General features: G+C 66.4%; 100 protein-coding genes and 1 other RNA gene (1 of these 101 cut by a window edge). 35 read left to right on the forward strand and 66 right to left on the reverse strand.

Annotation, left to right across the window (positions count from 1 at the left end; genetic code table 11):
- Positions 1-53 precede the first annotated feature (53 nt).
- Entirely contained in the window at positions 54-1,787 is a 1,734-nt protein-coding gene (locus RZR99_RS05235) for a ClcB-like voltage-gated chloride channel protein (protein ID WP_323118942.1), read from the forward strand.
- Positions 1,788-1,821: 34 nt separating this feature from the next.
- Here the strand turns inward: RZR99_RS05235 and RZR99_RS05240 are convergent, their stop codons facing one another.
- On the reverse strand, positions 1,822-2,439 hold the full coding sequence (locus RZR99_RS05240; RefSeq protein ID WP_323118680.1) for a TetR/AcrR family transcriptional regulator: 618 nt from the start codon (positions 2,437-2,439) through the stop codon (positions 1,822-1,824).
- Between the two features lie 181 nt (positions 2,440-2,620).
- On the opposite strand from RZR99_RS05240, the gene RZR99_RS05245 reads away from it, so the two are divergent.
- The 4 genes from RZR99_RS05245 to RZR99_RS05260 all read left to right on the forward strand — a co-directional run bounded on the left by RZR99_RS05245 (position 2,621) and on the right by RZR99_RS05260 (position 9,592).
- A complete protein-coding gene (locus tag RZR99_RS05245; RefSeq protein WP_323118681.1) occupies positions 2,621-3,736 on the forward strand; it encodes an efflux RND transporter periplasmic adaptor subunit in 1,116 nt (371 codons plus the stop codon).
- The gene (locus tag RZR99_RS05250) at positions 3,733-6,891 is read left to right on the forward strand and encodes an efflux RND transporter permease subunit (protein WP_323118682.1); all 3,159 of its coding nucleotides are present in this window, start codon (positions 3,733-3,735) and stop codon (positions 6,889-6,891) included. The genes RZR99_RS05245 and RZR99_RS05250 overlap by 4 nt, the downstream gene beginning before the upstream one ends.
- Positions 6,892-6,893: 2 nt before the next feature.
- Complete coding sequence (locus tag RZR99_RS05255) at positions 6,894-8,426, forward strand: efflux transporter outer membrane subunit (RefSeq protein ID WP_323118683.1); 1,533 nt, start codon at positions 6,894-6,896, stop codon at positions 8,424-8,426.
- Positions 8,427-8,563: 137 nt separating this feature from the next.
- The gene (locus RZR99_RS05260; protein WP_323118684.1) at positions 8,564-9,592 is read left to right on the forward strand and encodes a MerR family transcriptional regulator; all 1,029 of its coding nucleotides are present in this window, start codon (positions 8,564-8,566) and stop codon (positions 9,590-9,592) included.
- 114 nt (positions 9,593-9,706) lie between these two features.
- On the opposite strand, the gene RZR99_RS05265 is transcribed toward RZR99_RS05260, so the two are convergent.
- From RZR99_RS05265 to RZR99_RS05280, 4 genes are all read right to left on the reverse strand, one after another.
- The gene (locus RZR99_RS05265; protein WP_323118685.1) at positions 9,707-10,525 is read right to left on the reverse strand and encodes an ABC transporter permease subunit; all 819 of its coding nucleotides are present in this window, start codon (positions 10,523-10,525) and stop codon (positions 9,707-9,709) included.
- The gene (locus RZR99_RS05270; protein WP_323118686.1) at positions 10,522-11,451 is read right to left on the reverse strand and encodes an ABC transporter permease subunit; all 930 of its coding nucleotides are present in this window, start codon (positions 11,449-11,451) and stop codon (positions 10,522-10,524) included. The genes RZR99_RS05265 and RZR99_RS05270 overlap by 4 nt, the downstream gene beginning before the upstream one ends.
- Positions 11,448-12,608, reverse strand: a complete 1,161-nt coding sequence (locus RZR99_RS05275) for an ABC transporter ATP-binding protein (protein WP_323118687.1) — start codon at positions 12,606-12,608, stop codon at positions 11,448-11,450. The genes RZR99_RS05270 and RZR99_RS05275 overlap by 4 nt, the downstream gene beginning before the upstream one ends.
- 91 nt (positions 12,609-12,699) lie before the next feature.
- Positions 12,700-13,794 (reverse strand): polyamine ABC transporter substrate-binding protein, encoded by a 1,095-nt coding sequence (locus tag RZR99_RS05280; RefSeq protein WP_323118688.1) that lies wholly within the window; start codon positions 13,792-13,794, stop codon positions 12,700-12,702.
- Positions 13,795-14,164: 370 nt separating this feature from the next.
- Here RZR99_RS05280 and RZR99_RS05285 point away from each other — a divergent pair, with 370 nt between their 5' ends.
- From RZR99_RS05285 to RZR99_RS05310, 6 genes are all read left to right on the forward strand, one after another.
- Positions 14,165-15,463: an Nramp family divalent metal transporter gene (locus RZR99_RS05285; RefSeq protein WP_323118689.1), complete on the forward strand. Its 1,299-nt coding sequence runs from the start codon at positions 14,165-14,167 to the stop codon at positions 15,461-15,463.
- An 89-nt stretch (positions 15,464-15,552) separates the two neighbouring features.
- Entirely contained in the window at positions 15,553-16,866 is a 1,314-nt protein-coding gene (locus RZR99_RS05290; protein ID WP_323118690.1) for a phospholipase A, read from the forward strand.
- A gap of 86 nt (positions 16,867-16,952) precedes the next feature.
- Positions 16,953-17,156 (forward strand): DUF1289 domain-containing protein, encoded by a 204-nt coding sequence (locus RZR99_RS05295; protein ID WP_323118691.1) that lies wholly within the window; start codon positions 16,953-16,955, stop codon positions 17,154-17,156.
- A gap of 760 nt (positions 17,157-17,916) precedes the next feature.
- On the forward strand, positions 17,917-18,648 hold the full coding sequence (locus RZR99_RS05300) for a DUF1120 domain-containing protein (protein WP_323118692.1): 732 nt from the start codon (positions 17,917-17,919) through the stop codon (positions 18,646-18,648).
- A 103-nt stretch (positions 18,649-18,751) separates the two neighbouring features.
- A complete protein-coding gene (locus RZR99_RS05305; protein ID WP_323118693.1) occupies positions 18,752-19,471 on the forward strand; it encodes a fimbria/pilus chaperone family protein in 720 nt (239 codons plus the stop codon).
- A gap of 4 nt (positions 19,472-19,475) precedes the next feature.
- Positions 19,476-21,929: a fimbria/pilus outer membrane usher protein gene (locus tag RZR99_RS05310; protein WP_323118694.1), complete on the forward strand. Its 2,454-nt coding sequence runs from the start codon at positions 19,476-19,478 to the stop codon at positions 21,927-21,929.
- 215 nt (positions 21,930-22,144) lie between these two features.
- Here RZR99_RS05310 and RZR99_RS05315 read toward each other — a convergent pair whose 3' ends face one another.
- The 3 genes from RZR99_RS05315 to RZR99_RS05325 form a co-directional block, all read right to left on the reverse strand.
- Entirely contained in the window at positions 22,145-22,786 is a 642-nt protein-coding gene (locus RZR99_RS05315; RefSeq protein WP_323118695.1) for an OmpW/AlkL family protein, read from the reverse strand.
- A 65-nt stretch (positions 22,787-22,851) separates the two neighbouring features.
- Positions 22,852-24,042 carry an NAD(P)H-dependent flavin oxidoreductase gene (locus RZR99_RS05320; protein ID WP_323118696.1) on the reverse strand — a complete coding sequence of 397 codons (1,191 nt, stop codon included), beginning with the start codon at positions 24,040-24,042 and terminating at the stop codon, positions 22,852-22,854.
- Positions 24,043-24,177: 135 nt separating this feature from the next.
- The gene (locus tag RZR99_RS05325; RefSeq protein ID WP_323118697.1) at positions 24,178-25,614 is read right to left on the reverse strand and encodes an aldehyde dehydrogenase family protein; all 1,437 of its coding nucleotides are present in this window, start codon (positions 25,612-25,614) and stop codon (positions 24,178-24,180) included.
- 331 nt (positions 25,615-25,945) lie between these two features.
- Between RZR99_RS05325 and RZR99_RS05330 the strand changes: the two genes are divergently transcribed.
- Positions 25,946-27,109: a porin gene (locus tag RZR99_RS05330; protein WP_323118698.1), complete on the forward strand. Its 1,164-nt coding sequence runs from the start codon at positions 25,946-25,948 to the stop codon at positions 27,107-27,109.
- A 73-nt stretch (positions 27,110-27,182) separates the two neighbouring features.
- Here the strand turns inward: RZR99_RS05330 and RZR99_RS05335 are convergent, their stop codons facing one another.
- The 3 genes from RZR99_RS05335 to RZR99_RS05345 all read right to left on the reverse strand — a co-directional run bounded on the left by RZR99_RS05335 (position 27,183) and on the right by RZR99_RS05345 (position 31,896).
- Positions 27,183-27,731 carry a GNAT family N-acetyltransferase gene (locus tag RZR99_RS05335; protein ID WP_323118699.1) on the reverse strand — a complete coding sequence of 183 codons (549 nt, stop codon included), beginning with the start codon at positions 27,729-27,731 and terminating at the stop codon, positions 27,183-27,185.
- 61 nt (positions 27,732-27,792) lie between these two features.
- Positions 27,793-29,385 carry an ABC-F family ATPase gene (locus RZR99_RS05340; protein ID WP_323118700.1) on the reverse strand — a complete coding sequence of 531 codons (1,593 nt, stop codon included), beginning with the start codon at positions 29,383-29,385 and terminating at the stop codon, positions 27,793-27,795.
- A gap of 258 nt (positions 29,386-29,643) precedes the next feature.
- Positions 29,644-31,896 (reverse strand): AsmA family protein, encoded by a 2,253-nt coding sequence (locus RZR99_RS05345; RefSeq protein WP_323118701.1) that lies wholly within the window; start codon positions 31,894-31,896, stop codon positions 29,644-29,646.
- A 147-nt stretch (positions 31,897-32,043) separates the two neighbouring features.
- Here RZR99_RS05345 and RZR99_RS05350 point away from each other — a divergent pair, with 147 nt between their 5' ends.
- Both RZR99_RS05350 and RZR99_RS05355 read left to right on the forward strand, forming a co-directional pair.
- Positions 32,044-32,736, forward strand: coding sequence for an ABC transporter ATP-binding protein (locus tag RZR99_RS05350; protein ID WP_323118702.1), 693 nt, complete (start codon positions 32,044-32,046; stop codon positions 32,734-32,736).
- The gene (locus RZR99_RS05355) at positions 32,733-33,551 is read left to right on the forward strand and encodes an ABC transporter permease (RefSeq protein WP_323118703.1); all 819 of its coding nucleotides are present in this window, start codon (positions 32,733-32,735) and stop codon (positions 33,549-33,551) included. Before RZR99_RS05350 ends, RZR99_RS05355 begins: the two co-directional genes overlap by 4 nt.
- A gap of 78 nt (positions 33,552-33,629) precedes the next feature.
- Here the strand turns inward: RZR99_RS05355 and RZR99_RS05360 are convergent, their stop codons facing one another.
- Entirely contained in the window at positions 33,630-34,181 is a 552-nt protein-coding gene (locus RZR99_RS05360; RefSeq protein ID WP_323118704.1) for a DUF6013 family protein, read from the reverse strand.
- 190 nt (positions 34,182-34,371) lie between these two features.
- On the reverse strand, positions 34,372-35,388 hold the full coding sequence (locus tag RZR99_RS05365) for a zinc-binding alcohol dehydrogenase family protein (protein WP_323118705.1): 1,017 nt from the start codon (positions 35,386-35,388) through the stop codon (positions 34,372-34,374).
- Positions 35,389-35,515: 127 nt separating this feature from the next.
- Between RZR99_RS05365 and RZR99_RS05370 the strand changes: the two genes are divergently transcribed.
- Entirely contained in the window at positions 35,516-36,469 is a 954-nt protein-coding gene (locus tag RZR99_RS05370; protein WP_323118706.1) for a LysR family transcriptional regulator, read from the forward strand.
- 81 nt (positions 36,470-36,550) lie between these two features.
- Positions 36,551-37,396 carry a phosphoserine phosphatase SerB gene (gene serB, locus RZR99_RS05375; protein WP_323118707.1) on the forward strand — a complete coding sequence of 282 codons (846 nt, stop codon included), beginning with the start codon at positions 36,551-36,553 and terminating at the stop codon, positions 37,394-37,396.
- A gap of 104 nt (positions 37,397-37,500) precedes the next feature.
- Here the strand turns inward: serB and RZR99_RS05380 are convergent, their stop codons facing one another.
- From RZR99_RS05380 to rimO, 5 genes are all read right to left on the reverse strand, one after another.
- Entirely contained in the window at positions 37,501-38,682 is a 1,182-nt protein-coding gene (locus RZR99_RS05380; protein WP_323118708.1) for a cystathionine beta-lyase, read from the reverse strand.
- A 117-nt stretch (positions 38,683-38,799) separates the two neighbouring features.
- A complete protein-coding gene (locus tag RZR99_RS05385) occupies positions 38,800-39,369 on the reverse strand; it encodes a hypothetical protein (RefSeq protein WP_323118709.1) in 570 nt (189 codons plus the stop codon).
- A 20-nt stretch (positions 39,370-39,389) separates the two neighbouring features.
- Positions 39,390-40,580, reverse strand: coding sequence for a beta-ketothiolase BktB (gene bktB, locus RZR99_RS05390; RefSeq protein WP_323118710.1), 1,191 nt, complete (start codon positions 40,578-40,580; stop codon positions 39,390-39,392).
- A gap of 63 nt (positions 40,581-40,643) precedes the next feature.
- A complete protein-coding gene (locus RZR99_RS05395; RefSeq protein ID WP_323118711.1) occupies positions 40,644-41,570 on the reverse strand; it encodes a sugar kinase in 927 nt (308 codons plus the stop codon).
- 3 nt (positions 41,571-41,573) lie between these two features.
- The gene (gene rimO / locus RZR99_RS05400; RefSeq protein WP_323118712.1) at positions 41,574-42,935 is read right to left on the reverse strand and encodes a 30S ribosomal protein S12 methylthiotransferase RimO; all 1,362 of its coding nucleotides are present in this window, start codon (positions 42,933-42,935) and stop codon (positions 41,574-41,576) included.
- A gap of 551 nt (positions 42,936-43,486) precedes the next feature.
- Here rimO and RZR99_RS05405 point away from each other — a divergent pair.
- The gene (locus RZR99_RS05405) at positions 43,487-43,990 is read left to right on the forward strand and encodes a hypothetical protein (RefSeq protein WP_323118713.1); all 504 of its coding nucleotides are present in this window, start codon (positions 43,487-43,489) and stop codon (positions 43,988-43,990) included.
- A 497-nt stretch (positions 43,991-44,487) separates the two neighbouring features.
- On the opposite strand, the gene RZR99_RS05410 is transcribed toward RZR99_RS05405, so the two are convergent.
- Together RZR99_RS05410 and RZR99_RS05415 are read right to left on the reverse strand one after the other, a co-directional pair.
- A complete protein-coding gene (locus tag RZR99_RS05410; RefSeq protein ID WP_323118714.1) occupies positions 44,488-45,321 on the reverse strand; it encodes an enoyl-CoA hydratase/isomerase family protein in 834 nt (277 codons plus the stop codon).
- A 77-nt stretch (positions 45,322-45,398) separates the two neighbouring features.
- Positions 45,399-46,310, reverse strand: coding sequence for a LysR family transcriptional regulator (locus tag RZR99_RS05415; RefSeq protein ID WP_323118715.1), 912 nt, complete (start codon positions 46,308-46,310; stop codon positions 45,399-45,401).
- Between the two features lie 147 nt (positions 46,311-46,457).
- Here RZR99_RS05415 and RZR99_RS05420 point away from each other — a divergent pair, with 147 nt between their 5' ends.
- Together RZR99_RS05420 and RZR99_RS05425 are read left to right on the forward strand one after the other, a co-directional pair.
- The gene (locus RZR99_RS05420) at positions 46,458-47,768 is read left to right on the forward strand and encodes an aspartate aminotransferase family protein (RefSeq protein WP_323118716.1); all 1,311 of its coding nucleotides are present in this window, start codon (positions 46,458-46,460) and stop codon (positions 47,766-47,768) included.
- Between the two features lie 120 nt (positions 47,769-47,888).
- Positions 47,889-48,317, forward strand: a complete 429-nt coding sequence (locus RZR99_RS05425; protein ID WP_323118717.1) for a DUF4430 domain-containing protein — start codon at positions 47,889-47,891, stop codon at positions 48,315-48,317.
- Between the two features lie 240 nt (positions 48,318-48,557).
- On the opposite strand, the gene RZR99_RS05430 is transcribed toward RZR99_RS05425, so the two are convergent.
- On the reverse strand, positions 48,558-49,058 hold the full coding sequence (locus RZR99_RS05430) for an Lrp/AsnC family transcriptional regulator (RefSeq protein ID WP_323118718.1): 501 nt from the start codon (positions 49,056-49,058) through the stop codon (positions 48,558-48,560).
- Positions 49,059-49,237: 179 nt separating this feature from the next.
- On the opposite strand from RZR99_RS05430, the gene RZR99_RS05435 reads away from it, so the two are divergent.
- Positions 49,238-50,254 (forward strand): 1-aminocyclopropane-1-carboxylate deaminase, encoded by a 1,017-nt coding sequence (locus RZR99_RS05435; protein ID WP_323118719.1) that lies wholly within the window; start codon positions 49,238-49,240, stop codon positions 50,252-50,254.
- A 273-nt stretch (positions 50,255-50,527) separates the two neighbouring features.
- On the opposite strand, the gene phaR is transcribed toward RZR99_RS05435, so the two are convergent.
- From phaR to phaC, 4 genes are all read right to left on the reverse strand, one after another.
- On the reverse strand, positions 50,528-51,094 hold the full coding sequence (phaR, locus tag RZR99_RS05440; protein WP_323118720.1) for a polyhydroxyalkanoate synthesis repressor PhaR: 567 nt from the start codon (positions 51,092-51,094) through the stop codon (positions 50,528-50,530).
- Positions 51,095-51,230: 136 nt separating this feature from the next.
- Complete coding sequence (locus RZR99_RS05445) at positions 51,231-51,971, reverse strand: 3-ketoacyl-ACP reductase (protein ID WP_323118721.1); 741 nt, start codon at positions 51,969-51,971, stop codon at positions 51,231-51,233.
- 108 nt (positions 51,972-52,079) lie between these two features.
- Positions 52,080-53,261 (reverse strand): acetyl-CoA C-acetyltransferase, encoded by a 1,182-nt coding sequence (locus RZR99_RS05450; RefSeq protein WP_323118722.1) that lies wholly within the window; start codon positions 53,259-53,261, stop codon positions 52,080-52,082.
- 101 nt (positions 53,262-53,362) lie between these two features.
- Positions 53,363-55,153: a class I poly(R)-hydroxyalkanoic acid synthase gene (gene phaC, locus RZR99_RS05455; protein ID WP_323118723.1), complete on the reverse strand. Its 1,791-nt coding sequence runs from the start codon at positions 55,151-55,153 to the stop codon at positions 53,363-53,365.
- A 111-nt stretch (positions 55,154-55,264) separates the two neighbouring features.
- Here phaC and RZR99_RS05460 point away from each other — a divergent pair, with 111 nt between their 5' ends.
- Entirely contained in the window at positions 55,265-55,579 is a 315-nt protein-coding gene (locus RZR99_RS05460) for a hypothetical protein (protein WP_323118724.1), read from the forward strand.
- A 34-nt stretch (positions 55,580-55,613) separates the two neighbouring features.
- On the opposite strand, the gene pgeF is transcribed toward RZR99_RS05460, so the two are convergent.
- On the reverse strand, positions 55,614-56,459 hold the full coding sequence (pgeF, locus tag RZR99_RS05465) for a peptidoglycan editing factor PgeF (protein WP_323118725.1): 846 nt from the start codon (positions 56,457-56,459) through the stop codon (positions 55,614-55,616).
- A gap of 6 nt (positions 56,460-56,465) precedes the next feature.
- Positions 56,466-57,674 (reverse strand): RluA family pseudouridine synthase, encoded by a 1,209-nt coding sequence (locus RZR99_RS05470; protein WP_323118726.1) that lies wholly within the window; start codon positions 57,672-57,674, stop codon positions 56,466-56,468.
- 50 nt (positions 57,675-57,724) lie between these two features.
- On the opposite strand from RZR99_RS05470, the gene RZR99_RS05475 reads away from it, so the two are divergent.
- Positions 57,725-58,549, forward strand: coding sequence for an outer membrane protein assembly factor BamD (locus RZR99_RS05475; protein ID WP_323118727.1), 825 nt, complete (start codon positions 57,725-57,727; stop codon positions 58,547-58,549).
- Positions 58,550-58,641: 92 nt separating this feature from the next.
- Here the strand turns inward: RZR99_RS05475 and RZR99_RS05480 are convergent, their stop codons facing one another.
- From RZR99_RS05480 to RZR99_RS05490, 3 genes are all read right to left on the reverse strand, one after another.
- The gene (locus tag RZR99_RS05480; RefSeq protein WP_323118728.1) at positions 58,642-60,900 is read right to left on the reverse strand and encodes an ATP-dependent DNA helicase; all 2,259 of its coding nucleotides are present in this window, start codon (positions 60,898-60,900) and stop codon (positions 58,642-58,644) included.
- A gap of 59 nt (positions 60,901-60,959) precedes the next feature.
- The gene (locus RZR99_RS05485) at positions 60,960-61,175 is read right to left on the reverse strand and encodes a YdcH family protein (RefSeq protein ID WP_323118729.1); all 216 of its coding nucleotides are present in this window, start codon (positions 61,173-61,175) and stop codon (positions 60,960-60,962) included.
- A gap of 85 nt (positions 61,176-61,260) precedes the next feature.
- Positions 61,261-62,004, reverse strand: a complete 744-nt coding sequence (locus RZR99_RS05490) for a hypothetical protein (protein WP_323118730.1) — start codon at positions 62,002-62,004, stop codon at positions 61,261-61,263.
- A 142-nt stretch (positions 62,005-62,146) separates the two neighbouring features.
- On the opposite strand from RZR99_RS05490, the gene RZR99_RS05495 reads away from it, so the two are divergent.
- Positions 62,147-64,480 (forward strand): Tex family protein, encoded by a 2,334-nt coding sequence (locus tag RZR99_RS05495; RefSeq protein WP_323118731.1) that lies wholly within the window; start codon positions 62,147-62,149, stop codon positions 64,478-64,480.
- 231 nt (positions 64,481-64,711) lie between these two features.
- On the opposite strand, the gene RZR99_RS05500 is transcribed toward RZR99_RS05495, so the two are convergent.
- The 17 genes from RZR99_RS05500 to ndk form a co-directional block, all read right to left on the reverse strand.
- Positions 64,712-66,604, reverse strand: coding sequence for a potassium transporter Kup (locus RZR99_RS05500; RefSeq protein WP_323118732.1), 1,893 nt, complete (start codon positions 66,602-66,604; stop codon positions 64,712-64,714).
- A 277-nt stretch (positions 66,605-66,881) separates the two neighbouring features.
- Positions 66,882-67,475 (reverse strand): phosphoribosyltransferase, encoded by a 594-nt coding sequence (locus tag RZR99_RS05505; protein ID WP_323118733.1) that lies wholly within the window; start codon positions 67,473-67,475, stop codon positions 66,882-66,884.
- Positions 67,476-67,482: 7 nt separating this feature from the next.
- The gene (locus tag RZR99_RS05510) at positions 67,483-68,829 is read right to left on the reverse strand and encodes an adenylosuccinate synthase (RefSeq protein ID WP_323118734.1); all 1,347 of its coding nucleotides are present in this window, start codon (positions 68,827-68,829) and stop codon (positions 67,483-67,485) included.
- 112 nt (positions 68,830-68,941) lie between these two features.
- Positions 68,942-70,090 (reverse strand): ATP phosphoribosyltransferase regulatory subunit, encoded by a 1,149-nt coding sequence (locus RZR99_RS05515; protein ID WP_323118735.1) that lies wholly within the window; start codon positions 70,088-70,090, stop codon positions 68,942-68,944.
- Positions 70,091-70,224: 134 nt separating this feature from the next.
- Positions 70,225-70,416 (reverse strand): DUF2065 domain-containing protein, encoded by a 192-nt coding sequence (locus RZR99_RS05520; RefSeq protein WP_323118736.1) that lies wholly within the window; start codon positions 70,414-70,416, stop codon positions 70,225-70,227.
- A gap of 39 nt (positions 70,417-70,455) precedes the next feature.
- Positions 70,456-71,355 carry a protease modulator HflC gene (gene hflC / locus RZR99_RS05525; RefSeq protein ID WP_323118737.1) on the reverse strand — a complete coding sequence of 300 codons (900 nt, stop codon included), beginning with the start codon at positions 71,353-71,355 and terminating at the stop codon, positions 70,456-70,458.
- 15 nt (positions 71,356-71,370) lie between these two features.
- Complete coding sequence (hflK, locus tag RZR99_RS05530; RefSeq protein WP_323118738.1) at positions 71,371-72,729, reverse strand: FtsH protease activity modulator HflK; 1,359 nt, start codon at positions 72,727-72,729, stop codon at positions 71,371-71,373.
- A gap of 47 nt (positions 72,730-72,776) precedes the next feature.
- On the reverse strand, positions 72,777-73,940 hold the full coding sequence (gene hflX / locus RZR99_RS05535; RefSeq protein WP_323118739.1) for a GTPase HflX: 1,164 nt from the start codon (positions 73,938-73,940) through the stop codon (positions 72,777-72,779).
- 72 nt (positions 73,941-74,012) lie between these two features.
- A complete protein-coding gene (gene hfq / locus RZR99_RS05540) occupies positions 74,013-74,252 on the reverse strand; it encodes an RNA chaperone Hfq (protein ID WP_047901242.1) in 240 nt (79 codons plus the stop codon).
- A 143-nt stretch (positions 74,253-74,395) separates the two neighbouring features.
- The gene (gene der, locus RZR99_RS05545; RefSeq protein ID WP_323118740.1) at positions 74,396-75,733 is read right to left on the reverse strand and encodes a ribosome biogenesis GTPase Der; all 1,338 of its coding nucleotides are present in this window, start codon (positions 75,731-75,733) and stop codon (positions 74,396-74,398) included.
- A gap of 267 nt (positions 75,734-76,000) precedes the next feature.
- On the reverse strand, positions 76,001-77,146 hold the full coding sequence (gene bamB / locus RZR99_RS05550) for an outer membrane protein assembly factor BamB (RefSeq protein WP_323118741.1): 1,146 nt from the start codon (positions 77,144-77,146) through the stop codon (positions 76,001-76,003).
- 45 nt (positions 77,147-77,191) lie between these two features.
- Entirely contained in the window at positions 77,192-77,821 is a 630-nt protein-coding gene (locus RZR99_RS05555; protein WP_323118742.1) for a tetratricopeptide repeat protein, read from the reverse strand.
- A gap of 52 nt (positions 77,822-77,873) precedes the next feature.
- A complete protein-coding gene (hisS, locus tag RZR99_RS05560; protein WP_323118743.1) occupies positions 77,874-79,214 on the reverse strand; it encodes a histidine--tRNA ligase in 1,341 nt (446 codons plus the stop codon).
- 16 nt (positions 79,215-79,230) lie between these two features.
- Entirely contained in the window at positions 79,231-80,535 is a 1,305-nt protein-coding gene (gene ispG, locus RZR99_RS05565) for a flavodoxin-dependent (E)-4-hydroxy-3-methylbut-2-enyl-diphosphate synthase (protein WP_323118744.1), read from the reverse strand.
- An 89-nt stretch (positions 80,536-80,624) separates the two neighbouring features.
- The gene (locus RZR99_RS05570) at positions 80,625-81,659 is read right to left on the reverse strand and encodes a helix-turn-helix domain-containing protein (RefSeq protein WP_323118745.1); all 1,035 of its coding nucleotides are present in this window, start codon (positions 81,657-81,659) and stop codon (positions 80,625-80,627) included.
- A gap of 151 nt (positions 81,660-81,810) precedes the next feature.
- Positions 81,811-82,947: a 23S rRNA (adenine(2503)-C(2))-methyltransferase RlmN gene (gene rlmN / locus RZR99_RS05575; protein ID WP_323118746.1), complete on the reverse strand. Its 1,137-nt coding sequence runs from the start codon at positions 82,945-82,947 to the stop codon at positions 81,811-81,813.
- 41 nt (positions 82,948-82,988) lie between these two features.
- Positions 82,989-83,414, reverse strand: coding sequence for a nucleoside-diphosphate kinase (gene ndk / locus RZR99_RS05580; protein WP_323118747.1), 426 nt, complete (start codon positions 83,412-83,414; stop codon positions 82,989-82,991).
- A 251-nt stretch (positions 83,415-83,665) separates the two neighbouring features.
- On the opposite strand from ndk, the gene RZR99_RS05585 reads away from it, so the two are divergent.
- Positions 83,666-84,364 (forward strand): Bax inhibitor-1/YccA family protein, encoded by a 699-nt coding sequence (locus tag RZR99_RS05585; RefSeq protein ID WP_323118748.1) that lies wholly within the window; start codon positions 83,666-83,668, stop codon positions 84,362-84,364.
- 73 nt (positions 84,365-84,437) lie between these two features.
- On the opposite strand, the gene rlmD is transcribed toward RZR99_RS05585, so the two are convergent.
- From rlmD to ffs, 11 genes are all read right to left on the reverse strand, one after another.
- A complete protein-coding gene (gene rlmD, locus RZR99_RS05590; RefSeq protein WP_407655404.1) occupies positions 84,438-85,835 on the reverse strand; it encodes a 23S rRNA (uracil(1939)-C(5))-methyltransferase RlmD in 1,398 nt (465 codons plus the stop codon).
- Between the two features lie 200 nt (positions 85,836-86,035).
- A complete protein-coding gene (locus tag RZR99_RS05595; protein WP_323118749.1) occupies positions 86,036-86,812 on the reverse strand; it encodes a 3'-5' exonuclease in 777 nt (258 codons plus the stop codon).
- A 3-nt stretch (positions 86,813-86,815) separates the two neighbouring features.
- Positions 86,816-87,904 carry an RNA polymerase sigma factor RpoS gene (gene rpoS / locus RZR99_RS05600; protein WP_323118750.1) on the reverse strand — a complete coding sequence of 363 codons (1,089 nt, stop codon included), beginning with the start codon at positions 87,902-87,904 and terminating at the stop codon, positions 86,816-86,818.
- A gap of 11 nt (positions 87,905-87,915) precedes the next feature.
- Positions 87,916-88,806, reverse strand: a complete 891-nt coding sequence (locus RZR99_RS05605; protein WP_323118751.1) for a peptidoglycan DD-metalloendopeptidase family protein — start codon at positions 88,804-88,806, stop codon at positions 87,916-87,918.
- Positions 88,807-88,811: 5 nt separating this feature from the next.
- Complete coding sequence (locus RZR99_RS05610) at positions 88,812-89,714, reverse strand: protein-L-isoaspartate(D-aspartate) O-methyltransferase (RefSeq protein WP_323118752.1); 903 nt, start codon at positions 89,712-89,714, stop codon at positions 88,812-88,814.
- The gene (gene surE / locus RZR99_RS05615) at positions 89,711-90,472 is read right to left on the reverse strand and encodes a 5'/3'-nucleotidase SurE (protein ID WP_323118753.1); all 762 of its coding nucleotides are present in this window, start codon (positions 90,470-90,472) and stop codon (positions 89,711-89,713) included. The genes RZR99_RS05610 and surE overlap by 4 nt, the downstream gene beginning before the upstream one ends.
- A 106-nt stretch (positions 90,473-90,578) precedes the next feature.
- Positions 90,579-91,784: a CaiB/BaiF CoA transferase family protein gene (locus tag RZR99_RS05620; protein ID WP_323118754.1), complete on the reverse strand. Its 1,206-nt coding sequence runs from the start codon at positions 91,782-91,784 to the stop codon at positions 90,579-90,581.
- A gap of 48 nt (positions 91,785-91,832) precedes the next feature.
- Positions 91,833-92,429: a recombination mediator RecR gene (gene recR / locus RZR99_RS05625; RefSeq protein ID WP_323118755.1), complete on the reverse strand. Its 597-nt coding sequence runs from the start codon at positions 92,427-92,429 to the stop codon at positions 91,833-91,835.
- A 27-nt stretch (positions 92,430-92,456) separates the two neighbouring features.
- Positions 92,457-92,783 carry a YbaB/EbfC family nucleoid-associated protein gene (locus tag RZR99_RS05630; RefSeq protein ID WP_323118756.1) on the reverse strand — a complete coding sequence of 109 codons (327 nt, stop codon included), beginning with the start codon at positions 92,781-92,783 and terminating at the stop codon, positions 92,457-92,459.
- Between the two features lie 94 nt (positions 92,784-92,877).
- Positions 92,878-95,154, reverse strand: coding sequence for a DNA polymerase III subunit gamma/tau (gene dnaX / locus RZR99_RS05635; RefSeq protein WP_323118757.1), 2,277 nt, complete (start codon positions 95,152-95,154; stop codon positions 92,878-92,880).
- A gap of 113 nt (positions 95,155-95,267) precedes the next feature.
- Positions 95,268-95,366, reverse strand: an RNA gene (ffs, locus tag RZR99_RS05640) — signal recognition particle sRNA small type.
- Positions 95,367-95,723: 357 nt separating this feature from the next.
- Between ffs and trxA the strand changes: the two genes are divergently transcribed.
- From trxA to RZR99_RS05680, 8 genes are all read left to right on the forward strand, one after another.
- Complete coding sequence (gene trxA / locus RZR99_RS05645; protein WP_323118758.1) at positions 95,724-96,050, forward strand: thioredoxin TrxA; 327 nt, start codon at positions 95,724-95,726, stop codon at positions 96,048-96,050.
- 195 nt (positions 96,051-96,245) lie between these two features.
- On the forward strand, positions 96,246-97,508 hold the full coding sequence (rho, locus tag RZR99_RS05650) for a transcription termination factor Rho (RefSeq protein WP_006478662.1): 1,263 nt from the start codon (positions 96,246-96,248) through the stop codon (positions 97,506-97,508).
- A gap of 127 nt (positions 97,509-97,635) precedes the next feature.
- Positions 97,636-98,133: a MerR family transcriptional regulator gene (locus tag RZR99_RS05655; protein ID WP_323118759.1), complete on the forward strand. Its 498-nt coding sequence runs from the start codon at positions 97,636-97,638 to the stop codon at positions 98,131-98,133.
- On the forward strand, positions 98,130-99,686 hold the full coding sequence (locus RZR99_RS05660; protein WP_323118760.1) for an MFS transporter: 1,557 nt from the start codon (positions 98,130-98,132) through the stop codon (positions 99,684-99,686). The genes RZR99_RS05655 and RZR99_RS05660 overlap by 4 nt, the downstream gene beginning before the upstream one ends.
- A 43-nt stretch (positions 99,687-99,729) precedes the next feature.
- Positions 99,730-100,566, forward strand: a complete 837-nt coding sequence (locus RZR99_RS05665; protein ID WP_323118761.1) for a M90 family metallopeptidase — start codon at positions 99,730-99,732, stop codon at positions 100,564-100,566.
- Positions 100,567-100,722: 156 nt separating this feature from the next.
- Entirely contained in the window at positions 100,723-100,986 is a 264-nt protein-coding gene (locus RZR99_RS05670; protein ID WP_323118762.1) for a type B 50S ribosomal protein L31, read from the forward strand.
- Between the two features lie 225 nt (positions 100,987-101,211).
- A complete protein-coding gene (locus RZR99_RS05675; protein WP_323118763.1) occupies positions 101,212-102,966 on the forward strand; it encodes an ArnT family glycosyltransferase in 1,755 nt (584 codons plus the stop codon).
- A 3-nt stretch (positions 102,967-102,969) separates the two neighbouring features.
- Positions 102,970-104,343: an MATE family efflux transporter gene (locus RZR99_RS05680; RefSeq protein WP_323118764.1), complete on the forward strand. Its 1,374-nt coding sequence runs from the start codon at positions 102,970-102,972 to the stop codon at positions 104,341-104,343.
- A gap of 22 nt (positions 104,344-104,365) precedes the next feature.
- Here RZR99_RS05680 and RZR99_RS05685 read toward each other — a convergent pair whose 3' ends face one another.
- Positions 104,366-104,791, reverse strand: a complete 426-nt coding sequence (locus RZR99_RS05685) for a carboxymuconolactone decarboxylase family protein (RefSeq protein WP_323118765.1) — start codon at positions 104,789-104,791, stop codon at positions 104,366-104,368.
- Entirely contained in the window at positions 104,728-105,237 is a 510-nt protein-coding gene (locus RZR99_RS05690; protein ID WP_323118766.1) for a MerR family transcriptional regulator, read from the reverse strand. The genes RZR99_RS05685 and RZR99_RS05690 overlap by 64 nt, the downstream gene beginning before the upstream one ends.
- A 272-nt stretch (positions 105,238-105,509) precedes the next feature.
- Here RZR99_RS05690 and RZR99_RS05695 point away from each other — a divergent pair, with 272 nt between their 5' ends.
- Positions 105,510-106,079: a ComEA family DNA-binding protein gene (locus tag RZR99_RS05695; RefSeq protein ID WP_323118767.1), complete on the forward strand. Its 570-nt coding sequence runs from the start codon at positions 105,510-105,512 to the stop codon at positions 106,077-106,079.
- A gap of 84 nt (positions 106,080-106,163) precedes the next feature.
- The gene (locus RZR99_RS05700; RefSeq protein ID WP_323118768.1) at positions 106,164-106,592 is read left to right on the forward strand and encodes a YidB family protein; all 429 of its coding nucleotides are present in this window, start codon (positions 106,164-106,166) and stop codon (positions 106,590-106,592) included.
- A gap of 102 nt (positions 106,593-106,694) precedes the next feature.
- Here the strand turns inward: RZR99_RS05700 and clpB are convergent, their stop codons facing one another.
- Together clpB and RZR99_RS05710 are read right to left on the reverse strand one after the other, a co-directional pair.
- Positions 106,695-109,292 carry an ATP-dependent chaperone ClpB gene (gene clpB / locus RZR99_RS05705; protein ID WP_323118769.1) on the reverse strand — a complete coding sequence of 866 codons (2,598 nt, stop codon included), beginning with the start codon at positions 109,290-109,292 and terminating at the stop codon, positions 106,695-106,697.
- A 150-nt stretch (positions 109,293-109,442) separates the two neighbouring features.
- Positions 109,443-109,955, reverse strand: a complete 513-nt coding sequence (locus RZR99_RS05710; protein WP_323118770.1) for an Rrf2 family transcriptional regulator — start codon at positions 109,953-109,955, stop codon at positions 109,443-109,445.
- A 201-nt stretch (positions 109,956-110,156) separates the two neighbouring features.
- On the opposite strand from RZR99_RS05710, the gene RZR99_RS05715 reads away from it, so the two are divergent.
- A complete protein-coding gene (locus RZR99_RS05715) occupies positions 110,157-110,708 on the forward strand; it encodes a group III truncated hemoglobin (RefSeq protein WP_323118771.1) in 552 nt (183 codons plus the stop codon).
- Positions 110,709-110,747: 39 nt separating this feature from the next.
- Here RZR99_RS05715 and moaE read toward each other — a convergent pair whose 3' ends face one another.
- From moaE to thrC, 4 genes are all read right to left on the reverse strand, one after another.
- Positions 110,748-111,230 carry a molybdopterin synthase catalytic subunit MoaE gene (moaE, locus tag RZR99_RS05720; protein WP_323118772.1) on the reverse strand — a complete coding sequence of 161 codons (483 nt, stop codon included), beginning with the start codon at positions 111,228-111,230 and terminating at the stop codon, positions 110,748-110,750.
- 10 nt (positions 111,231-111,240) lie between these two features.
- A complete protein-coding gene (gene moaD, locus RZR99_RS05725; RefSeq protein ID WP_323118773.1) occupies positions 111,241-111,498 on the reverse strand; it encodes a molybdopterin converting factor subunit 1 in 258 nt (85 codons plus the stop codon).
- A gap of 16 nt (positions 111,499-111,514) precedes the next feature.
- Positions 111,515-112,768: a molybdopterin molybdotransferase MoeA gene (locus tag RZR99_RS05730; RefSeq protein WP_323118774.1), complete on the reverse strand. Its 1,254-nt coding sequence runs from the start codon at positions 112,766-112,768 to the stop codon at positions 111,515-111,517.
- Between the two features lie 163 nt (positions 112,769-112,931).
- On the reverse strand, positions 112,932-114,350 hold the 3' portion of the coding sequence (gene thrC, locus RZR99_RS05735) for a threonine synthase (RefSeq protein WP_323118775.1). The gene runs 33 nt beyond the window's last position; 1,419 of the gene's 1,452 nt are visible here — the last part of the coding sequence; the start codon falls outside the window, past its right edge; its stop codon occupies positions 112,932-112,934.

Below are 114,350 nucleotides of genomic sequence, written 5' to 3' on the forward strand. Positions count from 1 at the left end.
CGCGGCGCGGTGCTATTCTTGCGCTCGATTTCATTCGGATGCCCTTCTCCGTCGTGCTTTCATTCCTCCTGAAACTTCGCACCCGCGCGCAGACGCTGTTTCGCCTGTCCGACGCGCACACGATGCTCGTGTGGTCCGTCATCGTCGGCATCGGCGGCGCGTTCGCCACGGTGGCGTTCCGGGAAGGCATCGAACTGATGCAGCGCCTGCTGTCCGGCTCGAGCGGCAGCTTCGTCGACATGGCCAAGCGCCTGCCGTGGCACGTCCGCTTCTGGATGCCCGCCGCGGGCGGCTTCCTGGCGGGCTGCGTGCTGCTGATCGCGAAACGCGGCGCGGGCAAGGAAGGCAACACCGACTACATGGAGGCGGTCGCGCTCGGCGACGGCGTGGTGCCGGTCCGGCAAAGCATCTGGCGCAGCGTGTCGTCGCTGCTGACGATCGGCAGCGGCGGCTCGATCGGACGCGAAGGCCCGATGGTGCAGCTCGCCGCGCTCGCCGCGTCGCTGGTCGGCCGCTTCGCGCACTTCGATCCGCCCCGTCTGCGCCTGCTGGTCGCGTGCGGCGCGGCGGCCGGGATCACGTCCGCGTACAACGCGCCGATCGCGGGCGCGTTCTTCGTGTGCGAGATCGTGCTCGGCTCGATCGCGATGCAGAGCTTCGGGCCGGTGGTGGTCGCGTCGGTGGTCGCCAACATCACGATGCGCGAATTCGCCGGCTACAAGCCCCCCTACGAAATGCCGGTGTTTCCGCCCGTGACGGGGCTCGAAGTGCTGCTGTTCGTCGCGCTCGGCCTGCTGTGCGGCGCCGCCGCGCCGCAGTTCCTGCGGCTCCTCGATGTGTCGAAGGCGCAGTTCCGGCGGCTGCCCCTGCCGCTGCCGGTCCGGCTGGCGCTCGGCGGCCTGATCGTCGGCGTGATCTCGGTGTGGGTGCCCGACGTGTGGGGCAACGGCTACAGCGTGGTCAACGATATCCTGCATTCGCCGTGGACCTGGCAGGCGCTGGTCGCGGTGTTGGTGTTCAAGCTGCTCGCGACCGCCGCGACCGCCGGCTCCGGCGCGGTGGGCGGGATCTTCACGCCGACGCTGTTCGTCGGCGCGGTGTTCGGCTCGCTGTTCGGCTTCGCGATGCAGGCGCTGCTGCCCGGGCACACGTCGGCCGCCTACGCGTACGCGATGGTCGGGATGGGCGCGTTCCTCGCGGGCGCGACGCAGGCGCCGCTGATGGCGATCCTGATGATCTTCGAGATGACGCTCAGCTATCAGGTGGTGCTGCCGCTGATGGTGTCGTGCGTGGTCGCCTATTTCGCCGCGCGCGCGATCGGCAAGACGTCGATGTACGAGATCACGCTGCGGCGCCACGAGGACGAACAGGAGCGGATGCGGCTCAGGACGACCCAGATGCGCGAACTGATCCAGCCCGCGGCGACGGTCGTGCCGATGACGGCGAGCGTCGCCGACATGACGCGGGTGTTCCTCGAGTATCCGGTGAAGTATCTGTACGTGACGGACGACGCGGGCCGTTTTCGCGGCGCGGTCGCGCTGAAGGACATCACGTCGGATCTGCTCGACCGGCGCGACACCGCCCACAAGAGCGCGGCGAACTACCTGCACACGCCGTTTCCGCTGCTGACGCCGGACCTGCCGCTCGGCCAGGCGCTCGAACACTTCATGGCGTTTCAGGGAGAACGGCTGCCGGTGGTCGAGAGCCTCGCGGAGCCGACGCTCGCGGGGGTGGTCTACAAGACCTCGCTGCTCGACGCGTACCGGCGCATGAACGGCGACCGCTGAGCACGGCGCCAAACGCCGTCGCACGAGCCGGCCGCTACTCCGTGCGGCCGAGCACCACGCGGGCGAAAAATCCCGCCAGCACCGCTTCCGCCGCGGTGCTCGTCACCTGCTTCGGATCGACCGTGTGGTACGACAGCACGCCGTCGCACAAGCTCATCAAGCCCAGCGCAAGCACGTCGGCCGGCAACGGCAGCGGCGCGCCGGTGCGTTCGGCGAACATCTGGATGTAGTTCGCCATCTGTTCGCGCTTTTCCTGCAGGAAAGCGGTGAAGCGCTGGCGGAATTTCGCGTCGCGCGTCGCCTGCAGCTTCGCTTCCACCCACAGCAGGAACATGTGGTTGTTGCGGAACAGCTGGCTGTAGTACTCGAGGACGTTCGCCTCCATGTGCTCGCGCGTGCCGCCGCCGTCGAAGATCTGCTGCAACTCCGCCTGCACGGTGTCGTGATCGCGCTTCAGCAGCAGGAGCAGCAGTTCGGCCTTGCTGCTGAAGTTCGAATAGAACGCGCCGCGCGTATAGCCGGCGGCGGCGGCAATGTCCTCGACGCTCGCCGCCACATAGCCTTTCTTCATGAAAATCGACTGCGCAGCCTTCAGCAGACGCTCGCGCGTCAGATCCTTGCTTTGCTCCCGGGTCAAGCGCTTTGGTTTCATGGCGCGCAGTCTAGCATTTTTTCCATCACGGATTCATCTTTGCACTCAGATACAACACTGTATTAGAATCCAGGCGGGTTTTCGAAAGCCGGCCTGGCGATGTGCCTTCGTCGGGCGCGCTCAGTACGCGGCAAGCGCCGTCTGCTTGCCGGGTTCCGTCCTCTCCTCTTGTGGAGTCACCGTGAATCGTTCCGGTTCTCGCGTTGCCGTCGCTTTGGGCGCCGCGCTCGTCCTTGCCGCCTGTCATCAGAAAGAAACCGTCGCACCCACGCTGCGCCCCGTCGTCGCGCTGCCGGTCCACGCCGACGGCGCAACCGCCGCCGTGTCGCTGCCCGGCGAGATCCAGGCGCGCTATGCGACGCCGCTGTCGTTCCGGATTGCCGGCAAGCTCGTCGAGCGCAAGGTGCGTCTCGGCGACACCGTGAAGAAGGGCCAGGTCGTCGCGCTGCTCGACAGCTCGGACGTCGCGAAGAACGCGGCGAGCGCGCAGGCGCAGCTCGACGCCGCGTCGCACGGCCTCACGTTCGCTCGGCAGCAGCTCGACCGCGACCGCGCGCAGGCCCGCGAGAACCTGATCGCCGCCGCGCAGCTCGAACAGACCGAGAACACCTATGCGTCGGCGCTCGCGCAACGCGACCAGGCGACCCAGCAGCTCGCGCTCGCCCGCAACCAGCTCCAGTACGCGACGCTCGTCGCGGATCACGCCGGCTACATCACCGCCGAGCAGGCCGACACCGGGCAGAACCTCTCCGCCGGGCAGCCGGTGTACCAGCTCGCGTGGGCGGGCGACGTCGACGTCGTCAGCGACGTGCCGGAAAGCGCGCTGGCGCTGCTGAGCCCGGGCCACGCCGCCACCATTACGCTGCCGTCGCTGCCGGGCCGCGCCTTCAATGCGAAGGTCCGCGAAATCTCGCCGGCGGCCGACCCCCAGAGCCGCACCTACCGCGTCAAGCTGACGCTCGAGCGGCCCGACGACGCGGTGCGCCTCGGCATGACCGCCGATGTCGCGTTCGCGGGTGCCGCGCCGGCCGGCCAGACCGGCGCGGCGGCCTATACGCTGCCCGTCACCGCGCTCTTTCACGACGGCCAGGCGCCCGCGGTGTGGGTCGTGCGCGCGAAGGACGACACGCTCGAATTGCGCCGCGTCGCGGTCGCCCGCTACGACGAACGCACGATCACCGTTTCGCAGGGCCTGAGCGACGGGGAGCGCGTCGTGCTGCAAGGCGCGCATACCGTCAGCGCGGGCGAGAAGGTCCGCCCGGTCGCGCCGCTTCATCCGGAGGATGTCGCGTCATGAGCGCGGCCCGCGAAGAAGGACGCTTCAACCTGTCCGCGTGGGCGCTGCGCCACCAGGCGCTGGTCGTCTACCTGATCGTGCTGGCGACGGTCGCCGGCATCCTCGCGTACACGCGCCTCGCGCAGTCGGAGGATCCGCCGTTCACGTTCCGCGTGATGGTGATCCGCACGTTCTGGCCGGGCGCGACCGCGCGCCAGATGCAGGAGCAGGTCACCGATCGCATCGGCCGCAAGCTGCAGGAAACGCCCGCGATCGACTTCCTGCGCAGCTACTCGCGCCCCGGCGAATCGCTGCTGTTCTTCACGATGAAGGATTCGGCGCCCGTGAAGAACGTGCCCGAGACCTGGTACCAGATCCGCAAGAAGGTCGGCGACATCGCCGCAACGCTGCCGCCGGGCGTGCAGGGTCCGTTCTTCAACGACGAATTCGGCGACGTCTATACCAACATCTATACGCTCGAGGGCGACGGCTTCTCGCCCGCGCAGCTGCACGACTACGCGGACCAGCTGCGCACCGTCCTGCTGCGGGTGCCGGGCGTCGGCAAGGTCGATTACTTCGGCGATCCCGACCAGCGCATCTTCATCGAGGTCGACAACACCCGGCTGACCCGGCTCGGCATCTCGCCGCAGCAGCTCGCGCAGGCGATCAACGCGCAAAACGACGTGTCGTCGCCCGGCGTGCTGACGACCGCCGACGATCGCGTGTTCATCCGCCCGAGCGGCCAATACCGCAGCGTCGACGCGATCGCCGACACCCTGATCCGCATCAACGGCCGCACCTTCCGCCTGGGCGAGCTGGCGACCGTGAAGCGCGGCTACGACGACCCGCCCGTCACGCAGATGCGCGCGAACGGCCACGCGGTGCTCGGCATCGGCATCACGATGCAGCCGGGCGGCGACGTGATCCGCCTCGGCAAGGCGCTCGACGCGACGTCGCAGACGCTGCGGGCCGAACTGCCCGCCGGCCTCAAGCTGACCGAAGTGTCGAGCATGCCGCACGCGGTGTCGCATTCGGTCGACGACTTCCTCGAAGCCGTCGCCGAGGCGGTCGCGATCGTGCTGGTCGTGAGCCTGATCTCGCTCGGGCTGCGCACCGGGATGGTCGTGGTGATCTCGATCCCGGTCGTGCTCGCCGTCACCGCGCTGTTCATGTACCTGTTCGACATCGGGCTGCACAAGGTATCGCTCGGCACGCTCGTGCTCGCGCTCGGCCTGCTCGTCGACGACGCGATCATCGCGGTCGAGATGATGGCGGTGAAACTCGAGCAGGGTTACAGCCGCGCGCGCGCCGCCGCGTTCGCGTACACCAGCACGGCGTTCCCGATGCTGACCGGCACGCTCGTCACCGTGTCGGGCTTCCTGCCGATCGCGCTCGCGAAATCGAGCACCGGCGAATATACCCGTTCGATTTTCGAGGTGTCGGCGATCGCGCTGATCGCGTCGTGGTTCGCGGCCGTCGTGCTGATTCCGCTGCTGGGCTATCACCTGTTGCCCGAACGCAAGCATGCGCCGAAGGAAGGGGCGCCGCCGTCCGCCGCCGCCCACGCCGCGCCGCCCGACCACGTCCACGAGCACGATATCTACGACACCCGTTTCTATGGCCGCCTGCGCATCTGGATCTCCTGGTGCATCGAACGGCGCTTCGTCGTGCTGCTGATCACCGGCGCGCTGTTCGTCGTCGCGCTGGCCGGCTTCGCGCTGGTGCCGCAGCAGTTCTTCCCGAGTTCCGACCGCCCCGAACTGCTGGTCGACCTGCGCCTGCCGGAGGGCGCGTCGTTCAACGCCACGCTGCGCGAGACCCAGCGCCTCGAGAAGACGCTCGACAAGCGTCCGGAAATCGATCATCTGGTGAATTTCGTCGGCACCGGCGCGCCGCGCTTCTATCTGCCGCTCGACCAGCAACTGCCGCAGCCGAATTTCGCGCAGTTCGTGATCACCGCGAAATCCGTCGAGGCGCGCGAAAAGCTCGCGCGCTGGCTCGAAACGACGCTGCGCAACCAGTACCCGGCGGTGCGCTGGCGCCTGTCGCGTCTCGAGAACGGTCCACCCGTCGGCTATCCGGTGCAGTTCCGCGTGAGCGGCGACAGCATCGCGACCGTGCGCGCGATCGCCGAGAAGGTCGCGGCGACGATGCGCGACGACGCCCGGGCGGTCAACGTGCAGTTCGACTGGGACGAGCCGTCCGAGCGCTCGGTGCGCTTCGACGTCGATCAGCAGAAGGCGCGCGAGCTCAACGTGACGTCGCAGGACGTATCGAATTTCCTCGCGATGACGCTGTCAGGCTACACCGTCACGCAATACCGCGAACGCGACAAGCTGATCGCCGTCGATCTGCGTGCGCCGAAGGCGGACCGCGTCGATCCCGCCAGCCTGGCCGGCCTCGCGATGCCGACGCCGAACGGCCCGGTGCCGCTCGGCTCGATCGGCCGCTTCCACACCGATCTCGAATACGGCGTGATCTGGGAACGCGACCGGCAGCCGACCATCACCGTGCAATCCGACGTGCGCACCGGCGCCCAGGGCATCGACGTGACCCATGCGATCGACAAGTCGCTCGATGCGCTGCGCGCGCAGCTGCCGGTCGGCTATCGGATCGAGATCGGCGGCTCGGTCGAGGAAAGCGCGAAGGCGCAGGCCTCGATCAACGCGCAGATGCCGCTGATGGTGATCGCCGTGCTGACGCTGCTGATGATCCAGCTGCAAAGCTTCTCGCGGGTGCTGATGGTGGTGCTGACCGCCCCGCTCGGCCTGATCGGCGTGGTCGGCACGCTGCTGCTGTTCGGCCAGCCGTTCGGCTTCGTCGCGATGCTCGGCGTGATCGCGATGTTCGGGATCATCATGCGCAACTCGGTGATCCTGGTCGACCAGATCGAACAGGACATCGCCGTCGGTCATGGCCGCTTCGACGCGATCATCGGCGCGACCGTGCGGCGCTTCCGGCCGATCACGCTGACGGCCGCCGCCGCCGTCCTCGCGCTGATTCCGCTGCTGCGCTCGAACTTCTTCGGCCCGATGGCGACCGCGCTGATGGGCGGCATCACGAGCGCCACGGTGCTGACGCTGTTCTATCTGCCCGCGCTGTACGCGACGTGGTTCCGGGTGAAACCGGACGAACGCGATCCGCAGGCGCCGGCCGCCACGTCCACGGGAGCCTGACCATGCGCGATACGACTCTCCTGTTCCTGCCGGCCGCGCGCGCCGCTTGCGCGGCCGCCGCACTGGCCGCGCTGGCCGGCTGCTCGCTGTTCGCTCCGAGCGGCGCACCGCCCGTGCTGACCTCCCCCGCGCACTACGGCGCCGCGTCGCTGCCGGAGGCGACCGTCGCCGCGCAAGGCGTCGCGCAGCGCTTCGATGTCGGCGCGCAGCCCGTGCCCGACTGGTGGAAGCGGTACCGGTCCGACGCGCTCGACGCGCTGGTCGACGAGGGCCTGCGCAACAGCCCCACGCTCGCCGCGGCCGCCAAGAGCCTGACCGCCGCGCGCGAGCAGTTGCGCGCGCAGATCGGCGGCTCGCTGCTGCCGACCATCGACGCGGGCGGCCAGGCCACCCGCCAGCGCGCGCTCGGCGTCCCGTCGTTCGGCCCGAAGACGGTGCTGTACAACGTGTTCGCCGGCCAGTTGCAGGCGAACTACACGCTCGACCTGTTCGGCGCCGCGCGTTTCGCGAACCAGGCGCTGGCGAAGCGGGTCGACGTCAGCGCGTATCAGCTCGACTCCGCCCGCCGAGCGCTGGCGGCCAACATCGTGACCGCGGCGATCACCGCGGCCGCGCTGCACGAACAGGTCGACACGACCGAGCGGCTGGTCGCGCTCGCCGACCAGCAGGCCGACGACGCCGCGCGGCGCCACCGTCTGGGTGCGGCGTCCCACAGCGACATGCTGGGTGCGCAGCAAAGCGCCGCGTCGCTCGCCGCGAGCCTGCCGGCGCTGCGCCAGCAATGGCAGACGGCGCGCCACGCGCTCGCCGTGCTGCTCGGCCGCACGCCGGACCAGGCACCGCCCGATCTCGCGCTCGCCGATCTGCAGTTGCCGACCGAGGTACCGGTCGTCGTGCCGTCCGACCTGTTGCGCGCGCGGCCCGACATCCAGGCTGCCGACGCCGGGCTGAAAGCGGCCGCCGCCGAGGTAGGCGTCGCGACCGCGCAGCTGTTCCCGCAGATTTCGTTGTCGGCGTCGATGGGGCAAGCCGGCTTCAACTGGCCCGCGATGCTGTCGGGCGGCGGCGCGATCTGGAGCGTCGGCGCATCGCTGACGCAGCCGCTGTTCCACGGCGGCGCGCTGCTCGCGCAGCGCCGCGCGGCGAAGGCGACCTACGAGGCGGCCGTCGAACAGTACAAGCAGACCGTGCTCGGCGCGTTCCAGAACGTCGCCGATACGCTCGCGTCGCTCGACAACGACGCGCAGTCGCTCGACGCGTCGAATCGCGCGGCGCTCGCCGCGCGCGGCGTGTTCGACGACACCAGCGCGCGGGTGCGGCTCGGCGCGTTGCCGCCGTCGGCCGGACGCTCGAGCGAGCAGCAGTACCGCAACGCGCGCCTCGACGAGATCCGCTCGACGGGCACGCGGCTCGCCGATACCGCCCGGCTGTTCCAGGCGATGGGCACGCCGCCCGCCGGCGCGCAAGCCGACCCGCTCGCGCTGCCGTCCGCGTCCGCCCGCGCACCGGCGGCTTCATCGGGCGCGCAGGATTAGCGGTTGCCGGGCGAGCGGCCCCGCTCGCCCGTTTCCTCCCCTTCACCACCTCCTCGCCGCAATCGTCCCGATACCGCTTGACCCTCACGTAACGTAAGGTTCTACGCTTCATCATGCGTTCGAAACGGAGGGTGCCGATGCGGCTCAAGGTGGGAGAACTGGCGAAGCGCTGCGGGCTGACGGTCCGGACGCTGCACCACTACGACGACATCGGCCTGCTCAAACCGTCGGCGCGTTCCGATACCGGCTACCGGCTGTACGACCGTCACGACATCGCCCGGCTGCACCGGATCCAGGCGCTGCGTCGTTTCGGCCTCGCGCTGGCCGACATCGGAACCTACCTGGACGGACCCGGCACCTCGCTGGCGGCGCTCGTCGAGCGGCAGGTCCACGCGCTCGACCGGCAGATCCGCCAGGCCGCCCAGCTGCGCGATCGTCTGATGCGCCTGAACGCGGTCTTGCAGGACGGCAGCGAACCGGATCTGGCCGACTGGCTCACGACCCTGGAGATGATGACCGTGTACGACTCATACTTTTCTGAAGACGAACTCGCCCGCCTGCCGCTGTACCACCTCGACGAAGCACGAGAAGCCGAATGGGCGGCGCTCGTCGCCGACGTGAGCGCGCTGATGGCGCAGCGCGTGCCGCCGGAGAGCGACGCCGCGCAGGCGCTGTCGCTGCGCTGGATGACGATGCTCAAGCGCGACACCAATAACGATCCGCGCCTGCTCGCCAAGCTGAACCTGATGCACGTGCGCGAACCGTCGATGCAGCACCAGTCCGGCATCTCGCCCGAGCTGCTGGCTTACGTGCTGCGGGCGTTCTCCGAGACGAAACTCGTGATCTACGAGCAATACCTGACCGCGGACGAAATGCGTTTCACGCGCGCGCATTTCGGCCAGCACGCCTACGAATGGCCGCAGCTGATCGGCGAGGTACGCGACGCGATCGATCAGGGCGTGACGCCGGATGCCCCCCGGGCTCGCCAACTCGCGTCGCGCTGGCACGCGCTCTTCCGCGCGTTCGCGGGAGACGATCCCGACACGCACCGCAAGTTCCGCGACGCGCAGCTGCATGAGCCGGACCTGCTGATCGGCTCGTGGGTGGATGACGCCGTGGCCGACTTCATCCGCGCGGCGACCGCGCATCTCGCGCAATCGTCCTGATTCCGAAGCGAGCGCTGCCGCACCGGTAGCCGGTATCGCCAACGAAACTCGCGGGCAAAAAAAACCCGGCGCCGGATATCCCCGCGCCGGGTCTTCGCATGAAGCGGCGTTCGACTACAGCACTTCCGCCATCTTCTTCCGCTCCGCGCGCAGCATGAAGTAATTCGCGCCCAGCACGCCGATCGTCACCGCCGCGATGAACAGCGTCGCGAGCGCGTTCATTTCCGGATTCAGGCCGAGGCGCACCCGCGAGAACACGACGAGCGGCAAGGTCGTCGAGCCCGGGCCGGACAGGAACGCGGACAGCACCAGATCGTCGATCGACAGCGTGAACGACAGCAGCCAGCCGGAGATCAGCGCCTGCGAGATCAGCGGCAGCGTGATCGTGAAGAACACCTTGAGCGGCGTCGCGCCGAGATCGAGCGCGGCTTCTTCCAGCGAAGGGTTCAGCTCGCGCACGCGCGACTGCACGATGATCGCGACATACGAGATGCACAGCATCACGTGGCCGAGCCAGATCGTGAACACGCCGCGCTCCGCCGGCCAGCCGAACCACTTGCCCAGTTCGATGAACAGCAGCAGCAGCGAGATACCCTGGATCACCTCGGGAATCACGAGCGGCGCGTTGATCATGCCGCTATACAACGCGAAGCCGCGAAAGCGGCCCATCCGGGCCAGCACGAAGCCCGCCCAGGTGCCGATGAAGACCGACGCGAATGCCGTCATCATGCCGATCTTCAGCGACAGCCAGGCCGCCGCGATCAGCTCGGAATCCTGCACGAGCGCCGTGTACCAGCGGGTCGAAAACCCCGACCACACCGTCACCAGCGCCGACTCGTTGAACGAGTAGACGATCAGGCTGAGGATCGGGATGTAAAGGAACGCGAAGCCGAGCGCGAGTGCCGCGAACTGCAAATAACGATTCGGCTTCATCGGCGGCGGCCCTCCAGTTCCTTCGCCTGGAAATGCTGGAACATCGCCATCGGCACGAGCAGCAGCAGCACCATCGCGCAGGTCACGGCCGACGCCATCGGCCAGTCCGCGTTGTTGAAGAACTCGTTCCACATCACGCGGCCGATCATCAGCGTGTTCGCGCCGCCGAGCAGTTCGGGAATCACGTACTCGCCCACCGCCGGAATAAACACCAGCAGGCAACCCGCGATGATGCCGTTCTTCGACAGCGGCAGCGTGATCTGCACGAACGCCTTCCACGGCTTCGCGCCGAGGTCGTACGCGGCTTCGAGCAGGCGCAGGTCCATTTTCACGAGGTGCGCGTACAGCGGCATCACGAGGAACGGCAGATACGAATACACCATGCCGATATAGACCGCGACGTTGGTCCGGTACAGCTCGATCGGCGTGCCGATGAGGCCCGTCCACAGCAGGAAGTGATTCAGCAGTCCGTTGTTCTTCAGGATGCCGATCCACGCGTACACCCGGATCAGGAACGAGGTCCAGAACGGCAGCATCACCGCCATCATCAGGATGTTGCGAGTCGCCGGATTCGAGCGCGCGATGTAGTACGCCATCGGATAGCCGAGCAGCAGGCACAGCAGCGTCGTGATCCCCGCGACCACCAGCGAATTCACGTAGGTCGCGAAATACAGGCTGTCGGTGAACAGGAACGCGTAGTGCTGCAGGTTCAGCGTGATCTGCAGCACGCCGTCGGTGAACTTGGTCAGCTCGGTGTACGGCGGAATGCCGAGCTCCAGCTCCGCGAAACTGATCTTGACGACCAGGATGAACGGCACCAGGAAGAACAGCAGCAGCCAGATGAACGGCCCGGCGACGACCGCCGAGCGGCCGGTCAGCCCGAGCTTGCGCACCGGCCATGCGAACAGGGAGGAAAGCGCGCTCATGACGTCAGCACCACGCCGGCCGCGGCGCTCCAGCGCACGTAGATCTCGTCGCCCCAGCCCGGCGAATCCATGTCCGCGATCGCGAGGCTCGACACGTTCGCGATCACCACCTTGCCGGAATCGAGCTTGACGTGATACAGCGAGTAGCCGCCGACATACGCGACGTTCGTGATCGCGCCGTGCGCCCAGTTGTACGCGCCTTCGGGCGGCTTGCGCGTGAGCGCGATCCGCTCGGGGCGCACCGAGACCGTGACCGGCATGCCGAGCGGACCGGAGATGCCGTGGTTCACGTACATCCGGCTCGGCAGGTCCGGCGTGTCGATGAACACGTGATCGGGCTCGTCCTCGACGACCGTGCCGTCGAACAGGTTAGTCGAACCGATGAACTCGGCGGAGAAGCGGCTGTTCGGGTATTCGTAGACTTCGAGCGGCGAGCCGATCTGCACGATCTCGCCCTCGCTCATCACCGCGAGGCGGCCCGCCATCGTCATCGCCTCTTCCTGGTCGTGGGTGACCATGATGCAGGTGACGCCCACTTTGTCGAGGATGTTGACCAGCTCGATCTGGGTGCGCTGGCGGATCTGCTTGTCGAGCGCGGACATCGGCTCGTCGAGCAGCAGCAGCTTCGGCCGCTTGACCAGCGAGCGCGCGAGCGCGACGCGCTGCTGCTGGCCGCCCGACAGCTGGTGCGGCTTGCGGCTCGCGTAGCGGCCCATCTGCACCAGCTCCAGCGCGGCGCGCACGCGCTCCTTCAGCTCGGTCTTCGGCACGCCTTCCTGCTTGAGGCCGAACGCGACATTAGACTCGACCGACATGTGCGGGAACAGCGCGTACGACTGGAACATCATGTTCACCGGCCGCTTGTACGGCGGCAGCTGCGCGAGATCCTCGCCGTCGATCAGGATCTTGCCCGACGTGATCGACTCGAGTCCGGCCAGCATCCGCAGCAGCGTGGACTTGCCGCATCCCGAGCTGCCGAGCAGCGCGAACAGTTCGCCCTTGCGCACGGAAAGATTGACCTGGCGCACCGCCGTGGTCTCGCCGAACTGCTTGACGACATCGACGATCTGGACAAAATTCTCGGCGCGCGCTTCGGCGCCGGACGGAGACGGGTTGGACGGCACGCCCGCGACCGGCGCGCTCGACTGGCTATTCATAATCTGCTGCTTCACTCCTGCGTTTGACGAACAAAGCCCCCGGGGTTGCCAGGGGCTTCATGAACGGATGCGATGCGCTGCGGCTCCCGCGTCAGCGTCCGGACTTGAGCTCAGTCCACAGACGCGTCTGCAGACGCTGAATCTCCGGCGGCAGCGGTTTCAGCAGGAACAGCGTCTTGACGACGTCGGGCGGCGGGTACACGGCCGGGTCGTTCGCGACGTCCGGGCGCACGTACTTGCGCGCCTCGAGGTTCGCGCTCGGGTAGTACACCGCGTTCGTGATCGCCGCGTGGACTTTCGGATCCTCGATGTAGTTGATCCACTCGAGGGCCGCTTCCTTGTTCTTCGCGTCCTTCGGAATCGCCATCACGTCGAACCAGACGCCCGCGCCGCCCTTCGGCACGTAGTACTCGACCTTGTACGGCTTCTTCGCTTCCATCGCGCGATGCTTCGCGATCACGACGTCGCCCGACCAGCCGAACGCGAAGCAGATGTCGCCGCCGACCAGGTCGTTGATGTAGCCCGACGAGTTGAACTGGGTGATGTACGGACGGATCTTTTTCAGCACCTGCATCGCGGCTTGGTAGTCGGCCGGGTTCGTGCTCATCGGATCCTTGCCGATGTAGTGAAGCGCGGCGGCGAACATCTGGTCGGGCGCATCGAGCACCGACACGCCGCAGGTCTTCAGCTTGGAGAGGTTTTCCGGCTTGAACAGGATGTCCCAGTTGTCGAGCGGCACCTTGCCGAGGATCTGCTGGGCCTTGTTCACGTTGTAGGCGAGGCCCGTCGTGCCGTACGCCCAGGGCACCACGTACTTGTTGCCCGGATCGGCGCCCGCGACGAGCGCCATCAGTTGCGGATCGAGGTACTTGAGGTTCGGCAGCTTCGACTTGTCGAGCGGCGCGAAGATGCCGGCCGCGATCTGCTTGCCGGCATAGTTGCTGGTCGGCACCACGATGTCGTAGCCCGAGTTGCCGGTCAGCAGCTTCGCCTGCAGCGTGTCGTCGCTGTCGTAGTTGTCGTAGCGGACCTTGACGCCGCTCTGCTTCTCGAAGTTCGGGATCGTGTCCTTCGCAATGTAGTCCGACCAGTTGTAGACATTGAGCTGCGTATCCTTCGCTGCCGCCGCCGATGCGCCCACGCACAGCGCGAGCGCCGCGAACCGGCCCGCCACCTTTGCTTTCATCCCGTTCTCCCGTCCGGCCGGATCCCGTCCGGCGTCGTCTGCCTGTCACGACGGCACGTTATGCGCGTACCGCCCCTCGAAAACCCCGAAAACTACCACCAATCCCGCGTTGTCACAAAAAAAACACGCCCGTGTCGCGCAAACGGAACACATTCGTGCGGCGGGCACCGGCACGCGGTCCGTCGCCGGGAAATGGGCGCAATTTTATCGGGTTATCGCCGCATGTCCATCCCCGTCGGCGGCCCGCGCCGACCGAACGGACCCCCTACCCTAAATTTATGCGCGGCTGGTTCGTCTTCTGATTGAACGCCGGCGCATGCCGCGCCCGTCGCGATCGTTCCGCGCCGCCTCCAGACAGACCGCCCAGCCGATGAACAGCGATCCGCTTGCCGCCCGTCCTGCCTCGTCCCACGGCCCCGCCGCGTCCGCCGGACCGCGCCGCTGGCTGTCGTTCGCCGGCGCGGGCGCGCTCGTCGCGGTCGGCTACATGGATCCCGGCAACTGGGCCACCGCGCTCGCGGGCGGCGCGAGCTACGGCTACCGGCTGCTCGGCGTCGTGATCGCCTCGAGCCTGATGGCGATGCTGCTGCAATGGCTCGCGTCGCGGATCGGCGTGGTGTCGGGACGCGACCTCGCGCAACTGTGCCGGGAGCGCTACAGCCGCCGCACGACCCTGCTGCTGTGGATCACGGCCGAGATCGCGATCATCGCGTGCGACGTCGCCGAGGTGGTCGGCGCGGCGGTCGCGCTGCAACTGCTGCTCGGGGTATCGCTGACGGTCGGCGTGCTGCTGTCGGCGATCGGCACGCTCGCGCTGCTGGCGCTGCAGCGGCGTGGCCGGCGCACGCTCGAGGCGGCCATCACGTCGCTGATCCTGTTCGTCGGATTGTGCTTCGTGATCGAGGTGGCGCTCGCGAAGCCCGACTGGCGCGCCGCGCTCGCCGGCACGCTGCCGCCGCCCGAACTGCTGCGCGATGCCGGCATGCTGTGGCTGGCCGCCGGCATGCTCGGCGCCACCGTGATGCCGCACAACCTCTACCTGCACTCGACGCTGGTCCGGCATCACGCGCCCGCGCGCGACACCGCCTCGATCCGGCGCGCGCTGTTCGGCGTGAATCTCGACACGTTCGGCTCGCTGTCGTTCGCGTTCGTCATCAACGCCGCGCTGCTGATCGTCGCGGCCGCCGTGTTCCACGCGAGCGGCAATACCGGCGTGACCGACCTCGCCGACGCGCACCGGCTCATCGCGCCCCTCGTCGGCAGCCGCTGGGCGGGCATCCTGTTCGCGGCGGCGCTGCTCGCCTGCGGATTGTCCGCCACCGTCACCGGCACGCTCGCCGGGCAAGCCGTGATGGAGGGCTTCCTCAAGCTGACGCTGCCGCGCTGGCAGCGCGCGCTGCTCACCCGTTCGCTCGCGATGGGGCCCGCGCTCGTCGCCGTCGGCCTGTACGGCCAGCACGGGTCAAACCAGTTGTTGGTGGCAAGCCAGGTCGTCCTGAGCCTGCAGTTGCCGCTCGCGGTGATTCCGCTGATCCGCCTCGCCTCGGACCGCCCGCTGATGGGCGACTGGCGCGTCGGCGGCGCGCCGCTCGCCGCCGCGTGGGGCTGCGCGGCGGTCATCCTGCTGCTGAACGGCGCGCTGGTCTGGCAAGTCGTCATGGGCGGCTGAATTACAATGGGCCGACCGCGGGCCCGCCGCCCGCGCGTGCGCCGTCGCTGCGGCGTGCCATGTCCACACCTCGTGCCCATCGCCCGCCCATGCCTGTTCGCTCCTCTGTCCGGCCGTCCCCTCGCCTTGCCTTGCCGATTTCCGGCATCCGCCGCGCGACGCGCGCGTTGTGGACCGCCATCGCGCTCGCCGGCGTCGCGACGTCCGCGCATGCCGCCGTGTCGCTGCTTCAGCCCGCCCGCGAAGCCGTGGCGAGCGAACCGCTGACGCTCACCCTGCTCTATTCCGCCGACGACGGCGCGCCGCTGACCGTTGCCGCGCCCGCGGCCCTGGACGTCACGCTCGCGGCCGGCGAAGCGCCTCCCGTGCCGGTATCGCTCGCGCGCGACGCCGGCGTGCCGGACCGCTTCGCGCTGCGGCCCGGCGAGTACCGCAAGGTACGCTTCTCGGCGCGCTGGCCCGACAGCATGCGCGGCGCGGTAACCGTCACGCCGGTCGGCTTCGATGCGTCGCCGGCGCTCGTCACGCTCGATCGCGGCCCCCGTCAGGCCGCGATCGCGCAAGCCGAACATGCCGGGCAGCGGGCATCGACGCCCGCCGAGGCCGCCGCGGCGTCGGCGGCGCCCGGTGCAGCCGCGGCGCCGCCGCAACCTGCCGGCGATGCGCTGCTCACCGCATCGCGCGGCTGGCTGTCGCACATCGCGTACTACGAGCCGATGTACTTCGGGGTCGGCACGAACGGCGACACCAGCGCGAAATTCCAGTTCAGCTTCAAATACCGGTTGCATCTGCCCGACGATCCCGCGTCGCGCGGCCTGCTCGACAACCTGTATTTCTCGTACACGCAGACATCGATCTGGGATCTGTCCGCCGATTCGAAGCCGTTCCGCGACACGAGCTACAAGCCGCGGCTCTTCTACTCGGTCGCCGACACCGGATGGCGCAGCGCGTGGTTCACGCGAATGGGCATCGCGGCGGGGATCGGCCACGAATCGAACGGCAAGTCCGGCGCGGATTCGCGCAGCCTGAACATCGCGTTCGTGCAGCCGACGTGGGAATTCGGCAATCTGGACGACTACCATCTGCAGATCTCGCCGATGCTCTATTACTACCTGGAAAAGAGCGAGAACCGGGATATCGCCGACTACCGAGGCTATATGGACCTGCTGGTGAAATACGGCAGCCCCGACGGCTGGCAGCTCGCCACCACGCTGCGCAAGGGCACCCGGCACGGGTACGGCAGCATCGACACCCAGTTGACCTATCCGCTCGCGAAGCTGATCGGCAGCGCGTGGGGCGGCTATCTGTGGATCGGCTATTTCAACGGCTACGGCGAGGATCTGCTGGACTACAACCGCCGCCAGCACTGGATCGCCCGGGTCGGCGTGAGCATCGCCCGCTGAGCCCGCGCGAATGCGCTAACATGGCGGCGTTGCCGCCCGGCAACCGCTGCTCGTTCTTCACCGTCTCACCGCATCCGATCGACCCGATGGCCTCCAATCTTCACGACACGCCCGACAGCCCCTGCATCGGGGTCTGCTCGACCCTGTTCGACGACGTCTGCAAGGGCTGCGGCCGCACGGCGATCGAAGTATCGAACTGGGTGTTCATGAGCGACGCGGAAAAGCAGGCCGTGTGGGCGCGCATCAAGCGCGAAGGCACCGCGATGCGGTTCCAGTACGACAAGCCGTAAGGCCCGACCGGCGCAAGCCGGCGGGTCGGATGTCGCGATGCGCTCCAGCCGGAGCGCGGCATGGGCGCCGCTTGAGCCGCTCTCCTCTTCACCCCGCCGCCTGTCCGGCGCGTGTTGCTGCTCCGCGTCTGGCGGTTGCCTCCGGTTCGCCGTTCGCCCACGCCCACGCTAACGCCAGCCGGGCGGTTGCGCTGTTGCGCAACGCACACGCGGGCCACCTGTCCGATGCCGGACGCCTGCCGGACATCGGTGCGATCCCCCTTTGTCCGTTCCGGGTTCGTCGAGTCCGGCCATGCGCGCCCATCCGCCGGCAATCACACCGGTATTCGATGAGGCGCGGCGCCGTCCAATCCGCCGCATTACTTCCGTATGCGCGCCGATCACGTTAATTCAATCCCAACAAGAATCAATTCAATCCTTTGAATTAATCACACCGAAAATTTTTCAATCTTCAATTGACATTATTTTTACAATCAATCACACACCTTCCCGTCTCTTCTTATATCGAGATATTTTTTATTCAATTTCCTCACAGAAATCCATTCGATAAATCAATTCATGAAACACTCGATTTCCGGCAAATTCCCCCATAAAAGTACATTTATTGACTATCCGAGATTTTCTTAGTCAAAGTCCTTGTCAATCTCATAAAAAATAGAATCAGTACGATATCCAAACCAACGTCGTCATTAATATTATCTTTTCACTCGAAATCAATTTAATTTCGAGCCGGGCTTTACGCGGAAAATCGTAAAGCAATGTGTGGGACGAGGTCTGGAAATCGCCTCGCTCACGTTTTGTCCTTTCGACGAAATCGATCCCAATGAAAAGAAATATCAATCAAATCATCGTCGCCGGCGTCATCGCGGCAGTCAGCACAACCGCGTTCGCCGACTCGTTCGACATCAAGATCAGCGGCAAGGTCAAGCCGGGAGCCTGTACGCCGGTACTCGTGGGCGGCGGCATCTTCGATTACGGGAACATCGGCTCGGCGGAACTCAGCCCGACCTCGCACACGCTGCTGAAAACGATGTCGGACACGCTGACCATCACCTGCGACGCAGCGGCGCGCGTCGCGCTCAAGGTCGTCGACAACCGCGCGGGAACCGGCGCATTCTCCGGCAACATCGCCTTCTTCGGGCTTTCGGTCCCGCCGATCATGCATCACGGGCTCGGCACGGCATCCAGCAAGAACATCGGTGCCTATGCATATCGTTTCACGCCGGGTTCGTTCCAGGCGGACGGCGTGGCGGTCGACTCCATCTACTCCAGCACCTCGGGCAGTACCTGGGGCAGTTCCAACGGCTTGGCCAACCCGAGCGACACGAGTCTCGAATCCTGGTCGAAGAAGGGGCAATCGACGCCTGTCGCCGCGAAGGTGTTCACTGGCAAGCTCGAAGTACAGGCCGCGATCGACAAGACGACCAATCTCGACATGAGCCAGGAAATCGACCTCGACGGCCTCGCTACCGTCTCGCTCGTCTACCTGTAAGCCCGCGCGTCAGCCGCGATCGCTCGCACCGCGCCGCCTCCGTCACGCGGCGGCGCGGTGCCCCCACTCGTCGTCGATGCGGCCGCGCCGCGCACCGCCCTCCATGAAAACGCTCCCTTTCTCACACCGCGCCGCCCCCTTCGCGGTCAGTCTTGCCGCCGTTCTGTTCAATCCCGGCCTCGCCCATTCGATGGGCATGGTGCCCGACACGACAATCGTCATCGTCGACGAAGCGGACGGCGAAGGATCGGTCGCGATCAGGAATACCGACAACGCGCCGGCGCTGCTCTACACCCATCTCCACCCGATTCCCGAGGATCCGGCGGATCGGCTCGTCGTCACGCCGCCGATGGCACGCGTCGAGCCCGGCGCGCGGCAACTGGTCCGATTCGTGCTCGATGTCGACGCCCCGCTCAAGACGCAGCACCTGAGCCGCGTCACCTTCGAAGGCATCCCGCCGAAGCGCGCCGGCAGGAACGAGATCAGGACCGTCGTCCAGCAAGATCTGCCGGTCTTGATCCAGCCGCGCGATCTCCCGCGCAATAACGCGCCGTGGACATTGCTCAAGTGGTCCGTACACGATGGCGAGCTGACCGTGAACAACGGCAGCCGCTACGTGGTCCGCCTCGAACAGAGCGTGCAGTTGCTGCCCGGGCAGCACGTCGTCGCCCTGCCGAAGCCTTACGTCCTGCCCGGCGAGACGCTCAGGATCACGCTCGACGCACCGGTTCCGGCGCGGCAGGTCCGGATCTTTCCGGCGACGGTCTACGGCTATTCGGTCGAGCACCACGACGCGCCGCTGGACGACGTGACGCCGCGCTGAACGCTTGCACACTATCTCGCAGGTCGAGCGCCACCGCCGTCATGGCGTACTGGTGGCCGCGCTGCTCGCTCCCATCTGCTCCGCCGCCGCGCCGGACGAAACCGCTGTCGGCGCGGCGGCGGATTCGCCGGCATTCGACATGGGGGCCCTCTCGGCGCGCGGCATCGATGCCGGCGCCGCGCGCTACTTCCAGCGCGCAGCGCGCTTCATGCCTGGCGTCACGTCGATCCAGCTGCAAGTCAACGGCAGGAGAAAAGGCCGGGCCGACGCCCGCTTCGACGCAAACGGGCAACTCTGCGCGACGCCCGACCTGCTGCGGGCGGCCGGTCTTGCGATACCCGCCGGCCTGCGCGACGATGCCTCGCCGGCGTCGCCCCCATCCGCCTCCGAGTGCGTCGATTACCCGCGCGCGTATCCGGCAGCGCTCATTACGCTGCATCCCGACACGGGAACCGTCGCCTTCATCGTGCCGCCGGAAGCGCTCGACACCCCCCCGCGCCGCGCCGTCGATTTCACGACCGGCGGCATGGCCGGACTCGTCAACTACGACGCGCTGTCGATGGTGACGCGCGGCCCCGCCGGCACCGCGCAATACTGGCAGGCCGCAACGGAACTGGGATTCAATGCCGACAGCTGGATCGTGCGCAGCCGCCAGATCACGACATCGCAAGGCGGCGAAACACGCTTCGATCATCAGTCCGCGTACGCGCAACGCACGTTCGCATCCCGCGAGACGGTTCTGCAGGCCGGCCAGATCAATCCGCGCTCGACGCTGTTCGCGATCGGTCCGCTCTACGGTCTCCAGCTGTTTCCCGACGATGCGCTCGCGGCGCCGCCGGAGTCCGGCGCGATCGTCACCGGTATCGCCCGCACGCAGGCGCGTATCGAAGTACGCCAGCTCGGCGTGCTGATCCACGTCTCGGAGCTTCCTCCCGGGCCTTTCACGCTGCGCGATCTGCCGCTCGTCAGCGGCAATGCGGATCTGGACGTCACGATCGTCGAAGCGACCGGCGCGCCGCAGCGCTTCGTCGTGCCGGCGGCGGCGCTCGGCCCGAGCCGGCTCGGCACCGCGCCGGGACTCGCGCTGGCGGTCGGCCGGCTGCAGAACCAGAACGACATGCGCGCACCGTGGCTCGCCACCGCGAGCCGCGGCTGGCGGGTCGGCACGCGCGTCAATCTGAACGCGGGCGTGCTGATGTCGGCGCCCTATCAGGCGCTCGCGGCCGGCGTCGAGGGCGTGCCGCTCACCGGCATCCAGGCTGCGGCCCAGGTCGCCTTCACGCGCGCGACGGACGGCTCGAACGGTGCGCAAGGCAGCCTCTCCGTGGGCAGCCAGTGGATGTCGGATCTCAACTTCAACGTATCGGCGAGCCAACGCTCCGCCGGATACCGAGAGCTCGGCGACGCGCTCCAGCAACCGGGCGCATTCGCGCCGTCCGCCCGCGCGCAATACACGGCAGGCGCGGCCTGGCGCCATGCGACGCTCGGCAATGTCGCGTTCAACTACACCCGGGCGATGGTGTTCGATGGTTCGGGGACGCAGCGCGTCACAGCGTCGTGGACCCGCTCGTTCGGACCGACATCGGTCTCGCTGAACCTGAGCCGCAGCATCGGCAACGGCACGTCCGGCGGGGAACAGGCCTACCTGAGCGTCAACGTGCCGCTCGGCAGGCGCAGCATCAGCACGTACGCGAACGTCTCCGGCGCCGATGCGCGGTTCGGCGTCCGGTACGCCGATCGGGTCGGCCGATACAGCCACTACAGCATCGCGAGCGACTACGACAGCGACCGACGGCGGGCGTCGATGCGGGCCGCGCTGAGCATGACGCCGCGCCGTGCGCAACTGGGCTTGACCGCGAGCACCTACGGCGCCGCCGGCTCGACGTTGACCGCGAACCTGCGCGGCGGGGTCGTGGTAGACGGCGCCGGGCCGCTGTTGTCGCCCTACGAGATTCGCGACACATTCGGCGTCGCGCGAGTGGCCGATCAGCCCGGCATCGAACTGTCGACGCCCGCGGGGCCGGTCTGGACCAATCCGGCAGGCCGCGCGGCGATCGCATCGCTGCCGGCGTACACGAGCAGCCACATTGTCGTCGCGACGAAAAGCCTGCCGCGCAATGTCGATCTCGCGAACGGCCTGCAATCCGTCGATCCCGGACGGGGTTCGGTCAGCCGGCTCGAATTCTCGGTGCAGCGCGCGCGGCGCATCCTGCTCGCCGTCAAGCTGAACGGCGGCGAACCGCTGCCGAAGCTCGCCTCCATCGTCGACGAGGACGGCCGCTTCGTCACCGTGTCCGCGGACGGCGGCCGCGTCATGCTCTCCGGCCGGCAATGGGCGGTCCCGCTGCGGGCTGAGCTGCCGGATGGAACGGTGTGCCGCGTCACCTATGCGCTACCGGATGCGCAACCGCAGCAGGTCCGCTATTACGAGCGGATCGATGCGCGGTGCGTGCTGTAGCGCGCATCCACCGGCGCTTGCGCCGGACGAGCCGTCGCGAGGAGAATCGACACCGTTCGGCTGCGCCGGCACAAGCAAGCCCGGCGTCGACGAGAATCGGCCATCCCGGCCGGCTCGGCGCCGCGCCGCCGTCCTCCGCGACTATAAAAAAAGCGGCATGCAGAACGCCATGCCGCCAACCCCAACACTTTGATCTTCCGTTCCACGCGCGCCGCTCAGAACTTCATCCCGACACCCACGCCCAGAATCAGCGGATCGATATGCAGACGGCCGAGCGGCTGGCCGCCCATCGTCGCATCGGTGTGCATCCAGATCTTCTTCAAGTCGACGTTGACGAACATCTTCTTCGTCACCTGCACGTCGACCCCGAACTGCAGCGCGGGGCCGAAGCTGTGGTTGTTGACCGAAATGCCCTGGCCGCCCGCGTTCAGCCCGTTGTTGTAGAACAGCGTGTAGTTGATGCCGGCGCCGACGTAGGGCCGCACCTTCCCCGCGTGATTGAAGTGGTACTGCAGCAGCAGGGTCGGCGGCAGCACGTTCACGCCGCCGAGATGGCCCAGGTTCGAATTGATCTGGTGGCGCGACGTGCCGAGAATCAGCTCGATGCCGAGATAGTCGCGAATCATGTACGTGAAATCGAGCTCGGGCACGATCGCGTTGTTGACGCCGACGTTGAGCGCGGACAGCGTATTGCTCGCGCGATCCTGCGGCATGATGCTGATCGCGCGCACCCGCGCGATGATGTCGCCTTGCGAGATGCCTTCGCCGGGCGAAGCTGCGTGCGACAGCGAAGGCATCAGGGCAAGGCTCGCTGTGCCGGCAACCGCGGCGATGCAAGTACGAATCGTTTTATGCATGTTGAAAACCCCCTAGGAACAGGCTCGATTTTCCCGGGGTGGTTCCGTTTCCATATTGACGGCCGTCAAGCCAGCGAGAACGTGGGGCGGTTTGCCGCAGGCTCGGGTGCCGTGCCGGTCAGCAGCAGATCGAGCAGGTCCCTCACGCTGCGGATCGCCCGGCCGAACGGCAAAGGCTCGCGGCCGCGAAAGAACAGGCCGTTCGCGACATCGCCGCGCAACGCGGCCGCGAGCCGCGTATCGATGCAGAAATGCCCGAAGCGTTCGATGCCGTCGCGCAGGCCGCAGACGTTCAGGCATTCGAGCGCCGTCGGGCAGCGCTGCTTCAACGCGCCGAGCTTCGCGCGGATCCGCGTTTCGTGGCGCAGGTAGCGTTCGAGCCAGGGCGTCTTCACGGCCCGCGCGGGCAGCCCCGTGACGCTGATGAACTCGACGATGTCGTCCGGCCCCGCGTCGGCCAGCACGCGCTTGAAGTTCGGATGCGCATCGCCCTCCTCCGTCACCGCGAACGGCGTTCCCACCTGCACGCCGTTCGCGCCCGCGGCGAACGTCGCGCACACCGCCGCATGACTGTTGATCCCGCCCGCGACGATCAGCGCGATCCGCTCGCGCTCGATGCCCAGCGTCGCAAGCGTCTGCGCGATCTCGTCGAGCACGCGCGCGAACCCGAAACGCGGATCGTGCATGTCGTCGAGATGCGTCACGCCGAGATGACCGCCCGCATGCGCGGGATGCTCGATCACGACGGCATCGGGCAGGCGGCCCTTCTTCATCCACTTCTTCAGCACGAGCGCGACGCCACGGCTGTCTGACAGGATCGGGATCAACGCGATGTCATGGCCCCGCGTCATCTCCGGCAGATCGAGCGGCAGCCCCGCGCCCATCACGATCGCATCCGCACCGAACTCGCACGCGACCTGCACGTAATCGACCTGCGCGCTCACGGCCTTCATCACGTTGACTGCGATCATGCCGCGCCCTTCGCTCCAGCGTTTCGCCAGCTGGATCTCGCGGGCCAGCGCCTCGCGGTTGGCGGCTTCGAGCGTGGCGCGATCGGGCTGGCTCCGGCATCGCTCGATCAGGTCGGTGTGGTGATGGCGCAGATCGATGCTGGCGATCGTGCCCATCGCGCCTTCGCGCGCGACGCTGCCGGCGAGCCGGTGGGCGGATACGCCGACGCCCATCCCGCCCTGAACGACGGGCAGCAGCGAACGGCCGCGAATCTCGAGCGGCGCAAAGGAAGGGGGTACGGTCATCGGAACCTCTCGAATACGACGAAGAAAGAGTCCGATGATCGGCGATTGGGCGCCGCGCGCCTTGACGACGGTCAATAAGGAAACGGCATGCGCGGTTCCCCGGGCATGCCGTTTTGACGCAGGGCGCGCGCGCCGTTACGCCGGCTTCTGCACCTTCAGCTGCAGCGACTTGTACTCCAGGTACTCCTCGAGCCCGTACACGCCGTTCTCGCGGCCGTGGCCCGATTGCTTGAAGCCGCCGAACGGCGCGGCCGCGTTCCACATCGCGCCGTTGATGTCGACCTGGCCGGTGCGGATGCGTCGCGCGACCCGCAGCGCGCGCTCGTCGCTGCCGGCCCACACCGCGCCGCCCAGTCCGTAGGGGGAATCGTTCGCGATCCGCACCGCCTCGTCCTCGTCCCGGTAGGTGATGATCGACAGCACCGGTCCGAAGATTTCCTCCTGCGCGATGGTCGCCTTCGGCGCGACGCGGCCGAACACCGTCGGCTGGACGAAGAAGCCCCGGGTCAGGCCCGCGGGCATGTCCACGCCGCCCGTCACCAGTTCCGCGCCTTCTTCGACGCCGCGCCGGATGTAGTCCCGCACGCGCTGCTGCTGCGCGGCCGACGCCAGCGCGCCGAGACGCGTCGCATCGCTGCGCGGATCGCCCGCAACGTAGGTTTCGGCGGCGGCCTTCGCGAGCGCGCGGGCTTCGTCGTAGCGCGCTTCGGGCACCAGCATCCGGGTATGCGCGGAACAGGTCTGGCCCGCGTTGAGGAAGCATGCGCCGACCGTGCCTTTCACCGCCGCCGGGAAATCCGCGTCGTCGAGCAGCACCGACGCCGACTTGCCGCCCAGCTCGAGCGCGACGCGCTTCACGGTTGCCGCCGCCACCTCCGACACGCGCTTGCCCGCGCGCGTCGAACCGGTGAACGACACCATGTCGACTTCCGGGTCGCTCGCGAGCACTTCGCCGACCACGGGCCCGTAGCCGCACACCATGTTGAACACGCCGGCCGGCAGCCCGGCCGCGTGGATCGCCTCGGCCAGCACGAAGGCGTTGAGCGGCGCGACCTCGGAGGGCTTCAGCACCACCGTGCAACCGGCCGCGAGCGCGGCGGCCACCTTCAGCGTGACCTGGTTCAGCGGATAGTTCCACGGCGTGATCGCCGCGACCACGCCCACCGGCTCGCGCACGATGAGCGAATGGCCGACCTGCGCCTCGAACGGGAAAGTATCGGCGAGCTTCGCGTACGCGCCCCAGTTGTAGATCGGCCCCGCGACCTGGATCGCGCGCGACAGCCGGATCGGCATCCCGACTTCCCCCGTGATCAGCTGCGCCAGTTCCTCGCCGCGAGTCTTCAGTTGCTCGGTGATCTTGCGCAGGTAGCCCGCGCGTTCGGCCGGCGGCGTCGCGGCCCAGCCGTCGAACGCGGCGCGCGCCGCGGCGATCGCGGCCTTCGCGTCGTCGGCTTCGCCGGCGGGAATGCGGCCGATCACCGCTTCCGTGCCGGAATCGATCACGTCGATCGTGCCGCGCCCGACCGGGGTGCGCCAGGCGCCGTCGATGTAGAACTGTTCGTAACTTTTCATCGTGCTGATCCTGTCTCCGTGGAAGCGGCCATTCTACCGAGTGCGGTGCGAGTGTGCGATCGCTGCCGGAATGCGCGCCCGCCGGGCACTCGCCGGCAACGCGCCCGGCATTGCGCCCGCTTCGCCGCCGAGGCGGGCACGCGTCGTTCTATCCGGCTTTCATGAAGCCGCGATGACGCGATTCTCATTTGGCGCTCATCTCCGCGGAGCGGCGCATTCCTAGGATCGGGACTTCATTTCATCCCGGGACCCCCTCGTCAGCGCCTTGATCCAGCGTCGCCCAACCGGTCGGCGCTCGCCATTCTCAATCATCATCCGTGTGGAGCATTTCATGAAAAACCGTCGCGTCATTCCGCTCGCCTCGCTCGCCCTGCTGGGCGCCGCGAGCACGGCCCATGCGCAATCCAGCGTCAGCCTGTACGGCCTGATCGATACCTCGCTGACCTACGTCAACAAGGCGAATGCGAACGGCGACAGCCAGATCGGACTCGGCAACGGCAACCTGCTCGGCAGCCGCTGGGGCCTGAAAGGCTCGGAAGACCTGGGCGGCGGGCTCAAGGCGATCTTCACGATCGAAAACGGTTTCAATCCGAATACCGGCGCGCTCGGCCAGGGCGGCCGGATGTTCGGCCGCCAGTCCTTCGTCGGTCTGGAAAGCGACCGTTACGGGACCGTCACGATCGGCCGCCAGTACGATGCGCTCGCGGACGTCGCGTGGCCCGTCACCGGCGATTACTACTTCGGCAGCGTCTACGCGACGCCCGGCGACGTCGACAACTACGATACGTCGTCGCGCACCAGCAACGCGATCAAGTACACCTCCCCGACCGTGGCCGGCTTCCAGTTCGTCGGCATGTACGCGCTCGGCGGCGTCGCGGGCAAGACCGGCTCCGGGCAGACCTGGTCGGCGGGCCTCGCGTACGGCAACGGCCCGCTCAGCCTCGCGGGCGGCTACTACTACGCGGCCAACGCTCAACCGACGCCGGGCACGCTGCGCACGACCTGGGGCGGCACGTCGGACGGCACCTTCGACGGCTCGCTCGTGAACGGCGGCTACATCTCGGCGAAATCGATGGGGATCGCACGCGCGGCCGCGCAATACGTCGCGGGGCCGTTCACGTTCGGCATCGACTACAGCAACGCGCAGTACAAGCCGGATGCGTTCTCGTCGTTCCGGGCGACGCAGAAGTACAACACCGGCCGCGGATTCCTCAACTATCAGGCGAACGCCGCGCTGCTGGTCGGGGTCGGCTACAGCTACACGAAGGCGAGCGGCGATACGGGCGCGACCTATCACCAGGTGTCGGCGGGCGCCGACTATCTGCTGTCGAAGCGGACCGATTTCTATCTGGTCGGCGCGTGGCAACGTGCGAACGGCGTGCAGCGCACGCTAGACGGCGGCACGCAGCAGGCGCAGGCGTCGATCGGATCGTATGGATATGGCGGCAAGAACACGCAGAGCGTGGTGGCGCTGGGGATGCGGCATCGGTTCTGAGGCGCGGGCGCCAGCATGCGGCGACGCGCGAATCTTCGGCACGCAGTTGGCGAAGATTCGCCGGCCGGCCCCGTCAGAGAGACGTGGGCAGGCCTGTGAAGCGTTCGAACATGCGCACCGTGCCGTTGCGGTATTGCGCGTCACCGAACGGCCGGTAGCCGAGCTGCGACGCCAGCGCGAGGGATGCCGTATTGTCGGGATTGATGATGCAGACGGTACGGGGCGGCGCGAAGCGCTGGTCGAACCACGCGTGGGCGGCAGCGGCCGCCTCTTTCGCGTAGCCCTTCCCGTGCGCGGCACTGACGAGCGCCCATGCCGCTTCCGGCGCGGGATCGAACGTGGGGCCCAGGCCGCGGTGGAAATCCGCGAACCCGGTCTCGCCGAGCAGCGCCCCGGTCCGCTTGTCGATGATCGCGAAAATGCCCGAGCCGAACAGCGTCCAGTGTCCGGTATAGCGCAGCAGCCGGTTCCACATGTCTTCGCGGGAGATCGGCTGGGCGCCGACGAAGCGAAGCACGATCGGGTCGGAAAACATCGCGCACCAGGCGTCGAAATCGGAAAACCGATGCTGACGGAGCAACAGACGCTCGGTTTCGATCACCATGCCGGACGGACGCTCCATGATCATGCGGGAGGACAGGATGCCGGCTGCCGTCGCGACGGCAGCCGGCCGGGGGACGCGCTTACGCCGCGCCCTGGCTCGTCAGGAAGTCCTCGTAGTTGCCGCCGAAGTCGTTCAGCGTGCCGTCGGTCTTCACTTCGATGATGCGATTGGCCAGCCCGCTCACGAACTCGCGGTCGTGCGACACGAAGATCAGCGTGCCCTCGAACTTCTCGAGCGCGATCTGCAGCGACTCGATCGACTCCATGTCCATGTGGTTGGTCGGCTCGTCCATCAGCAGCACGTTGTGGCGGCCGAGCATCAGCTTGCCCCAGATCATCCGGCCCTTCTCGCCGCCCGACAGCACCTTCACCGATTTCCGGATGTCGTCGGCCGTGAACAGCAGGCGGCCGAGCGTGCCGCGCACCATGGTTTCCTCGTCGCCGTCCTGGCGGTACTGGTCGATCCAGTCCATCAGCGTGACGTCGTCCGGGAATTCCTCGTAGGTGTCCTGCGGCATGTAGCCGGTGTTCGCGTTCTCCGCCCACTTCACGGTGCCGTGATCGAGCGCCAGCTGGCCGCGCAGCGCGCGCAGCAGCGTGGTCTTGCCCGCGCCGTTCTCGCCGATGATCGCGATCCGCTCGCCCGGCTGCACCGACAGGTTGAAGTTCTGGAAGATCGTGCGCTCGTACTTCTTCGTGATGTTCTCGGCCACCACCGCGATGTTGTGCAGCTTCTTCTCGAAATCGAAGCGGATGAACGGATTCTGCCGCGACGACGGCTTGAATTCCTCGATCTTGATCTTGTCGATCTGCTTCGCGCGGCTGGTCGCCTGGCGGGCCTTCGACTTGTTCGCCGAGAAGCGGCGCACGAAGTCCTGCAGTTCCGCGACGCGCTCCTTCGCCCGGGTGTTCGCCGCGGCCTGCCGCTCGCGCGCCTGCGCCGACGCCAGCATGTAGTCGTCGTAGTTGCCCGGATAGACCTTCAGCGTGCCGTAGTCCATGTCGGCCATGTGCGTGCACACCGAGTTCAGGAAGTGACGATCGTGCGAGATGATGATCATCGTGGAGTTGTACTCGTTGAGCGTGCTCTCCAGCCAGCGAATCGAGTTGATGTCGAGGTTGTTGGTCGGCTCGTCGAGCAGCAGCACGTCCGGCTTCGAGAACAGCGCCTGCGCGAGCAGCACGCGCAGCTTCCAGCCGGGCGCGACCTCGCTCATCGTGCCGCTGTGGAATTTTTCGTCGATGCCGATGCCGAGCAGCAGCGCGCCCGCGCGCGCCTCGGCATCGTAGCCGCCGTATTCGGCGAACTTCGCCTCGAGCTCGGCGGCGTGCATGTAGTCGTCGTCGGTGGCATCCGGGTTCGCGTAGATCGCATCGCGCTCGCTCATCGCGGCCCACATTTCGGTGTGGCCCATCATCACGACGTCGAGCACGCGCACGTCCTCATACGCGAACTGGTCCTGGCGCAACTTGCCGAGGCGCACGTTCGGTTCGAGCATCACGTTGCCGGCGCTCGACTCCAGATCGCCGCCGAGGATCTTCATGAAGGTCGACTTGCCGCAGCCGTTCGCTCCGATGAGACCATAGCGGTTGCCCTCCCCGAACTTGACCGAGATATTCTCGAACAGGGGCTTGGGCCCGAATTGCATCGTGATGTTGGCGGTAGAAAGCACAGCGTAGCCCGTTAAGAGGTAGATCGACGGAAAACCGGATATTTTAGCAGGTGTCGGTGAAATGCTGGGCGACAGCGCGGCAATCACCCGCGGACGCCCGTGCAGCATGCGGTCGGCGCCGTGCGGCAACGCGCGCCGGATCCCCGCGCGGGCCGGACAGGCGCCTCCGTTCCTTTCGGGGTCGGAATCGATGCCGGATGAAAACAATCCGCTCCTGCCGGTCCGTGCCGTATCCCGGCGCGAGGCCGGCCGCGCCGCCTACTTCGCGGCCGCGGCCTTGCGGCCCGGCGGCGGCGCCTTGGGCGGCGCCTTCAGCTGCGCGAACATTTCCGAGCAGGGCACGCCCTTGTTGTTGCTGGGCGCAATCAGCGGGATCAGCGCCGCGAACGGATTGATGAGGCCGAGGCCCACCATCGCGCCCGCGCGCAGCGCCAGCGCGCCGACGTTGACGCCCACGTCCGGATTCTTGAACGTCCCCTTCACATAGAGCGGTGAGCGCAGCGAGAACACGCGGAAGCCCTTGGTCTGCGGATGGATCGACATGTCCATCGATTCGTCGCGCAGGTTGACCGTGCCGTCGACGCGAATCACTGCGTCGTCGGTGTCGAGCGCGAACACCTTCGCGTCGAGTATCCCATTGGTGGCGACGAAATCGACGGCCGCGCAGTTGATCTTCACGTCCTTGCCGCCGAACAGCTTCTCGTAGACGACGTTCGCGACGTTCAGGCCCGCGGCTTCCATCAGCAGGCGGCTGATCGCGCCGTTGGTGACGAGCGCCTTGATTTCGCCGTTCGAGGTGGCGGCGAGCGCCGCCGGCGAGTTGCCGGTGGCCGACAGCGCGGCGTCGCCGTTGATTTCGCCGAGCGCCGATTGCATCACCTTCTGCGTCGAGAACAGCTGCTTGAGCTTCAGGTGGCGCGCGGCCACCGAGAACTTGCCCTTCAGCGGCGCGCTGCTGCCGTCGAGCCGCGCCTCGGTCGACAGCGAGCCGCCCGCGACGCCGAACTTGAGCGGCACGAGCGACAGCACACCGTCCTGCATCACGATGTGCGTGTAGAGATCGGTGATCGGCAGATCGGCGTTCTTGACCAGCTTCCTGCCGGTGAATTTCACGTCGGCGTCGAGCGCGCGCCAGCGGTCGGTCCGGAAGGTTTCGACCGGCAGCACGCGGCTGGACGGCTGTTGCGTCGTGTCGCCCCGCTGCTTCTTGCTGGCGGCGGTATCCGCGCCGATGATCGGCGCAAGATCGGAGAACTGGAGCAGGTTCGACACCAGCTCGCCCGACAGCAGCGGGCGCGGCGTGCGCTGTTCGTATGCAAGCGTGCCGTGGAGATCGCTGCCGCCGACGCGGCCGTTGAAATTCTCGTAGCGGAACGTGCTCGCGTTGCGCTTGAAGCGGCCGATCAGGCGTCCTTCCGTTGCATACGGCGGCGTATCGGGCAGCGTCACGCCGGTGAGCGCGTACAGATGCGACATGCTCGCGCCCTGCAGCCACAGGCGCAGGTCGATCGCGGCGAGTTGGGTCGGGTCGGTCAGCGTGCCGACGATCGCGAGGCGCGTGTCGCCCGCCTTCACGTCCGCCTGCAGCGGGAACGGGCGCGATGCGTCCTGCAGCGCAAGCACGCCGCCGAGCTTGCCGGTGCCGTCGATCGGCACGCCCTTGTAGCGGCCCTTCACGGTCAAGCCGAACGCATAGCTCGGGCCGGCCGGCTTCGCCTGGACGCCGGAGCCGGCGGCCGGCGCGGAAGCCTGCGCCGTCGCCGCGCTCGCGGCCGATCCGGGCGCGGCGACGGCCGCATCCGAGGCACCGGACGCAGCCGATGCCATCTCCGATTTCGCCTTCGCGGTCAATTGCGCGGCGCCCTTCTTGCCGACGCGCTGCGCCGACGCCGCGCGCGACGTCTCCTCCTGCTGCTGCAGCACGTCGCCGAGCGGAATCGGCTGGCCGAGCGTGTCGATCGCGACCGTCAGGTCGGCCTTGGCGATTGCGTCGCGGTAAGCGACCGTGCCCTTGGCGAAACCGAAGTTGCGCAGCTGCACCTTCCACGGCGACGGCTGCGCCGATTGCTTGAATTCGAACGTCCAGTTGTTGCGCCCGTCGGCGAGGCGTTCGATGTCGAGCGCGGGATTGACGAGCGTGATCGACGGGATCACCACGTCGTGCGCGAGCAGCGGCAGCACCGCGAGATCGAAGCGGGCTTCGTCGAGCGTCGCGAAATTGGGGGCCTTGGCCCACGCGGGATTGCCGACCACGATCTGGGTAGCCGACACGCTCGGCCAGGGCACCCAGGCCCGCCAGCCGGTTTCGCCGTCGGGGCGCCGCCAGCCGACGCCGAGATCGCCGCGGATGTCGAAGGGGCGGCCGATCGCCGTGCTCACCTGTTCGTTGACCCACGGCTTCGCGCGGTTCCAGTCGAACGTGAAGATGAAGATGTCGAGCGCCACGATCAAGACCGCGACGATGCCGGCGATCCATGCAGCCGATTTGCCGATAGCTCGGGAAAGCGTCATGCCGGTTCCGTTGTTGTTCTGGGTAGCTTGCCGCCCGCGCCGCCGGCCGCGAGAAAAGTACGCGCCATGCCGCGCAACGCCGGGCAAGGTCGTTATTATGACGCACGGCCCATCGCCGCCCCGCCCCATTTACCCTTTTTTGCATTTATGACAGGTAACGGCCTGATCGATGCCCGGCGCATCACCCGCAAGGACGCGTCCAGCGGCAAGACGCTTCTGGCCCCGACCGATTTCACGCTGGCGGGCGGCGAGCGCATCGCGATCACCGGCCCGTCCGGTTCCGGCAAGAGCGTCCTGCTCCGCGCGCTGGCGCTGCTGGATCCGCTGAGCGGCGGCACGATCCTCTGGCGCGGCCAGCCGATCGCCCGCGCGGCGATTCCGCGCTATCGGCGCAGCGTCGCGTACCTGCGGCAGCGTCCGGCGCCGGCCGAGGGTACCGTCGAGGATCTGCTGCGCTATCCGTATTCCCTCGCCGTTTATCGCGATCTGCGTTTCGACCGCGCGCGCGTCGCGGATCTCGCCGCGCAGGCCGGGCGCGGCGCCGATTTTCTCGCGCAGGCGGCCGCCGAGCTGTCGGGCGGCGAAGCGCAGATCGCCGCGCTGCTGCGCGTGCTGCAGCTCGACCCCGACGTGCTGCTGCTCGACGAGCCCACCGCGGCGCTGGATCCCGAGTCGACGCGCGCGATCGAGACGCTGGTGGCCGCGTGGTTCGATGCCGCGCCGGCGGCCCGCGCGTATCTGTGGATCTCCCACGACCCGGCGCAGGCGGCGCGCATCGGCCCGCGCTGCCTGACCATGCGCGCGGGCGTCCTGTCCGCCGCGACGGAGGCCGCGCGATGAATTCCGTGCTGCAGGATCTGAGCCTCGTCGACGTCGGCATCGCCGCGGCGCTGGTCGCGATCAACGGCGCGCTGTCGCTCGCGTTGTCGCTCGGGCTCGGCCGCAAGCTCGCGTGGGCGGCCTTGCGCACCGTGGTGCAATTGCTCGCGATCGGTTACGTGCTGGGCTGGGTATTCGGCCACGCGCGCTGGTACGTCGTCCTGCCGCTGATGGCGCTGATGACGCTGATCGCCGGCTTCGCCGGCGCCGGACGCGGCAAGCGCACCTACGCGGGCCAGCGCGCGGACAGCATCCTGTCGATCTGGTTCAGCAGCTGGTTCGTCGCGGCCGTCGGGCTGTTCGCCGTGATCCGCATCCATCCGTGGTACGAGCCGCAGTACGCGATTCCGATTCTCGGCATGATCCTCGGCAACACGCTGACCGGCGTCTCGCTCGGCATCGAACGCATGACGGAGGAACTGACTGCGCGCCGCGACCGCGTCGAAACCGCGCTCGCGCTCGGGGCGACCCGCTGGGAAGCGGCGCAGGACGCGGCGCGCCAGGCCGTGCGGGCGGGCATGCTGCCCACCCTCAACCAGATGGCGGTGGTCGGCGTCGTGAGCCTGCCGGGGATGATGACGGGCCAGGTGCTCGCCGGGCAATCGCCGCTGCAGGCCGTGCGCTACCAGATCGTGATCATGTTCCTGATCGCGGCCTCGTCGGCGCTCGGCACGGTCGGCTCCGTGCTGCTCACGTATCGGCGGCTGTTCTCGCCGGAACATCGCTTTCTCGCATCGCGCCTGGTCGAGCGCGACCCGAAGCAGAAAGCCGGATAGCGCACGCCGCCGTCCGCCGCACGAACGCCGCGAGTCCGGCGGCGGCACGCCTCGCACCGCGCGGCGTACCCGCCGCGTTCAACGCTTGATCGACACCGTCACCTTCGTGCCGTCGCTCATCGTGGCCGTCTTCGACCCGCCGCTCGTCGAGATCGACAGCCACTTGACCTGGCTCACCGTCACGTCGTTCGGACATTGCAGCGTCTTGCCGCCGACCGTCACCGATTTCTTGCCGTTCGGCACGCTGGCCTGGAAGCTCATCTGCACGTTCGCGACGCCCTTGCTGTCGACCGACGGCGCGAGACGCACCTGCGTCTGCCGCACCATCGCGCCGTTTTCGTCGCGCGGCAGCGAATCCGCTCTCGGACACCCGTCGGGCATCGGCACCGCGCCCGAAGGAGGCACCGACTTCCAGTTGAAATCGTCGGTCTCGCCGGAGCGGATCTTGCGGGTTTCCTGGGCATTGCCGAACTGCTTCGAGTCGACCTTGACGGTGTACTGCAGCTGCCCGTCGTTGCCGCCGAGCAGGCTCGCCTTGATCGGCGGCGCGGCATGAGCGCCGGTACTCAAGAGGACGGCCGCCGCCGCGGCGGCCCATGACGCGGCGACTGACGTATTGCGTTGGCCCATGCTGACCTCCTGATGAGGCGGCGCCGCGCGAGCGGGCCGCCGGGTTATCGATGCATGATGCGATGTCAGTCTAACGCCAAGCGGCGCGCATTGCGCTCGGCGCGCATCGGGTGTTACCCCGCTTGCGTTCGGCGCGCCGATGCGCCGTCGCCGCTCGCGCCGCCTCCGCGCGATAGGGGGCCGCGCCGGCTCAGAAGCCGCTCAGCACGAGCTTGCCGATCGCGCGACCGCCTTCGAGCAGCTGATGCGCGCGCCGCACGTTATGCGCGTCGATCTTGCCGAGATGCTCGCCGACCGTCGTGCGCAGCGCACCCGCGTCGACCAGCCGCGCGACCTCGGTGAGCAGCTTGTGCTGCTCGATCATGTCGGGCGTGCCGAACATCGAACGCGTGAACATGAACTCCCAGTGGAATGCCGCGCTCTTCGCCTTCAGCAGTTCGACGGGCACCGGCTGCTCGTTCTCGACGATCGTGCAGATGCCGCCTTGCGGGCGGATCACGCCGGCGGCCGCCGGGAAATGACGATCCGTATCGTTGAAGATCAGCACGTAATCGACCGATTCGTAACCGGCGGCCTTCAATTGCGCGGACAGATCGCCGAAGTGATCGACGACGTGATCGGCGCCCAGTTCGCGCACCCATTGCGCGGATGCGGGCCGCGACGCCGTCGCGATCACGTCGAGCTTGCCGAGCCGCTTCGCGAGCTGGATGCCGATCGACCCGACGCCGCCCGCGCCGCCGATGATCAGCACCGACTTGCCCGCGTCCGCGCCCTGCGGCGACACCTTGAGACGCTCGAACAGCGCCTCCCACGCGGTAATCGCGGTGAGCGGCAGCGCGGCGGCCGCCGCGAAGTCCAGCGTCGCGGGCTTCAGCGCGGCGATCCGCTCGTCGACCAGGTGATATTCGCTGTTCGCGCCCGGCCGCGTGATGCTGCCCGCGTAGAACACCGGATCGCCGACCTTGAAGAGCGTCGCCTCCGGGCCGACGGCCGCGACGGTGCCGGCGGCGTCCCAGCCCAGCACGCGCGGCGCGGTTTCGGTCTGCGGCTTCGGCGCGCGGACCTTGTAATCGACGGGGTTGACCGAGATGGCCTCGATCTTCACGAGCAGATCGCGCCCGGCGGGCTGCGGCGTCGGCAATTCGACGTCAAGCAGCGCTTCCGGGTGATCGATCGGCAGATAGCGATACAGTGCAACAGCTTTCATGGCGGGCTCCTGGGGGAATGGCGAACAAGCATCGAGGGGGTGAAAACGCATGCCTGCCATCGTAGATCGCCCTATCATCAATAAAAAGCGCCATACTCCCTGAAACATTTTCTTGATTTTCCGAATAATGACGTCCGCACCTTCCCCCTCGCCCGACAAGCCGCTCGATCTGCTCGATGTCGCGCTGTTCGTGCGCGCGGCGCTGCTCGCGAACGTCTCCGCCGCGGGGCGCGAATTCGGCGTGTCGGCGGCGGTGGCCAGCGCGCGGATCGCCCAATTGGAACGCCAGCTCGGCGCGCGGCTGCTGCACCGCACCACGCGTCGCGTGAGCGTCACCCAGGACGGTGAAGTGTTCATGGAACGCGCGCAGCGCCTGCTCGACGCCGCCGATGCCGCCCGCGCCGCGGTCGGACGCGCCCGCGCCGAGCCGCACGGGCGGCTCCGGGTCTCGATGTCGTCGTCGTTCGGGCGACAGCACGTCGCGCCCGTGATCCCCGCCTTCCTGCGCCGCTATCCGGACGTCTCGCTCGAGCTGCGGCTGTCGGACGAGGTCGTCGACCTGGTCGACGACGGAATCGACGTGGCGGTGCGGCTCGGCGCGCTGAAGGATTCGTCGCTGGTCGCGCGCAAGCTGGCCGTCAACCGGCGCGTGATCTGCGGCTCGCCCGCCTACCTCGCCGCGCACGGCACGCCGCGCCACCCGGCGGATCTCGCGCGGCACGAATGCGTGATCCTCGGCGACCAGCGCGACTGGTCGTTCGCGACCCCGACGGGGCCGCTGACGGTGCGGGTCGACGGCCGGCTGGTCGCGAGCAACGGCGAGGCGATCCGCGAAGCGCTGCTCGACGGCTTCGGCCTCGCGCTGAAGTCGACCTGGGATGTCGGGCCGCACCTGCGCGACGGCACGCTCGTCGCGGTGCTCGGCGATTACCCGCTCGCCGATACGGTCGCCATCTGGGCCGTATATCCGAGCCGCGCGTTCGTGCCCCTGAAAACGCTCGCGTTCATCGATTTCCTGGCCGCGCACTTCGGCGATCCGCCGTACTGGGACCGGTTCAGGGATCCTCCGGATGCCGCCTGACACCGGCGCGCGCGGGCCGAGCGGCTACAATAGCCGGCTTGCCGCCATGCGCGCCGCCGAGCCCTTCACCCCCCCTCGTCCATGACCACGAATCTCGTCATCCAAAGCCCCGCCCCGCTGTCCGACGCCCATCACAAGCCGCTGTTCGCGCTCGCCCGCGGCGTGCGCGTGGTATCGCTCGACGCGAACGCGATCCGGATCGAAGGCGCGCATCCGGCGCAGCGCCCCGACATCGACGCCTACTGCGGCACGCACGGCCTCGACTACGCGTTCGTCGACGGCGGCACGCGGCTCGCCGACTTCAGCCTCGTCGCAATGGACATGGATTCGACGCTGATCACGATCGAGTGCATCGACGAAATCGCCGATTTCTGCGGGCTGAAGGCCGAAGTCGCGGCAATTACCGAAGCGTCGATGCGCGGCGAGATCGCCGACTTCAACGAAAGCCTGACGCGCCGCGTCGCACTGCTGAAGGGCCTCGACGCGAGCGCGCTCGAGCGCGTCTACGACGAACGCCTGCGACTGTCTCCCGGCGCCGAACGGATGCTGGCCGGCGTGAAGGCGGCGGGCATGAGGACGCTGCTCGTCTCGGGCGGCTTCACGTTCTTCACCGATCGGCTCAAGGCGCAGCTCGGCCTCGACGACGCGCACTCGAACACGCTCGAGATCGTCGACGGCAAGCTGACTGGCAAGGTGCTAGGCGAGATCGTCAATGCGGAGGTGAAAGCCCGCACGGTCCGCGAAACCTGCACGGCGCTCGGCATCGAGCCGGGCCGCGCGATCGCGATGGGCGACGGGTCGAACGACCTGAAGATGATGGCGGCCGCGGGCTTCTCGGTCGCGTTTCGCGCGAAACCGGTGGTGCGCGACGCCGCGAGCGTCGCATTCAACCACGTAGGCCTCGACGGCTTGCTGCGGCTCTTCTGAGCGGCACGCGACGCGCGCCGGCCCCGCCCGATGTGAAAACGGCGCATGAGCCATTCATGCGCCGTTTCATTGTCGGATCGCGGGCCGTGCCGGCCCGCACCGCCTCATGCGAGCGCGATGCCCAAGGCCCGCTCGATATCGGCGCGCAGATCGGCTTCATCCTCGAGGCCGACATAGAAACGCACCAGGGTGCCGCGATGCGGCCAGACCGGCCGCATCGACGCGACGTCGTAAGGCATCGCGAGGCTGCACGCGCCGCCCCAGCTCCAGCCGATCGCGAACAGGTCGAGCGCCTCGACGAAGGCGTCGATCCGGTCGGGGCTGTAGCGCGCGTCGAACACCACCGAGAACAGGCCGCCCGCCCCCGTGAAATCGCGCACGAACGATGCGTGGCCGGGACAGTCCGGCAATTGCGGATGCAGCACCGTCGCAATCTCCGGGCGCGACTTCAGCCAGGTGGCGAGCGCCAGCGCATTCCGGCTGTGCGCGTCGAAGCGCAACTGCATGCTCGGCAGGCTGCGCAGCACGAGCGAGCAGTCGTCCGCCGACACGCCGATGCCGAGCCGCATCCGCGCGAGCTTCAACTTCGCATGCAATTCCGGGTCGGCCGTGATCGTCGCGCCCATCAGGATATCGCTGCCGCCCGACTGGTATTTCGTCAGCGCCTGCACCGAGATGTCGACGCCGTGCTGGAACGGCTTGAACGCGAGACCCGCCGAGTAGGTGTTGTCGATCGCCGTGACGACTCCGCGCGACCGCGCGGCCGCGGTGATCGCCTGCACGTCGGGCACTTCCATCGTCACCGAGCCCGGCGCCTCGAGCCAGATCAGCCGCGTCTGCGGCTGGATCAGATCGGCAATGCCCGCGCCGATCAGCGGATCGTAGAAACGGACGGTGATACCGAAATCCCGGCTCAGCCAGGTGCCGAAATCGCCGTTCGGGTTGTACGCGTTATGCGGGATCAGTACGTCGTCGCCTGCTTTCACGAGGCCGAAGTAGACATTCGTGATCGCCGACAGCCCGGACGGCTGCAGCAGCGCATGCCGACCGCCCTCGATTTCGGCGAGGCGCTGCGCGAGCGCGAGCGACGTCGGCGTCGCGTGCAGCCCGTAGCGCCACTGGCCGTCCTCGCGCCAATCGAGCGCGCGCATCGTCGCGAGATCGGGAAACACCACCGTCGATGCGCGCTCGACGGGCGCGACGAACGAGCGGAAGCCGGCGGGAATGGCGTCGTCGGGCTGGACGACGCGGGTTTGCAGCGCGCGCTTGGAAGTGGGTGCGGTCATGACTGGAAGGCTCGACGGGGAGCGAATAGGTAACGGCGAATCCCGCAAGCTTAGCCGGATTCGCCGCGTTTGACCCGGTACAGTCGGCCGCGTGCCGACCGGACCGGTGGGGGCGCGTTACTCGGTGGTGCTCAGATTGCTCACGCCGCCGACCGGCTGGGCGGCCGGCGCGCCATGACGCACTTGCGGCGCTTGCGGCATCGACGGTGAAGCGGGCGCCTGCGGCGAAGCGCCGACCGGATGCAGCACGACCGGCTGCGGATCCGATTCGTCCGTATTCATGCGATCGGCCTTCAGCGCGCCCGACGCATCGAAGGTACCCATCCACACCCCGGTGATGTTGGTGCCGTCGTTCGACTCCTCCACTTCGAGGGTGTCGCCGTCGCGGTCGCCCGCGAGCAGGATCACCTCGCCGGTATCGCGGTACTGGTACTCGCCGTGCACGCCCGGTTCGTCCTGCTTCGGCCCGAGGCGCACGACGATCGGCCGGCCGCCGAGCGTGCCTTCATAGCGCGGCAGGCGGGCGAAAGCCGGATTCGGCTTGAGCGGCCTGGCCGGCGCGGTGTCGTCCTGCAACGCCGCCGCACCGGACGCGCTGCGCGGCGCGGGCTGCGGCGCCTGCGCGAACGCCGCGCTCAGCGTGAACGTCGTCGCGGCCAGCGCCGCCCATCGAATGCCGAACTTCATGCCCACCTTGCGTTGCTCCGTCAGATACGTTCGAAGATCGCGGCGATGCCCTGCCCGCCGCCGATGCACATCGTCACGAGCGCATAACGCCCGCCGATGCGTTGCAGCTCGTACAGCGCCTTCACCGTGATCAGCGCGCCCGTCGCGCCGATCGGATGGCCGAGCGAGATGCCCGAGCCATTCGGATTGACCTTGGCCGGATCGAGGCCCAGTTCGCCCGACACCGCGCAGGCCTGCGCCGCGAACGCCTCGTTCGCTTCGATCACGTCGAGATCGGCGACCGTCAGGCCCGCGCGTTCGAGCGCCTTGCGCGTCGCGGGCACGGGGCCGATTCCCATGTACGCGGGATCGACGCCGGCGTGCGCGTACGCGACGAGGCGCGCGAGCGGCTTCGCGCCGCGGCGCTCGGCCGCGCCGCGCTCCATCAGCACCAGCGCGGCGGCGGCATCGTTGATGCCCGACGCGTTGCCGGCCGTGACCGTGCCGTTCTCCTTGACGAACACCGGCTTGAGCTTCGAGAAATCCTCGAGACTCGCGTCATGGCGCACGTGCTCGTCGGTATCGAACAACACCGACGCGCCTTTCTTCGAGCCGATCGTCTCGATCGGCAGGATCTGATCCTTGAAATACCCGGCGCGGATCGCGTGCGACGCGCGACGATGCGACTCGAGCGCCAGCGCATCCTGCGCGTCGCGCGTGATGCCGTATTTCGCCGCGACGTTTTCCGCGGTCACGCCCATGTGGATCGACTGGAACGGGTCGTTGAGCGCGCCGAGCATCATGTCGACGATGCGCGCGTCGCCCATGCGCTGGCCGAACCGCGCGGCCGGCATCGTGTAAGGCGCGCGGCTCATGTTTTCCGCGCCGCCCGCGACCGCGACGTCGGCGTCGCCGAGCAGCACGCTCTGCGCGGCCGACACGATCGCCTGCAGCCCCGAGCCGCACAGACGGTTCACGGTCAGCGCGGGCGCATGCTGCGCGACGCCGCCGTTCAGCGCCGCGACGCGGGCGAGATACATGTCCTTCGGTTCGGTGTGCACGACGTTGCCGAACACCACGTGCCCGACCTCGTCGCCCGTCACCTGCGCGCGCGAGAGCGCTTCGCGCACCACGCGCGCGCCCAGTTCCGTCGGGGCGAGATCCTTCAGACTGCCGCCGAACGTGCCAATTGCGGTACGCACACCGCTCACCACCACGACTTCGCGTTGCATCGTTGCCTCCCGTTCTTCTCGATGAAATGGATGTGCTGCCTGGCGGGCGTGCCGCGCGCCCCGTCAGGCGTTCAAATGTGCGACGACGGCCTCCCGAGACGGGATCGGCGCGACCGCGCCGAAGCCGAGCGTCGACAGCGCGGCCGCCGCATTCGCATAGCGTGCCGCGATGAACGGATCGTCACCCGCGACAAGACGCGCGATAAACGCGCCGCCGAAGCAGTCGCCCGCGCCGGTCGCGTCGACCGCATCGACGGCGAAGCCCGGCACCACGCGCCGCTCGTGCGGCGTCGCGACGTACGCGCCTTCCTTGCCGAGCTTCAGCGCGACGATGTCCGGCCCGCAGTCGAGCAGCGCATCGACGATCGCGTCGCGCTCGTCGAGCCCGGTGAGCACCGTCACGTCGTCCCAGCTCGGCAGGCAGATGTCGGTCTGGCGGATCGCCTCGAGCATCACCGCGCGGGCACGCGGCAGCGGCCAGAGCTTCAGGCGCAGATTGGTATCGAAACTGACTCGCGCACCGTTCGCGCGCGCATGGCCGATCGCCGCGAACGCCGCGTCGCACGCCGGCGCGCCGATCGCGAGACTCACGCCGGACAGGTGCACGACCTGCGCGGCCGCCAGTGCGTCGAGCGGCAGATCGGCGGCCGAGTAGCGGCTCGCCGCGGAGCCCGCGCGCAGATAGTCGAACTGATGGCCGTCCGGGCCGTGCGATACGAAATACACACCGGTCGGCGCGGCGGCGTCGATCCGCACGCACGATGTGTCGACCTGTTCGCGCCGCCACAGATCGAGGAGCAGACGGCCGAAGTGGTCGTGGCCGACCGCGGACACGAACCCCGCCCGCGCGCCTTGCCGCGCGGCGGCGATGCAGAAGTTCGACGTATCGCCGCCGAAGCCCTGCAGGTAGTTCGGTTCACCCGGATGCGACTGGTTGAATTCAACCATTGCCTCGCCGAGCGCGAGCACGGCCGGAAACCCCGTCGTCATCGCTTAGACCTCGCCCCACAGATCGTGGCCGTCGGCGCCCGTGATCCGGACCGACACGAAATCGCCGACCTTGTAGCGCTTCGACGCCTTCGCGGCCGGCTCGACGTAGACCACGCCGTCGATTTCCGGCGCATCGGCGGCGGTACGGCCGATGCCGCCTTCGTCGTTGACTTCGTCGATCAGCACCTTCAGCGTCTTGCCGACCTTGCGCTCGATGCGCGCGGCCGACACGTCCTCCGCCACTTCCATGAAGCGCGCGCGGCGTTCCTCGCGGACCTCGTCCGGCAACGCGCCGTCGAGTTCGTTGGCGCTCGCGCCTTCGACGGGCGAATAGGCGAAGCAGCCGACCCGATCGAGTTCGGCTTCGCGGATGAAATCGAGCAGCGTGTCGAACTGCGCTTCGGTTTCGCCGGGAAAGCCGGCGATGAACGTGCTGCGGATCGTCAGGTCCGGGCAGATCTCGCGCCATGCCTGCACGCGTTCGAGCACCTTCTCGGCGTTGGCCGGACGCTTCATCCGCTTCAGCACGTCCGGATGCGCGTGCTGGAACGGCACGTCGAGATACGGCAGCACGTGGCCCTTGTACGGACCTTCCGCCATCAGAGGAATGATTTCGTCGACGTGCGGATACGGGTACACATAGTGGAGGCGCACCCATGCGCCGTATTGCGCGGCCAGTTCGCCGAGCGCGGCAACCAGCTCGGTCATGCGGGTCTTGAGCGGACGGCCGTTCCAGAACCCCGTGCGGTACTTGACGTCGACGCCGTACGCGCTCGTGTCCTGCGAAATGACGAGCAGTTCCTTGACGCCGGACTTGAACAGGTTCTCGGCTTCGAGCATCACTTCGGCGACCGGCCGCGACACGAGATCGCCGCGCATCGACGGGATGATGCAGAACGTGCAGCGGTGGTTGCAGCCTTCGGAAATTTTCAGATACGCGTAATGGCGCGGCGTGAGCTTGATGCCCGCGGCCGGCACCAAATCGACGAACGGATCGTGCGGCTTCGGCAGGTGGCTGTGCACCGCCTGCATCACTTCGCCGAGTGCGTGCGGACCGGTGACGGCCAGCACCTTCGGATGCACTTCCTCGATCAGGCCGGTGCCGCTCGCGCTCTTTTTCGCGCCGAGACAGCCGGTGACGATCACCTTGCCGTTCTCGGTCAGCGCCTCGCCGATGGCGTCGAGGCTTTCCTGGACCGCTTCGTCGATGAAGCCGCAGGTGTTGACGACGACGAGATCCGCGCCGTCGTAGGTGCCGGAGATCTCGTAGCCTTCCGCGCGCAGCTGGGTAATGATTTGTTCGGAATCGACCAGGGCCTTGGGGCAGCCGAGGGACACGAATCCGACTTTAGGGGATTGAGACATCTGTAATGTGGGGGCGTGGCAGCAAAAACGAGAGTTTACAGCCATTTAGGGTTCGGCGAGGCAAAACGGGCCGGGGGCGAGACAGATCGCCGGCTTGGGCGTCGGGGCGCGAGAGATGATGCGTCCCTTTCATTCGGCGGCATGCTTGGTGGTGGCGGGCGCGAGCGTTGGGGCGTTGCGCTCAGCGCATATCGCCATTGCCTGATCGGGCGCAAATCTCTTGAGTACTCACGCAACCGCCACGCCCGGACTTGAGAGACAAACGGCTCCCGGTGGCGTTCCGCTTCCTTGCACGCTCACAACCGGCTCTCGCCATCGCATGCATTGATGAAATCAATGCCATACTCAATTTAATATTCCGAATTGTTTTAATTTCATAAAATCAACGCGCCATCAATTACCCAAAAACATCGCTAGGATAAAAAATAAAAAAATCCAGATGGTTTTTTTACCCATCACCACACATAAATCTTGCCAGCCCCGGAAACTCATCACTAACATCATTTCCCTGATGAGCCAATTTTCAAAATCCAACCCAGATCGAGGAAACCATGCCAGGCAAGATATTCCTGTACAGCAGCGATGATGCCGACGCAAACACCGTAAAAGCCTTCAAAAATCGAGATTATTCGACAATCGCCCTGACACAAGACCCGAAGGTTTTCTGGAATGCGGTCAAATCGGTCGACAGCAACGGCTACCTTGCCATATTGAGCCACGGCGACAGCAATGGGTTTTTAATGGTCTCGGGCCAAAGCGGCAATGACATGACCAATCAGGAAATCCAGGATTTCGCGAAGATTCTCAACGACAAAACAATCACGCTGTATCTTTTATCCTGCCACACGGGACAGGATCCGTTCGGTTCAAAACTGAAGGAAACCGGGTGTCGATTCGCCGCTCCGCTCGGCTACGCCCAGATCAAATCCAGCTCGGAATCGCTGTCCGTTTATTCGGTGAAAGACAACGATCCGTCATCGAAAAATTACGAACCCTGGACGGGCACACACGACCTCTATCCCACTCGGCTCGGGAAAGCGCTCACCATCAGATGATCCTAATGGCCCCCGCTTTCCGCGGACAACCCCTGATCTATAGCCGCGCCATCGGACAGCCGAGGGAGACAAATCCGAGTTCGGGCGATTGAGACCTCCGTGATGTGCAGGCGCGGCAGCGAAAGCGAAAGTTTACGTCTATGTCGAGATCGGTCAGGCAAAACGGGCGGCCCGGCGCGGACGTCGCTCGACAACCGGGATCGGCCGCGCGGCGAGACCGATCCGACAACGCCCGCCCGCCGTTCGCGGCGGCGGTATCGGGAACGCTGCCCGCCCGATCCGCGCTCGCGACAAGACTCGCGATCCGCGCGCCAAGGGCCCCCGCTGGCCTGACGAGCCGGCATGGCGCCGCGTGGTCGAGCTTTGCCTGACCGAGCAACGTATCGCGAAGGTGCCGCGCGTCCGCCCAATACGGGCCGGACCCAATCAGGCACGTTCCGATCCACGCCGCTCGTCTCCGTCACCGAACCCGGCTTTCCCACCCGAAACGCCCCTCGTCAGTCCCTGACGATCCCCGGCGTCCCGCCCGGCTGTGGCGCCGAGCGATCGGGATGGTCACGCTCGACGAACCGCCGCAGGCCTTCGGCGGTTTCGGGTTGATGGATCGACCGGTTGAAGCACTGCGCCTCGATCTTCAGGCCCTCGGCCAGCGGCAGTCCGTAGCCGCGCACCGCCGCTTCCTTGTCCGAACGCATGGCGGGCTGAGGCAGGCCGGCAAGCGTATTCGCCAGCGCCAGCGCACGGTTCAGCGATTGCCCCTTGGGCACCACTTCATTGACGAGGCCGATCCGATACGCTTCTTGCGCATCGATGACTTTCCCGGTCAGGATCAGTTCCATCGCCCGCCCCATGCCGACGATTCTCGGCAGTCTCTGGGTGCCGCCGTCCGCGAGCCCGATGTTCCAGCGCCGGCAGGTCACGCCGAACGACGCATGCGCCTCGGCGATACGCATATCCGCGAAGCACGCCCACTCCAGCCCCCCGGCATAGGCCACGCCGTTGACCGCGGCGATGACCGGCTTGTAGATATCGGTCCACCGGCTCGGGCCTATGATGCCGGGGCGCTCTCCCCGGTCGTGCGCCGCGATCTCGGCCGCGTCGAACGGCACCAGTTGCGACGCCGCCTTCAGATCGCCGCCCGAGCAAAACGCCTTGTCTCCCGTGCCGGTGATGATCGCCACCCGGGCCGCGTCGTCGTCACGAAAACGGGTCCACGCGTCGATCAACTCGCGATGCGTGACGGGGCCGATGCAGTTGCGCTGCTCAGGCCGATTGAAGCGGATGATCACCACCGGCCCGCGCTGGTCGTAGGCAATTTCGCTGAACGTCATAAGCGCTCCTGTCTTGCTTGATTCACGAAGGTCGGGGATGCCGGCCGCGCGCCGCACCCGGCAAAACGCCAACGCGATTATAGGTGCCGGCCCGCGCCGGGTTCCCCGGCCTGCCGCGGGTGCGCGTCGCCGTGCGCGGCCAGCCGTTCCGAGATCAGCGCCTTCAGCGTGCCGACCAGCAAGGTGTCGCCGCCGGTATCCGCGGACGCGACCCCGATGCCGACGGAGGGCAGCGCCGGCAACCGCTCCGCCGCCCCTAGCACCGCCAGATCCGGCGGCACCGCGCCTTCCGTCAGGACCGCGACCGCGATCCCCGCGCGCACCATCGCGAGCAGGCCATCCTTGCCCGCGCTTTCGCAGACGATCCGATAGGCCACGCCCGCCTCCTCCAGTGCGCGGCGCGCGGCCTGGTGATCGAGCGTATCGGGCTCGGAAAGCGCGAGCGACACGAGCGGCTCATGCGGTTGCCCGACACGGTCGGCCGCCCCCACCCAGACGAATTTCTCCCGCCGGACCGCCCGCGCGCCCGGCTCGTCGCGCACGAGCGAAATCAACGCGAGATCGATCCGTTTCGCCTCCAGCATCCGGCGCAGATGCGTCGTCGGCGCACAGGCGAGATGCACCGTCATGCGCGGATGCCGCACCGCGATCTCGCGCAGCAGCGCGGGCAGGAACGCCGTGCAGTAATCGTCCGGGCAGCCCAGCCTGACCACGCCGCTCAGGCTGCTGCCCGTCAGTTCGGCCAGCGCTTCGTCATGGATCCGCAGGAGCGCCCGCGCATGCCGCAGCAGCACCTCGCCGTGCGCGGTCAGTTCGACGCCGCGCACCGTCCGATGCAGCACCGCGCCCGCCGTGATTTCCTCGATGCGGCGCACCTGCATGCTGAGCGCCGATTGCGTGCGGCCGATGCCGCCGGCCGCGCGCGTCAACGAACGCGCATCCGCGATCGCGACGAAGGTCTTCAGCAGATCGATATCGAGGTTCGCCATGGGGCATCAACTCCGCAAATGTCTGACATCAGCATTATTCGTTTCCTCGCGCCGCCCGGCGTGTCTTAGGATCGCGTCGTACCCGCCACCGGGCGCCGAGCCGGCCGCGGCGCCCGATCCCCTTTCCGAACGACGAGGAACCGAGCCATGCAGCAAGCCAGCGATCATGCGTTCTGGGACGCGGCGAACCGCCATCTGATCCGCTACGGCGGTTCATTCTCGCCGGTCGTCATCGAGCGCGCAAAAGGTTCGTACGTCTACGATTCGGCGGGACGTCCGATCCTCGATTTCACGTCGGGCCAGATGAGCGCGGTGCTGGGTCACGCGCATCCTGAAGTCGCCGACGTGATCGCCTGCAGCGCCAGGGAGCTCACCCATCTGTTCAGCGGCATGCTGTCGCGCCCGGTGGTCGAACTGGCTCGCACCCTCGCCGACATCGCCCCCGGCGGGCTCGAGCGCGCGCTGCTGCTCAGCACCGGCGCCGAAGCCAACGAGGCGGCGATCCGGATGGCGAAACTCGCGACCGGAAAATACGAGATCGTGAGCTTCGCCCGCTCGTGGCACGGCATGACGGGGGCCGCGGCGTCGGCCACCTACAGCGCGGGCCGCCACGGCTACGGACCGGCCTCGGTCGGCTCCTTCGCCATCCCCGCCCCCTACCCGTACCGCCCCGCATTCGAGAAGTCCGGGCGCTACGACTGGCGCGCGGAACTCGACTACGCGTTCGACCTGCTGGATCGGCAATCGTCCGGCAGCCTCGCCGCGTTCATTGCCGAACCGATCCTCAGTTCGGGCGGCCTGATCCCGCTGCCCGCCGGCTACCTGCTCGCGCTGCAGGAACACTGCGCGCGACGCGGCATGCTGCTGATCGTCGACGAAGCGCAAACCGGCATCGGCCGGACCGGGCTGATGTTCGCGTGCGAGCGCGACGGCGTGGTGCCCGATCTGCTGACGCTGTCCAAGACGCTCGGCGCCGGCATCCCGCTGTCGGCGGTGCTCGCGACGCAGGAACTGGAGCAGCGCTGTCACGAGGCCGGTTTTCTGTTCTATACGACGCATGTGTCGGATCCGCTGCCCGCCGCGGTCGGCGTGAAAGTGATCGACGTGGTGCGACGCGACGGGCTGGTCGAACGCGCGCGCGCGGCAGGGACGCGTCTGCGCGAAGGCCTGGATACCCTGCAGCGGCGCTATCCGTGCATCGGCGACGTGCGCGGCGAAGGGTTGCTGCTCGGCATCGAGATCGTTGCCGATCGCGACAGCAAGGCGCCCGCACCGCGATTGTCGGCCGCCATCACCGACCGCTGCCTGCGCCACGGACTGCACATGAACATCGTCCAGCTCAAGGGCTTCAGCGACGTGTTCCGCCTCGCGCCGCCGCTGACGATCAGCGACGCGGAAATCGACGAAGCGCTCGACAAGCTCGACATCAGCATCGGCGAATGCATGCGCGAGCACTGATCGTCGGCCACCGGCCGGCATCGGGCCGATGCACTCCCCATGCAACCCACCCGCCCGCGTTGTATATCGATTAGCGATTGCCTATCCTTGCTTCGTTATCGACCGAAAACGGGGTTAATCATGTCAGGATTCAATCCGATTACATTGCGTGCGATCGACGATAAAAACGAACCGTTATTCGAGTATGTCGTCCCGTTTTCCATGGAGATCAGCGCCCGCCAGGTATTGGAGAATGCCTTTGTCATTGGGCAAAGCGCCGCGAAATCCGATCCATTTCTTTATACGCTCGAATACTACGGTTATAGCGAATCCGCGCCATACCCCGGATATCTGGGATATGAAATCGAAAGTATCGCCGGGCTTTCAAATAATGCCGAGTATTATTGGGAATTGCTGATCAATGGTGTTGCGTCGTCGAGCGGCGCGGATACGACCTACCCGAACCCCGGCGCGACCGTCATCTGGCAATATGCGGCGATCCCCGCGGCGGCCGATCAGCAAACGCGGCGCGCCACGATCATTCAACAGCGATACAAGACGCGATCCTGATCGCAATCCGCCCGCACCGGCCCCGCTCGTGCGCGCGGGGCCGGGCTGCCGGGCCAGCCCTCGGCGTCGCGAGCGGCTCCATGCGTGGAACCGGCCGTGCCGGTAAGACAACCGGGCGCCCCTCCCGAGCCGGTCGATCGTTCCGAAGCGGAATCGATCCGGCGCGGCGCGCGTCATCCCGAGCCATATCGACTGGCCCTCCCGCCTCGCGATGCGCAATCAGGCGCCGCCACCCCGGCTTCAGATCGGAAGCACCGTCGACGACAGAATCTCCCGCAGCACCATGAACGTACGGATCTGCCGCACCCCCGGCAGGTAAAGCAGCTGCTCGGCGTGCAGCCGGTTGAAACTGTCGCTGTCGCGGGTGCGGATCAGCATGAAGTAATCGAATTCGCCGGTCACCACGTGACATTCCATGCAGCCCTGCACCTTCTGCGCCGATGTCTCGAACGCGGCGAAGGACTCCGGCGTCGATCGATCGAGCACCACGCCGATCACCACCAGCATGCCGGCATCCAGTTGCTTCGGACTCAGCAGCGCCACGGTCGCCCGGATGAAACCCGCCGCCTTCAGGCGTTCGACCCGACGCAGACACGCGGGCGCGCTCAGGTTGACCTGGGCGGCCAGCGCCACATTCGAGATCGACGCATCGCGCTGCAGTTGCCGAAGAATCGCGCGATCGATGCGATCGAGCGCGGCGTCCGTCCGGTGCGGGTCGTCGTCGGTATGGATTTTTTTCATTGCGTAAAAATCATCAATCAAGAAATTTAACTCAGCTCGATACCACCGTCTCTTATTCAAATTATGCGCGGAGGCTTTTCTTCGCAAGCTCATTTCCCCACGGAAACTCTACGATGGATCCGGTTCGCCGTGCCCCAGCGCGGCACGCATCGTCCCTCCCCCCACCCAGGAGTCGCCTGATGAATCTGCAGCGTTTTCCCCGCTATCCGCTCACGTTCGGCCCCACGCCGATCCACCCGCTGAAACGCCTGAGCGAGCATCTGGGCGGCCAGGTACAGCTGTATGCGAAACGCGAGGACTGCAACAGCGGCCTTGCGTTCGGCGGCAACAAGACCCGCAAGCTCGAATACCTGATTCCGGAAGCGCTTGCGCAAGGTTGCGACACGCTGGTGTCGATCGGCGGAATCCAGTCGAACCAGACGCGTCAGGTTGCCGCCGTCGCCGCGCATCTCGGCATGAAATGCGTGTTGGTCCAGGAGAACTGGGTCGACTACTCGGATGCGGTCTACGACCGGGTCGGCAATATCCAGATGTCGCGGATCCTCGGCGCGGACGTGCGCCTCGTCCCCGACGGTTTCGATATCGGCATTCGCCGCAGCTGGGAAGAAGCGCTGGACAGCGTGCGCGCCGCCGGCGGCAAGCCGTTTGCGATTCCGGCCGGCTGCTCCGAGCATCCGCTCGGCGGGCTCGGCTTCGTCGGCTTCGCTGAGGAAGTCCGGCAGCAGGAGGCCGAACTCGGCTTCCGGTTCGACTACATCGTCGTCTGCTCGGTGACGGGCAGCACTCAGGCGGGCATGGTGGTCGGCTTCGCGGCGGACGGCCGCGCGCGCCGCGTCATCGGCATCGATGCGTCGGCAACGCCGGAGCGCACGCACGAGCAGATCGTGCGCATCGCCCGCCACACCGCGGAGCGCGTCGAGCTGAACCAGGATCTCGGTCCCGACGACGTGATTCTCGACCGGCGTTATGCGGGCCCTGCATACGGTTTGCCGAACGACGGCACGCTGGAGGCGATCCGGCTGTGTGCGCGGTTCGAAGGGATGCTGACCGATCCGGTCTATGAAGGAAAGTCGATGCAGGGAATGATCGACCGCGTGCGCCGTGGAGAATTTCCGCCGGGTTCGCGCGTGCTATACGCGCATCTCGGCGGCGTGCCGGCATTGAATGCGTACAGCTTCCTCTTTCGCGACGGCTGACAGGGCGCGTGGTGCATGTCCGGCACGCGTCTGCACCTGCACCTGCACCGCGTAGCGAAAGGAGCCGGCCATGCGGCAAGGGACGAGCCGATCGGGCGGACCCGCGCGCCACGCGCGGGAAATCTCAACACGCGCCGACGGCTCGGACGCAAACTGGACACGTCGCTGTCGAAGGAGGTCCGCTCACGCAGCGACTCGAACCGTGACAGGACGACTCCACTCGTCGCGCGCGTGCGCTGCGCGCCGCCGCCGGGCTGAGGGCCCGGCTCGCGCTTACTTCTTCTCCGGCTCGCCCGGATTCGGCTGCTTGAACGGGAACGTGCCGAACATCGACTTCGCCTGATCCTGCATCTGCTCCTGCATCTTCACGAACATGTTCTTCGACTGCTCGATGTAGCTCGTCATCATCCCTTGCATCATCGGCGCCTGCATGTTCATGAACTGCGACCAGACTTCCGGATTCATCGCATTGTTGTCGTACAGGTTCTTCGACTGATCCGTGAGCTTGCTCTGGATATCGATGAACGCCTGGATGTTCTTTTCCAGGTACGTGCCCATCATGCCCTGCATCGCATGACCGTAGAAACGGATGATCTGCGACAGCATCGACGACGAGAACATCGGCACACCGCCGCTCTCTTCCTCGAGAATGATCTGCAACAGGATGCTGCGGGTCAGGTCCTCGCTGCTCTTCGCATCGATCACCTTGAAGTCTTCCTGTTCGAGCACCAGCTGCTTGACGTCGGTCAGCGTGATGTACGTGCTTGTCTCCGTGTCGTACAGCCGGCGGTTCGGATATTTCTTGATGAGCCGTTCAGCAGTCTTCTTTGTAGTAGTCATGTAACGCCTTTGAGCGCCAGCGAAGCGCAGTGACAACGCGCCGGGGCCCGCATGACATAGCCATGCAGCCCCCGGCGCGTACCCGAAACCATCCGAACCACGAGGCCTGCCGGCACGCGCCGGCAGGCCAGGTGGCTCAGCCCATATGCAGGCCGCCGTTCAGCGAGAAATCCGCCCCGGTCGAAAAACCGGATTCGTCCGACGCGAGCCACGCGACGATCGAACCGATTTCGTCCGGCGAACCGAGCCGGCGCACCGGAATGGTCGCGACGATCTTCTCGAGCACGTCCGGACGGATCGCTTTCACCATGTCCGTGCCGATGTAGCCCGGCGACACGGTGTTGACCGTCACGCCCTTGGTAGCCACTTCCTGCGCGAGCGACATCGTGAAACCATGGATGCCGGCCTTCGCGGTCGAGTAGTTCGTCTGGCCGAACTGGCCCTTCTGGCCGTTCACCGACGAGATGTTGATGATTCGGCCCCAACCGCGCTCGACCATCCCGTCGATCACCTGCTTCGTGACGTTGAAGAGGCTCGTGAGGTTGGTGTCGATCACGGCGGTCCAGTCTTCGTGCGTCATCTTGCGAAACACGACGTCGCGCGTGATGCCCGCATTGTTGACCAGCACGTCCACCTCGCCGAGTTCGGCCTTGACCTTTTCGAACGCCAGTTTCGTGGATTCCCAGTCGCCGACGTTGCCTTCCGATGCGACGAAGTCGTAGCCCAGCGCTTTCTGATCCTCGAGCCACTTCACCCGGCGCGGCGAATTCGGACCGCAGCCCGCGACCACCCGGAAACCGTCCTTGTGCAGGCGCTGGCAGATACTGGTGCCGATTCCGCCCATACCGCCCGTTACGTAAGCAATTCGCTGAGACATAAACCTCACTCCATTATCGTTTTGAGAAGCGCCGAGCGGCAACCTCTTTCCTCGCCTGCCTTCCTGCCGGGCCGCACCCGCCCGGGCGCGGCCCGCTCCGAACCGGCGTTACGGGCGTTCGACGGCCAGTGCGACGCCCATTCCGCCGCCGATGCACAGCGACGCGAGACCGCGTTTCGCATCGCGCTTCTGCATTTCGTACAGCAGCGTCACGAGAATCCGGCAGCCGGATGCGCCGATCGGATGGCCGATCGCGATCGCGCCGCCGTTCACGTTGACCTTCGACGTATCCCAGCCCATCTGCTGGTGCACGGCGAGCGCCTGCGCGGCGAACGCCTCGTTGATTTCCATCAGGTCGAGATCGCCCGGCGTCCAACCCGCCCGCTCGAGACAGCGGCGCGATGCCGGCACGGGACCGATGCCCATCACGCTCGGATCGACCCCCGCGTTCGCATACGCCTTGATGCGCGCAAGCGGCTTGAGGCCGAGCGCTTCCGCCTTCTTCGCCGACATCACGAGCACCGCGGCCGCGCCGTCGTTGAGACCGGACGCGTTGGCGGCCGTCACCGTGCCGTCCTTCGCAAACGCGGGCTTGAGGCCCGCCAGCGATTCCGCCGTCACGCCGTGGCGCACGAATTCGTCGGTTGCGAAGCGCAGCGGTTCGCCCTTGCGCTGCGGAATCTCGATCGGCACGATCTCGTCGTCGAAGCGGCCCGCCTTCTGCGCGGCTTCCGCCTTGTTCTGCGACAACGCGGCGAACTTGTCCTGATCCTCGCGGCTGATGCCGTACTCCTTCGCGACGTTCTCCGCCGTGATGCCCATGTGGTACTGGTTGTAGACGTCCCACAAGCCGTCGACGATCATGCTGTCGATCAGCTTCGCGTCGCCCATCCGGAATCCGTCGCGCGAACCCGGCAGCACGTGCGGCGCCGCGCTCATGTTTTCCTGGCCGCCCGCGATCACGATATCGGCATCGCCGGAAATGATGGCGTTGGCGGCGAGCATCACGGCTTTCAGTCCGGAGCCGCACACCTTGTTGATCGTCATGCCGGGCACCGCGCTCGGCAGACCCGCCTTGATCACCGCCTGACGCGCCGGGTTCTGACCCGAGCCCGCCGTCAGTACCTGGCCGAGGATCACTTCACTGACCTGTTCCGGCTTCACGCCGCCGCGCTCGAGCACGGCCTTGATCACTGCCGCGCCGAGGTCGGGCGCCGCGATCTTCGCGAGGGAACCGCCGAATTTGCCGACCGCGGTGCGCGCGGCCGATACGATCACTACGTCAGTCATTTCACTATCCTCCGGGCTTGAGCGGCGCGACGCGCCACGACCCGCCCTGTTAAAAATCCCTACCGGAGAGGCGTAGAGCGTGCGCCGCCTTCCGGGATTCGTCAATCGCGTTGCAACACATAACGGCCCGGCGCCGGCTCGATCACCGGGAATTCCGCGGAGCCGGGCGCGCGCGGCTTCACCTTGCGGCCGCCATGCGCATCGAGCCAGTCGGTCCACTCTGGCCACCAGCTGCCCGGATGCTCGGTTGCGCCGTCGAACCACTCGCCGGCCGTTGCGGACAGCGATTTCGCGTCGGCGCCGTGGCTCCAGTAGCTACGCTTCTTCTTCGCGGGCGGATTGATCACCCCCGCGATATGGCCGGACGCGCCGAGCACGAATCTGAGCGGCCCCGTCAGCAGCGACGTGGACGCATACGCGGTCTGCCACGGCACGATGTGGTCGTCGCGCGAGCCGTAGATGAAGGTCGGCACATCGATCCGCGACAGGTCCACCGGCTCGCCGCACACCGTCAGCGCGCCGGGTTCGCGCAACTGATTCTCGAGATAGGTATGGCGCAGGTACCACGCGTACATCGGCCCCGGCAGATTCGTCGAGTCGCCGTTCCAGTACAGCAGGTCGAACGGCGCCGGCGTGCGGCCCTTCAGATAGTTGTCGACCACGTAGTTCCATACGAGATCGTTCGGCCGCAGGAACGAAAACGTGTTGGCGAACTCGACCCCGTGCATCAACCCCGGCTTGCCGCCGTTCTTGCCGCCGATGGTCTGCTCGCGCATCTGCACATGTGCCTCGTTCACGAATACGTCGAGCACGCCCGTGTCGGTGAAGTCGAGCATCGCGGTGAGCAGCGTCATCGATGCCGCCGGGTGTTCGCCGCGCGCGGCCAGGACCGCGAGCGCGGTGGCGAGCATCGTGCCGCCGACGCAGAAGCCGAGCGTGTTGATCTGCTCGCGACCGCTGATCTGCCTGACCGTGTCGATGGCCGCCAGCAGCCCCTCGTCGATGTAGTCGTCCCAGGTCTTGTGGGCGACCGATGCATCGGCGTTGCGCCACGACACCAGATAGACCTGATGGCCGCTCGACAGCGCGTGCGCGACGAGCGAATTCTCGGGCTGCAGGTCGAGGATATAGAACTTGTTGATGCACGGCGGCACGATGAGAAGCGGCCGTTCGTAGACGGTCGCCGTCAACGGCTTGTACTGGATCAGCTGGATCAGATCGTTCTCGTAGACGACCGCGCCCTCGGTGCTCGCGAGATTCTTGCCGACGACGAACTGCGATTCGTCGGTCTGCGAGATCTTGCCGCGCTGCAGATCGCCGAGCAGGTTCAGCAGACCGAGCCGCAGGCTCTCGCCCTGGGTTTCGATCAGGTTCTTCTGCGCTTCGGGATTCAGCGCCAGAAAGTTGCTGGGCGCGGCAGCGGCGGTCCACTGCTGGACCGTGAAGCGAATCCGCTCGCGCGTCTTCGGATCGGTCTCGAGCGCATCGGCCAGTTCCTGAAGATAGCGCGCGTTCAGCAGATACCACGCGGCCGTGAACGCATGCGCGGGCGACGCCTTCCAGGCGTCCGCGCTGAACCGGCGATCCTTCAGTTCGGGCGCTTCGAGTGTCGCGGCCGTCACCTGCCGGACCAGTTCGACGCATTCGCGCGAGTAGTCGGCCTGCAGGCGCTTGAGGCGTTCGGGCGGAATCGCCGCGACCGGCAGCTTCAGCCCCGCGAACGGCGACGCGGCGGCGGACCAGTCGGGCAACTGCGGCATCTGGAACGGAAACGGCGCGGAAAACGGCACCGCTCCGAACGGCGACGGCGCGGCGGCGGGCCCCGCCGCCGCGCGCGCGGGATCCGCGAAGCGGCTCCACGCGCCCAGCCAGGCCTCGAACATCTGCTGCATCGGCTGTGCTGCCGTACCGGCGGGCGAGTGGCCCTGGGGTGTATCCGTGTGAGGGGACGTCGACGAAGTTTTCGGTGCTGTCATACCTGCGTTACCGGTGGTACCTGGGCGGTGTTCCTGAAAATCCTGCTCGAGCCGCGCAATGTCAACAACCCTGTAAGCGGCCCGATGAGCGGGGCCGTCATGCTCTGGAGTGTTCCCTCCAGATTCTGCCGCAGTGCGGTAGTTTTATCATTATCGTTTTCCCCATGTGAAGCGCCGCATCAAACCGCGATCGCGCCGGGTGGCAAGATAATCGTCTCTAAACAGGCAATGCCCGGCGGAACGGACGTCTCCGGGAAATCGATTAACGACCGCAGTTTAAGCGATACGCCGCTGAAAATCGAACTGGGCAGCGCAGCAAAAATATCCTTTAAACCCTGTTGAAAATCGCAACAAAATCGCCGGATTGAAGCGCGTTTCAGTCGGTCAGCCAGATCATCGCGGCCATCCGGCCCGTCACGCGGTCGCGCCGGTACGAATAAAAGCGTGCCGGCTCGGTGACCGTGCAGGCATCCCCGCCGCCGATCCGCGTGATGCCGATGCGCGCGAGACGCACGCGTGCGAGCGCATAGAGATCCGCCAGGTATTTGCCCGGCGCGTCCGCCTTTTCTCGGAATGCGCGCGCCGTCGCGACATGGTCGACCAGCGGCGCCGCATCGAGAAACGCCTCGCGCACGTCGGGCCCGACCTCGAACATCGCGGGGCCGATCGCGGGGCCGAGATAGGCGTGCAGGCCGTCGACCGACCCGCCGGCAAGCGACGCCACCCGCTGCGCCGTCTGCTCGACGATGCCCGACGCGAGCCCGCGCCAACCGGCGTGCGCCGCCCCCACCGCCCGGCCCGCCTCGTCGCACAGCAGGACCGGCATGCAGTCGGCCACCATCACCACGCACACGGCGCCGGGCACGCACGTGACGCTCGCATCGGCGCGCGTCGCCGGCGCGCCGGGGTCGGCGGCCAGCGCCGCCACTACCTCGTCGGCCTGCACGATGCGGCTGCCGTGGATCTGTTCGAGCCACGCGGCCTGCGGCTGCCCGGTGAGCGCGAGCAGCCGCGCGCGGTTCGCGTCGACATGCGCGGGATCGTCGCCGGTATGCCGGCCCAGATTCATGCCGCCCGCCTGCCCCGCTCCGTCATGCCAGCGGCCATACGGAGGCTCGCTGACGCCGCCGTTGCGCGTCGAGATCAGCGCGCGCACGCGCGGCGAAACCCGCCAGTCGGGTTGCAGGCAGTCGGCCTGCGTGAGGGCGGGCAACATCGTCATGGTCGGTCAATCCTCGTCGTCATCGGAAAGCGGCATTCCCTCGTCGTAAGCGCCGCCGAACTCATCGTCATAGACCGCGTCCCCGTCGTCGAATTCCGCATCGTCGCCACCGAAGCCAAGCGCCTCGATCAGCGCGGCGATATCGTCCGGCAGCGGACAGCGCCATTGCATCGTGCGCCCCGTCACCGGATGCACGAGACCGAGCCGCCACGCGTGCAGCGCCTGCCGCGCGAAGCCGTCCGGCAGCGGCGCGACGGAGCGCTTGCCGCGTGCGCGGCCGTACACCGGATCGCCGAGCAGCGGATGGCCAATGTGCGCGCAATGCACGCGGATCTGGTGCGTGCGGCCTGTTTCGAGGTCGCACTGGATCGCCGACACCGGCTGACGTTGCCACAAGGTCGTGTCAACCGTGCGGAAGTGCGTGCGCGCGGGTTTGCCCGACGCGCCCGTCACGACCGCCATGCGCGTGCGCTCGCGCGGATCGCGGCCGATCGGCGCATCGATCGTGCCCGCTTCGGACATCTGCCCCCACACGAGCGCGAAGTAGCGCCGCTTGACCGTGCGCGCCTGCAGCTGGCGCACCAGATCGGTTTGCGCGGCGAGCGTGCGCGCGACCACCATCAGTCCCGAGGTTTCCTTGTCGAGCCGGTGCACGATACCGGCGCGCGGCAGGCCCGCGGCCGCCGCGCCGTAGCGGTGCAGCAGCCCGTTGAGCAGCGTGCCGCTCCAGTTGCCCGCCGCCGGATGCACGACCATGCCGGCGGGCTTGTTGATGACGACGAGCGCGTCGTCCTCGTAGAGGATCGACAGCGGCACCGGCTCGGGGGTAAAGGCGAGTTGCTCGGGTAGCAGATCGGGCAGCAGCTCGATCGTCGCGCCGAGCGGCACCGGCTGGCGGATCTTCGCGGGCTCGCCGTCGATGCGCACCCGCTGCGCGTCGATCCAGCTCTGCAGGCGGCTACGGGAAAACTCGGGGAAAAGTTGCGCGAGCGCCTTGTCGAGCCGCTCCCCCGCGAGCGCGGGCGGCACTTCGACGACGCGCGGCGCATCGTCGGCATCGGCAGCCGGCCGCGCCGCACGCGCATCCAGCGCATCGCTCGTCAGATCGTCGTCGAGCGAATCACTGGAAGGAGCGTCGGACGCGCTGGCGCTTGGGCTATAATCGTCGCGATTTGACGTGCCCGCTTGGGCATTCAACGAACTTGAACGGGTCATTTAGACTGGGTCACCGAGATTTAAAGCTAGGAATGCGAGCCCTCTTCACCATGATGAATTCGACCAAACGTACGGCAAAACCTGTGGCCGTCTGGGCTGCGCTGGCTTCGGCCGCCGCCCTGATAGCGGGCTGCCACGGCCTGCCACAGAAGACCGATGAAACGGCGACCTGGGCGAACAACAAATTATACTCAGAGGCTCAGGATGCGTTGTCGGGCGGCGACTGGGGCAAGTGCGCGAAGTACTTCGAATCGCTGCAGGGCCGCGACCCGTTCGGTCATTTCGCGCAGCAAGCGCAGATCAACGTAGCGTACTGCAACTGGAAGGATAATGAGCTGGCGGCCGCCGATCAGGCCGTCGACCGCTTCATTCAGCTGCACCCGGATCATCCCGACATCTCGTACGCGTACTACCTGAAGGGCATGATCCACTTCAACGACGATCTCGGCCTGTTCGGCCGCTTCTCGGGCCAGGACATGAGCGAGCGCGATCCGCAGGCGCTGCGCGAGTCGTACGACGCGTTCAAGATCGTGGTCGATCGTTATCCGAAGAGCAAGTATGCGCCGGACGCCGCCGCGCGGATGCGCTACATCGTCAACGCGCTGGCGTCGCACGAAGTGCACGCGGCCGACTACTACTATCGTCGCGGCGCGTATGTAGCGGCCATCAACCGCGCGCAGCTCGCAATCAAGGAATACAAGAGCGCGCCCGCGATCGAGGATGCGCTGCACATCATGATGCTGTCGTACAACAGGCTGAATCAGCCGCAGCTGGCCGACGACACCAAGCGCGTGCTCGCGTCGACCTTCCCCGACAGCCCGTACGTCACGGGCCACGCTCGCCCGGGTGCGAAGAAATCGTGGTGGCAGTTCTGACCCGCGCCCCATCCGGCGACTGAAAAACAAAAACCCGGCCGTAGCGGCCGGTTTTTTTATTGGCGGCAGGCTTTGGCCGTTGCCCGCGCCGCTCAGACTTCCTCGGTCTCCGCCTCGGCCGTCCGGCGTTCGGCGAAGAACTCGCGCACCACGTCGATCTCGCGGGTTCGCTTGAACGGCGGAAGACTCTGCCAGATGCGCCGGCCGTAGGGCTTGTCGACGAGCCGCGTATCGCAGATCATCAGCACGCCGCGATCCGTCTCCGCGCGGATCAACCGTCCCGCGCCCTGCTTCAGCGTGATCACCGCCTGCGGCAGCTGGTGCGCCGCGAACGGGCTCAGGCCTTTCTTCGTCAACGCTTCGAGCCGCGCCGCCAGCACCGGATCGTCGGGCGGCGCGAACGGCAGCTTGTCGATCACGACCAGCGACAGTGCGTCGCCGCGCACGTCGACACCTTCCCAGAAGCTTTGGCTGCCGACCAGGATCGCGTTGCCGTATGCGCGGAACCGGTCGAGCAGTTCGGTCCGGCTCGCATCGCCCTGCACCAGCAGCGGCGTATTCCACCCGCGCGACGCAATCAGGTCGCGCAGCTTGTTCGCGATCCGGTCGACCGCGCGCAGCGTCGTGCACAGCATGAATACCCCGCCTCCGGCCGCCTCGATCGCGGGCAACGCCGCCTCGAACACCGCATCCGTGAACGCGGGCGACGACGGCTGCGGCAGATTGCGCGGCACGTACAGCAGGCCCTGGGTCGAATAGTCGAACGGGCTCGCCAGTGTCATCGAGCGGCGCGCATTGAGGCCCATCTGCGCCGCGTAATGCGTGAAATCGCCCCGCACCGAGAGGGTCGCGGACGTGAAGATCCAGGCGCGCGGCACGCCCGCGCGCTGCTTCGCGAAAATCGGCGCGACCGACAGCGGGGTCTCGTGCAACTGCACCGTGTGCGAAAACACCTCGACCCAACGCACTTTTTCATTGGGATCGTCCGCGCGCTTCGCGTCGCCGCCGGCATCCCGGGCGGCCTCGGCGTCGGCGGCTTCCCGCTGCGCGTCGGGTGCGATCCAGCCCGCGAGCAGGTCTTGCAGCTCGCGCGCGCGGCGCAGGCACGCGCCGATCGATTCGGCCCGCTCCGCCTGCCCGGACAGCGCCGCCGCGAGCGCATCGAGCGCGGCTTCGAGTCCGTCGAGCGCACCGAACAGCGGATGATCGTCGGCCAATTGCCCGAGCGACACGCGCACTACGGCATCGTCGCCGAACGCGAGCCGCACGTCGCGTGTCGCACGCTCCAGCGCACCGCCGAGCTTCACCCATTCGACGGCATCGCGTGCGTGACTCAGGCCTTCCGCCACCGCATCGCGCGCCAGTTCGAGGATCTGCGTGGTGGACAGCGTCTCGCCGAAAAAAAGCGTGGCCGTCTCGGGCAGCTGGTGCGCTTCGTCGAAAATGACCGTGTTCGCGCTCGGCAGCAGCTCGGCCATACCGGTGTCGCGCAGCATGATGTCGGCGAAGAACAGGTGGTGATTGACGACCACGATGTCCGCCTGCTGCGCGTCGCGGCGCGCCTGCATCACGAAGCACTCCTTGTAGTGCGGGCACTCCTGACCGAGGCAGTTGTCGCGAGTCGAGGTAACCATCGACCAGACCGGCGCCGTTTCCGGCACGCTCGCCAGTTCGGCCTTGTCGCCGCTGCGCGTGATTTTCGCGAAACGGACGATTTCCTGCAGATACGCGGTGTCCTGACGGGACGGCAGACGGCCGTTATCGGCCGTTCGCTGCAGATAGTAGTGGCACAGGTAATTCGCGCGCCCCTTCAGCATCGCGACCGTCACCGGCACCGCGAGCGCGTCGCGCACCGTCGGGATGTCGCGCTGGAACAGCTGATCCTGAAGGTGCTTCGTACCGGTCGACACGATCACCTTGCCGCCCCACAGCATCGCCGGCACCAGATACGCATAGGTCTTGCCGGTGCCCGTGCCGGCCTCGACGATCAGCGTGTTGTCGGCCTGCTCGTCGCCGGCTTCGGCGACGGGCGACGCATCGCTGCCGCCTGCGGCATCGCCCGGCAGGCGGCGCGCGGGACGCTTGCGCGTGTCGAACATCTCGGGTTCGGGCATCAGCTTGCCCGACGCCTCCATCGCGGCGGCGACGGCGCGCGCCATGTCGATCTGCGACGCGCGCGGACGATAGCCGTCAAGCACGCGCGCCAGCAGCCCCCCGTCGCCAAAGATGGCGTCGAGTTCGTTGATGCGTTTCGTGCTCGGCGTATACGCCCCGTCGACAGGCGTGCGTGAACGCGCGGCGGACGAATCGTCGCGCTGCGCGTCGGAAGTGGCATCAAGCGGTGAATTCAAGGCAAGCGGTTCCTAGGTGTCCGGTGCCCGCCGCGGCACCGGCGCTTGCCAGGCCGCGCTCAGGCGCGCTTATCCGGTTGGAGCTGCGATTGCAGCATGATGATTTTGTCTTTGGCCAGCAGCTTTTCTTTTTTCAGCCGGTGCAGCGCCAGGTCGTCAATGTCGGAACGGCCTTCCTTCAGCTCGATTTCGCGGGCGAGCTGACTGTGCAGCTCCTGCAACGAGACCAACCGATTGTGCAACTCTTGTTGCGTGTCCGCATAACGGGTTTGCATACTCGCCTCCTCACTAAGACAGCGCACGCCCGCGACGGCCGTGCGCCTGAGACTGCTTTCCGAATCGACCACCCACGCGTGCGCGTTACTGCCCCTGCTGCTGCTTTTGCTGTGCCTTCTCGGCGGCCTGCCGCTGCCGCTCCTCGACGTCCGCCTTGTGCTGCGCGGCGGCCTGCTGCTTCTGGTCATAGCGCTGGGCATTGTCCGCCCGTTCCTGCGCCTTCTGCGCACCCTGCGCGCGCGCATCGTCCAGCTTGCGCTGGAAGTCGGCCTGCTTCTGGCCGTATGCCTGCTGGTTCGCTGCCCGCTGCGGCCCCTCGGCGTCGCGCTCCGCGCGCTTCAGCGCATTTTGCTGCTGCTTGTCCTGGTAGGCCGCCGAATTCGCCGCCTCGTTCGCCGCGCGCTGCGGCGCATCCGCCTGCTGCTGCGCCTGCTTCAGCGCCAGCTGCTGGTCACGCTGCTGCGCGCGCACCGCGCGTTGCTCGTCGTCGAGCGCCAGCTGCTGCTCGCTGATGCTCGAGCGCTCGTCGCGCATCGTGTCGCGGGCTTTGTTCAGACAATAGTTGACGAAGAACTTGCTGTAGCAATCGTGCTGGGCCACGGCATAACGATAATCGTTTTCTGCCGAGCGCTGATTGAGCACTTTTTGACGCGTGTCGAAATTCGTGTCGTCGGCCGGCGCGGCGATCGCTCCCGAGGCCGGCGCGGCATCCGGCGCCTGCGCGCGGGCGGTCACGACCGGAAGAGACAACGCAGCAGCAAGCGCGGCGGCAAGCGCGACAAGGGGGAAGCGGGAAGTTGGCAACGTCGTAGGAAAGCTGCGGGACATGTGTCAAATTCTATCACCCCGCGGATGGGCGCTTTCGCATTTATGGCAAAATGCCCCGCTCCATTCACCCGCCCCCATCCGGCTCGATGGTCCAGACAGCCGGCCCGGGCGCTTTCAGCAGGCCGTAGACGCACATCACGACATGACGGAAACCGTAGCACTCAAGATCGTCCAGCGCATCGCCACCGAACTGACTGTTCAACCCCGCCAGGTCGCCGCGGCGGTGCAACTCCTCGATGAAGGCTCCACCGTTCCGTTCATCGCCCGCTACCGGAAGGAAGTGACGGGCAATCTGGACGACACGCAGCTGCGCCACCTGGAAGAGCGCCTGCTGTACCTGCGCGAACTCGAAGACCGCCGCGCAACGATCCTCGCCAGCATCGACGAGCAAGGTAAGCTGACGGACGAATTGCGCACGGCCATCGACGCCGCCGACAGCAAGCAGGTGCTCGAGGATCTGTATCTGCCCTACAAACCCAAACGCCGCACCCGGGCTCAGATCGCCCGAGAAGCGGGGCTCGATCCGCTCGCACAGGCGCTGCTCGCGAATCCGCTGCTCGATCCGCAGACGGAGGCTGCCGCCTACGTCGACGCCGACAAGGGCGTCGCCGACGTGAAGGCCGCGCTCGACGGCGCGCGCGACATCCTGTCCGAACAATTCGGCGAAACGGCCGACCTGCTCGGCAAGCTGCGCGACTATCTGTTCAACCAGGGCATCGTGTCGTCGGCCGTCGTGGAAGGCAAGGAAACCGAGGAAGGCGAGAAATTCCGCGATTACTACGACTATTCGGAAACCCTCAAGACCGTGCCGTCGCACCGCGCGCTCGCCCTGTTCCGCGGCCGCAACGCCGGCGTGCTGACGGTCAAGCTGGGGCTTGGCGAGGAGCTCGACGCGCAGGTTCCGCATCCGGGCGAAGCGATGATCGCCCGACAAGTCGGGATCGCGAACCAGAACCGACCCGCCGACAAATGGCTCTCCGACGTCTGCCGCTGGTGCTGGCGCGTGAAGATTCAGCCGCATATCGAGACCGAGCTGCTCACCCAGCTGCGCGAAACCGCCGAGCATGAGGCGATCCGCGTATTCGCCCGCAACCTGAAGGATCTGCTGCTGGCCGCGCCGGCCGGCCCGAAGGCCGTGATCGGCCTCGATCCGGGGCTGCGCACCGGCGTGAAGGTCGCGGTCGTCGATCGCACCGGCAAGGTGCTCGCCACCGACACGATCTATCCGCACGAGCCGCGCCGCGACTGGGACGGCTCGCTCGCAAAGCTCGCCCGGATCGCCGCGCAGACGCAGGCTGAGCTCATCAGCATCGGCAACGGCACCGCATCGCGCGAGACCGACAAGCTCGCGAGCGAGCTGATCGCGAAGCATCCCGAGCTCAAGCTGCAGAAGATCGTCGTGTCGGAAGCCGGCGCATCGGTGTACTCGGCGTCCGAAATGGCCGCGAAGGAATTCCCGGATCTCGACGTAACGCTGCGCGGCGCCGTCTCGATCGCTCGCCGTCTGCAGGATCCGCTCGCCGAACTCGTGAAGATCGAGCCGAAGGCGATCGGCGTCGGCCAATACCAGCACGACGTGAACCAGCGCGAGTTGGCCCGCTCGCTCGACGCGGTCGTCGAGGATTGCGTGAACGCGGTCGGCGTCGACGCGAACACCGCGTCGGTGGCGCTGCTCGCGCGCGTGTCTGGCCTGAACGCGACGCTCGCGCGCAACATCGTCGACTATCGCGACGCGAACGGCCCGTTCCCGTCGCGCGACCACCTGCGCAAGGTGCCGCGCCTCGGCGACAAGACCTACGAACAGGCCGCCGGCTTCCTGCGGATCAATAGCGGCGACAACCCGCTCGACCGTTCCTCGGTCCACCCGGAGGCGTATCCGGTCGTCGAGCGGATGCTCGCGAAGATCCAGAAGCGCATCGACGACGTGCTCGGCAACCGTGACGCGCTGTCGGGCCTGTCGCCCGCCGAATTCGTCGACGAGCGGTTCGGCCTGCCGACCGTGCGCGACATCCTCGCCGAACTCGAAAAACCGGGTCGCGATCCCCGTCCCGAGTTCAAAACGGCCACTTTCCGCGACGGCGTCGAGAAAGTGTCGGATCTCGAACCCGGCATGATGCTGGAAGGCGTAGTGACCAACGTCGCGGCGTTCGGCGCGTTCGTCGACATCGGCGTACACCAGGACGGCCTCGTCCACGTGTCGGCCATGTCGACGAAGTTCATCAAGGATCCGCACGAAGTCGTGAAGGCGGGCCAGGTGGTCAAGGTGAAGGTGCTCGAGGTCGACGTGAAGCGGCAGCGGATCGCGCTCACGATGCGGCTCGACGACGAAGCGGCGCCAGGCGGCCGCAGCGGCGGCGCGCAGGATCGCGGCAGCATGCGCGGCAACGGGGGCGGCAGCCCGCGCCCGCAACGTTCCCGCGAGCCGGAAGCGGCCGGCGCGATGGCCGCGGCGTTCGCGAAGCTCAAGCAGCGCTGAGCCTGGCCGTCAGCGCCCGCGCCACGAAAAAGCCCGCCGTCACGGCGGGCTTTTTTACAGGTCGCAGCGGTATGTACACCGCTGCTTCGATGACGGGAGACCGCCGCGCGCTCGACGCTCGATATCGGAACCTGGCCGATGGCGGCCGACTCGACAAGGCCGAACGCCCTGCCCGACAAGCATGCGAACGAGCCGTCGCCCGTTCGCGTCGATCCTTCGAGCGCGCCGCGCTCAGATCTCGATCTTCGTCCCCAGTTCCACGACGCGATTGGCCGGGATGGCAAAGAAGTCGGTCGGCTTCGCGGCGTTCTGGTGCATCCACGCAAACACGCGCTCGCGCCAGATCGACATGCCGGGCAGATGCGTCGGCACCACCGTCTCGCGGGCCAGGAAAAACGACGTGTCCATCAGCTCGAAGGTCATGTCGTAGGTACGGCCCACTTCTTCGAGCACCGCCTTCACGTCCGGCGTCTCGTTGAAACCGTATTCGGCCTTCGCGATGTAGAGCCCGCCGCCCGCCTCCTGCACGGTGAGGCGCTCCTCGTCCCGGACATAGGGAATGTCGCGCGTCACGAACGTGAGGAAGATCGTCCGCTCGTGCAGCACCTTGTTGTGCTTCAGGTTGTGCAGCAGGCTGACCGGCACGAGCTTGTCGTTGCCCGTCAGGTAGATCGCCGTGCCCGACACGCGATGCGGCGGATGCGCGAGCAGCCCCTGCAGGAACGGCGTCAGCGGAATACCGTCGGCAGCCGTGCGCTCCTTGACGATATGCCGCCCCTTGTACCAGGTCATCAGCAGGAAGAACAGCAGCGCGCCGATGCCGAGCGGCAGCCAGCCGCCCTGCGCGACCTTCAGCAGGTTCGCGCCGAAGAAGCCCAAATCGATGATCATGAACACGCCGATGATGAACCCCACCAGCAATCGGTTCCAGTTCCAGACCTTCACCATCACGACGCAGGCCAGCACGGTGGTGATCACCATCGTCGCCGTCACCGCGATGCCGTAGGCCGCCGCGAGGCTGTCCGACGTCCTGAAGCCGATCACGATGCACAGGATCACGAACAGCAGCAGCCAGTTCACGACCGGCACGTAGATCTGCCCGATCGCCAGCTCCGACGTATGCAGCACCTTCATGCGCGGCACGTAGCCGAGCTGGATCGCCTGACTCGTAAGCGAATAGGCACCGGAGATCACCGCCTGCGACGCGATCACCGTCGCTACCGTCGACAGTACGACGAGCGGCAGCAGCGCCCATTGCGGCGCGAGCAGGTAGAACGGATTCTCGATCGCTTTCGGATCCTGGATCAGCAGCGCGCCCTGGCCGAAATAGTTCAGCACGAGCGAAGGCATCACGAGCACGTAGGCGGCGAGCCGGATCGGCCGCGCGCCGAAGTGGCCCATGTCCGCGTACAGCGCCTCCGCGCCCGTCAGCACGAGCACGACGGAGCCGAGCACGACGTACGCCTGCAGCACGTGCTCCGACATGAATGAAAATGCGTAGTACGGATTGATCGCGGCCATGATGGTCGGCACGCGCACGATGTGATACACGCCCAGCACCGCGATCGTGATGAACCACAGCACCATGATCGGGCCGAACAGTTTGCCCACCGTCGCGGTGCCGTGACGCTGGATCCAGAACAGCGCGATCAGGATCACGATCGTGATCGGCAGAACCAGATGCGACAACTGCGGCGTCGCAATCTCGAGCCCTTCGACCGCCGACATCACCGAAATGGCCGGCGTGATCACCGCGTCGCCGTAGAACATGCAGGCGCCGAAGATGCCGAGCGCCATCAGGAAGCCCGTCATGCGCTTTCTCGGATCGAGCGGCCGCAGCGCCAGCGCCATCAGCGCGAGCACGCCGCCTTCGCCGTTGTTGTCGGCGCGCATCACGAACAGCACGTACTTGACGCCGACGACGAGGATGATGGCCCAGAACAGCAGCGAGATCACCCCGAGAATCGAACCTTGCGTGAGAGGAATGCCGTGGGAAGGGCTGAACGCCTCTTTGAGGGAGTACAGCGGGCTGGTGCCGATGTCCCCGAAGACCACACCGATTGCGGCTATCGCTAGCGATTGCAGAGAATGCTGGCGCGTGGACGAGTGGTTCGTGTCGGTCATAAAAGCGTAGTAAATCCGTTCTGGGGTCGGAAAAAACGAGCGCTATTCTAACTGGGCACGCAAAAATGCCGCCTTTCGGTGTTGTCAACGCACCACGTGCGGCGGCAAGCCCAGTGTAGCATGGGCCCCCCGGTACACCCCTGCTCTGGGGCGCCATGATAGCCGCGCAACGATGACGTGCCTATCGGTTTCGCTCCGCCCCGCGCGCCGCCGTAAAAAAGCCGAAAAAAAACGGCGCCTGAAAGACGCCGTTTTTCGTGTCGACTTTACGGGAGGCTTACTTGCCCGCGCCGTCTTCGCGCTGCGCGTTGCCGCGCTTGATCCACGCGCCGAGATTGTGCGGCCGGACCGTATCCCATTCCTCGAACGGCTGGTGAATCCACGGATTCGTCGGCAGATACTGGACATGGTAATCCGGCTTCACCTTCGAGCAACCCTTGTACCAGAGCACAGCCGAGCGCACGGCGGTGATCGCCGGGTAGCGCTCTTTCAGATGCTGCTGGACGCGCGCGAGCGTCACGCCCGAATCGACCAGATCGTCGACCAGCAGCACGTTGCCCGACAGTTCGCCGCGCGTCATCGTGATGTATTGCGCGATGTCGAGATCGCCCTGCTCGTGGCCGGCAGCCTCGCGGTACGAACTCGTCGCGAGAATCGCGAGCGGCAGGTCGTAGATGCGCGACAGCTGATCGCCGACGCGCAGGCCGCCGCGGGCGAGGCACAGGATCTTGTCGAACTTCCAGCCCGAGTCGTGCACGGCGAGCGCCAGCAACTCGATAAGGCGGTGGTATTCGTCCCAGCCCACCCAGAGGTTCTTCTCGTCGTTACGCGGATCGGACATCACGATCGCAGGGATGTTGTTTTGCGTCATCGAAGCCTTACACCTTGAACGGGTGGCGCAGCAGGATCGTTTCGTCGCGATCCGGGCCCGTGGACACCATATCGACCGGCACGCCGGCCACTTCCTGGATACGCGTCAGGTAAGCGCGCGCATTCGCGGGCAACGCATCCCACGACTTGATGCCGACCGTGCTTTCCTTCCAGCCGCCGAAGGTCTCGTAGACCGGCTCGCAACGCGCCACCTCGGCCGCGCCGCGCGGCAGGATGTCGAGATCCTTGCCGTCGATCTTGTAGCCGACGCACAGCTTCACTTCGTCGAGGCCGTCGAGCACGTCGAGCTTCGTCATGCAGAGACCCGACACGCCGTTGATCTGGATCGAGCGGCGCAGTGCGGCCGCGTCGAGCCAGCCGGTACGGCGCGGACGGCCCGTGACCGAGCCGAATTCCTTGCCGACGTTCGCCAGCGTGACGCCAACCTGATCCTGACGCTTGGGGTTGTCCGCATCGTACAGCTCGCTCGGGAACGGACCCGCGCCGACGCGCGTGCAATACGCCTTCGTGATGCCGAGGATGTAGTTGAGCTTCTGCGGACCGACGCCCGCGCCCGCCGATGCCGCGCCCGCCACGCAGTTGCTCGACGTGACGAACGGATAGGTACCGTGATCGATATCGAGCAGCGTGCCCTGCGCGCCTTCGAACAGCAGGTTGTTGCCTGCATTGTTCACGTCGTACAGGCGGCGCGACACGTCCGTTACCATCGGCTTCAGACGGTCGGCATAGCCGAGCATCGTATCGAGCGTGGCCTGGAAATCGACCGCCGCGCCGCCGAGGTACTGGGTCAGCACGAAATTGTGGAAATCGAGGTTGTCGCGCAGGCGGTCGGCGAAGGTCTTCGCATCGAACAGATCCTGCACGCGCAGCGCACGGCGGCCGACCTTGTCTTCGTAGGCCGGACCGATGCCGCGGCCCGTCGTGCCGATCTTGCCCGCGCCGCGGCGCGCTTCGCGCGCCTGGTCGATCGCGATGTGATACGGGAGGATCAGCGTGGCGGCTTCGGAGATGAACAGGCGATCCTGGACCTTGAGGCCCGCGTCTTCCAGTTCGCCGATTTCCTTGAACAGCGCCTCCGGCGACAGCACCACACCGTTGCCGATGTAGCAGGCGACGCCTTCACGCATGATGCCCGACGGGATGAGGCGCAAGATGGTTTTCTTGCCGCCGATGATGAGGGTGTGGCCGGCGTTGTGACCGCCTTGGAAACGCACAACGCCTTGAGCGTGGTCCGTCAGCCAGTCGACGATCTTGCCCTTGCCTTCATCACCCCATTGAGTACCCACGACGACGACGTTGCGCCCGGGAGTCACGTTCACTGCGCTGGCAGACATGTTGATTTGATAGCTGGTTAAAAACGTATTCTACCTATGTTCGCCGCCGGTTCCGAATTTTTCCGTTTCGCTTCAACGATGTGGAACGCTAAAAGACCGGCGGAGCCTCGCGTCAGCGGGGTTCGACGACCCAGGCGCCGGCCTGTTCGACCAGCGCGCGATCGCACGCGAACTCGTCGAGGACATGATCGTGCCCCGGGAGGGCCTGGATCACCACCTCGCCCGCATCGCGCAATGCGGCGACCGCCGCGCGCAGCGCGTCGTCCTGCTTCCACGGCGCGAGGATCGCGGCGCCGCGCGCCTCGATCGGCGAGATCCGCGCGATTTCGCGCAGATCCAGCGAGAAGCCGGTCGCCGGGCGAGCCCGACCGTAGGCCTGGCCGACGTGATCGTAGCGGCCGCCGCGCGCGACCGCGTTCGGCACGCCATCGACGTAGGCCGAGAACATCGCGCCGCTGTGGTACGCGTAACCGCGCAGATCCGCGAGGTCGATCGCCACTTCGGCGTTCGTCACCTGCGCGGCGAGCTGCGCGAGGTCGTCGAGCGCCCGGGTGATTTCCGGCAGCGCCGGCAGCAGCCGGCGCGCATCGTCGAGCACCGACGCATCGCCGTAGAGACGCGGCAGCGCCCGCAGCGCCGCGCGGGTATCCGGGCTCAGATCGTCGGTCAGTTCGTTCAGCAGCGGCACGTCCTTGCCCGCGAGCGCATCGTACAGCGCCTCGCCGCGCGCGGCCGCGGCCGCGTCGCGCGAGAACAGCGCGCCCAGTACGCCGGCGTGGCACAGGTCGAGGCGGATTTTCGTCAGACCAGCGAGATGCAGCGCATCGAGCATCAGCTGCTGGATTTCGAGATCTGCCTCGAGGCCCGCGTGGCCGTAGATTTCGGCGCCGATCTGGATCTGTTCGCGCGTCGCGTGCAGACCGCGCGGACGGGTATGCAGCACGTTGCCGGCATAGCACAGGCGGGTCACGCCCTGGCGGTTCAGCAGATGCGCGTCGATGCGTGCAACCTGCGGCGTGATGTCGGCACGCAGGCCGAGCGTGCGGCCCGACAACTGGTCGACGAGCTTGAAGGTACGCAGCCGCAAATCGGCACCGCCGCTCGTCAGCAGCGACTCGAGATACTCGAGCAGCGGCGGCATGACCATTTCATAGCCATATGCGCGGAAGCGGTCGAGCAGCCTGCGGCGCAGTTCCTCGATCTTGCGCGCTTCCGACGGCAATACATCGGCGATATTCTCGGGAAGTAACCAGGTCGACATCGTTGCGGTCCTACGACGGGAAACACGGCGCGCGGCGGCGCGCCTCGGATTGACTCGGAAAAACGGGCGACCCGGACTCACGGATCCGGGAAGCGAAACAGGGAAACCACCGACGAACGGCGCGGCCGCCCGGATCAGGTGGCGAGCAGCAGCAGCGCCAGCCCGATCACCATGACGATCAGCCCGCCGATCCGAATGTGATGCGGGGGCCGTTCCGCTATTCTACGAAACGTGTCGCGCCAGGCGACCGGAAACACGAAGGGAAAGATCCCTTCGATAATCAGCATCAGCGCAAGCGCAAGCAGTAACGAGCCGGCCAGATCCATGCAATCGACAGCGCCGCGCGACGCGGCGCCCCTTGTGCGTCAATGTTTGCGGGGAGCGGCTGCCGGCGTCGCGGCGCCGCCCGTCGGGCTGCGCATGAAGCGGAAGAACTCGCTGTCGGGATCGACGACGATGATGTCGTGCGGCTTGAAGCTGTTCCGGTACGCCTGCAGGCTCGCGTAGAACTGATAGAACTGCGGATCGCGGCCGAACGCGTCCGCCGCAATCGCGGCCGCCTTCGCATCGCCCTCGCCCTTGATCGTCTGCGCCGACTTGTACGCATTCGCGAGAACCGCCTGCTGCTCGCGCCCGGCATCCGCCCTGATCTGCTCGGCCTGCGCCGCGCCTTCCGCGCTCACCTGGTTCGCCAACTGTTGCTGCGCGGCCGTCATGCGCTGGTAGGCGCTGTCCGCCATCGCCGCGGGCAGATCGACGCGGGTCAGCTGCACGTCGACGATGTCGACGCCGAAGCGCGTCGCGTCCGCCTGCAGCGCACCCTTCGTCTCGTCGGCGATCGCCTGCTGGCCGCCGATCGTGTCGCCGAGCGTGCGCTTCGCGATCGCGCCGCCCAGCGCGCCCTTGAGCGCGGTGGCGAGGCGATCGGCCGCGCCGCGCGGCGCGCCGGTCGTTTCACTGTAGTACTTGAGTACGTCGGCGATCCGGTACTTGACGACCGGGCTCACGAGAACGTCGTTCTTATCCGAGGTCGAATAACTCTGCGGATCGGCGGCATCGAGCGTCTGGATCCGGACGTCGACGGCGGTCGCCGTCTGCAGCGGCGGCGGCAACTTGAAGTGCAGACCGGGGCCGACCAGCGTCGGTGCCGCGCCATCGCGCGCGGACAATACCACCGCGTGACGCGGATCGACGACGAACACCGTCGACGACGCGACGAACGCGATAACCACGATCGCTACGACGAGCGCAATGATTCGATTCATGACATGCGCTCCTGGTTACTGCAGTTCGTCTTCGCGCGTACGGCTTCGGAAAGCCTCGCGCGAACGCAGCGCATCGCTGCCGGACGCCTGGCTCGCGGCACTCGCCGCGGCCGTGGCGCTGGAAGAGGCGACCGGCGCGCCGGCGGCCGCGCCGCTCGCGGGCGCCGGGGCTGCCGCCGCATTGTCCGCGGGTGCATCGCCGGCGCGCTGGCGGCCCTGCTCGACGATCTTGTCGAGCGGCAGATACAGCATGCTGTTGCCCGCCTTGTTGCCGACATACACTTTCGTGGTGTTGGAATAGATCTCCTGCATCGTCTCGAGGTACATGCGCTCGCGGATCACCGCCGGCGCCTTCGAATACTGCGCATAGACCTGCTTGAAGCGCTCGGCATCGCCCTCCGCCTGCGCGACCACGCGGTCGGCGTAGGCCTTCGCTTCATCGGTCATCTTGGCCGCGTCGCCCTGCGCGCGCGGCAGCAGTTCGTTCGCATAGGCTTGCGCCGCGGTCTTCGCGGCCTCGTTGTCCTGGCGCGCTTTCGCGACTCCGTCGACAGCCGCCTGCACTTGCTCCGGCGGCTGGATGCCCTGCACCGTCACCCCCGTGACGACGAGACCGGACTGATAGCGGTCGAGATCGGTCTGGATCGCCTTCGTGAGCTGATCGCGCAACGCGTCGCGATCCTGATTGAGCACATCGTCGGCGCTGCGCGCCCCGACGATGTTCCGCACCGCCGCCTGCGCGGCCTGCGACACGCTACGCTCGGGATCGACCGCGCGAAACAGGTAGTCGGTGGCCGACTTGATCTTGTACTGGACCGCGAAGCGCACATCGACGATATCGGCGTCGCGCGTCAGCATCGACGCATCCTTCACGTTCGCGAGCCGCACCACGTTGTTGCGGCCGACTTCGATCGAGCGCGTCTGTGCGGTATCGACGATTTCATGCGATTCGAACGGATACGGCATGCGCCAGTGCACGCCCTGCGCCACGGTGTCCTTGTACTGGCCGAGTTGCAGCACGACGCCCGTCTGCCCATCCTGAACGACGAAAATGCCGCTGCCGAGATAGACGGCGATCACCACGCCCGCAATGATGCCGACGCCGATCCGCGCGGTGCGGCCGTTGTCCGGACGGAAGCCGTTGTTGCCGCCGCCCTTGCCTTTGCCGCCGAACAGCCCGCTCAGGCGGCGATTGAAATTCCGCCACATCTCGTCGAGATCGGGTGGGCCGTCGCCGTCGCGGCCTTCCGGACGCTTCGGTTCGTTGGCGCGCGGTTTGTCGCCGTTGCTGTCTCCGCGTCCCCAGCGGGGATCGTTGATCGATAGCATGGCGCGCTTGCGCAGCCAGGTACTCCGCTCGTTGTAATCGTTCACCTGAGTTTGTTCACCAGATAAGGCGCCGGCGAGCCGGCGGGGGCCGGTTAGCCCCCGTGTTCGGAAACCGTGTGGTCTTCGTGTGGTTCTGCCGGCGGGCCGTCAAGCGGCTCGGCGCCGGAAAGATGTTCCGCGGTAGCGATCTCGGCGATGGCGGCACGCAACGCGTCCAGACCCTGGCCCGTGCGCGCGCTCAAAAAGACGCGCGAAATATTACCATACTCATCCCGCTCAACCGTGCCCCCTCGGGCTGCCAGCTCGGGGACCGCATCGATCTTGTTGAACACCAGGATCTGCCGGATCGAATCCGCCCCAATTTCGTGCAGCACCTCGTTGACCTGCTCGATCTGTTCGAGCCTCACCGCGCTCGATGCGTCCACCACGTGCAACAGCAGGTCGGCGTGAATCGTTTCCTCGAGGGTCGCCCGGAACGCCGCCACCAGTTGGTGAGGCAGCTCGCGAATGAAGCCGACCGTATCGGACACGACGATCTGACCGACCTCGTCGCCCAGGTACACGCGCCGCGACGTGGTATCGAGCGTCGCGAACAGCTGGTCCGCCGCATAGGCCTGCGCTTTCGTCAGTGCATTGAACAGCGTCGATTTGCCCGCGTTCGTATAGCCGACGAGCGACACCGACATGGTCCGGTTGCGTTCGCGCTGGCGGCGCTGCGTGTGATGCTGCCGGCGCAGCTTCTCGAGCCGCGATTTCAGCATCTTGATCCGGTCGCCGATCAGGCGGCGGTCTGTTTCGAGCTGCGTTTCGCCGGGACCGCGCAAGCCGATACCGCCCTTTTGACGTTCCAGGTGGGTCCACGCGCGAATCAGCCGGGTGGCCAGGTACTGGAGCTGGGCAAGTTCGACCTGCAGCTTGCCTTCGTGGCTGCGGGCGCGCTGCGCGAAGATGTCGAGAATGAGACTGGTGCGGTCGATCACGCGCCGGTTAAGCGCACGCTCCAGATTGCGTTGCTGGGCAGGCGCCAGCGCATGATTGAAGATGACGACTTCGACGTCGTTCGCTTCGCAGGCGAGCCGCAGTTCTTCGGCTTTGCCGCTGCCGACGAACATCGCGGCATCGGGGCTGGCACGGCGCCCCGTCAGGGTGACGGCGGGATGGGCGCCCGCGCTGGAGGCGAGCAGGCTGAGTTCTTCGAGACTGGCTTCGAAATCGGTTTTACCGAAATCGATGCCGACTAACGCTGCATTGATCAAATTGTCGGATATCAAAATAGAGCGGCTGGCATGTATCGCCGACGGCGACCTGATGCCAGCCGCGGCAATGGGTTAGGACGTCGCTTCCGCGTCCGGGTGGAAATTCACCGGCCGGGCCGGCACGACCGTTGAAATGGCGTGCTTGTAGACCATCTGGGTCACGGTGTTACGGAGCAACACAACGTACTGGTCGAACGATTCGATGTTCCCTTGAAGCTTGATGCCGTTGACCAGATAGATCGAAACCGGCACATGCTCTTTGCGCAGTGCGTTCAAAAACGGGTCTTGTAACAATTGCCCTTTGTTGCTCATGGCGTACTCCATCTTTTTTTGCAGGTTGATCTAGATTGGCGGCGAAGAAAAAGAGATCCGCCGTCAATCGCTACACTATAGCCGATTTTCCTCACCCGGCCCGACCACGGCCGTTCGGCCGATCCCTTGCCGGGCGGGGGAATTCAGCCTTTGTCCGCGTACGGGTTGTGTGACGAGCGGAACTCTATTCGCAATGGAGTCCCCGTCAGCGAGAAAGTTTCTCGGAAGCGGTTTTCAAGGTACCGCTTATACGTCTCGGTGACAGCATCGAGCGCGTTACCGTGGATTACGATGATGGGCGGATTCTGCCCGCCCTGGTGCGCGTAGCGCAGCTTCGGACGCACCGGCCCGCGACGGCGCGGCTGCTGGAATTCGACCGCTTCCATCAGCGCGCGCGTGAGTTTCGGGGTCGGCAGCTTGGCCATCGCGGCCGCGTACGCTTCGTCGACCGAGCGCAGCAACGGACCGATGCCGGTCTTCTCCGCCGCCGAAATGAAGTGAAACTTGGCGAACTCGAGGAACTTGAGCTTGCGCGTCAGATCCGCCTTGGTACGATCGCGCACGTGCGCATCGAGACCATCCCACTTGTTCACGCCCACCACCAGCGCACGTCCCTGTTCGACCACGAAGCCCGCGATGTGCGCGTCCTGATCGGAGATGTCCTGGCGCGCATCCAGCAGAAGAATGACGACGTTCGCGTCGGCAATCGACTGCAGCGTTTTCACCACCGAGAATTTTTCGATCGCCTCGAACACCTTGCCGCGCCGGCGCAGGCCCGCCGTATCGATCAGCGTATACGGCTTGCCGTTGCGCTCGAAGTCGACGTAAATCGAATCGCGCGTCGTGCCCGGCATGTCGAACGCAATCACGCGATCCTCGCCGATCAGCGTGTTGACGAGCGTCGATTTGCCGACGTTCGGCCGCCCGACGATCGCGATCTTGATGCCGCGCGTCGCCGCATCCGCGTCCTCTTCCTCCGGCTGGCCCGCATAGGCGACGCCGAGCGCCTCGTTGATCATCTCCGTGACGCCGTCGCCGTGCGCGGCCGAGATCGCGCGCGGATCGCCGAGCCCGAGCTCGTAGAAATCCGTCGCGACCGCGGTGTACTTCATCCCTTCCGCCTTGTTGACGACCAGGAAGATCGGCCGGCCGGTCTTGCGCAGATAGTCGGCGATCGATTTGTCCTGCGGCGCGAGGCCGTTGCGGCCGTCGACGATGAACACGACGACGTCGGCTTCCTCGACGGCCTGGCGCGTCTGGCGTGCCATTTCATGCAGGATGCCGTCCTTCGCGACGGGCTCGAAGCCGCCCGTATCGACCACCAGATAGGGCCGCTCGCCGACCCGCCCTTCGCCGTAATGGCGATCGCGCGTCAGGCCGGGCAAATCGGCGACCAGCGCATCGCGCGAGCGCGTGAGCCGGTTGAACAGCGTGGATTTCCCCACATTGGGGCGCCCAACGAGGGCAATGACCGGTTTCATCTGATGTCGTCTACGGTGAAACGCAGCAGAGGGAGGCCCGCTGCGGCGGGCGGCTGCGTTTAATGAAAATTAGCACGAATTGGCGCCGCTTCGGGAGCGGCGCCGCGGCGCACGTCCGGCGCCGGCGTTCCTTCTCGAACGGCTGTCGCATCCGACGACGGACCGAGCTCGCGTAGCCGGGGCGTCCCGCCGTCGTCAATCGTCTGCGCAAAAACAACGCGCGGCCCGCACCCTGGCGGAGCCGCGCAGATACTACACCCGCCGCGCTCAGCGCGGGCGGAAGCCGTAGATGCCGCCGTCCTGGGTCTGGATCACCAGCGTGTTGCCCGCCAGCACAGGCGCAGCCGTGATCGGGCTGCCGTCCGTCTTCATGCGGGCGATGAAGGTGCCGTCGTCACGGGACAGGAAATGCACATAACCCTGGTAATCGCCCAGCACCACGGCCCGGCCGAGCACGTACGGCACGCCCACGTCGCGGCTCTTCAGCTTGTCGTTGCGCCACAGCTGGTTGCCCGACGACGAATCGTACGCGGTCACCACCGACCAATCGTCGCCGCCCGCCACGACCGAATCATCCTGCGCGATGCCGCTGCGGCTCGAGAACGGCTTTTCCCACTGCGGACGGCCCGAATTCGCATCGAAACAGCCGAGCTGCCCTTGGAACGTCACCGCGCAGGTTTCCGCACCCACCAGCGTCGGCGGGCCGCTCACGTCGTTGATCCGTTCGACTTCCGTCACCCCCTTCGGAAACGAGACCGGGGTCTGCCAGAACGGGTCGCCCGTCTGCAGGTTGATCGCCACCAGCCCGCCGCCCGGGAACCCGGCCAGCACGGCCGCGTCGCCCGCGAACGTCATGCCCGACGACACCCGCAGGTTGAGCGGTACCGCGCGGTTCCGGTAATTCCACTTCTGCTCGCCCGTCTGTGCGGAAAATGCGATCACCTGGCCGTCGATCGTGCGGACCACCACGAGACCGTTGCCGACGAGCGGCGGCGAGAAAATCTCGCCCTGTACCGTGGTCTTCCACAGCAGCTTGCCATCGGGGCCCAGCACGAACACGCCGCCCTTCAACGCGCCGACCGCCGTCAGATTGCCGTCGCTGCCGACACCGGCGGACAGATCGGAACTCAGCTTCGTGCGCCAGACTTCCTGGCCCGTTTTCGCGTCGATCTTCTCGACCGAACCGTTCGCGCCGGCGACATACACCGCATCGCCCACGGCGACCGGAGAGAACGCATAGCGGCCGCCCTTGCTGACACTCGCCTTCCATACCTGCTGAACGTCGAGCACGGGTTTGATCTCGGTGAGCGGCGTCGGCACGCGGCGCGCGTCCTTCGATGACGAGCAGGCCGCCAGAACCAGGACGGCCGCCGCGCAGGCAACGGGTGCAGCGTAACGTTTCAGCAAATTCATCGGTGAGCGAAGCAAAGTTAGGTTGTTAAAACGGAGCGGGGGCGCTCAGCCGCCGAGCGCGTCCAGCTTGAATTGCACCAGTTGGCGAGCGGAGTCGTCCTGCTTCGGCAGCGTGTCGAGTGCAAGCTTGTACGCCGTCCTGGCGTCGTCGCTCTTGCCCTGAGCGGCCAGCAGATCGCCGCGGCGATCCGCGACGAGCGCCTTGAACGCCTCGGGCGGCGTGCCGGACAGCAGCGCGAGACCCGTGTCGTACGCTTTCTCGTCCAGCAGCAGCGTCGCCAGCCGCAATTTCGCGATCTGCTTGTAGTCGTCGTCGGTCGCGTGGTCGATCGCCCATTGCAGCTGTGCCTTCGCAGCCGCCAGGTCACCCGAGCCGTACAGCGACTTCGCCGCGGCGAGCGCCGTCATTTCGGCATAGGCGGTGCGGCCGAACTTGTCTTCCATGTCGGACGCAACCCGCGCAACCTTCGCCTTGTCGTTCGACGCGACGGCCTGCTGCACCTGCTCGTACAACACCGAGGCTTCCGCCGCCTGACGGCGCTGCCAGTAGTTCCAGCCGTTCCAGCCGGCCGCCACGACGAGCGCGGCGATCGCGATCCACGTCGTGAGATTGCCCCACTGGGCCCACCATGCTTTCAGGCTTTCAATCGATTCTTGTTCGTCGTGATAACTCATCGCTCAGCGATTCCTTCCTGTACACGCTTTTTATTGACCGGACGCGCCACGATCAGTCGTCGCCGTCTTCGGCGGATGCAACCATCGCATTGATTAGAAATTCGGTCAAGCCTTCGACCGGCACGGACTCTTGAACGTTCTTTTCACCGTCCACACCCGCACCCCGCAACGCTTTCACGCCGGCGGTGCCGTTTTGGATCTCGTCTTCGCCGAAGATCACCGCGAACGCCGCTCCGCTCGCGTCCGCGCGCTTCATCTGCGACTTGAAGCTCGACGACGCGCCGTCCGCGCTGCAATGAAAGATGACGTCGAGGCCCGTATCCCGCAGCCGCTCCGCGACGATGAACGCCTGCTCGCGCGCCGCATCGCCCTGATGAACGACGTAGACGTCGACGCCGTCCTGCTCCGGCACCAGATCGTCTTCCTTCAACAGTTCAAGGATACGCTCCACGCCCATCGCCCAGCCGCATGCGGCGGTCGGCTTGCCGCCGAGCTGCTCGATCAGCGGGTCGTAACGGCCGCCGGCGGCGACCGTGCCCTGCGCGCCGAGCTTGTCGGTCACCCATTCGAACACCGTCAGGTTGTAGTAGTCGAGCCCGCGTACCAGCCGCGGATTGACCGTAAACGGAATGTTGTTCGCCTTCAGCAGCCGCTGCAGACCCTCGAAATGCGCGCGCGATTCGTCGCCGAGGAAGTCGATCAGCTTCGGCGCATTCTGCGCGACGTCCTGCAGCGCCGGATTCTTCGTGTCGAGCACGCGCAGCGGATTCGTATACAGACGGCGCTTCGCTTCCTCGTCCAGCTTGCCGGCATGCTGCTCGAGGTACTTGATCAGTTCGACGCGATGCGCGGCGCGTTCTTCGGCAAGGCCCAGCGAATTGATTTCGAGCTTGATGCCGGTCAGCCCGAGGTCGTCCCACAGGCGCTGGCACATCATGATGATTTCCGCGTCCGCATCCGGGCCCGCGAAGCCGAGCGCCTCGACGCCGACCTGATGGAACTGCCGATAGCGGCCGCGCTGCGGGCGCTCGTGACGGAACATCGGCCCGATGTACCACAGCCGCTTCGGGCCGTCGTACAGCAGGTTGTGCTCGATCGACGCGCGCACGACGGCGGCGGTGTTTTCCGGACGCATCGTCAGGTTTTCGCCGTTCAGCGCATCGGTGAAGCTGTACATCTCCTTTTCCACGATATCGGTCACTTCACCGATACCGCGCGTGAAAAGCTGCGTATGCTCCACGATCGGCGTGCGGATATTCTGATAGCCGTACGCACGCAGCAGCGACTTGACGGTCGCCTCGAAGAACTCCCACAGCCCGGCATCCTGCGGCAGGATGTCGTTCATGCCCTTGACGCCGGCCAGCTTCTCGATCTTTCGCTTTTGTTCTGTCATCTGTTCGGTTGACGATTCAATTCAAGGCCGCGGCGCGGCCATAGTTACGCTCGACGTAGTCGCTGACGATCTGCTGGAACTCTTCCGCGATATGCTCGCCGCGCAGCGTCTTGACCTTCTCGCCGTCGATGAACACCGGCGCGGCGGGGTTCTCCCCCGAACCCGGCAGGCTGATGCCGATGTTCGCGTGCTTCGATTCGCCCGGGCCGTTCACGATACAGCCCATCACCGCGACGTTCATCTTCTCGACGCCCGGATACGCCTTGCGCCACATCGGCATCTGCTCGCGCAGGTAGGTCTGGATCTGCATCGCCAGTTCCTGGAACAGCGTGCTCGTGGTACGGCCGCAGCCCGGGCACGCGATCACCATCGGCGCGAATGCGCGCAGGCCCATCGTCTGCAGGATTTCCTGGCCGACCACCACCTCGCCCGTGCGCGGCGCACCCGGCTCCGGCGTCAGCGAAATACGGATCGTGTCGCCGATCCCTTCCTGCAGCAGCACGCCGAGCGCGGCCGTCGATGCCACGATGCCCTTCGAGCCCATCCCGGCCTCGGTCAACCCCAGATGCAGCGCGAAGCCGCAGCGACGCGCCAGCTCGCGATAAACGGCGATCAGATCCTGCACGCCGCTGACCTTGCACGACAGGATGATCCGGTCGCGTCCGAGACCCAGTTCGACCGCCCGCTCGGCCGAACCGATCGCCGATTGGATCAGCGCTTCGTACATCACGCTCTGCGCACCCCACGGCTGCGCGCGCGCGCCGTTCTCGTCCATCATGCGCGCCAGCAGATCCTGGTCGAGACTGCCCCAGTTCACGCCGATCCGCACCGGTTTGTCGTAACGGGCCGCCGCCTCGATCATCTGCGCGAACTGCGTGTCGCGCTTCGCGCCCTGGCCGACGTTGCCCGGATTGATCCGGTACTTCGACAGCGCTTCCGCGCAGGCGGGGTAATCGCGCAACAGCAAATGCCCGTTGTAGTGAAAATCGCCGACGAGCGGCACCGTCACACCCATCCTGTCGAGCTGCTCGCGCACCGCGGGCACCGCGGCGGCGGCTTCGGGCGTGTTCACCGTGATCCGCACCAGTTCGGAGCCGGCATTGGCCAGTTCCTTGATCTGGATCGCGGTACCGATCGCGTCGGCGGTATCGGTATTCGTCATCGACTGCACGCGGACCGGCGCATTGCCGCCGATCGTGACGAGCTGCCCGCCCCAACGGACATCCACCGCATGCGACACGCGCCGCGGCGCGTGCCCGCCGAACACCGGTTCGGTTGAACAAATCTGACTGCTGCGTGGGGATTGAGCTTCGGATTGCATCGATAGATCCATTTACGCCGGACGCGCCGCCTCCGTGGCAGCGCGCGAATTGAAAAAGCGCCGTGCCCGGTCAGCCACGGCGCTTACCGTCAGGGCAACGTGAACCGCGCGACGTTGCCCCGAGCCGTCGAATATTTTGCCGGATCAACGGATTTTCCGTCGAACGATATCGCATCGAGCCCGGCCTTGTTGCCGATCGTGACCTTGAGCGGCGCATCACCCGCCACCTGTTTCACCTCACCCGCGCGCACCAGCGCGGAAAACACTTCCTTGCCGTTCTTGTCGCGCACGCTGAACCAGCAATCCTGCGTAACCTTCAGCTCGACGACCGACTGGCCGGCGGCCACGGCCACGCTCGCCGCATCGGCAGAAGAAGCCGCCGTGCCCACGACGACAGGCGCGGACGCAACCGGTACCGAGGCAACCGCGGACGCAGGCGCGGAAACCGCCGCCGGAACAGCCGACGCCGGCACGCTGGCCACCGCGGCGGCCGACGCATCCTGCGCGGACACCGCCGTGACACCCGACGCTGCACCGCCGATCGCGTCGCTGGCGGAGGCATCCGACGCGGCGGCCTCCGGCTGCGCCTGTACGGCGGACGCACCCTCCGTACCACCGGATTTGAAGCGCGCCAACCAGTTCGACGATTCGCCGCCCGTGTGCCACATCGCTGCTGCGATCACCGCCAGCACTGCGGCGGCGGCGGCCCATAGCCACGACCGATGGCGCGATGACGAGCCACCCAGCGGAATCGATACCCGGCCGCGCGGCAGATCGGTGCCGGCCGATGCAGGCATCGACAGGTCGACCTCGGGCACGCCCTTCTCGCGGCGCAGCGCCTGCGCGAACGGTTCCGGATCGACGCCAAGCATCTTGGCGTAGCTTCGCACCACCCCCAACGCGAACGTCGCGCCCGGCAGATGGCTGATATCGCCCGCCTCGAGCGCGCGCAGTTTCGGCGGCGCCACCTTGAGCCGCGCCGACACGTCGTCGACCGACCAGCCTTTCGCCTCTCGAAGCTGCGCCAACCGGGCCCCTACCGCCGCCAGCGACTCAAAACCCGCCGGCGCCGGCTTCTGCCCGGCGTTTGTCTCTGCGCCCTTTGACGGCTGCGGCTCGCTCATCCTATTCCTCGCGTCGATTCTTCTTCACTTGCGCGATACCGCCGGCGCTGCCGGGCCAGAAAGCGCAACCGTTATAACAAAATGCGCGACGCAAGCTGCGCCGCATCCGATCGCTGTTCGCGTATTTACCGCTGAAGTCCGGACATCCCCGTCAAACCGCCCGGACCTCGATGATCTTTCCTGCCCCGGTCCGCTCGGCCAGGCGCGTCCGATCCTTCACCGCACCTGCCAGTTGACCGCACGCGGCGTCGATATCGTCGCCGCGGGTCTTGCGTACCGTCGTCACCACGCCCGCATCGATCAGGATCTGCGCGAAACGCTTGATCTGTTCCGATTTCGAGCGCAGCAGGCCCGACTCGGGGAACGGATTGAACGGTATCAGATTGAATTTGCACGGCACGTCGCGCGTCAGCGCGAGGAGCTCGCGGGCATGCGCTTCGGTGTCGTTGACACCGTCCAGCATGCAGTATTCGAACGTAATGAAATCGCGCGGTGCGACCTTCAAATAGCGCTGGCAGGCCGCCATCAGCTCGCGCAGCGGGTGCTTCTTGTTGAGCGGCACCAGCATGTCGCGCAACGGATCGTTGGGTGCGTGCAGCGAAACAGCCAGCGCCACCGGCAATTCCGCGCCCAGCTTGTCCATCATCGGCACCACGCCCGACGTCGACAGCGTGACACGGCGGCGCGACAGCCCGTACGCGTTGTCGTCGAGCATCAGCCGCATTGCAGGCACGACCGCACCGTAATTCAGGAGCGGCTCGCCCATGCCCATCATCACCACGTTGGTGATCACCCGCTCGGCCTTGCCGTTCGGGCCGGGCGCGCGCCCGAGCGACGCTCTGAGCGCGAACTCCGCCATCCGCAACTGCCCGACGATCTCGGCCGTCGACAGATTGCGGGAAAAACCTTGTTTGCCCGTCGAGCAAAACCGGCAGTTGACCGCGCACCCCGCCTGCGACGACACGCACAGGGTGCCGCGCGTCTCTTCGGGGATGTAGACGGTTTCAACCGCATTGCCGTTGCCGACATCGATCAGCCACTTGCGCGTGCCGTCGGCGGAAACGTGATCGCTCGCGATCTCGGGCATGCGAATCTCGGCCCGCCCCTTGAGCTTTTCGCGCAGGGACTTGGCGAGATCGGTCATGCCGTCGAAATCGGCGGCGTTGTACTGATGGATCCAGCGCTGCAATTGCTTGGCGCGAAACGGCTTCTCGCCGAGGCTGCCGCAGTACGCGACAAGACCCTCGGCGTCGAAGTCGAGAAGATTGACGGAAGAGTCGCTCGTCATGATGTCCTACCTTGCCGCTCGCGCCGGATCCCTCTACCCGCTTAGCGCGAGTAGACGTTCATTGCCGGGAAGAAGAACGCGATTTCGACGCTTGCCGTTTCAGCCGCGTCCGAACCGTGCACCGCGTTCGCGTCGATGCTGTCGGCGAAATCCGCACGGATCGTACCCTTTTCAGCCTTCTTCGGGTCCGTCGCACCCATCAGGTCGCGATTCTTCAGGATCGCGCCTTCGCCTTCCAGAACCTGGATCATCACCGGGCCCGAGATCATGAAATCGACGAGGTCCTTGAAGAACGGACGCGCGGCATGCACAGCGTAGAATTTCTCCGCATCGGCGCGCGACAGGTGCGCCATGCGCGACGCGATGACCTTCAGGCCCGCGCCTTCGAAACGGCTGTAGATCTGACCGATCACGTTCTTTGCCACAGCGTCCGGCTTGATGATCGACAGGGTGCGCTCGATTGCCATAAAAACTCCAAAAAATTAAGAAGTTACAGTTTCAAATGAATCCGCTATTGTAACACGATCCCGTGTATCATTGCGATTGAACCCTTACATAGACGAAAGGTTCCAGATCCATGTGTTTCGTCGCCCAAGCCATTGAAACCTAAGGCCTCGAAACCTATCTTAGGTGTAGCAGCGTCGCGGATTGCTGCAGCGCACATCGCGCCCGCATACCCGCAATTCGAACGTTCACACGTTCAATGTTAGGAGAAACCATGAACGACTATCCGTACAACTTCGGCCGCGGCGGCACCGTCAGCACGGTCGAGACCCGCAACCGTGTGTTGCGGAATACCTACTGGCTGCTCGCGCTGTCGATGGTGCCCACCGTGCTGGGTGCCTGGGTCGGCGTCGCCACCGGTTTCTCGCTGTTCGCCGCCACAAGCCCGGCGATGAGCCTGCTCGCGTTCTTCGCGATCGCCTTCGGCTTCATGTTCGCGATCGAGCGCACGAAGAACAGCAGCGTGGGCGTGTTCGTGCTGCTCGGCTTCACGTTCTTCATGGGTCTGATGCTGTCGCGCCTGCTGAGCTTCATCCTCGGTTTCTCGAACGGACCGTCGCTGATCATGATGGCGTTCGGCGGCACCGGCATCATTTTCGCCGCGATGGCGACGATCGCCACCGTCAGCAAACGCGACTTCTCGGGCCTCGGCAAGTGGCTGTTCATGGGCGTGCTCGTACTGCTGCTCGCGATGGTCGCCAACATGTTCCTGAAGCTGCCGGCGCTGATGCTGACGGTCTCGGTGCTCGCGATCGTGATCTTCTCGGCCTACATGCTGTTCGACGTCCAGCGCGTCGTGAACGGCGGCGAGACCAACTACATTTCGGCCACGCTGGCGATCTACCTCGATCTCTACAACGTGTTCACGAACCTGCTCGCGCTGCTTGGCATCTTCGGCGGCAATCGAAACTGACCGCTTGCGCAGACCTCGATAAAAAAACCGGCCTTCGGGCCGGTTTTTTTACGCCTGCTCATTGCCCGCGCATTCAATCGCGCTCGAACACCGCGATCGATTCGACGTGCGACGTATTCGGGAACATGTTCACCACGCCCGCACCCTTCATCCGATAACCCGCTTCGTGAACCAGCAGGCCGGCATCGCGTGCCAGCGTCGCCGGGTTGCAGGACACGTAGACGATCCGCTGCGGCAACGGCCCCCCGCCGCTCTGCGCAATCTCGGCGAGCGCCTTCGAGACGGCCAGCGCCCCTTCGCGCGGCGGGTCGACGAGAAACTTGTCGAACGCGCCAAGCGCGCGCAAGTCGTCCGCCGTCACCTCGAACAGGTTGCGGCACGCGAACGACGTGTGGCCCTCGACGCCATTCTCGCGTGCATTCGCGAGCGCGCGCGTCGTCAGCGCCTCACTGCCTTCGATGCCCACGACCTCGCGCGACAGCCGCGCGAGCGGCAGTGTGAAGTTGCCGATCCCGCAGAACAGATCCAGCACCCGATCGTCGCGCCGGGGGGCCAGCAGGCGCAACGCGCGGCCGACCAGCACACGGTTGATCTGATGGTTCACCTGCGTGAAATCGGTCGGCTTGAACGGCATGCGAATGCCGAATTCAGGCAGCGTGTAGTCGAGCTGAACATCGAGCGGATAGAACGGCGTGACCGTATCCGGGCCCTTCGGCTGCAGCCAGAACTGGACGCCGTGAGTATCCGCGAACTCGCGCAGCAGCACTTCGTCGGCGGCATTGATCGGCTCGAGCACCCGCAGCACCAGCGCCGTGACCTGGGACCCGACGGCCAACTCGATCTGCGGCATGCGCTCGCGAATCGACAGCCCTTCCACCAGCCGGCGCAGCGGCACCAGCATCGCGGACACATGCGGCGGCAGCACCTCGCAACTCGACATGTCTGCAACGTAGCTGCTCTTTTTCTCGTGGAAACCGACCAGCACGCCGCCCTTCTTGACGACGTTGCGCACGGTCAGCCGTGCCCGGTACCGGTATCCCCACGACGGGCCATGAATCGGCGCGAAGATCGTCTCCGCCCGCAGCTTCGCGAGATGCCAGAGATTGTCTTCCAGCACCCGCTGCTTGATCGCGACCTGGGCACGCATGTCGAGGTGCTGCATCGAACAGCCGCCGCAGGTGCCGAAGAACGCGCACTTGGGCTGCACGCGCATGACGCTCGATCGCAGGATATCGACCACCAGCGCCTGCTCGTAGCTCGGCTTGCGGCGGTAGCTCGCATACGTCACACGCTCGCCGGGCAACGCGCCTTCGACGAAAATCACCTTGCCGGGCGTGCCGTCCTCGGCGACGACGCGGCCGACGCCGCGCGCCTCCATGTCGAGCGATTCGATATCGAGAATCGGGGCGCTAACGGGAACGGCGGGCGCGCGTTTCGATGGGCGCGCAGGGGTGGGGACGGCTTCTGACACCAGCTTTTCCTGACGAACTATTGTGGGAAGGCGAGATTGTAGACGAATGCCCGCCCGCCATCGGAGATTCGACGATGAGACTCGTCAACGCGCTCATGGGATCACGGTGCCCGGCCTCGTCAGCATCAAGCCGATGCCCGGCTACCGCCCGAGCACGGCCACCCCCACGCGGAGCAGCCCCCCGGCCGGCACCGGCTGCGTCAGGCGTCGAAAGCCGCGAGGTATTCCGCCCAATGCGGCGCCGGCTCCTGCAGCAGCGCATTCTTCACGAGGGCGATCTCGTCGGTGTACTCGCTAGGGCTGAGTCCGCCGCGCATCTGCTGAAACCGGCAATACAGCAGATAGGTATTCACCACGTCGGTTTCGCAGTAATTCCGGATTTCATCGAGATGCCCCGCCTGGAACGCTGTCCAGACTTGACTGCCGTCCATCCCGAGCTTGCCCGGGAAGCCGCACAGCTTCGCGAGCGCATCGAGCGGCGCGCTTGCGCGCGGCTGATACAGCGCGAGCAAGTCCATCAGGTCCGTATGACGGGTGTGGTAACGCGACAGGTAGTTGTTCCACTTGAATTCGCGATCGTCCTCGCCCATGTCCCAGTAGCGCGGCGCGGCGACGCCATGCACCAGACCCCGGTAATGGAGCACCGGCAGGTCGAAGCCGCCGCCATTCCACGACACGAGTTGCGGCGTGTATTTCTCGATCACGCGGTAGAACGACTGGATCAGCGTGATTTCGGGATCCTCGGGCGTGCCCAGCGAGCGCACGCGAAAACCGGCGTTGTCGCGGAACACACAGGAAATCGCCGCGATCCGTTGTAAATGGTGCGGCAGGAAATCGCCGCCGGTCTTCTCGCGCCGGGCGGCAAAAGCATGCTCGGCCACTTCGGCGTCGCTCAGATCGGCGGGCAAATCCTCGAGACGGCGAATGCCGTCGACATCGGGAATCGTCTCGATGTCAAAAACCAGAATGGGTGTCATCAGTTACAGAACGGCGTCCTTGCGTACGCCGTTGGAGGCAAAGAACCGCTTGAGCCGCACCAGCGCCTCTTGTTGAATCTGGCGGACCCGTTCGCGGGTCAAGCCCATTTCGTCGGCCAGTTCCTCGAGCGTGGCGGGCTCGATGTGATTGAGGCCGAAGCGGCGCTCGATCACATGGCGGTGTTTATCGGAAAGGCGCGACAGCCACGCGCGTGTCAGCGTCTCGAGCTCGCGGTGCTGCACCTCGGCGTCGGGCGACTGGCTCTGATCGTCGGGCAGCAGATCGAGCAGACTGCTGGCGGGATCGAGATCGAGCGGCGCATCGAGCGACGCGGTATGTTCGTTCAGCGCGAGGATGTCGGTGACTTCCTCGGCGGTCTTGCCGGTCAGGTACGCAATGTCGTCGATGCTGGCCTCACGGCGCTCCGCCGCCTCGCCCGTCGACATCGAATTCTTCTCCAGATGACGTTTCGCGCGCAGCACCTGGTTCAGCTCGCGAATCACATGCACCGGCAAGCGCACCGTGCGCGCCTGATTCATGATCGCGCGCTCGATGCTCTGACGAATCCACCAGGTTGCATAGGTCGAAAACCGGAAACCGCGCGTCGGATCGAATTTCTCGATCGCGTGCATCAGCCCGAGGTTGCCCTCCTCGATCAGGTCCAGCAACGGCACGCCGCGGTTCAGATAGCCTTTCGCGATGCTGACGACCAACCGCAGATTGCGCTCGATCATCACCTGACGCGCCTCGAACTCGCCCGCCTTCGCAAGACGCGAATAACGCTGTTCTTCCTCGACCGTCAGCAGCGGCTTCACGCTGATGCGGTTCAGGTAGTGCTGGATCGTGTCGGCGGTCAGTTCCGCCTGCAGCAGCGCACGGAAATCGTCGAGCTCGGGCGCGGCCTCGCTCGGACTTTCACGCCCGTCGGCTGCGTCGTCCGATTCGGCGTCGCGTGCTTCGTATTCACGTTCGGTATCCGCCGAGTCGTCGTCCTCGCCTGTCGAAGCACCCGTGCGCTCCACCGATGCTTGCGTGGCACGACTGATCTTCTCAGACTCGGCTTGCGGCTCGTGGCGCTTCGATTTCGGCATGGTCGTCTCGTCTATTGAGGCGGCAAATACTTCAGCGGATCGACAGGTTTACCCTGCCGGCGAACCTCGAAATGCAGCATCACGCGGTCTGAATCGCTATTTCCCATCTCCGCGATTTTCTGTCCCTTCGTCACTGCATCCCCCTCTTTTACCATCAAAGCGCGGTTGTGTGCATACGCCGTGAGATAAGTCGCGTCGTGCTTGACGATAATGAGGTTGCCGTAGCCGCGCAGGCCGTTGCCCGCGTAGACCACCCGGCCGTCGGCGGCCGCCTTCACCGGATCGCCCGCCGCGCCGCCGATGTTGACACCTTTGTTTTTGGCATCGTCGAAAGTGTTAAGCAACGGGCCGCGCACCGGCCACGCAAACGACACCGCGCCGCCCGCCGCCGCGCCGGTATCGCTCGCCGCGGCAGCCGGCGGAGCCGACGTCGCGCTGGAACCGGACCCATATATCGGCGGCACTGCCGGACCGCTCGACAGCGGCGCGGTCTGCACCGCGGCCCCCGCGATCGGCGCCGTCGCGACGCCTGCGGCGCCGGCCGTCGCATTCGCGCCCGGCGGCGCGACGCGCAGCAGTTGATCGACCTCGATCTGATTCGGATTCGTGAGGTTATTCCACGTAGCGATATCGCGGTAATTCTGGCCGTTCTCGAGGGCAATGCGATACAGCGTATCGCCCGGCTTCACCCGGTAAAACCCGGGCGGCGGCGGGCCGAGCGGCACGGCGGGCTGGGCCGCCGCCGTCGTGCCGAGCGAGCCGGACCGGTCGACGACGGGCGCCTGGTCGAGCCGTGTCGCACACGCGCCCAGTGCAGTGAACGCAGCCACACAGATCGCGCGCTGGGCGAGCGAGAGCGGACTCTTCGAACGATTGTTTTGCATCGCGCGCAACATACTCATCGGTGTCAAATCACTCCGGATTTTAAAGGGACAAAGAAAACGCGATCAAGCCGCGACTCACGCCATTGCGCGGGTGCGACGCGCTCGACGAGCGTCAGCACCTGGGGCTGGCCGCTCTGCGCACCGACCGGGGCAACGAGCCGCCCGCCGATCGCCAGTTGTTCAAGCAGGGCCTGCGGCACGTCGAGGCCGGCCGCCGCGATCACGATCGCGTCGAACGGCGCCGCCGACGGCAGACCCACGCGTCCGTCGCCATAGTGCAATCGGATATTCGGCACACGCAGCGGACGCAAATTCAGTTTTGCGCGCTCGTAGAGCGGTTTGATGCGCTCGATCGAATACACGTCGCGCGCCACCTGACTCAACACCGCCGCCTGATAGCCGCAGCCCGTGCCGATTTCGAGCACCCGCTCGAGCGGCCGGCCCGCCGAAGCGAGTTCGATCATCCGAGCGACGACGGCAGGCTTCGAGATCGTCTGCTGATGGCCGATCGGTAGCGCCGAATCCTCGTAAGCCTGAGCCGCCAGCCCCGGATCCACGAACATGTGGCGCGGCACGACCGACATCGCGTTCAGCACGCGCGGATCGGTCACGCCGTTCGCACGCAGCCGTTCGACCATCCGTTCGCGAACCCGTTCCGAGGTCAATGCGAGCGTACTGTTCAGTGCGACGTTCGGCGCCGGATTCTTGTCGGCCGGCCCGCCCGGCGCGGGCTTCGTCGCCCGGGTCGGGCGCGGGTCCTGCTGCGGCGGACGGACTGGCTTGACGACGGCGGCGGCCGAGCTGAGCCGCTGGCGCGCGGCATCACCGGCTGCATGGCGCTCGCCCGCGCGGCCTTCCGGCTTGCGCGGTTCACGCTTGAGATCCTCGAGCGCAAGCGGAAACCGCTTTGCGCGCTCGCCGCTCATGAGGCGCCGCTCCCGGCGCGCGCCCAGTCGCGCGTCGCGGACAACATCTGCGTATGGGTCAAATCGAGCTGCAACGGTGTAATCGACACCTGGCCGTTCGCGACCGCGTGGAAATCGGTGCCCTCGCTCGCATCCAGCGCCGCGCCCGAAGGTCCGATCCAATAAATAGCTTCGCCGCGCGGGTTGGTCTGACGGATCACCGGCTGCGACGGATGACGCTTGCCGAGCCGAGTGACCGCCCAGCCCCGCAGCGCGTCGTAAGGACGATTCGGAATGTTAACGTTCAGCAGCGGCTGGCCGGCCAGCGGATGGTCGAGGTAATGCCGGACGATCTCGGCCGCCACGCGCGCGGCGGCGTCGAGATGCCCCCAGTCCTTGTCGACCAGCGAAAACGCGATCGCCGGCACGCCGAACATGATGCCTTCGGTCGCGGCCGCAACCGTGCCCGAGTAGAGGGTATCCTCGCCCATGTTCTGGCCGTTGTTGATCCCCGACACGACGAGATCGGGCTTTTCGTCGAGCATGCCGGTCAGCGCGAGATGCACCGAATCGGTCGGCGTGCCGTTCACGTAATGGAAGCCGGTGCTCGCCGAACGCTGCAGCGACAGTGGCCGCGACAGAGTGAGGGAATTTGATGCGCCGCTGCAGTTTTGCTCGGGCGCGATCACCGTGACCTCGGCAAGCGGCAGCAGCGCTTCATGAAGCGCGGCGAGACCGGGCGCGAGATAGCCGTCGTCGTTGCTGAGTAGGATTCGCATCCGGCGATTGTAACCGAGGAAAGATTGCGCGCGAGCGACAGTCGGGCGGGGCCCGCTCGCGGCCCGCCGAGCGCCGCATGACGGGCCCTGGGACGAGCCGGCCGACTCAGATCACGCGCTTTTCGCGCAATGCGTCGATCGCCGCCGTGTCGTAGCCGAGCGTGCGCAGCACCTCGTCCGTGTGTTCGCCCAGCTCCGGCCCGAGCCAGCGCGTATCGCCCGGCGTACCCGACAACTTGGGCGTCACGCCGGGCAGCGCGATCTCCGCGCCGTCGCCCAGTTTGAAACGCTGGATCATCTCACGCGCGGCGAATTGCGGATCGGCGAACATGTCGGCGGCACTGTAGATCCGACCCGCCGGCACATCGGCCGCGTTCAGCACGGTCAGCGCTTCGTCGATGGTGCGCGGCGCGAGCCACGCGGCGATCGCGTCGTCGATTTCCCGTGTACGCGGCACCCGGCCGTCGTTGTGCGCAAGCGCGGGGTCGTCGGCCAGGTCGTCCCGGTCGATCGCTTTCATCAGGCGTTTGAAGATCGGGTCGCTGTTGCCGCCGATCACGACACTGCCGTCGCGGCACGGATAGGTATTCGACGGAACGATGCCGGGCAGCGATGCTCCCGTGCGCTCCCGCACAAGCCCGTACACGCCGTACTCCGGCACGACGCTCTCCATCATGTTGAACACCGCCTCGTAGAGCGCGACATCGACCACCTGCCCCGCGCCGCCGTTCGTATTGCGGTGATGCAGCGCCATCAGCGCACCGATCACGCCATGCAGCGCCGCGATGGAATCGCCGATCGAGATGCCGATGCGGGGGGGCGGCAGCTCCGGGTAACCGGTAATGTGGCGTAACCCGCCCATCGACTCCGCTATCGCACCGAAACCGGGTCGGTCGCGATACGGACCGGTCTGCCCGTACCCGGACAAGCGCACCATGATGAGGCCGGGATTCTCGGCGGACAGGACGTCGTAGCCGAGCCCGAGCTTTTCGAGCAGTCCCGGGCGGAAATTTTCGATGACGATGTCGGCTTCGCGCGCGAGGCGGCGCACGATCTCCTTGCCCTCCCCGGACTTGAGGTTGACCGTCACCGACTTCTTGTTGCGTGCCTGAACGGACCACCAGAGCGACGTACCGCCCGCCTCCGGATACAGCTTGCGCCACTTGCGCAGCGGATCGCCGCCGTTCGGATCCTCGATCTTGATGACCTCCGCGCCGAATTCGGCGCACAGCCGCGCGGCGAACGGTCCCGCGATCAGCGTGCCGAACTCGAGCACCTTGACGCCCGCGAGCGGGCCCGGGGTTGTGCTCATGTCACTCCTCGAACGTTGAGACGAAGGCCTCGGCCGCGCCGCATGGGCCTACATGGTGCGGCGGTCGAGCATCGCGCGCGCGATCGTGCCGGCGTCGACATACTCCAGCTCGCCGCCCACGGGCACACCCCGCGCGAGCCGCGTGACGGCCAGCCCGCGCGCCTTGAGCGTCTGCCCCAGGTAATGCGCGGTCGCTTCGCCTTCGTTAGTGAAATTGGTCGCCAGGACGACTTCCTTGACGATGCCGTCCGATGCGCGCCGCACCAGCCGGTCGAAGTGGATTTCCTTCGGGCCGATGCCGTCGAGCGGGCTGAGACGGCCCATCAGCACGAAATAGAGCCCCCGGTAGGTCATGGTCTGTTCGAGCATGATCTGGTCGGCCGGGGTCTCCACCACGCACAGCAGCGTGGGATCACGCTCCGAATCGGTGCAGACCTCGCAGATCTGCGCCTCCGTGAACGTGTTGCATTTCTCGCAGTGCTGCAGGTGCTCGGTCGCGAACAACAGCGACCGGCCGAGCCGCTCCGCCCCTTCCCGGTCGTGCTGCATCAGGTGATACGCGATGCGTTGCGCCGATTTCGGACCGACGCCGGGCAGCGCGCGCAGCGCCTCGACGAGCGCGGACAGGGCGGAAGGCTGTTTCATGCGAGGCGGCGCCGGTCGAAGCAGCCGTCAGAACGGCAGCTTGAAGCCCGGGGGCAGCGGCAGGCCGGACGTCATGCCGCTCATCTTTTCCTGCGACGTCGCTTCGGCCTTGCGGGCAGCGTCGTTGAACGCAGCGGCAACGAGATCTTCCAGCATGTCCTTGTCGTCGGCGAGCAGGCTCGGGTCGATCGTCACGCGGCGTACCTCGTTCTTGCAGGTCATCGTGACCTTGACGAGACCGGCGCCCGACTGCCCTTCCACTTCGATGAGAGCCAGCTGCTCCTGCATCTTCTTCATATTTTCCTGCATCTGCTGGGCTTGCTTCATCAGCCCCGCGAGTTGGCCTTTCATCATGGACGTGCTCCTTCGTGATCGTTTGAAAACCGGCGCGATCTTAGCGCCGGATCCGGGATTAGGGAATGGGGGCGCGGCGCGCCGCCTCGACAGATCAGTGCAGGGTCGGCGCGGCGCCGTCCGCCGCCTGGCCCGCTTCGGGCGCGACCGGACGCACCGAACCGTCGACGATCCGCGCGCCGAACTCGCGAATCAACTGCTGGACGAACGGATCGGCGCCGATCTCCTGTTCGGCCTCGCGCTGGCGCTGCGCCCGCGCCGCGGCGTCAAGCGCCGCCGCCGTCCGGCGTGCCGGACCGACCTCGACCGCGACCTCCACCGGCTTGCCGAGGGTCTCGGCCAGCGCCGCCTTCAGCTTCGCGACCTGCGCACCGTCCGCGTATTGCGGCACCGGCACGGACAGCTTCAACGTACCGCCTTCCACCGCCGTCAGTTCGCTGTTGAACGCGAGCTGGTACGCGACGCCCTTGAGCGGCAGCGTCGCGGCAAGCGCAGGCCATTCGCCGTCGTAGCCGATCGCATCGAGCGCGATGGCGGCCGGCAGCGGCCGCGCGTCGACCGGCGCGGACAGCGCCGGCTTCGGTGCCACCCGGACGTCGTCGGGGCCGCTGCCGAACGCCGGCACGAAGCCGTCGTCGAGCGGCGCGCCGAACATTTCGTCCGCCGACAGCGGCACGTAATCGTCCGGCGGGATTTCTTCCCACGGCGGCGCATCGCGCGATTCGGCCGGCGCTTGCGGCGCGCGTGCCGCAGCGCGCGGCTCCGGAACGTTCACCCGCGGCGCGGGCTTTGCAGCGGGTGCAGGCGCGGCCGCCGGCACCGCCGATTTCGCGGCGCCGTTGGCACTTGCACGGTCGCGATCCGTCGACACGCGCATGCCGGCGTTGCGCAACACGTCGAGCGCGGCAGCCGCACCGCCGGCGCGAGTCGATGTTTCGACACTGCGAGGCGCAACCGGCGCGGCGGCTTCGGGCGCCCGTGCGGCCCGCTCCGCCACGGGCGGCGCGGCTGGCGCAACCGCCTGCAGCGGCACTTCGGCCACCGGTGAAACAGCCGGCTCGGCACCGGATTGGGGTAATTCGATCGGCGGTACGGCAGCCGGCGCAGCAACAGCGGCGGGCACGGATCGCGAAGGCGGCTCAGCCGCTTCGACAACGGGCTCGCTCGCGGCCCGCGGCGCGGGCGCAGGTTTCGCCGACCGGGCCACCGGCACGGCGGCCGCGCGCGCGTTCGACGCCGTGCCGGCCGTCGCCGACAGTCCGCCGGGCGCATGCCCGCCCGCTGAAGCGGCCGGTTCGAACGCGAGCATCCGCAGCAGCGTCATCGTGAAGCCCGCATACTCGTCGGGCGCCAAGCCGAGTTCGCTCCGACCTACTGTCGCAATCTGGTAGTAGAGCTGGACCTGCTCCGCGTTCAGCAGTTCGGCGAAGCGGCGCAGATCGCCCGCCTCCGGCCATTCGTCGAGCACCGACGCCGGCGCGAACTGCGCCCAGGCGATCCGGTGCAGCAATCCGGCGAGATCCTGCAGCGCCGTCGAAAACGACAAGCTGCGCAGCGACATCTCGTCGGCGATCGCCAGGATCGCGGGACCATCGGCGGCGGCCAGCGCATCCAGCAGACGCACCATGTAAGTCTGATCGAGCGCCCCCAGCATGCCGGACACCGCGGCTTCCGTCACCTGGTTCGCGGAATAGGCGATCGCCTGGTCGGTCAGCGACAACGCGTCGCGCATGCTGCCCTGCGCCGCCCGCGCCAGCAACCGCAGCGCCTGCGATTCGAACTCGATCCGTTCCTCGCCGAGAATCCGCTCGAGATGCGACACGATGTGGCCCGCCGGCATCTGCTTCAGATTGAATTGCAGACAGCGCGACAGCACCGTGACGGGGATTTTCTGCGGATCGGTGGTGGCAAGAATGAACTTGACGTGCGGCGGCGGCTCCTCGAGCGTCTTCAGCATCGCGTTGAACGCGTGATTCGTCAGCATGTGCACTTCGTCGATCATGTAGACCTTGAAGCGCGCATCCACGGGCGCGTACACGGCGCGTTCGAGCAGCGCCGCCATTTCGTCGACGCCGCGATTGCTCGCCGCATCCATTTCGACGTAATCGACGAAACGCCCCTCGTCGATTTCGCGGCATGCGCGGCAGACGCCGCACGGCTGCGATGTAACGCCCGTCTCGCAATTGAGCGCTTTCGCGAAAATGCGCGACAGCGTGGTCTTGCCGACGCCGCGGGTGCCCGTGAACAGATAGGCGTGATGCAAACGCCCGCCGTCGAGCGCGTGCGTAAGCGCCCTGACGACGTGCTCCTGGCCGACGAGCGAAGCGAAATCCTTCGGACGCCACTTGCGTGCGAGAACTTGATAGGTCATCGCGAAATTGTATCAGCAACGATGCATCGCGCCGACAGCTTGAACACCGCCGGATGCGCATTCGCGCGCGCGAGCAGGAGAATCGACAAGGGGATGGGTAAAACAGAAAGGAGGGTGACGAGCCTGACCCTCGGCACTGGTGGAAAACGGCTGTGGCTGCTTCGTTCCCGACCTGACCAGGTTGACCATCCCTCCATGCGAGGAGGCCCGTCACGTCACATTCTATCACCGCTTGATGCCCGACGCGACCCTTATCTCGGCTTCCTCCCGGCGTTTTCATCGAAGCCGGCTCTTGTGTTTACCGCGAACACCTCCAACTGTCACATCGCAGCGGATCAGGATGGGCGTCACACCCCTACTCGCGGAACGGCTACTATCGCCGTCCACAGCGGATAGCAATTTAGGCTAATATGACGCCCGAATGACCCGCGAGCCGCGGTACGCAGCGCTCGGCCCTTCTCCCTCGAGAGAGCGGAGCGCCTGCCCCAGCGGCCGGCCGCCCGGCGGCGACCGGCGCGCCAGCATTGGCGCCTGCAGGCAGTCCCCGAACCGAAAGAGGTATTGACCCAATGAGCGAACAGATCAAACACATCAGCGACGCATCGTTCGAACAGGACGTCGTCAAATCCGACAAGCCCGTGCTGTTGGACTTCTGGGCCGAATGGTGCGGCCCGTGCAAAATGATCGCCCCGATCCTCGACGAAGTCGCGAAGGATTACGGCGACAAGCTGCAGATCGCCAAGATCAACGTCGACGACAATCAGGCGACGCCGGCCAAGTTCGGCGTGCGCGGCATCCCGACCCTGATCCTGTTCAAGAACGGCGCAGCGGCCGCCCAGAAGGTCGGCGCCCTGTCGAAATCGCAACTGACCGCGTTCCTCGACAGCCATCTTTAATTAGAAGCACCGCCCGTACGTGTTGTCAGCCGACAACACGTACGCCGCGAACCCGCCGATCGGCCACTCAGGCCCGAATCGGCCTATGCTAGAATTAAAAACGTCGACAAGACGCATTTAAGTCTCTGAGCGCTTCCGCTCGCCCTCCTCCCTATTTCTTTCGTCGCATCTTCTCCTCCCTGGCGGGATCTCCGTATGCATTTATCCGAGCTTAAGTCTCTGCACGTCTCCGAATTGATCGAAATGGCCAATGGCCTGGAGATCGAAAACGCGAACCGCCTGCGCAAGCAGGAGTTGATGTTCGCCATTCTCAAAAAGCGCGCCAAGACGGGAGAAACGATCTTCGGCGACGGCACGCTCGAAGTGCTGCCGGACGGTTTCGGCTTCCTCCGCTCGCCCGAGATGTCCTATCTCGCGAGCACCGACGACATTTACATCAGCCCGTCGCAGATCCGCCGCTTCAACCTGCACACCGGCGACACGATCGAAGGGGAAGTGCGCACGCCGAAGGACGGCGAGCGCTATTTCGCGCTGGTCAAGGTCGACAAAGTCAACGGGCAGCCGCCCGAGGCCTCGAAACACAAGATCATGTTCGAGAACCTCACGCCGCTGCATCCGAACAAGCCGCTGTCGCTCGAGCGCGAAATGCGCGGCGAGGAAAACGTCACGGGCCGCATCATCGACATGATCGCGCCGATCGGCAAGGGCCAGCGCGGTCTGCTCGTCGCGTCGCCGAAGTCCGGCAAGACCGTGATGCTTCAGCACATCGCGCATGCGATCAAGCAGAACCACCCGGACGTGATCCTGTTCGTGCTGCTGATCGACGAGCGCCCCGAAGAAGTGACCGAAATGCAGCGCTCCGTTGCGGGCGAAGTGATCGCGTCGACCTTCGACGAGCCGGCCACGCGTCACGTGCAAGTCGCCGAAATGGTGATCGAAAAGGCCAAGCGCCTGGTTGAAATGAAGCACGACGTCGTGATTCTGCTCGACTCGATCACCCGCCTCGCCCGCGCGTACAACACCGTGATCCCGGCGTCGGGCAAGGTGCTGACGGGCGGTGTCGACGCAAACGCGCTGCAGCGCCCGAAGCGCTTCTTCGGCGCCGCGCGCAATATCGAGGAAGGCGGTTCGCTGACCATCATCGGCACGGCGCTGATCGAAACCGGCAGCCGCATGGACGACGTGATCTACGAGGAATTCAAGGGCACCGGCAACATGGAAGTGCACCTGGAGCGCCGCCTCGCCGAGAAGCGCGTGTATCCGTCGATCAACCTCAACAAGTCGGGCACGCGCCGCGAAGAAATGCTGATCAAGCCCGAGATCCTGCAAAAGATCTGGGTGCTGCGCAAGTTCATCCACGACATGGACGAGGTCGAGGCGATGGAATTCCTGCTCGACAAGATTCGTCAGACCAAGAGCAATTCCGAATTCTTCGATCTGATGCGCCGCGGCGGCTGATCCCCGCAGTTGCGTCGCCAGGAGCCGCCCGCATTCCGGGCGGTTTTTTTGCGCGCCAACCTGTACGTGAACGTTCACGTTGATCTATAATCCGGCTCATCGAATCCCGCTCCGGGTGTTCCGTACCATGAGCCTTGAAACCTCCACCCTCCTGCTGACCGTGCGCGATGCCGCCGAGCAGCTTGGCGTCACGCCGCGCACGCTCAAGTATTACGAAGAACGCGGCCTCGTGACGCCAAGCCGCAGCGAAGGCCGCTACCGCCTCTACGACGCAAGCGATCTCGAGCGCTTCGGCCGCATCCTGCGGCTGCGGGCGATCGGCTTCTCGCTGCACGGCATCACCGAAATGCTCAAGCGCCCGCTCGAAGCGACAGGCGACGGGCAGCGCCGCTATTCGGACGCTTCGCTGCAGGGCATTCATGCTGATCTCGCCCGGCAGATCGCCACCCTCGATACCCGGATCGCGGCCGCGCAGCGCGAATTGAAAGAGGTCCGGACGCTCAAGAAGGAACTGCAGCACGACATCGATTACATCGAGCGGCGGCTCGCGGGCGAAAACCGCGAAGCGCTGATCGCGCAGCGGCAGGCGGCGGCCGGCCGCAAGGCCCGCCAGAGCAAGGCATGAGCGCAACGCCGAGCCGACAGCCGGTGTGGAGCACCGCCAGCCTGCGCGGCGACGTCTTTCCATGGGTACTCGCGCTCGTCACGGGCCTCGATTATTTCGACAACGCGGTTTTTTCGTTCTTTGCGAGCTACATCGCGGGCGGAATCAACGCTTCGCCGGACGAACTCGTCTGGTCGTCAAGCGCGTATGCGGTCGCCGCCGTGCTGGGGATCCTGCAGCAGCAATGGTGGGTCGACCGGCTCGGCCATCGCCGCTATATCGCCGGATGCATGCTGATGTTCTCGCTCGGCGCCGCCGGCGCGGCATTGGCCGACACCTCGCTGCAACTTGCATTCGCGCGAGGTTTCCAGGGCTATTTCATCGGCCCGATGATGGGCGCCTGCCGGATCCTGATCCAGATCAGCTTCACGCCGCAGCAACGCCCTCCCGCAACCCGCGCATTTCTCATCATGCTGCTGCTGGGCAGCGCGCTCGCGCCGATCGCCGGCGGCCTGCTGGTCGCGCATTTCACCTGGCGCGCCCTGTTCGCGTGCACGGTCCCGGTCGGCATCGCGTTCGCGGGCCTCGCGCTCCTCGCGCTGCCGAATTCGGGCAACACCCCGCTCGAAGCGCGCGGCAACGCGCATTTCTGGCCTTACGTGATCTTCGCATTCGCTCAAGGCGCGCTGCAGATCGTCATGCAGCAGGTGCGCTATCAGCTGTTCGCCGGTTCTCCGCAACTCATCCTGCTGACGGCGGGCGGCCTGGGCGGCCTCGCGTGGTTCGTCTATCACCAGTGGCATCACCCGTCGCCGCTGGTGCGCCTGCACGCGTTCCGCGAAAGCACGTTCCGGGTCGGGCTGCTGCTCTACATGTTCTACTATTACGAGACCACGGGCTTCAGCTATCTGATCTCGCGCTTCCTCGAATCGGGGCTGGGTTTCCCGGTCGAGAACGCGGGACGGCTGGTCGGCACGATGTCGTTGATTTCCGCCAGCGCGCTGTTCGTCTATCTGCGCTACGCAAAGCTGCTCACGCACAAGAAGTGGGTCATCGTGCCGGGCTTCGCGCTCGCGGCATTCGCCGCGCTCTGGATGACCCGAATGGCGCCCGACATCGGCGAGGCGGCACTGATCGTGCCGTTGCTGCTGCGCGGCCTGCTGTTGCTGTTCATCGTGCTGCCGGTGGCGAACCTCACGTTCCGCGTATTCGCAATCGACGAGTACACGCACGGCTATCGGCTGAAGAACATCGTCCGCCAGCTGACGATCTCGTTCGCCACCGCATCGGTCATCATCGTCGAGCAGCACCGGCAGGCGGTGCACCAGACCCGCCTCGCCGAGCAGGCAAACGTCTACAACCCGCTGTTCCAGCAGACCCTCGACACGTTGACGCGCAGCTTCGTCGCCGCGGGCCACGCGCTGAACGACGCCCATGCGCTGGCGCTCGTCTCGGTCAGCAGGATGATCGCGCAGCAGGCCGCGTTTCTCACGTCGCTCGACGGCTTCTACTTCCTGGCCGCCGTCGCAATCTGCGGCGGACTGTTCGCCGCCTGGCAAAAAGAGATCGATTAGGGTACGTTTAGCGCCTGTCCATCGCGTCCCGCCTCCCGCATCGATGCTTTCCAAACTCACCCAATGGCTCGGCGCCCGCCGCCGCGACCATGCGCTGCGCACCCACCCGATCCCCGACGCGCTATGGCGCTCGACTGTCGAGCGCCTGCCGTTTCTTGCTTACCTGTCCGGCAGCGACCTGCAGCGCCTGCGCGACCTGACGAGCCTGTTTCTCGCCCGCAAGTCGTTTTCGACCGCGCACGATCTCGAGCTGACCGATGCGATGACGGTCGGCATCGCGGCGCAGGCCTGTCTGCCGATACTGAATCTGGATCTCGACCTGTACCGGGGCTGGGTCGGCATCGTCGTCTACCCGGGCGAGTTCGTGATTCGCAAGACGGTGGAGGACGAGGACGGCGTCGTCCACGAAATCGAGCAGGATGCAAGCGGCGAAGCGTGGGAAGGCGGCCCGGTCATCCTGTCGTGGGAGGACGCGCAGATGACTGACGGTACCGATGCGTACAACGTCGTGATCCATGAGTTCGCGCACAAGATCGACATGGTGAACGGCTTCGCCGACGGCCATCCGCCCCTGTTCCGGCGCTGGCACGCGCCGTTCATCGATGCACAAGGGTGGTCGGACGTGTTCGATCACGCATACGACCAGTTCTGCCGCCGCGTGGATTCGGTGCCGGATCGTGCATGGGCCCGCTTCGAGCGCGATTCGCTAATCGACCCCTATGCGGCGGACCACCCGTCGGAATTCTTCGCGGTCTGCAGCGAGGCGCTCTTTGTTCGGCCCAAGGTGTTCGAGTCCGAATTTCCCGAGCTGTACCGGCTGCTCGCCCGCTATTATCGGCAAGACCCGGCGAGCACCGGCGCACTCGCCGAGGGAACCTGATAAAAACTCGCCAACCATCTGATTTTCTGACATAATCGCGTACTTTCGACCTCAGGCAAGTGGCTCGCGCCGAGCTTCGCTATCGAAATTGCGCCGGCAGCCGGCGTTCGATGGCGAAAGCGGCGGGTTGGCTACCGCTCTTACTCAGGAAAAATCATGAAACAAGGCATTCACCCGAATTACCGCGAAGTCGTCTTCCAAGACATGTCGAACGGCTTCAAGTTCGTGACGCGCTCGACCATCCAGACGCGCGAAACCATCGAACTCGATGGCACGACCTACCCGCTCGCCAAGATCGAAGTGTCGTCGGAATCGCACTCGTTCTACACCGGCCAGCAAAAGATCATGGACACGGCCGGCCGCGTCGAGAAGTTCAAGAACAAGTTCGGCTCGCGCGCGAACGGCAAGGCAGCACAGTAAGTTTGCACGCGACAACCGGCAGCCGTACCGCCGGTTCAGCAAAAAGGGCAGCCCAGGCTGCCCTTTTTTGTCCCCGCTCGGTTCGCACCCCGTCCGCGAGGATGCCGCTGCCCCATTGCGCAGACGCGTATCGCTCGCCGCGTCTACAATGCCGGATGCTCAAAATCGCCTGCCCCACCCGCCGGGTCGCGCAAGGCGCCTCGCACACCTGAAGCCGCAATCTGCATGAAGCCTGTCGTTCGCCTTACCGCCTCCGCCACCCGCGCCCTGCCGCGCTGGCTGCTGCTCACGCTCTGCGTCGTCTATGCGGCGTTCGGCCTGTTCGGCCGCGATCCTTGGAAGAACGAGGACGCGGCGGGCTTCGGCGTGATGTGGACGATGGCCACCGGCACATTGCACGACTGGCTGCTGCCGAACCTGGTCGGCAAGTTCATCACGACGGACGGCCCGCTCGGCTACTGGCTCGGCAGCCTCGCGATCCGCGCGCTCGGACCGTGGGTCGACGCGAGCAATGCGTCGCGCGTCTATACCGGCGTGCTGTTCTGCGTGGCGTGCGCGTTCGTCTGGTACGCCGCCTATCTGCTCGGCCGGCGCGCCGAAGTGCAGCCGTTCAAGTATGCGTTCGGCGGCGAACCGGAGCCGCGCGACTACGGACGCACGCTCGCCGACGGCGCGCTGCTGATCCTCCTCGCGTGTTTCGGGCTCGCCGAGCGCGGCCACGAAACCACCCCGCAGCTCGCGCAGTTCGCATGGATCGCGATGCTGGTCTACAGCCTCGTGCGCAGCCTCGACAAGCCGCTGCAAGGCGCACTCTGGTGGGGCGTCTCGATCGGCTTGGTCGCGCTGTCCGGCAACCCGGTGCTGGTCGCCGCCTTGCTCGTCGGCACCCTCGCGCTATATCTCGTTACGCCGGGCATCCGCAATGCCTACCTGCCGCTGCTCGGCCTGCCGCTCGCCGTCGCGCTGTTCGCGATCTGGCCGGCCGCCGCGCTCGGATGGTTCCCCGACGACGCGAACTGGTTCTTCAACCAGTGGTTGCACGGCAGCCTGATGCGTTTTTCGGGACCGCCGACCGCCGTGCTCGGCTACGCGGCGAAAAACCTGCCGCTCTTCACGTGGCCCGCCTGGCCGCTGGCGATCTGGGCGTGGGTCAGTTGGGCGGGCTTCCGCCGCCGGGCGCACGTGGCGGCGCCGCTGTCGGTGATCGTGCCGCTCGTCGCGCTCGTGATCCTGCAGAGCCAGCAGAGCAACCGGATGTACATGCTGATCCTGCCGCCGCTCGCGGTATTGGCCACGTTCGCGCTGCCGACCCTGAAACGCGGCGCGATCAATGCGATCGACTGGTTCGCGGTGCTGAGCTTCACGATCCTCGGCACATTCGTGTGGCTCGTGTGGCTCGCGTCGCTCACCGGCTTCCCCTACCCGCTCGCCCGCAATCTCGCCCGGCTCGTGCCCGGCTACGAGCCGCACTTCAAGGTACTGTCGTTCGTCTGCGCGCTCATCGTGACGGCCTGCTGGATCCTGCTGGTGCGCTGGCGCATCTCGCGGCAGCCGAAGGTACTGTGGCGCAGCGTGGTGCTCTCGGGCGCGGGCACGACACTGATGTGGGTGCTGCTGATGACGCTGTGGCTGCCGTTCGTCAACTACAGCCGGACCTACCGCGACGTCGCGCAGCAGATTTCCGCGCACCTGCCGTCCGACTACGAATGCATCTCCCCGGTGCGGCTCGGCGATGCGCAGATCGCGACTTTCGCGTATTTCGGCGACATGCACTTCTCGTTCACCGACGACTGCGACGTGCTGCTGCGCCAGGATCGCGCCGACTACGGCGAGCCCAGCTCGATCTCGCAGTACGTATGGCGGCTCGTGTGGGAAGGCCGGCGGGTGGCCGATCGCGACGAGCGCTTCCGCCTGTACGAACGGATCGAGCGACCGAAAACACCCGTCAAGCGCCGGCCGCCGCGCACCGCCCGGGACTGACCGGTGTTCGCTGATATCCGCAAGATCGTCGGCCTTGCATGGCCGGTGCTGATCGGACAGCTCGCGATCGTCGCGTTCGGCGTGATCGACACGGCAATGGTCGGCCGCTTCTCGGCGCTCGATCTCGCCGCGCTCGGACTCGGTTCGTCGATCTACCTGTCGGTCTTCATCGGCCTCACCGGCATCCTGTCGGCGCTGCAGCCGATCGCGGGGCAACTGTACGGTGCGCGCCGTTTCCACGAAATCGGCGAGGAAGTCCGCCAGGCCATGTGGCTCGCCGTCATGCTCGCGATCCCCGGATTCCTGCTGCTGCACTTCCCGGAGCCGCTGCTGCGCATCGCGCACGCCCCCGCCGAACTGCACGAGCGCACCGTCGCCTATCTGCGGATCCTGTCGTTCGGGCTGCCCGCCAGCCTGCTGTTCCGGATCTACAACGCGCTCACGAACGCCGCCGGCAAACCCCGGCTCGCGATGATCCTGCAGATCGGCGCGCTGCTGCTTAAGTTTCCGCTCAACATCTGGTTCATCTTCGGCGGCTTTGGCGTGCCCTCGCTGGGCGGCCCCGGCTGCGGGCTCGCGAGCACGCTGATCAACTGGGGGCTCGCGCTGACCGGCTTCACGCTGCTCGCGCGGCTCGACGTGTTCGCGCCGCTCGCGATCTTCTCGCGCTTCTGCCGGCCCGTCTGGCAGCGCCAGAAAGCCATCCTGAAGCTCGGCGTGCCGATGGGGCTCTCCTATCTCATCGAGGTGACGTCGTACACGTTCATGGCGCTGTTCATCGCGCACTTCGGGACGACCACGCTCGCCGGCCATCAGATCGCCGGCAACCTCGGCGCCGTGCTGTACATGACGCCGCTGTCGATCGGCGTCGCCGCGTCGACGCTCGTCGCCCAGGCGCTGGGCGCGCAGCAGCCGGACGCCGCCCGCGCGCTGTCGCGCCACGCGATCATGTTGGCGGGCGCGACGGCTTGCTGCTACGGCCTGATCGTGCTCACGCTGCGGCCGATCCTGGTGCTCGGCTACACGTCGAACGCGAAGGTCGCCGCGGCCGCACTGCCGCTGATGGCGATCGTCGCCGTCTATCACGTGTTCGACGCGCTGCAGGCCAGCACCGCGTTCGTCCTGCGCGCCTACAAGGTGGCGATCGTGCCGACCGTCATCTACGCGATCGCACTGTGGGGCGTCGGCTTGGGCGGCGGATACGCGCTCGGTTTCGATGTGGGCGGCTGGGTCCCCGCGTGGCTGACCGGCGCGCGCGGATTCTGGTGCGCCAATGCGGCGAGCCTGGCGGTGGCCGGCACGGGCCTCGTCCTGTACTGGCGGCGCGTGAGCCGCCGCCCGTTGTCCCTCACGCCCCTGCCCGCCGGCGCGGTCTGAGCGGCCCGCCTCGCGCGCCGCGCTATCCGGCGGCGCGCTCCGCCATCACGATGCCCCGGGCGTCGAACACCTCCCGCGCGGCAAACAACGCGTTGAGCGCCGCCGGAAAACCCGCGTAGACGCTCATCTGCATGAACACCTCGACGATCTCCTCGGGGGTGCAGCCGACGTTCAGCGCGCCTTCGACATGCACTTTCAACTGCGGCTGCGCGTTGCCGAGCGCGGCCAGCGCGGCGATCGTCGCGATTTCGCGCGACTTCAGATCGAGCTGCGGCCGGCTGTACAGGTCGCCGAACGGAAACTCGATCAGGAGCCGGCCGAATTCCGGCGCGATCGCCGCCAGCGACGCCACCACGCGCTCGCCCGCCTCGCCGTCGATTTCCTTCAGCTTGCGCCAGCCTTGTTCGTAGCGCGCGTTCTTTGCCTGCCGGATTTCGGGTTGTTCCATGACGACTCCTGTTCCTGTGAAATACGCTCGCCCGGCGGGCGAGCCGACTGTGTCATGTCGCGCTCGAGCGAGGCATAGTGCGCGATCTTGTCGGTGATCGCCGCCAGATTGCTCTGCAGCTGTCCGATCTGCGCGAGCACGGCGTCACGATGCGAGGCGAGCAGCACACGGCGCTCGCCGACGGTGGCATCCCCGGCGTCCCGCAGCAGCGCGAACGCCTGGATTCCGGCGATCGGCATGCCGGTCGCCTTCAGCCGCAGCACGAAGCGCAGCCAGTCCAGATCGGCCGGCGCGTACAGCCGATGCCCGGCGCCGGTGCGCGCGATCGCCCGCAGCAGTCCCGCCTGCTCGTAATACCTCAGCGTATGCGTCGAAACGCCGATCAGTTCGGCCACCTGTCCGATCGTCAGCGCATTCGGGGGCGTTTTCTTCGATGCATTCGACATGACGTTTCCAAGGTTAGGACTTAGAGCGCACTCTAAGTCAAGCACCACCGGCAAGCCAGCCCCCCGGTATCCGCGGATTCCGTCAAGAATGGTAAAAACCGGCCGCAAATCCGCCTGCCGGCCTTTACAGCGCGCCCTTCGGTGAGCAACACTCGCCCGGCTGTCTTAAAAAGGGCACGCATTTGTCCTATGCTTAAACGCAGCATGCGGCCGTCTTACGGCATGCCATCCGTTCCAACAGCCATTCATCCGTTTACAGGGGAGTCCTTGCCATGCTGAGAAAGCTGCTGATGCTGTTCGTCGCGTTGTCGCTGTCGCTGTCCGCGGCTTTCGCCGCGGCAGTCGAGGTCAATACGGCCGATCAGGCCGCGCTCGAATCCGTGAAGGGCCTCGGGCCGGTGAAATCGAAGGCGATCATCGACGAGCGCACCAAGAACGGCCCGTTCAAGGATGCCGACGATCTGGCAAGCCGCGTGAAGGGACTCGGCACCAAATCGGTCACCAATCTCGAGGCAGCCGGCCTGACGATCGGCGGCTCAGCCACGCCGCCGACCGGCGCGAAGGCGAAGCCCGCGACGACGTCGAAGCCCGCCGCCACGACGGCCGCGACCACGACGGCCACCGCTCCGGCGCCGACGGCGCCGTCGACCGCCGCGAGCGACGCGGCGGCGAAGCCGGCCAAGGCAACCCGCGCGTCGAAGAAGAAGGCTGCTGCGGCAGCAGCGGCGAGCGCGGCGGCGGATGCCAGCGAGCCGGCGGCAGCGTCGGCCCCGAAAGCGAAGAGTTCGAAAAAGAGCAAGAAGGCCAAGGCGGCCTCGGCGGCCGCCGCATCTGGCACGTAAGTCCGACGCCGCACGCACGAGGCGCGCGGCGTTTCGTTCAACTGGCGCCGCTCGCGCGGCGCCGTTCAACCTAGTGAGTCCATCATGGGTCTACTCGATATCGTTGGCGGTCTGATCGGCGGCCAGTCCGGCGGCAACCAGAACGCGCTCGTCTCCACCGCACTGGAGTTCATCAACAACCAGCCGGGCGGCCTGAACGGCCTCGTCGAGAAGTTCAAGGCGGGCGGCGCGGGCGACATCATCGGCTCGTGGGTCGGCAACGGCGCCAACCAGCCGATCTCGCCGGAAGCGCTGCAGAACGTGCTCGGCTCCGATACGGTGAGCGCGCTCGCGAGCAAGGTCGGCATCGACCCCGCCCAAGCCTCGGGCATCCTCGCGCAGGTGCTGCCGCACGTCGTCAACGGCGCGACGCCGAACGGCGAGGTGCCCGCGGGCGGCCAGGTCGATACGTCGAACGTGCTGGGCACCCTCACCCAGCTCGCCGGCATGTTCGGCGGCAACAAGCAGGGCTGACGCACGGGCGCGGCTACCGCGCCCCGTTCGCGCATAAACAAACACCCCGCGCTAGCGGGGTGTTTGTTTTGCGGCGGCGGCCGCCACGACTGCCGAGGCGCGTCAGTGCACGACGCGGTCGAACACGAACTTGCCGTCCTGCACGTCGACCGGAATCACGTCCTTCGGGCCGAAACGGCCGGCCAGGATCAACTTCGCGACCGGATTCTCGATCTCCTGCTGGATCGCGCGCTTCAGCGGCCGCGCGCCGAACAGCGGGTCGTAACCCACCTTGCCGATCTGTTCGAGCGCGGCATCCGACACGTCCAGTTCCATGTCGAGCTTCGCGAGCCGCTCGTGCAGACGGGCCAGCTGGATCTTCGCAATCGACTGGATGTTGCTGCGGTCGAGCGCATGGAACACGACGACATCGTCGATCCGGTTCAGGAATTCGGGCCGGAAGTGCTGCTTCACCTCGAGCCACACGGCATCCTTGATCTCCTCCTGCGGCGCGCCCGCCATCGCCTGGATCACCTGCGAACCGAGATTCGACGTCATCACGATCACCGTGTTCTTGAAGTCGACCGTGCGCCCCTGCCCGTCCGTCATCCGGCCGTCGTCGAGCACCTGCAGCAGCACGTTGAAGACATCGGGATGCGCTTTCTCGATCTCGTCGAGCAGAATCACGCTGTACGGCTTGCGGCGCACGGCTTCCGTCAGGTAGCCGCCTTCCTCGTAGCCGACATAGCCCGGCGGCGCGCCGATCAGCCGCGCGACGCTGTGCTTCTCCATGAATTCGCTCATGTCGATGCGGATCAGATGTTCTTCCGAATCGAACAGGAACGACGCCAACGCCTTGCACAGCTCCGTCTTGCCGACACCCGTCGGCCCGAGGAACAGGAACGAGCCGTACGGCCGGTTCGGATCGGCGAGACCCGCGCGCGACCGTCGGATCGCGTCGGCGACCGCACCGATCGCCTCGTGCTGGCCGACCACGCGCTCGTGCAGCCTCTCCTCGATGTGCAACAGCTTCTCGCGCTCGCCCTGCATCATTCGCGAGACCGGGATGCCGGTCGCGCGCGACACGACCTCGGCGATTTCCTCCGCGCCGACCTGGGTGCGCAACAGCCGCGGCTTCGACGGATTATGCTGTTCGCGCTCCTCCGCCTGCGTGACCTGCTTGAGCTGCGCCTCGAGCTGCGGCAGCTTGCCGTACTGCAGTTCGGCGACCTTCTCGAGCTTGCCCTCGCGCTGCAGGCGGACAATCTCGGCACGCACCTTCTCGATGTCTTCCTTGAGCTGCGCGCTGCCCTGCACCGCGGCCTTCTCGGCGGTCCAGATTTCTTCCAGATCCGCGTACTCGCGGCCGAGGCGATCGATTTCCTCCTCGATCAGCTGCAGACGCTTCTGCGATGCCTCGTCCTGCTCCTTCTTCACGGCCTCGCGCTCGATCTTGAGCTGAATCAGGCGGCGATCGAGCCGATCCATTTCTTCGGGCTTCGAATCGATTTCCATCTTGATCTTCGACGCGGCCTCGTCGATCAGGTCGATCGCCTTGTCCGGCAGGAAGCGGTCGGTGATGTAGCGATGCGACAGCTCCGCCGCCGCGACGATCGCCGGATCGGTGATGTCCACGCCGTGATGCAGCTCATACTTCTCCTGCAGCCCGCGCAGGATCGCGATCGTGGCCTCGACCGACGGCTCGTCGACCAGCACCTTCTGGAAGCGCCGTTCGAGCGCCGCATCCTTCTCGATGTACTTGCGGTACTCATCGAGCGTCGTCGCGCCGATGCAGTGCAGTTCGCCGCGCGACAGCGCCGGCTTCAGCATGTTGCCCGCATCCATCGCGCCCTCGGCCTTGCCCGCGCCGACCATCGTGTGGATTTCGTCGATGAAGACGATCGTCCGGCCCTCGTCCTTCGCGATGTCGCTCAGCACCGCTTTCAGGCGCTCCTCGAATTCGCCGCGATACTTCGCGCCCGCCAGCAGCGCCGCCATATCGAGCGACAGCACGCGCTTGCCCTTGAGCGTCTCCGGCACCTCGCCGTTGACGATCCGCTGCGCGAGCCCTTCGACGATCGCGGTCTTGCCGACCCCCGGTTCGCCGATCAGTACCGGATTGTTCTTGGTGCGACGCTGCAGGATCTGGATCGAACGGCGGATTTCGTCGTCGCGGCCGATCACCGGATCGAGCTTGCCCGAACGCGCGCGCTCGGTCAGATCGACCGTGTATTTCTTCAGCGCCTCGCGCTGGCTCTCCGCATCCTGGCTGTGCACCTGCGAGCCGCCGCGCACCGCGACGATCGCGGCTTCCAGCGCCTTGCGCGTCAGGCCGTGCTGGCGCGCCAGCTTGCCCGCGTCGCCCTTGTCGTCGGCAACGGCAAGCAGGAACATCTCGCTCGCGATGAAGCTGTCGTTGAGTTTTTGTGCTTCCTTGTCCGCCTGGTTCAGCAGGCCGGCCAGTTCGCGGCCGACCTGGACGTCGCCGCCCGTGCCCGTGACCTGCGGCAGGCGCGAGATCGCCTCGTTCAGCGCGCCTTGCAGCGCCTGGACGTGCACGCCTGCCCGCGACAGCAGCGAACGTGCGGAACCGTCGTGCTGCGCGACGAGCGCGGCCAGCACGTGAACGGGTTCGATGTATTGATTGTCGCGCCCGGCGGCGAGACTTTGCGCATCAGCCAGTGCCTCTTGGAATTTGGTGGTGAGCTTGTCGATTCTCATGCAGAGACCTCCAATTTTCGAATATCACCAAAATGAGGGTGGTTACGCGCCTTTCAAGCAGATTTTTATCAAAAAGAGGCGAATTCCCGCCCGCGGCGGGAATTCGGAGCATGGCGACCGCGCATCGGCCCGCGAGGGGCCAGGCGGGTGCTAGCCGGTCACGGAAGCGGGTGCCGGCGCGCCGACGGGCGCATCGGCCGGGATCACCCGGATCGGAATCATGCCGAGCAGCACCGCGAGCTTTTCGCCCGACTGCACCAACTCGCCGATCGTGTGCCGGTCGAGTTCGGCGAAGAATGCCGTACGCGCCGAGATGAACACGTCCTTCAGACGGCACTGCGATTCGATCACGCAGTGCCGATGCGGATCCGGTTCACGCGTGCTCGGGAGGCAGCCGACGAGCGCGAAATCGCTTTCGGTGGCTCGCACCACCTCGCCGACCGTCAGCGCGACCGAGCGCGCATTGAGCCGCAAACCGCCGTTTCGCCCTCGCACGGTCTCGACCCATCCGAGTTCGCCGAGTTGCTGTACCACCTTCATCAGGTGGTTCTTGGAGATGCCATAGGCATCCGAGATCTCCTGAATCGTCGTCAGGCCCTCGCCTCGGACTGCGAGAAACAGCATGACGCGTAGAGAATAATCGGTGTAGTCGGTCAGTCTCATGAGCGGATAGGTATTTAATAGTGATCGTGCCCTTGATCGACGACCGGCATGAGCGCGCTGCGCGAAGCACGCTGCCGGCATTGCCGATTTGGCGGCCGCACCATAAGATGCGGCCTGTCAGCACTTTTTTGGGGTGGCCGACCGCTATTGTGCGACAAAATCGCCGGAGCGTGCTGAGCCCGCACCAGGCCCTTTTTTCTCATGATTCCAACCGATTTTCCGCCCGCTACCCCGCGCGCCACGCCGCTGCGCGCCGCCGAACCGACCGAGGACAACATCCGCGAGCTGGTCGACGCGTTCTACGAGCGCGTGCGCGACGACGCGCTGCTGGGCCCGGTGTTCGACAGCCGGCTCGCGGGCCGCTGGGACGAACACCTGCCGAAGATGGTGATGTTCTGGTCGAGCCTCGTGCTCGGGACCAAGGGATATCGCGGCAACGTACAGGCGGTGCATCAGCCGCTTGAAGGCGTGGAGCCCGCCCACTTCAGCCGCTGGCTCGCGCTCTTCCTGAACACCGTCGAGACCCGCTACGAACCGGCGGCGGCGGTACGCTTCATGGAGCCTGCGCTGCGCATCGCGCAAAGCCTGCAGTTGAGCCGCTTCGGCTGGGAGTACCGGATACCGGCCGAGCAACAGGCCATTCTCGACCTGATCGCGCCGAAGCGGCGCGACGCGGACGACCTCGCCGCGCCGACGAGACCGCGCGGCGAGCCGTTCCCGGCGAAGATCATCGGCCGTTCGCGCGACGACTGACCCCGACGGCGGCGTTGCCGCGCACCGGGCACCCCACGCTCAGGACGCCGTATCCGCGTTGCCGGACACGATGCCCCAGCGCGCCAGCGCCGCGTCGTCGGTACTGCGCGCATCGACCCAGCGTTCGCCCGCCGGCGTCGTTTCCTTCTTCCAGAACGGCGCCTGGGTCTTCAGGTAGTCCATCACGAATTCGCACGAGGCGAACGCGTCGCCGCGATGCGCCGATACGGTGGCGACGAACACGATCTGATCGAGCGGATAGAGCTTGCCGACCCGGTGCACGATCGCGACGTCGACCCCAGGCCAGCGCGCGCGCGCACGCGCGGCGATCGCCTCCAGCGCCTTCTCCGTCATGCCCGGATAATGTTCGAGTTCGAGCGTTTCGACCTGCGCGCCGTCGTTCAGGTCGCGCACCGTCCCGACGAAGCACGCGACCGCGCCCACCTTCGGATTGCGGGCACGCAACGCCGCGATTTCGGCGCTCACGTCGAAATCGTCCGTCTGGACTCGCACCGTCGTCATGACCGCCTCCTCAACCGCCGGTGACCGGCGGGAAAAACGCCACTTCGCAGCCTTCGGTGATGCGCGCGCCGGGCTCCGTCATCGTGTGATTGCAGGCCATCCGCAACGCGCGGCCTTCCGCGAGGGTCTCGGCCCAGACGCCGCCGCGCGCGCGCAGCCATGCGCGCACGTCGCCGACCGTCGCGATGCCGTCCGGCACCGTCACGGTTTCGCCCGACACGCCCAGCGCCTCGCGCACGCTCGCAAAGAATCTCAATTCGATATGCATCGTGACACCCCGCCCGTCAGCCGAGCAGTTCGGAAAAAGGAATGAAACGCACGGTCTCGCCCGCGCTGATCGCGTGGTTCGGCGGATTGTCGATCAACCCGTCGCCCCAGACCGTCGAGGTCAGCACCGCCGAACTCTGATTGGGGAACAGGTCGAGCCCGCCCGCCGCGTTGACGCGCGCGCGCAGGAATTCGTTGCGGCGATCGGCCCTGGCCTGCGTAAAATCGGCCCGCAGCGAGTACGCACGCGGCGCGACTTCCGCGACGCCCGCCACGCGCAGCAGAAACGGCCGCACGAACAGCAGGAAGGTCGCGAAGCTCGATACGGGATTGCCGGGCAAGCCGATGAAAAAGGCTTCGCCGTCACTCGCCGACGCGTCACGGCGGACCGCGCCGAACGCCAGCGGCTTGCCGGGCTTCATCGCGATCTGCCACAGCGCCAGCCGGCCTTCCGCCTCCACGGCCGGCTTCACATGATCCTCGTCGCCGACCGACACGCCGCCGCTCGTCACGATCAGGTCATGCGCGCGTGCCGCCTCGCGCAACGTCGCACGGGTTGCGTCGAGCGCATCGGGCACGATGCCGTAGTCGGTCACCTCGCAGCCGAGCCGTTCGAGCAGGCCGCGCAGCGTGAAGCGGTTCGAGTTGTAGATCGCGCCGGGCCTGAGCGGCTCGCCCGGCATCGTCAGTTCGTCGCCGGTAAAGAACACCGCGACCTTCACGCGGCGCTTCACCGTCAGCTGCGCACAGCCGACCGACGCGGCAAGGCCGAGCGCCTGCGGCGTCAGCCGCGTGCCGGCGGGCAGGATCACCGCGCCCCGGCGGATGTCCGCGCCCTGCGCGGTGATCCATTCGCCCGCCTTCGGCGTGTGCAGGATGTCGACCTGATCGCCCGAAAGCTCGGTCTGCTCCTGCATCACGACGGCGTCGGCACCGGGCGGCACCGTCGCGCCGGTGAAGATGCGCGCGGCCGTCCCGGCGGCCAGTGGCCCGGCCGGATGGCCCGCCGGAATCCGCTGCGATACCGGCAGGCGGCGCTCGCCGTGGGTCAGGTCGGCAACCCGCACCGCGTAGCCGTCCATCGCGCTCGTATGCATCGGCGGCACGTCGAGCGGCGACACCACGTCGGCCGCCAGCACGCGGTTGAGCGCATCGAGCGTCGCGACGGTTTCGGTGTCGGCGAGCGGCGCGGCCGCGCCGAGAAGCGCCGCCAGCGCTTCCGCCGTCGACAGCATCGGCGCGCGCGGCGCCTGGGGAATGGGATTGGACATCGGGGGACGAAAAGAGAACCGGATACGCCATTGTAGCGACGGCCCCGACCGGGCGGGCGATATGCCGATCATCGGCTTGCACTTATCCCGCCGCGCGGCGCGCCAATGACAACGGCCGTGGCGGAGCACCCGCCACGGCCGTCGGGAGCCCCGTGGGGCGCGCTCAGGCGCCCGTGCGCGCGGCGATGAACGCCTTCACCGGTTGCGCGTCCGCCGGCACCACGTCGAAGCGCTGCGGCAGCGCCTCGATGCCGACGAAGGCCGCCGGACGCTCCGGCTCGCGCCGCAGCGCCTCGCGGATCGTCTCGCCGAACTTCACGGGCTGCGCGGTTTCCAGCACGACCATCGGCACGCCCGGCTGCAGATGCTCGCGCGCCACCTTCAGGCCGTCGGCCGTGTGCGTGTCGATCATCGTGCCGTAACGCTCGAACACGTCGCGGATGGTCGCCAGACGGTCGGCGTGGCTGCTGCGGCCCGACACGAAGCCGAACTCGCCGACGCGGGCGAAATCGCCGCTCGCGGCGAGATCGAAGCCGCCCTTCTCCTCCACGTCGCGGAACAGCTGCAACACGCGCGCCGGATCGCGACCCAGCAGGTCGAATACGAACCGCTCGAAATTCGACGCCTTCGAGATATCCATGCTCGGGCTGCTGGTGTGATACGTGTGTTCCGCGCCGCGCACCCGGTACGCGCCGGTACGGAAGAACTCGTCGAGCACGTCGTTCTCGTTGGTGGCCACCACGAGCTTCTCGATCGGCAGGCCCATCATTCGCGCGATATGGCCGGCGCAGACGTTGCCGAAGTTGCCCGACGGCACCGTGAACGACACGCGCTCGCCGTTGTGCGCCGTTGCCGCGAAGTAACCCTTGAAGTAGTAGACGACCTGCGCGACGACCCGCGCCCAGTTGATCGAATTGACCGTGCCGATCTTGTGGCGCGCCTTGAACGCGTGATCGTTCGACACAGCCTTCACGATGTCCTGGCAGTCGTCGAACACGCCTTCGACCGCGAGATTGAAGATGTTCGGATCCTGCAGGCTGTACATCTGCGCGGTCTGGAACGCGCTCATCTTCCGATGCGGCGACAGCATGAACACGCGGACGCCGGCCTTGCCGCGCATCGCATACTCGGCCGCGCTGCCGGTGTCGCCCGACGTCGCGCCGAGGATGTTGAGCGTTTCGCCGTGCTTCGCGAGCGTGTACTCGAACAGGTTGCCGAGCAGCTGCATCGCCATGTCCTTGAACGCGAGCGTCGGGCCGTTCGACAGTTCGAGCAGCGACACCCGCGCCCCGTTCTCGTCGCCGAGCGGCCTGAGCGGGGTAATGTCCGCCGCGCGCTCGCCATGCCGCGTGTTGCGGTAGACCTCGGCCGTATAGGTGCGGCGCGTCAGCGCGCGCAAATCATCCGCCGGGATGTCGTCGCTGAACTTCGACAGGATCTCGAAGGCCAGATCCGCATAGGGCAGCGCGCGCCAGCGCGCCAGCTCGTCGGCCGAAACGCGCGGATAGTCGGCGGGCAGATAGAGGCCGCCGTCCTTCGCGAGACCGCCGAGCAGGATATCGGAGAATGTGTGGCGCTCGCC

It is taken from the genome of Burkholderia alba, from assembly GCF_034721475.1.
Taxonomy (GTDB): Bacteria; Pseudomonadota; Gammaproteobacteria; order Burkholderiales; family Burkholderiaceae; genus Burkholderia; species Burkholderia alba.

What these genes read in the sequence shown, in the direction of transcription:
- RZR99_RS05250 (WP_323118682.1), top strand. Translation starts at nt 3,733, where the DNA reads ATGAGCGCGGCCCGCGAAGAAGGACGCTTCAACCTGTCCGCGTGGGCG.
- RZR99_RS05520 (WP_323118736.1), bottom strand. Translation starts at nt 70,416, where the DNA reads ATGGATCTGGCCGGCTCGTTACTGCTTGCGCTTGCGCTGATGCTGATT.
- RZR99_RS05385 (WP_323118709.1), bottom strand. Translation starts at nt 39,369, where the DNA reads ATGAAGTTCGGCATTCGATGGGCGGCGCTGGCCGCGACGACGTTCACG.
- ndk (WP_323118747.1), bottom strand. Translation starts at nt 83,414, where the DNA reads ATGGCAATCGAGCGCACCCTGTCGATCATCAAGCCGGACGCTGTGGCA.
- RZR99_RS05445 (WP_323118721.1), bottom strand. Translation starts at nt 51,971, where the DNA reads ATGTCTCAGCGAATTGCTTACGTAACGGGCGGTATGGGCGGAATCGGC.
- hisS (WP_323118743.1), bottom strand. Translation starts at nt 79,214, where the DNA reads ATGACAGAACAAAAGCGAAAGATCGAGAAGCTGGCCGGCGTCAAGGGC.
- RZR99_RS05595 (WP_323118749.1), bottom strand. Translation starts at nt 86,812, where the DNA reads ATGACACCCATTCTGGTTTTTGACATCGAGACGATTCCCGATGTCGAC.
- RZR99_RS05370 (WP_323118706.1), top strand. Translation starts at nt 35,516, where the DNA reads ATGACGTCCGCACCTTCCCCCTCGCCCGACAAGCCGCTCGATCTGCTC.
- RZR99_RS05345 (WP_323118701.1), bottom strand. Translation starts at nt 31,896, where the DNA reads ATGACGCTTTCCCGAGCTATCGGCAAATCGGCTGCATGGATCGCCGGC.
- RZR99_RS05290 (WP_323118690.1), top strand. Translation starts at nt 15,553, where the DNA reads ATGCCTGTTCGCTCCTCTGTCCGGCCGTCCCCTCGCCTTGCCTTGCCG.
- RZR99_RS05700 (WP_323118768.1), top strand. Translation starts at nt 106,164, where the DNA reads ATGGGTCTACTCGATATCGTTGGCGGTCTGATCGGCGGCCAGTCCGGC.
- RZR99_RS05660 (WP_323118760.1), top strand. Translation starts at nt 98,130, where the DNA reads ATGAGCGCAACGCCGAGCCGACAGCCGGTGTGGAGCACCGCCAGCCTG.
- recR (WP_323118755.1), bottom strand. Translation starts at nt 92,429, where the DNA reads ATGAAACAGCCTTCCGCCCTGTCCGCGCTCGTCGAGGCGCTGCGCGCG.
- RZR99_RS05585 (WP_323118748.1), top strand. Translation starts at nt 83,666, where the DNA reads ATGAACGACTATCCGTACAACTTCGGCCGCGGCGGCACCGTCAGCACG.
- RZR99_RS05505 (WP_323118733.1), bottom strand. Translation starts at nt 67,475, where the DNA reads ATGACGCAAAACAACATCCCTGCGATCGTGATGTCCGATCCGCGTAAC.
- RZR99_RS05490 (WP_323118730.1), bottom strand. Translation starts at nt 62,004, where the DNA reads ATGTCCCGCAGCTTTCCTACGACGTTGCCAACTTCCCGCTTCCCCCTT.
- RZR99_RS05450 (WP_323118722.1), bottom strand. Translation starts at nt 53,261, where the DNA reads ATGACTGACGTAGTGATCGTATCGGCCGCGCGCACCGCGGTCGGCAAA.
- pgeF (WP_323118725.1), bottom strand. Translation starts at nt 56,459, where the DNA reads ATGACGATGTTGCCCGCCCTCACGCAGGCCGACTGCCTGCAACCCGAC.
- RZR99_RS05320 (WP_323118696.1), bottom strand. Translation starts at nt 24,042, where the DNA reads ATGACCGTACCCCCTTCCTTTGCGCCGCTCGAGATTCGCGGCCGTTCG.
- moaE (WP_323118772.1), bottom strand. Translation starts at nt 111,230, where the DNA reads ATGACGACGGTGCGAGTCCAGACGGACGATTTCGACGTGAGCGCCGAA.
- RZR99_RS05380 (WP_323118708.1), bottom strand. Translation starts at nt 38,682, where the DNA reads ATGACCGCACCCACTTCCAAGCGCGCGCTGCAAACCCGCGTCGTCCAG.
- RZR99_RS05685 (WP_323118765.1), bottom strand. Translation starts at nt 104,791, where the DNA reads ATGGAACAACCCGAAATCCGGCAGGCAAAGAACGCGCGCTACGAACAA.
- RZR99_RS05430 (WP_323118718.1), bottom strand. Translation starts at nt 49,058, where the DNA reads ATGAAAAAAATCCATACCGACGACGACCCGCACCGGACGGACGCCGCG.
- RZR99_RS05570 (WP_323118745.1), bottom strand. Translation starts at nt 81,659, where the DNA reads ATGAGCGAGCCGCAGCCGTCAAAGGGCGCAGAGACAAACGCCGGGCAG.
- RZR99_RS05240 (WP_323118680.1), bottom strand. Translation starts at nt 2,439, where the DNA reads ATGAAACCAAAGCGCTTGACCCGGGAGCAAAGCAAGGATCTGACGCGC.
- RZR99_RS05665 (WP_323118761.1), top strand. Translation starts at nt 99,730, where the DNA reads ATGCTTTCCAAACTCACCCAATGGCTCGGCGCCCGCCGCCGCGACCAT.
- RZR99_RS05395 (WP_323118711.1), bottom strand. Translation starts at nt 41,570, where the DNA reads ATGACGACGGGGTTTCCGGCCGTGCTCGCGCTCGGCGAGGCAATGGTT.
- RZR99_RS05425 (WP_323118717.1), top strand. Translation starts at nt 47,889, where the DNA reads ATGTCAGGATTCAATCCGATTACATTGCGTGCGATCGACGATAAAAAC.
- RZR99_RS05355 (WP_323118703.1), top strand. Translation starts at nt 32,733, where the DNA reads ATGAATTCCGTGCTGCAGGATCTGAGCCTCGTCGACGTCGGCATCGCC.
- clpB (WP_323118769.1), bottom strand. Translation starts at nt 109,292, where the DNA reads ATGAGAATCGACAAGCTCACCACCAAATTCCAAGAGGCACTGGCTGAT.
- RZR99_RS05630 (WP_323118756.1), bottom strand. Translation starts at nt 92,783, where the DNA reads ATGATGAAAGGCCAACTCGCGGGGCTGATGAAGCAAGCCCAGCAGATG.
- RZR99_RS05410 (WP_323118714.1), bottom strand. Translation starts at nt 45,321, where the DNA reads ATGACGTTCAGCGAAATTGCCTACGACCAGCGCGGGCCGGTGGTGATC.
- RZR99_RS05500 (WP_323118732.1), bottom strand. Translation starts at nt 66,604, where the DNA reads ATGACCGACACGAACCACTCGTCCACGCGCCAGCATTCTCTGCAATCG.
- der (WP_323118740.1), bottom strand. Translation starts at nt 75,733, where the DNA reads ATGAAACCGGTCATTGCCCTCGTTGGGCGCCCCAATGTGGGGAAATCC.
- RZR99_RS05510 (WP_323118734.1), bottom strand. Translation starts at nt 68,829, where the DNA reads ATGTCTGCCAGCGCAGTGAACGTGACTCCCGGGCGCAACGTCGTCGTC.
- RZR99_RS05690 (WP_323118766.1), bottom strand. Translation starts at nt 105,237, where the DNA reads ATGTCGAATGCATCGAAGAAAACGCCCCCGAATGCGCTGACGATCGGA.
- RZR99_RS05420 (WP_323118716.1), top strand. Translation starts at nt 46,458, where the DNA reads ATGCAGCAAGCCAGCGATCATGCGTTCTGGGACGCGGCGAACCGCCAT.
- phaR (WP_323118720.1), bottom strand. Translation starts at nt 51,094, where the DNA reads ATGACTACTACAAAGAAGACTGCTGAACGGCTCATCAAGAAATATCCG.
- bktB (WP_323118710.1), bottom strand. Translation starts at nt 40,580, where the DNA reads ATGCAACGCGAAGTCGTGGTGGTGAGCGGTGTGCGTACCGCAATTGGC.
- RZR99_RS05475 (WP_323118727.1), top strand. Translation starts at nt 57,725, where the DNA reads ATGATGAATTCGACCAAACGTACGGCAAAACCTGTGGCCGTCTGGGCT.
- RZR99_RS05670 (WP_323118762.1), top strand. Translation starts at nt 100,723, where the DNA reads ATGAAACAAGGCATTCACCCGAATTACCGCGAAGTCGTCTTCCAAGAC.
- hflC (WP_323118737.1), bottom strand. Translation starts at nt 71,355, where the DNA reads ATGAATCGAATCATTGCGCTCGTCGTAGCGATCGTGGTTATCGCGTTC.
- RZR99_RS05285 (WP_323118689.1), top strand. Translation starts at nt 14,165, where the DNA reads ATGAACAGCGATCCGCTTGCCGCCCGTCCTGCCTCGTCCCACGGCCCC.
- serB (WP_323118707.1), top strand. Translation starts at nt 36,551, where the DNA reads ATGACCACGAATCTCGTCATCCAAAGCCCCGCCCCGCTGTCCGACGCC.
- RZR99_RS05610 (WP_323118752.1), bottom strand. Translation starts at nt 89,714, where the DNA reads ATGAGCGGCGAGCGCGCAAAGCGGTTTCCGCTTGCGCTCGAGGATCTC.
- dnaX (WP_323118757.1), bottom strand. Translation starts at nt 95,154, where the DNA reads ATGACCTATCAAGTTCTCGCACGCAAGTGGCGTCCGAAGGATTTCGCT.
- RZR99_RS05495 (WP_323118731.1), top strand. Translation starts at nt 62,147, where the DNA reads ATGACGGAAACCGTAGCACTCAAGATCGTCCAGCGCATCGCCACCGAA.
- RZR99_RS05365 (WP_323118705.1), bottom strand. Translation starts at nt 35,388, where the DNA reads ATGAAAGCTGTTGCACTGTATCGCTATCTGCCGATCGATCACCCGGAA.
- bamB (WP_323118741.1), bottom strand. Translation starts at nt 77,146, where the DNA reads ATGAATTTGCTGAAACGTTACGCTGCACCCGTTGCCTGCGCGGCGGCC.
- RZR99_RS05255 (WP_323118683.1), top strand. Translation starts at nt 6,894, where the DNA reads ATGCGCGATACGACTCTCCTGTTCCTGCCGGCCGCGCGCGCCGCTTGC.
- rimO (WP_323118712.1), bottom strand. Translation starts at nt 42,935, where the DNA reads ATGTCTCAATCCCCTAAAGTCGGATTCGTGTCCCTCGGCTGCCCCAAG.
- RZR99_RS05435 (WP_323118719.1), top strand. Translation starts at nt 49,238, where the DNA reads ATGAATCTGCAGCGTTTTCCCCGCTATCCGCTCACGTTCGGCCCCACG.
- RZR99_RS05620 (WP_323118754.1), bottom strand. Translation starts at nt 91,784, where the DNA reads ATGAGCACAACCCCGGGCCCGCTCGCGGGCGTCAAGGTGCTCGAGTTC.
- RZR99_RS05350 (WP_323118702.1), top strand. Translation starts at nt 32,044, where the DNA reads ATGACAGGTAACGGCCTGATCGATGCCCGGCGCATCACCCGCAAGGAC.
- RZR99_RS05315 (WP_323118695.1), bottom strand. Translation starts at nt 22,786, where the DNA reads ATGCATAAAACGATTCGTACTTGCATCGCCGCGGTTGCCGGCACAGCG.
- RZR99_RS05655 (WP_323118759.1), top strand. Translation starts at nt 97,636, where the DNA reads ATGAGCCTTGAAACCTCCACCCTCCTGCTGACCGTGCGCGATGCCGCC.
- RZR99_RS05415 (WP_323118715.1), bottom strand. Translation starts at nt 46,310, where the DNA reads ATGGCGAACCTCGATATCGATCTGCTGAAGACCTTCGTCGCGATCGCG.
- RZR99_RS05265 (WP_323118685.1), bottom strand. Translation starts at nt 10,525, where the DNA reads ATGAAGCCGAATCGTTATTTGCAGTTCGCGGCACTCGCGCTCGGCTTC.
- RZR99_RS05335 (WP_323118699.1), bottom strand. Translation starts at nt 27,731, where the DNA reads ATGGAGCGTCCGTCCGGCATGGTGATCGAAACCGAGCGTCTGTTGCTC.
- rho (WP_006478662.1), top strand. Translation starts at nt 96,246, where the DNA reads ATGCATTTATCCGAGCTTAAGTCTCTGCACGTCTCCGAATTGATCGAA.
- RZR99_RS05515 (WP_323118735.1), bottom strand. Translation starts at nt 70,090, where the DNA reads ATGTCGACCTGGTTACTTCCCGAGAATATCGCCGATGTATTGCCGTCG.
- moaD (WP_323118773.1), bottom strand. Translation starts at nt 111,498, where the DNA reads ATGCATATCGAATTGAGATTCTTTGCGAGCGTGCGCGAGGCGCTGGGC.
- RZR99_RS05260 (WP_323118684.1), top strand. Translation starts at nt 8,564, where the DNA reads ATGCGGCTCAAGGTGGGAGAACTGGCGAAGCGCTGCGGGCTGACGGTC.
- RZR99_RS05280 (WP_323118688.1), bottom strand. Translation starts at nt 13,794, where the DNA reads ATGAAAGCAAAGGTGGCGGGCCGGTTCGCGGCGCTCGCGCTGTGCGTG.
- RZR99_RS05470 (WP_323118726.1), bottom strand. Translation starts at nt 57,674, where the DNA reads ATGACCCGTTCAAGTTCGTTGAATGCCCAAGCGGGCACGTCAAATCGC.
- RZR99_RS05555 (WP_323118742.1), bottom strand. Translation starts at nt 77,821, where the DNA reads ATGAGTTATCACGACGAACAAGAATCGATTGAAAGCCTGAAAGCATGG.
- trxA (WP_323118758.1), top strand. Translation starts at nt 95,724, where the DNA reads ATGAGCGAACAGATCAAACACATCAGCGACGCATCGTTCGAACAGGAC.
- RZR99_RS05330 (WP_323118698.1), top strand. Translation starts at nt 25,946, where the DNA reads ATGAAAAACCGTCGCGTCATTCCGCTCGCCTCGCTCGCCCTGCTGGGC.
- RZR99_RS05710 (WP_323118770.1), bottom strand. Translation starts at nt 109,955, where the DNA reads ATGAGACTGACCGACTACACCGATTATTCTCTACGCGTCATGCTGTTT.
- rpoS (WP_323118750.1), bottom strand. Translation starts at nt 87,904, where the DNA reads ATGCCGAAATCGAAGCGCCACGAGCCGCAAGCCGAGTCTGAGAAGATC.
- RZR99_RS05295 (WP_323118691.1), top strand. Translation starts at nt 16,953, where the DNA reads ATGGCCTCCAATCTTCACGACACGCCCGACAGCCCCTGCATCGGGGTC.
- RZR99_RS05270 (WP_323118686.1), bottom strand. Translation starts at nt 11,451, where the DNA reads ATGAGCGCGCTTTCCTCCCTGTTCGCATGGCCGGTGCGCAAGCTCGGG.
- RZR99_RS05485 (WP_323118729.1), bottom strand. Translation starts at nt 61,175, where the DNA reads ATGCAAACCCGTTATGCGGACACGCAACAAGAGTTGCACAATCGGTTG.
- surE (WP_323118753.1), bottom strand. Translation starts at nt 90,472, where the DNA reads ATGCGAATCCTACTCAGCAACGACGACGGCTATCTCGCGCCCGGTCTC.
- RZR99_RS05715 (WP_323118771.1), top strand. Translation starts at nt 110,157, where the DNA reads ATGATTCCAACCGATTTTCCGCCCGCTACCCCGCGCGCCACGCCGCTG.
- ispG (WP_323118744.1), bottom strand. Translation starts at nt 80,535, where the DNA reads ATGCAATCCGAAGCTCAATCCCCACGCAGCAGTCAGATTTGTTCAACC.
- RZR99_RS05730 (WP_323118774.1), bottom strand. Translation starts at nt 112,768, where the DNA reads ATGTCCAATCCCATTCCCCAGGCGCCGCGCGCGCCGATGCTGTCGACG.
- RZR99_RS05360 (WP_323118704.1), bottom strand. Translation starts at nt 34,181, where the DNA reads ATGGGCCAACGCAATACGTCAGTCGCCGCGTCATGGGCCGCCGCGGCG.
- RZR99_RS05305 (WP_323118693.1), top strand. Translation starts at nt 18,752, where the DNA reads ATGAAAACGCTCCCTTTCTCACACCGCGCCGCCCCCTTCGCGGTCAGT.
- hfq (WP_047901242.1), bottom strand. Translation starts at nt 74,252, where the DNA reads ATGAGCAACAAAGGGCAATTGTTACAAGACCCGTTTTTGAACGCACTG.
- RZR99_RS05325 (WP_323118697.1), bottom strand. Translation starts at nt 25,614, where the DNA reads ATGAAAAGTTACGAACAGTTCTACATCGACGGCGCCTGGCGCACCCCG.
- RZR99_RS05275 (WP_323118687.1), bottom strand. Translation starts at nt 12,608, where the DNA reads ATGAATAGCCAGTCGAGCGCGCCGGTCGCGGGCGTGCCGTCCAACCCG.
- RZR99_RS05405 (WP_323118713.1), top strand. Translation starts at nt 43,487, where the DNA reads ATGCCAGGCAAGATATTCCTGTACAGCAGCGATGATGCCGACGCAAAC.
- RZR99_RS05675 (WP_323118763.1), top strand. Translation starts at nt 101,212, where the DNA reads ATGAAGCCTGTCGTTCGCCTTACCGCCTCCGCCACCCGCGCCCTGCCG.
- rlmN (WP_323118746.1), bottom strand. Translation starts at nt 82,947, where the DNA reads ATGACGAGCGACTCTTCCGTCAATCTTCTCGACTTCGACGCCGAGGGT.
- phaC (WP_323118723.1), bottom strand. Translation starts at nt 55,153, where the DNA reads ATGCAGCAGATGTTCGAGGCCTGGCTGGGCGCGTGGAGCCGCTTCGCG.
- RZR99_RS05605 (WP_323118751.1), bottom strand. Translation starts at nt 88,806, where the DNA reads ATGAGTATGTTGCGCGCGATGCAAAACAATCGTTCGAAGAGTCCGCTC.
- RZR99_RS05695 (WP_323118767.1), top strand. Translation starts at nt 105,510, where the DNA reads ATGCTGAGAAAGCTGCTGATGCTGTTCGTCGCGTTGTCGCTGTCGCTG.